We start from the raw sequence: 114,001 nt of genomic DNA, 5'->3' as shown, positions 1-114,001 counted from the left end.
GCGTGCCGTCGGCGAGCGTGACCAGCGGTGCCGAACCGTGGCCACGCACCTCGCGGCCGTGGTGAATCTCGTAGCCCTCGACCGTCTCGCCGAGCGCCGTGCCCGCGGGGTTGCCGAGGTGCTTGTCGGGGTCGAAGACGACGTCGACGTCGAGCAGCCCGAGCCCAGCATGGCGCCCGGGCGCGGCCTCGACCCCGTGCGGGTCATCGACCGCGCGGCCGAGCATCTGGTAGCCGCCGCAGATCCCGAGCGTGGTCCGGCCGGCCCGGGCGTGGGCGAGCACGGCGTCGGCGAGCCCGGTCTCGCGCAGCCACGCGAGGTCGGAGACGGTGGTCTTGGAGCCCGGGAGCACGACGAGGTCGGCGCCGGTGAGCTCGCCCGGTGCGGTGACGTAGCGGACGGACACCCCGGGCTCGGCCGCGAGCGCGTCGACGTCGGTGCCGTTGGAGACCCGCGGCAGGCGCACGACGGCGACCCGGAGCCAGTCGGCACCGAGCGGCGCGGCCGGACGCCCCACGGCGCCGTCGTGGCCGAGCGAGTCCTCCGCGTCGATCCACAGCTCCGGCGCGAACGGGATCGTGCCGAGCGTCGGGCGCCCGGTGAGCCTCTCCAGCTGCGCGAGGCCGGGCTCGAGCAGCGCCGGGTCGCCGCGGAACTTGTTGACGACGAACCCCGCGATCAGGGCCTGGTCCTCGGGCTCCAGCACGGCGAGCGTCCCGAACAGGTGGGCGAGCACGCCGCCGCGGTCGATGTCCCCGACGACGAGGGTGGGCAGGTCCGCGGCGCGCGCGAGTCCCATGTTGGCGATGTCGGTGGCGCGCAGGTTGATCTCCGCGGGCGAGCCGGCGCCCTCACAGATCACGACGTCGTGGCGGGCCCGGAGGTCGGTGAGCGTCTGCGTGACGACCTCGAGCAGCGCCGCCTTGCGCTCCCGGTAGGACAGCGCCGTGACCGAACCGTCGACGCGGCCGTGCACGACCACCTGGCTGGTGCGGTCCGAGCCCGGTTTGAGCAGCACCGGGTTGAACGCGACGCTCGGCGCCAGGCCGCACGCCGCCGCCTGCAGCGCCTGCGCCCGGCCGATCTCCCCGCCGTCGGTGGTCACGACGGAGTTGTTGCTCATGTTCTGCGCCTTGAACGGCGCCACGTCGACGCCCTGCCGGTGCAGCCATCGACAGAGGCCCGCCACGAGCACGCTCTTGCCCGCGTCGCTGGTGGTCCCGGCGACGAGCAGCGCACCATGCATGATCAGGTGAGCCTAGGTGCGCTGCGCGCTCGTGAGCACAAATTGATGCCCTGACGACAATTTCTGCTCACATGGCCGAAGGCCACCGGGCGGACCGCCGGGCCAGCGGCTCCCACCGCGGCAGGTGCGTGGTCGTGATCCCGGCGCGCTCGAGCGCCGCGATCCCGGACGGGCGGGCGACGAACTCCGGCGGCTCGCGCCAGGCGTAGACGACCCGGCCGATGCCGGCCCGCTCGATCAGCGTCGCGCACGAGTCCGGCCGGGACGCCCGCTGCCCGCAGGGCTCCAGGGAGCTGTAGAGCGTCGCGCCGGGCAGCCGCGGGTCGCCCGCCAGCTCCCGCAGGACGCCCTCCTCGGCGTGGTCGAGCGGGTCGTCGCGCCGGGACCAGCCCGAGCCGAGAACGGCGCCGTCGGCAGCGACCACCAGGCACCCGACGCTGAACGCGCTCTCGCTGGGCGGGCAGCGCTCGGTGAGGACGCAGGCCTCGGCGAGGTGGCGGTCGTCGGGCGGGCCGAAGCGGTGGCGCAGCAGCACGTCGTCGCCGACCGACCGGGTCTCGACGAGCGCCGCCCTCACCCCCGGCGCCCCGGTGAACCGCGGTCCGGCCCCCACCAGCACCGGCGCCACGACCAGCTGCAGTTCGTCGACCGCACCCGCCGTCAGGAACTCCCGCAGGACGCCGGCGCCGCCCTCGATCATGAGCCGCACGACACCCCGGCCGGCCAGGTCGTCGAGGACCTCGCCCGGCGACCCGTCCAGCACCACCGTCTCGGCGCCCGGCTCGGTGAGCACGCGCGCGGCCGGGTCGAGGGGCTTGCCGGAGAGCACGACCCGCAGCGGCGACGGCGTCCGGCGCCACGAGACGCGCACGTCGCGCCGCTCGGCCGAGCGCACGAGCAGCCGCGGATCGTCGGCGCGCACGGTGCCCGCGCCGACCAGGATCGCGTCCACCCCCGCCCGCTCCCCGTCGACCCGGTCCAGGTCGGCGGGCCCGGACAGGATCAGCCGCTCATCGGACGCGTCGTCGAGGAAGCCGTCGAGCGAGACCGCGCACGAGGCGAGGACATGCGGTCTCATGGGTGGATGGTGCCGGACCCCGGCACCGGGCCTCACGGCAGCGTCAGGATCTCGCTACCGGTGTCGGTGACCAGGAGCGTGTGCTCGAACTGGGCGGTGCGCGACTTGTCCTTCGTCGTCACCGTCCAGCCGTCGTCCCAGATGTCGTAGTCGATGGCCCCGAGGGTGATCATCGGCTCGATCGTGAACGTCATGCCGGGCTCGAGCATCTCGTGCCGGTCGGGGTCGTCGTAGTGCACGACGACGAGGCCCGAGTGGAAGGTCCGCCCGATGCCGTGTCCGGTGAAGTCGCGGACGACGCCGTAGCCGAAGCGGTTCGCGTACGACTCGATGACCCGCCCGACGACGTTCAGCTCCCGTCCGGGCTTGACCGCCTTGATCGCGCGCATCGTCGCCTCGTGGGTGCGCTCGACGAGGAGCCGGTCCTCCTCGGCCACCTCTCCGGCGAGGAACGTGGCGTTGGTGTCGCCGTGCACGCCGTCGATGTACGCCGTGACGTCGATGTTCACGATGTCGCCGTCCTCGATCACCGTCGAGTCCGGGATGCCGTGGCAGATGACCTCGTTCAGCGAGGTGCAGCAGGACTTCGGGAACCCGCGGTAGCCGAGCGTCGACGGGTACGCGCCGTGGTCGACGAGGAACTCGTGGATGACCCGGTCGACGTCGTCGGTGGTCGCGCCCGGCTTGACCGCCTCGCCCCCGGCGACCAGGGACTGCGCCGCGATCCGGCTGGCCACGCGCATGCGCTCGATGACGTCGGGGTCCTGCACCCACGGGTCCGTCGAGCGGGCGGGGGCGGGCTTCCCGACGTACTCGGGACGGACGATCGAGTCGGGCACCGGGCGCAGAGGGGTCTGCTGCCCGGCGCGCAGAGGAGCACGCACCGGCATGACCCCACCCTAAGCCGGGTGCTGCGCGTCCTGACGGGCCCGCCTACCTCGCAGCGCCATGATTCCGCGCACCACCCCGCGCCAGCCCAGCACCAGGACGGCGAGCGAGATCGTGGCGACGACGATGAAGGACAGCGGCGGGTTGTCGACGAACGCCCACCGCAGCAGCATCCCGATCACCACCGCGCCGAGCCACACCGCGATCCCGCTGCGCCACGCGAGCGGGTCCCGCCAGGACCGGACGGCGAGCGCCGCGACCAGCCCACCGGCCAGGAACGGCGCCGCGACCTCGACGATCCCGACGACGGCGAGGCCCTCGTCGTGACTGCGCCGGCCGATGGCGGCGAACATCAGCACCGCGAGGGCGTCGACGAGGGCGAGCAGCGAGGTCCGGGAGGTCACGACGGCGAGGGTAGGCGCTAGAACAGCACCGTCGCGAAGCTCGCCACCTGGTCGAACCCGACCCGCTGGTAGGCGGCCCGCGCCGGGGTGTTGAACGCGTTCACGTAGAGGGACGCGATCCGGCCCGCCCGCACCAGGTGTTCGACGACGGCGGCCGTGCCGGCCTGGCCGAGCCCGCGGCCGCGCCAGTCGGGGTGCACCCAGACGCCCTGGATCTGCCCGACCCGGGTGGAGAGCGCCCCCACCTCGGCCTTGAACACGACCTCGCCCGCCTCGAAGCGCACGAACGCCCGCCCCGAGGAGATCAGCTCGCCGACCCGCGCCCGGTATCCCGCGCCGCCGTCGCCGAGGCGCGGGTCGACCCCGACCTCCTCGAGGAACATCGCGATCGCCGCGGGGAGGTAGCGCTCCATGTCGTCCGGGCGGGCCTGCCGCACCGCGGGGTCGGAGCGGATCGAGGGCATGCCGTCGATGGCCATGAGCGGCTGGTCGGGGCGCACCTCGCGGGCGGTCCCCCAGTGCTCGGCGAGCTCCTCCCAGAGCGGGAGCACGAGCTCGCGGCGCCCGACGAGCGAGGAGCAGGTCCGACGGTGACGTCGGGCACGGTCGGCGAAGGCGCGGACCGCGGCGCGCTCGCCACGGAGCGGAACCAGGTTCGCGCCCGAGAAACAGAGGCCGTCGAGGCGGCCGCCGACGCCCCAGAGCTCGCCGCCGAGCCGCCAGGGCTCCACGCCCACGGTCTCTACCCGTGAGGCGACCATGCAGGTCGCGACCGGGTCGTCATCGAGCACACCGCGCACCCTCGACCGGTCACGGTCGTCGAGGAGCCGCGCACCGGCGGTACGGAGCACGGGACCAGAGTGCCACATCAGGGTCGCCACCGACCGTGCACGGTGCGTACACCTCGGACAGGTTGCGTCGCGCGATCATCATCGCACCGTCATGATCACCACAGCCATGGGACATGTACTCCACAGGCTGGGCGAGCATCCTGGGATCATGAACGAGAACGACACCACCCACGAGGATCAGGACCGCGCCGCCATCCTCGAGACGCTGGCCCGACAGAGCAGCGTGGCGAACCCCCGACGCACCCGGCGCTGACACCCCGAGACCTCCCGACGCCCGCCGCGACGACGCGGCGGGCGTCTTTCGTGTCCGGACCTAGACCAGTTCCGGGCGCACCCAGTCCTGCCCCAGCACGTGGTGGGCGAGGAACGCGAACACCGTCGAGTACCAGAGCTTCGCGTCGCCCGGCCGGAGCACCCAGTGGTTCTCGTCCGGGAAGTACAGGAACTGCGAGACGTCCCCGACGCGGCCGTGACGCTGCAGGTCGTACCAGAGCCGCAGACCCTCCCCGATCGGCACGCGGTAGTCCTTGTCACCGTGGATCACGAGCATCGGCGTGGTGATCTCCGACGCCCACCGGTGCGGGGAGTGCTCGTCGTAGCGGTCGCGGTCCACGATCGGGTCGCCCCACTGGCGCACCCAGTGATACGAGCCGTCGGTGGTGCCGACGAAGCCGTCGAGGTGCCAGATCGAGGCGTGCGTGACGATCGCGCGGAACCGGTCGGTGTGCCCGGCGACCCAGTTGGCCATGTAGCCGCCGAACGACCCGCCCATCGCCGCCGTCCGGGACGCGTCGACGTCCGGCCGTGCGGTCGTCGCGTCGGTGAGCGCCATCAGGTCGGTGTACGGCAGGCCGCCCCAGGCCCCCGTCGAGACGTCCAGGAAGTCCTGGCCGTACCCGGTGGACAGCCGCGGGTCGGGCAGCAGCACCGCGTAGCCGCGGGCGGTGGCCGTCCACGGGTTCCAGCGCCACGTCCAGGCGTTCCAGCTGCCGAACGGCCCGCCGTGGATCCAGAGCAGGAGCGGGTGTGGACCGGCGCCCTCCGGCAGCGCCAGCCACGCCCGCAGCGGCGCGCCGTCCTCGCCGGTGGCGGTGACCTCGGTCAGCGTGCCCGGGATCGGGTCTATCTCGGTGGCCCCGCGCAGGACCGCGGGGTCCTGGTCGGGGGTGCGGGGGTCGAGGCGCACCGGGGTGGGCGCGGTGTCGATCGCCGACCGCATCGCGTAGACCGCGCCGCCCTCGGGGCTCGCGACGACGTCGGTGTAGGCCCCCGACCCGGTCAGGCGCGTGAGGCCGCCGTCGGTGATCGACAGCCGGAACACCGGGCAGTGCCCCTGCTCGTCGGCGGTGACCAGCACGACGTCGGGCTCGGCCGACCCGACCACCGACTGCACCGTCAGCCGGCCCTCGTCGAGCACGGTGACCGTCCCGCCGCCGTCGAGCGGGCGCGCGAGCAGGGTGTGCGCGGGCGCGCGACCGGGACGGGCGTGGCGCTCGCGGATCCAGAGCAGCCAGCGGCCGTCCGGGGTGATCGTCGGGCGTTCGTGGTCGGCGCCCTCGGAACCGTCGATGGCGGGCTCGTCCGCGACCACCTCGACGTCGTCACCGCGGCGCAGCTCGACCCGGACACGGACGGCGGCCGGGTCGGACGGGTCCCGGACGTCGACGGCGACCGCGACCGCTGCGCCGTCCGGGCTCACCGCGTACTCGCGCAGGCGCTGCCGGGCCTCCGTCGGGTCGATCACCGTCGTGGCGGGGTCGAGGCGCTCGCCGTCGAGCGGGTCGTGGACGCGCAGCTGGGGGCGGCCGGGCCCGAGGTCGTGGTCCCAGAAGCGGACGGGGAACCGCTCGTGCAGCAGGGCGGTCACGCCGGCCTTCTTGCGGGCGGCGCGCAACGCCCCGGCGGCGTCGGCCGGGGTCTCCTCGCCGTCGGGCACGTCGGCGGGCTTCTCCGGCGTCGGACCGACGGGGACCGAGGTCACGACGACGACCCGGCCCGAGTCCCGCGCGACGTCGAACGACGCGACGCCGTCGCCGCAGGTCAGCACCGGACGCGCCTCACCGCCCCGCAGCGGCAGCACCCACAGCGCTGCCGGCTCGCCGTCGGGCTCCTTCGCGCCGGGGTCGGGGCGGCGGGAGGTGAACAGCAGGTCGCCGTCGGGGGTGAACGCCGCGGACGACTCCCCCGCCGCCGATCGCGTCAGCCGCCGCGCGGGCGCCTCGCCCGTCGGGTCGACCTCCCAGACGGCGCTGACGTAGGACGTCGCGTCCGGGGAGAGCTCGGCGACCGTGGTGACCAGCCGCGCCCCGTCCGGCGAGAGCGCGAGCCCGGCCTGGCGGCGGGCGGAGACGAAGGCGTCGAGGTCGTCGAAGGTGCTCATCGACGCCGATCCCACCACGCCAGGTGCGCTCCGCGCTCGTGAGCACAAAGTGACGCCCTGACGTCAATTTCTGCTCACGTGCGCGAAGCGCACCTACCCGACGGTCACGCTCGGCGTGCCACCCGCCTGTCCGCCCGCGAGCTCGCCCTCACCGGCCTCCTCGGCCAGGCGCATCGCCTCGTCGATCAGCGTCTCGACGATCTGCGCCTCGGGGACGGTCTTGATGACCTCGCCCTTGACGAAGATCTGGCCCTTGCCGTTGCCGCTCGCCACGCCCAGGTCGGCGTCGCGCGCCTCGCCCGGACCGTTCACGACGCAGCCCATGACGGCGACGCGCAGCGGCACCTCCATGCCCTCCAGGCCCGCGGTGACCTCGTCGGCGAGCTTGTAGACGTCGACCTGCGCGCGCCCGCAGGAGGGGCACGACACGATCTCGAGCTTGCGCGGGCGCAGGTTCAGCGACTCCAGGATCGACAGGCCCACCCGGACCTCCTCGATCGGCGGCGCCGAGAGCGAGACGCGGATGGTGTCGCCGATGCCGCGGGACAGGAGTGCCCCGAACGCGGTCGCCGACTTGATCGTCCCCTGGAACGTCGGCCCGGCCTCGGTGACGCCGAGGTGCAGCGGGTAGTCGCACTGCTCGGCCAGCAGCTCGTAGGCGCGCACCATCGTCACCGGGTCGTGGTGCTTCACCGAGATCTTGATGTCGTGGTAGTCGTGCTCGGCGAACAGCGAGGCCTCCCACAGCGCCGACTCGACGAGCGCCTCGGGCGTCGCCTTGCCGTGCTTGGCCATGATCCCCGGTTCGAGCGACCCGGCGTTGACGCCGATGCGGATCGGGATCCCGGCGTCCTTGGCCGCCTTCGCGATGTCGCCGACCTTGTCGTCGAACTTCTTGATGTTGCCCGGGTTCACGCGGACGCCGGCGCACCCGGCGTCGATCGCGGCGAACACGTACTTCGGCTGGAAGTGGATGTCCGCGATGACCGGGATGCCCGACTTCTTCGCGATCGCCGGGAGCGCCTCGGCGTCGTCGGCGCTCGGGCAGGCGACGCGCACGATGTCGCAGCCCGCGGCGGTGAGCTCCGCGATCTGCTGCAGGGTGGCGTTGACGTCCGCCGTGAGGGTCGTGGTCATCGACTGCACCGACACCGGGTGGTCGCTGCCCACGCCGACTCCCCCGACGTCGAGCTGACGGGTCGTGCGTCGCGGCGCGAGCACCGCGGGCGCCTCCGGCATGCCCAGATCGATCGTCATGCCACCCAGTCTGCTACAGCCGACCCGGTCCCGCCGCCGCCGTGCCACGTGAGACGCGGCATCGGCGGGCGGACCTCACGGGGAAGTCGTCAGAGGTTCAGCTTGATGGGGTTGACGATGTCGGCCACGATCACGAGCCCGCCGTAGAGCATGATCAGGATCGCGAACCCGTAGGCGATCGGCATCAGCCGGGCCATGTCGACCGGACCGGGGTCCGGACGCCCGCGCAGCCGCGCCAGCCGTTTCTTCGCCGCCTCCCAGAGCGCGGGCAGGATGTGCCCGCCGTCGAGCGGCAGGATCGGCAGCAGGTTGAGCAGGAACAACGAGACGTTCACCGCGGCCAGCAGCTGCAGCATCGTCGCGAGCTCCTCGGCGACCGGCTGGTCGGACGCGAGCACCTCGCCGCCGATCACCGAGACCCCGACGACGCTGACGGGTCCGGTCGCGTCGCGCTGCTCACCGAGGAAGACCGCGCCGAACAGCGCCGGGACCTTGTGCGGCAGCGCGGCCACGCTGGTGACCACGTTGGAGAACATCTGGCCCGTGTAGTCCAGGACCTGGGCCGGTGTCTGACGCATCACCGGCTGGATCGGGGTGAGCCCGAGGAACGACCCGGTCACGTACCGCGGCTGCCCGGACTGCGCCGAGTCCAGGTCGAGCAGCTGGGTCTCGATGAGCTTCGGGTAGAGCGTGAGGGTCTGCACGGTGCCGTTCGGCTGCGGACGCTGGACGACGACGGGGACCGTGCCGGAGGCGTCGCGGATCGCCACCTGCAGGTCCTGCCAGGAGTCGAACGTGCGCCCCTCGAAGCTCACGATGCGGTCACCGGCGCGGAACCCGGCCTGGGCCGCGGGGGTCAGCGGCGCGCCGGCGGGGCAGCGGTTGTCCGGGGTGGCCTGCGAGGCGGGGACGACGCAGGCGCTGACCGTGCTCACCACCGGCTGCGAGGTCGGGATCCCGAAGCCCATGAGCACGATGACGAACAGCACCGCGGCGAGGATCAGGTTCATGAACGGCCCGGCGAACATGACGATGATCCGCTGCCACGGCTTGCGGGTCCAGAACTGCCGGTCCTCGTCGCCGGGCATGATGTCGCGCGCCGAGTCGGCCCGGACGTCGTCGATGAGCCCCTGGAAGGGCCCGGACCGGCGGCTGCGACCGATCCGCTCACCCGGCGCCGGCGGCACCATCCCGATCATGCGGATGTAGCCGCCCAGCGGGATGGCCTTGATCCCGAACGAGGTCTCGCCGCGCTGGCGGGAGAACAGCGTCGGGCCGAACCCGACCATGAACTCCGGCACCCGCACCCCGAACCGGCGAGCGGCCGTGAAATGGCCGAGCTCGTGCCAGGCGATCGAGAAGAGCAGGCCGAGCGCGAAGAGCACGATCCCGACGACGAGCATCACGAGGCGTCACGGTATCCGGGACCTTGTGGAGATCACGTTGCGCCCCGGGGGGAATCAGCGGCGCGCCGCCCCCAGCAGCTCCCCGGCCCGGGCCCGCGCCCACTCCTCGGCGGCCAGCACGTCGGCCACCGACGCCGGGTCGCGCGACCACCCGCCGGCCGCGTTGAGCACCTCCGCCACGGTGTCGACGATGCCCAGCCAGTGCCCCTGCCCGGCGAGGTACGCGCGGACGGCCTCCTCGTTCGCGGCGTTGAACACGGCGGGCAGGCAGCCGCCCGCCGACCCGGCCGCGCGGGCGAGGTCGACGGCCGGGAACGCGGTCGCGTCGAGGGGCTCGAACGTCCAGGCCGACGGCGACGCGAACGTCTCCCGCGGCGAGGCCCCGGCCAGGCGCTCCGGCCAGCCGAGGGCGAGCGCGATCGGCAGGTGCATGTCCGGCGGGCTGGCCTGCGCGATCGTGGCGCCGTCGGTGAAGGTGACCATCGAGTGGACCATCGACTGCGGGTGGACCACCACGTCGATGCGCTCGTACGGCACCCCGAACAGCAGGTGCGCCTCGATGAGCTCGAGACCCTTGTTCACCAGCGTGGACGAGTTCAGCGTGACGACGGGTCCCATCGCCCAGGTCGGGTGCGCGAGGGCGTCGTCGAGGGAGACCTGGGCGAGCTGCGCGCGGCTGCGGCCCCGGAACGGCCCGCCGGACGCGGTGAGCACGATGCGGCCCACCTCGCGCGCGGCCCCCGAGCGCAAGCACTGTGCGATCGCGGAGTGCTCCGAGTCCACCGGGACGATCTGGCCTGGGGTGGCCGCCCGGGTGACGAGCGGACCGCCCGCCACCAGCGACTCCTTGTTCGCGAGCGCGAGCGTCGCGCCGGTGTGCAGCGCCGCGAGGGTGGGCGACAGGCCCCGTGACCCGTCGACGGCGTTGAGGACGACGGTGCCGCGCCCGCCGGACCCGGCGAGGTCGGTCATCGCCTCCGGGCCCGCGGTCACGGTGGCGCGCGAGCCCGCCGCGCGCAGCGCCGCCTCGACCGCACCCGCGGCCGACGGCGCCGACACCGCCACCGTCGCCACCCCGAACTCGGCGGCCTGCGCGGCCAGCAGCTGCGGGCGCCCGCCGCCCGCCGCGAGCCCGGTGACCACGAACCGGTCCGGATGGGCCCGCACGACGTCCAGCGCCTGCGTGCCGATCGACCCGGTCGAGCCGAGCAGGACCACCGGGCGGCGGACGGGGATGGGCTGGGAGGGCGGAGCGGTGGGGTGTGCGGTGGCCATCCCCGCCATCCTGTCCCGTCGGCGGTCACGACGGGAACGACACACCGCGTCATTTCCCGCCCACCCACGGATCGCCCCGAGCGCCGCGGCCGGATAGGTTGACCCCCGACATCCCGGGCAGGCCCCGGAACGACCCGCGAGGAGGATCCGGTGGCGAGCAGCACGAGCCCGGCCCGTACCGACCACGGTGACGTGGAGCATCACGGTCACGAGCACCGGGCCGTCGTCGTCAACGGCGTCTCGTCCGACGACGAGCCCTCGGTCGAGTGGGGATGGCACGGGCACTACCCGAAGGTGGCCCACTTCGCCGGCTTCGTGGTCGCCGCGATCTGCCTGATCATGATCCACGGCAACCACGTCGGCAAGGAGGAGGACATCTGGCTCGTCGTCCTCGCCGTCGCCTTCTTCGCGTTGTCGCTCGGCGCGATCATCCGCAACCGGACGTCCTGGCGCCGATAGGTGCGCTGCGCGCCTGTGAGCACTAATTGACGCTATGGCGTCACTTAGTGCTCACAGGCGCGCAGCGCACCTATGCCGGTGACGCCGGGCTGTCCGCCTCGACCGCCTTCGTCGCCTTGCGCGCCGCGACGAGCACCGCGTCCCACACCGGCGAGAACGGCGGGGCGTACGAGAGATCCATGAAGGTCATCTCCTCGGCGCCCATGCCGTTCCAGATCGCCGTCGCGAACACGTCGATCCGCTTGGCCGCGTTCGCCCGGCCGACGATCTGCGCCCCCAGCAGCCGCCCGGAACGCTGCTCGGCGAGCACCTTCACCGTCATCATCTCCGCGCCGGGCAGGTAGCCGGCGACGTTCGACGACTCGATCGTCGCCGTCACGTACGCGAACCCGGCCGCCGTCGCCTCGGCCTCCCCCAGCCCCGTGCGGCCGATCTCCAGTGAGCACACCTTGGAGATCGCGGTGCCGATGACGCCGGGGAAGGCGCCGTACCCGCCGGCCAGGTTCGTGCCGATGATCCGCCCGTGCTTGTTCGCGTGCGTGCCCAGCGCGATCGCGACCCCGCGACCGGAGAGCCGATGGTGGGTCTGCACGCAGTCCCCGCCCGCCCACACGTTCCCGTGGCCCACACAGCGCATCCGCACGTCGGTGGCGATCCCGCCGGACTCCCCGATCGTCAGGCCCGCCTCGGAGGCGAGCGAGACGTTCGGCCGCACCCCCAGGCCCAGCACGACGACGTCGGCCGGCAGCGTCGCGTCCCCCGTCCGGACCGCCCGCACCCGCCCGTCGTCGCCGACGTCGAAGCCCTCGACCGGCGTGCCGGTGAGCACGGTCATGCCCATGCCCTCCATGGCCTCGCGCACCAGCGCGCCCATGTCCGGGTCGACCTGGGTGAACGGCTCCGGGGCCTGGTCGACGACGGTCACCTCGAGGCCTCGCCGCAGCATCGCCTCGGCCATCTCGACGCCGATGTACCCCGCGCCCACGACGACGGCCCGGCGCAGGTCGCGTCCGGTCAGGTCGTCGAGGATCGCCTCGCCGTCCTCGAGCGACTGCACCCCGAAGATGCCCTCGGCGTCGATCCCGTCCAGCGGCGGCCGGATCGGGCGCGCGCCGGTGGCGAGCACGAGGTCGTCGTACTCGAGCTCGCCGTCCTGGCCGTCGCCGTCGACGGCGCGGAACGACACCACCTGCTTGTCGAGGTCGACCGCGGTCACCTCGGTACGCATCCGCAGGTCGATGCCGGCCTCGCGGTGCTGCTCGGGGGCCCGGGCGATGAGGTCGTCGCGCTCGGTGACGTCGCCGGCGATCCAGTACGGGATGCCACAGGCGGAGTACGACGTGTAGTGCCCGCACTCCAGCACGACCACCTCATAGGAGGCGGAGCCGCCGTGCCGCAACGCGGTGTTCGCCGCGCTCATCCCGGTGGCGTCACCACCGACGACGACGATGCGACGGGTCATATCCCGAACCTCCGATAGCGTGCGCTCGTGGCGGACGCAGCCGAACTCGAGGTCGACGGGCGCATCGTGCGCCTGACCAACCCGGACAGGGTGTATTTCTCGGCTCGCGGCGAGACGAAACTCGATCTCGCGCACTACTACGAGTCGGTCGGGCCCGGCATCGTCAACGCGCTGCGGGACCGACCCTGCATGATGCACCGCTTCCCGACCGGCGTGGACGGCGAGAAGGTCCACCAGAAGCGGCTGCCGAAGGGCGCGCCGGACTGGGTCCCGACGGTGCGGGTGCGCTTCCCCCGCTACAACCGCACCGCCGACGAGCTCTGCGTCTCCTCCGTGGCGGACGTCGTCTGGGCGGTGCAGATGTCGACGGTGGAGTTCCACCCCTGGAACTCCCGCGCCGCCGACGTCGAGTCCCCCGACGAGTGGCGCATCGACCTCGACCCGATGCCCGGGGTCGGGTTCGCGACGGTCCGCGAGGTCTCGACGGTCGTGCACGAGGTGCTCGACGAGCTCGGCGCCGTCGGCTTCCCCAAGACCTCCGGCGGCAAGGGGCTGCACGTCTACGTGCGCATCCGCCCCGAGTACTCGTTCGGCGAGGTCCGTCGCGCCGCGTGGGCGTTCGCGCGGGAGGTGGAGCGCCGGGCGCCGCGGCTGGTGACGACGGCGTGGTGGCGCAAGGACCGCGAGCCCGGCACCGTCTTCGTCGACTACAACCAGAACACCCGCGACCACACCATCGCCTGTGCGTACTCGGTGCGCGGGACGCCGCTCGGGATCGTGTCGGCGCCGGTGCGCTGGGACGAGATACCCGACGTCGAGCCGGGCGACTTCACCATCGCGACGATGCCGGCGCGCTACGCCGAGATCGGGGACCTGCACGCCGGGATCGACGAGGCCGTGTTCGACCTCGCCCCACTGCTGGAGTGGGCCGACCGCGACGACGCCGAGGAGCCCGAGGCCCCGGAGGTCTAGGTTCTCAGAACGGTGTCCCGTTCCAGGGCACCGACGGCGCCGCCAGCAGCCGCGCCAGCCGTCCGGCCGCCCCCGGCGAGGCCTCCTCGAGCCGACCGGTCCGCGCCAGCACCCGCGGGTCGACGCCGCCGAGCACCAGCGAGCCGAGCGAGGTCACCGGGAGCACGACGTCGGGGGTGTCCCGGGTGGGTTCGACGGCGGGTGCGAGCCGGTCGTGCGTGTCGAGTCGCCACCGGCCGGGGGTGAACCCGGCGTCGTCGGCGACCTCGAGCACGATCGCGTCCTCGATCGGGTAGCGCCGGGCGGCGAGCAGCGCGGGCACGTCGAGCACCCGTAGCCAGAGCATCGCCTTGTCGCCCTCGACGGTGACCGCCCGGTGGTCGGAGAGCAGCCACCCCAGCGGCTCGTCCACCGAGGCCTGGCCCCAACGGACGGTGCCGACGAGGTCCTGCCCGCACAGGTGGCGCCACAGCTCGGCGTAGGCGGTCGGGGTCACCGCCTGCAGGTCGGCCACGCCGAGGGTCGCCGAGCCGGTCGCGTACCAGCCCTCCTCGACCCGGTGCACGACGTAACCGGCCGGCTCGCCGTCGTCGTCACGCCAGATCACGACCTGACGGGCGCGGTCCGGCTCGAGCCCGTTCCACGGGCCCGCCCCGGAGAGCACCGCGTCCCACTGCTGCGGCGTCCGGGCCAGGGCACCGGGGTGACGACGGCGGGCGCGGTCGTGCACCGGGCGCGCGAGGGCGAGGGCGGCGTCGGGCCGGTCGACGATCTCGACGGTGCCGCGCGGCTCGGCGTCGCGGAACCGGGCACTGGTGGCGTCGAGGGTGATCGAGCGGGTCCGGGTCGCGAGGCCGAACCCGAACCGCTCGTAGAGCGAGCCCTGTGTCGAGGTCAGGACGGCGGCCGGGCTCCCCGTCCGCACGGCGGCGGCGAGGTCCTCGGCGAGCAGGCGGCGGGCGAGGCCGCGGCGGCGGTGCGTCGAGCGGACGCCGATCCCGGTGACCGCGTGGGCCGTCAGCGTCCCGCCGGGCACGGTGAGCTCGGCGTCCCAGGACCGCAGCGTGGCCACCGGTGACGGGTCGGGATCGTCGTACGCGCCGCGGAGCCGCATGCCCTCGAAGCCCGCCCCGATCCGGGCGAGCTGCTCGGACTCCAGGCGCGGTCCCAGGAACGACGCGAGCATCGCGCGCGTCCACGCGACGGTGCCGGCGTCGGCGGAGCCCTCGGTGACGCGCGGCGTCATCGAGCGGATCTGGGTGGGCACCCTCGGCTCAGCCCCCGGTCGCGGCCAGCTGACCGCACGCGGCCGCGATCTCGCGGCCCCGGGTGTCGCGGACGGTGCACGCCACCCCGCCGTCGCGCACGCGGCGCACGAACTCCGCCTGCACCGGCGCCGGGCTCGCGTCCCACTTCGACCCCGGCGTCGGGTTGAGCGGGATGAGGTTGACGTGCACGAGCCGCCCGAGGTGCTTCGACGCGAGCTGGGCGAGCAGGTCGGCCCGCCACGGCTGGTCGTTGATGTCGCGGATCAGGGCGTACTCGATGGACACCCGCCGCCCGGTGACGTCGGCGTAGTGACGCGCCGCCTCGAGGACCTCGCGCACCGGCCAGCGGGTGTTGACCGGGACGAGGGTGTCGCGCAGCTCGTCGTCGGGGGTGTGCAGGCTGACCGCGAGGGTGACCTGCAGGCCCTCGTCGGCGAGGCGGTGGATCGCCGGGACGAGACCGACCGTCGAGACGGTGACGCTGCGCTGCGAGATGCCGAAGCCCGACGGCGCCGGGTCGCAGATCCGGTGCACGGCGTCGACCACTCGGCGGTAGTTGGCCAGCGGCTCCCCCATGCCCATGAAGACGATGTTGGAGAGCCGGGCCGGGATGCCCTCGCCGAGTGCCCCGTCGCGCGCCGCCACGGCCGCCACGCGGACCTGCTCGACGATCTCCGCCGTCGACATGTTGCGCTGCAGCCCGTTCTGGCCGGTCGCGCAGAACGGGCAGGCCATCCCGCAGCCGGCCTGGCTGGAGATGCACACCGTGGCGCGGTCCGAGTAGCCCATGAGGACGCTCTCGACGAGGGCCCCGTCGATCGCCTTCCACAGCGTCTTCCGGGTGGCGCCGCCGTCGCAGTCCACGACGGACGTCGGCTCGAACAGCTGCGGGAAGAGGCTGCCGATGGCGTCGCGCGCGCCGGCCGGGAGGTCGGTCATCGCGGCCGGGTCGGCCTCGTAGCGGGCGAAGTACTGCCGCGCGATCTGGTCGGCGCGGAACCCCGGGAGGCCGAGGTCGGTGACGGCCTTCTTGCGCTCCTCGGGGCCGAGGTCGGCGAAGTGGCGCGGCGGGCGGGTCCGTCGGGTGCCGGTGCCCGACAGCGAGAGGACCGGCAGCTGCGTCGCGTCCTCGGAGGCCTCGGGTGCGGGGTCGGCAGTCACCGGACCCGGTCCCGCAGCGTCTCCAGGAGCCCGATGCGGTCCGCCGCCGAGACCAGCAGGAGAAGCCCGCACAGCAGGCCGAGGATGCCCTGCGAGACGAAGCTCGAGGTCTCCTGGGTCGACATCAGCGCGCCGAGCACGCCCAGCACGATGAGCGCGATCCCGAGCCACTGCGTCGGGCGCTGCCCGGTCGAGCGGGACAGCGCGAGGAAGGCGACGCCGGTGATCACGGCGGCGATCCCGGGCCCGAACCCGGCCTCCGAGATCAGCCCGAGCAGCACCGACTCCGCGATGATCGCGACGATCGCGATGGCGCCGTAGCGCATCAGGTCCGCCGAGCGGTGGGGGTCGAACGCGTGCGAGCCGCGCCGGCGGTTCTCGACGAAGATGAAGACGACCAGCGCGATGCCGCCCGCGAGCAGCAGCGTCCCGGCTCCGTCGGCGCCGAGCCCGAGGGTCCCGACCGTCAGCCACGCGACGCCCGCGAGGCACTCCACGATCACCGGGTCGATCCGGATCGCGGAGCTCGGACCGCGCGATCCGCGCCCACCGCTCGGGGCCGGGCCGCGGGAGGGTGGGCGGGGCGCACCGCGCGGCGGTCCCGCGGGGCCGGACGGCGGGCGCTGGAAGCCGCCCGGGCCTTGTCCGCCACCGCGGTGGGGCTCACCGGGGCGGGGTCCGGGATGCGGGTACGACACGCCCACCACGGTAGCGGCGTGTCGGCAACGGGGTGACGGGCAGGTCCTCGCTGCCTCAGCGGGCGGGCAGCAGGCCGTCCGGACGCCGTCGCACGTGGATCCGGTACGCCACCGGCAGCGCCAGCCCCGGCGTACCGTCCACCGCCCGATCCGCCACCGAGGGGGTGAACTCGATGTGCAGCACCGCGGAGAGCGTGGCGCGGTCGGGGAAGCGCCAGAGGGTGTCGACGCGCCGCGTCGAGAACCCCCGTTCGGCGAAGAAGCGCTCCGCCGCCCGCGGGTCGTACTTCGGCGCGGACGCGCGCATCCACGAGCCGTAGGAGTGGCGGCTCGCGTCGAGGTCGACGACCACCAGCACACCGCCGGGGCGCAGCACCCGGTCGGCCTCGGCCAGACCGGGTTCGCAGCCCGGGCCGAAGAAGTAGGCGGTGCGCGCGTGCAGCACGTCGGCGGAGTCGTCCGGCAACGGCAGGGCCGCGGCGCTGCCGCCCAGCACGGTCACGGTGTCGAGCCCCTGGCAGCGGCTGCGGGCCCGGGTCACCAACGGCGGGTGCGGCTCGACCCCGGTGACGCTGCGCGCCGTCGTCGCGAACCGCGGCAGGTGGTAGCCGTCGCCGCAGCCGACGTCGACGACGTCCACGTCGTGCAGGTCGACCGCGTCGGCCAGCGCCTCCCACAGCGCGCCGGTGGCGTCCTGCGCCTCGTTCTCGGCCTCGTAGACGTCGGGCCAGCGCCAGATGTTGGGGCTCTCGGCCACCCCGGGGAACGTCACCGGGTCAGGTCATCGGCGGGATGAGCAGGAACAGCAGCAACCAGGCGACCGGGGCGGAGGTGACCAGCGAGTCGAGCCGCTCCATGAGCCCGCCGTGCCCGGGGATGGTCTGGCCCATGTCCTTGATGCCCAGGTCGCGCTTGATCAGCGACTCGACGAGGTCGCCGATCACGGCGGTGCACACCAGCACCGGGCCGAGGATCAGGCCGTACCACCACGTCGAGCCGAGCAGCCACATGATCGACAGCGATGCCCCGGCAGCACCGAGCACCATCGACCCCGCGAGTCCCTCCCAGGACTTCTTGGGGCTGACCTTGGGTGCCATCGGGTGCTTGCCGAACAGCACCCCCGCCGCGTAACCGCCGGTGTCGGAGCACACCACGATGATCAGGAAGGTCAGGACCCGGCCGGTGCCGTCGGGCGGCACGACGAGCATCGCGCCGAACGCCATGCACAGCGGGATCCAGACGAGCACGAGCATCGACGCGCCGACGTCGCGGACGAAGCCGGCCGCGCCGAGACGCATCCGCCACACGAAGCAGCCGAGCACCGTGACCAGCAGCGACGCGAGGATGCCTTCGGTGCCGAACGGCCAGGACAGCCAGATCATCGCCTGGCCGCCGATGAGCACCGGGACCCGCGAGAGCCGGATCCCCGCCGCGCGGTTCAGCGCGCCGAAGACCTCCCAGGTCCCGATCACGGCCGAGACGGCGACGATCGCGATCCACGCCTGCCGGACCGTGAGCAGGGCGACGATGATCACCGCGCCCATGAGCAGCGCGACACCGATGGCGAGCGGGAGGTTGCGACCGGCGCGCGAGCCCGAGCCGCCGGACCCGCCCGAGGGCGGGGCCGCGTCCGACGGGGCAGGCCCCGCCACGTCCTCCGCCACCGCGGACCTCCCCGATCGAGGACCCGGTGCCGAGACTCCGGGTCGAGCCGCTCAGACCTCGAGCAGCTCGTTCTCCTTGGCCTTGACCATGTCGTCGATCTTCGAGACGTACGTGTGCGTGGTGCCCTCGAGCTCCTTCTCGGCCCGGGACACCTCGTCCTCGCCCGCCTCGCCGTCCTTGGCGATGCGCTGCAGCTCGGTCATCGCGGACCGGCGCACGCTGCGGATGGACACGCGCGCGTCCTCGCCCTTGCTGCGGGCGACCTTGACCATGTCCTTGCGGCGCTCCTCGGAGAGCTCCGGGAACACGATGCGGATGATCGTGCCGTCGTTGGACGGGTTGACGCCGAGGTCGGAGTCGCGGATGGCGCGCTCCATGACGCCCAGCGAGCTCACGTCGTACGGCTTGACGATCGCCATGCGGGCCTCGGGCACCGACACCGACGCGAGCTGCGGCAGCGGGGTGTACGCGCCGTAGTACTCGACGTTGATGCGGTTGAACATCGCCGGGCTGGCCCGCCCGGTGCGCACCCCGGTGAGGTCCTCGCGCGCGACGCTGACGGCCTTCTCCATCTTCTCCTCGGCGTCGAGGAGGGTCTCGTCGATCACTGCGGTCTCCTCTCGGCGGGCGAAGATCAGGAGGTGGGGGTGTGGACCAGCGTGCCGATCCTCTCACCTCTGACGGCACGGGCGATGTTCCCCTCGACCAGCAGGTTGAACACCATGATCGGCATCTGGTTGTCCATGCAGAGGCTGAAGGCGGTGGCGTCCGCGACCTTGAGGCCCTTCTCCAGGACCTCGCGGTGGGTGATCTCGCTGTACATCGTGGCGGTCGGGTCGATCTTCGGGTCGGCCGTGAACACGCCGTCGACGCCCTTGGCCAGCAGCACGACCTCGCACTCGATCTCGAGGGCGCGCTGTGCGGCGGTGGTATCGGTGGAGAAGTACGGCATGCCGACGCCGGCCCCGAAGATCACCACGCGGCCCTTCTCGAGGTGCCGCATGGCCCGGCGCGGGATGTAGGACTCGGCGACCTGGCCCATCGTGATGGCGGTCTGCACGCGCGTGTCGATGTGGTGCTCGCGCTCGAGGAAGTCCTGCAGGGCCAGGCAGTTCATGACCGTGCCCAGCATGCCCATGTAGTCGCTGCGCTGGCGCTGCATCCCGGCCTGGGAGAGCTCCTCGCCGCGGAAGAAGTTGCCGCCGCCGATGACGACGGCGACCTGTACCCCGGAGCTCACGACCTCGGCGATCTGGCGGGCGACGGTCCGCACGACGGTGGGGTCGACCCCGACCCCGCCCCCGCCGAACATCTCGCCGCCCAGCTTGAGCAGTACCCGGCGGCGCGGCTCCGGCGTCCAGTCCTCGGTGCGCTGCGCCGACGCGTCGACGATCTCGGTACCGGTCACTGGCGACGGCTCCCCTCGTCCGCTGGGTGCTGCAGGTGACCGCCGTCCCGGGCCCGCGGTCGGCTGACCGCGGGCCGGGACGGCGGAACCGCTCAGGCCTGGCCGACCTCGAACCGGGCGAAGGTGCGGAGCTCCACGCCCGCGTCCTTCAGCACGGCGCCGACCGACTTCTTGTCGACGGCCACCGAGTCCTGCTCGAGCAGCACGGTGTCCTTGTAGTAGCCGTTGATCCGACCATCGACGATCTTCTCGATGATCTTCTCCGGCTTGCCCTCCTCGCGCGCGGTGGCCTCGGCGACGCGGCGCTCGCCCTCGAGCACGTCCGCCGGCACCTCCTCGCGCGTGGTGTAGAGCGGGCGCGCGGCCGCGACCTGCATCGCGGCGCCGCGGGCGGCCTCCTCGTCGGACCCGGTGTAGGCCACGACGACGCCGATCGCCGGCGGCAGATCCGAGGAGCGACGGTGCAGGTAGGTCGTCGTCGGGCCGTCGAGGGTCACGACGCGGCGCAGCTCGAGCTTCTCGCCGATGCGCGCCGAGAGGGCCTGCACGGCGTCCTCGACGGTCTGGTCCCCGAGCTTCTCGCCCTTGAGCGCCTCGAGGTCGCTGGTCTTCGCGGAGATCGCGGCACCGAGGATGTCCTCGGCGAGCGCCACGAAGTCCGGGTTCTTCGCGACGAAGTCGGTCTCGGAGTTCAGCTCGATCATCGAGCCGTCGCGGGCGGCCACGACGCCGTTGGCCGTGGCGCGGCCGGCGCGCTTGCCGACGTCCTTGGCGCCCTTGATGCGCAGCGCCTCGATGGCCTTGTCGAAGTCGCCCTCGTTCTCCTCGAGCGCCTTCTTGCAGTCCATCATCCCGGAGCCGGTGGCCTCGCGGAGCTTCTTCACGTCGGCGGCGGTGTAGTTCGCCATCGCGGTGTCTTCCCGTTCCTCGGTGTCGGTGGGTGCCGGTCCGGCGGCCGCCCGCGATCGCAGGCGGCCGCCGGGCCCGGCCTCAGGTGTCAGCTCTGGGGCGCCGCGCCGTTCGCCGAGCCCGCGTCGGGGGCCGCGGCGACGGCGTTGTCGTCACCCTCGGACGCGGAGTCGACGGTGCCGCGGGTCCGCTCCGGGCGGGCCTCCTCGCCCGTCGGCTGGACCTCGTCGCTGGTCGCGGCGGCCTCGGCCTCGGCGGCCGGGCTCGCCACCGGGGCGTCGCCGCCCGCGTCGGCGACCGAGTTCGACGGCAGCGTCTCGGGCGCCGAGGCGCCGTCCCCGCCGACCGGCGCGAAGTCGGCCTCGGCCTGCGCGTCGGCGGCCGGGTCCTCCTCGTTGCCGCTGTGGCGCTGGCCGCGGGTCTGCAGACCGTCGGCGCAGGCCTCGGCGACGACCTTGGTCAGCAGCGCCGCCGAGCGGATCGCGTCGTCGTTGCCCGGGATCGGGTAGTCGACCTCGTCCGGGTCGCAGTTCGTGTCGAGGATCGCGACGACCGGGATGTTCAGCTTGCGGGCCTCGCCGACGGCGATGTGCTCCTTCTTGGTGTCCACGATCCAGACCGCGCTCGGGACGCGGGCCATGTCGCGGATACCGCCGAGGGTCTTCTCGAGCTTCTCGTGCTCACGGGTGAGCATGAGGATCTCCTTCTTGGTGCGACCCTCGAAGCCCCCGGTCTGCTCCATCGCCTCGAGCTCCTTGAGGCGGGTCAGCCGCTTGTGCACGGTCTGGAAGTTCGTCAGCATGCCGCCCAGCCAGCGCTGGTTCACGAAGGGCATCCCCACGCGAGTGGCCTGCTCGTCGATCGCTTCCTGGGCCTGCTTCTTCGTGCCGACGAAGAGGATCGTGCCGCCGTGGGCGACCGTCTGCTTCACGAAGTCGTAGGCGCGGTCCACGTAGGACAGCGTCTGCTGCAGGTCGATGATGTAGATGCCGTTGCGCTCGGTGAAGATGAAGCGACGCATCTTGGGGTTCCAGCGCCGGGTCTGGTGTCCGAAGTGGACACCGGAATCCAGCAGCTGTCGCATGGTGACGACGGCCATGGTGGTCGTACTACCTCTGTCTCTCGGCCGGCCCGCGGACGGACCTGCGTGCGGTTGTCGCGCCGGACCGGTCGGACCGGCGCCCTGGTGTCCCGTTCGCGACCGATCCCGGGCCCCTGTCAGGACTCCGGACCGCTCGACCGCGAGAGGTGGCGCGCACGAGGCAGCGGGGCTGCTGTGCGGGCTGGTCGGGGCACGCGAAGTCGACCCACACCAGGTGGGCCGCTGACGGTCAGTGTACGCGGGCGCCCCGACGGCCTCCGACCGGCACGGACCTCACGAATCCGCAGGCCGCTGCGGCCGTCGAGGGGCACTCCACGCAGCCCCAGCCCGCCCCGGCGCTGCCCCACGTGCCCCTGATCAAGCCACCGCCAATTCGACGGAGCCGTGCGGCCGCCGCGCGCGTCCCATCCCCGTGAGACCCCGCTCCCGACCCCGCCTCGCCCTCGTCGTCCTGCTGGGCGCGCTGCTGTTCGCACCGCCGACGACCGCCGTCGCGTCGCCGCCCGACCCGATGCCCGACCCGCCGGTGCCGAGCATCGCGGTCGGGTCCTTCGGCTGGCCGCTCGGCGGGCTCGACGGCGGCGGTCCGCCGACCGACGGTGCCCCGGGCAGCGCCGCGAAGCGCTTCCTCCCGCCGCCGAACCCCTACGGCCGCGGGCACCGCGGCGTGGACCTGGTCGCCGCGCGCGGCACCCCGGTCCTCGCGGCGGGCCCCGGCGTCGTCGCCCAGGCCGGGATGCTGGCCGGGCGGGGCGTCGTCTCGGTCGTTCACCCGGGCGGGCTGCGGACCACCTACGAACCCGTGACGGCGGCCGTCGTCATCGGGAGCCCGGTCGCGCGCGGCACCGTCGTCGGGACCCTCGACGCCGGGCACGCCGGCTGCCCCGCGGCGGCCTGCCTGCACTGGGGCCTGCGGTGGCGCGCCGAGGCGGGCGCCCGGCGGGAGCAGTACCTCGACCCGCTGCTGCTGGTCGGGCTCGGCCGGACGCGCCTCTGGCCGGTCCGGGGGTAGGGCTCAGGCGCGTTTGTCCAGGACGATCCGGTTGCCGAACGGGTCCAGGAGAACCAGCGACACCCCGTCGTCGGAACCCGGGCTCGAGCACAGTCCCGGATTCAGGAACGGGTAGTCCTTCGCGGCCAGCTCGGCGTGCAGCTCGCGCACCCCGGTGGCGGCGACCCACACGCCGACACCGGGCGATCCGTCGCCGTGGTGCTCGGACAGGTGCAGCACGAGCTCACCCCGCGAGACCTGGGTGTAGGTCGGCCCGTCCTCGCCGGTGCGGTGCGTCCAGTCGACGGTGCACCCGAGGTAGCCGACGTAGAACTCGTGCGCCCGCGTCCGGTCGAAGATCCGCAGGATGGGGACCACCCGGCCGGCCGCGAACGCCACCGATCAGTCCTCGTGCGCCTCGGCCAACCGCGCCCGCAGCCGCAGCACGGCCCGCGTGTGGAGCTGGCAGACCCGCGACTCGGTGACCCCGAGGACCTTGCCGATCTCGGCGAGCGTCAGGTTCTCGAAGTAGTACAGACCGACGATGGTCCGGTCGCGTTCCGCCAGTCCCTGGACCGCCTCGGCCAGCTGACGACGGGTCTCGCGCGACTCCATCGCCGTGACCGGGTCCTCGGCGGACGCGTCGGGCAGCGAGTCCGCGAGCGACGGTGCGGCCCCGGTTCCCGGGCCCGCGGCCTGCGAGCGACCCGCGGACACCAGCTCGTCGAGCGCGGCGACGCTGGTCATGGCGATCTGCCCGTAGGTCGATCGCAGGTCCGCGGTCTCCATGCCGAGCTCGCCGGCGAGCTCGCCGTCGCTGCAGGAACGCTGCTCGCGGGTCTCGAGGCGCTCGATGGCGCGCTCGATCTCCCGGGCGCGGGAGCGCACCGAGCGCGGCACCCAGTCCTGGGAGCGCAGCTCGTCGAGGATGGCGCCGCGGATGCGCTGCATCGCGTAGACCTCGAACTTGCGGCCGCGGTCCGGCTCGAAGCGCTCGATGGCGTCGACGAGGCCGAAGATCCCGCACTGGACGAGGTCGGCGACGTCGACGTGCGACGGGAGTCCGGTGCCGACGCGGCCGGCGACGTACTTGACCAGCGGCGCGTAGTGCAGCACCAGGCGGTCGCGGACGGTCCTGTCATGCGGCGCGTCGGCGTAGTCGGCCCACATCTCGGCGATGCCGGCCTCGACGATCGCCTCCTCGTCGGCGACCGAGCCGTCGGCCTCGGTGACCGGGCGGATCGTCGTGGGGCGGGCGCGCACGGCGGTGCCGCGGCCGGGCCGCGGGGCGGTGAACACGGGGTCGACGCCCGGGAGCGCCGGCAGCGGGCTGACGACCGCCGCCGACGTGGCCGTGGCACGGCCCGCCGGGCGCGGCGGCTCAGGCGCGGGGATGGGCGGAGTCATGAACGGCCCTCAAGCGGTCGGCGGTCACGTGGGTGTAGAGCTGGGTCGTCGCCGGTGAGGCGTGTCCCAGCAATTCCTGGACGCTTCTCAGGTCCGCTCCCCCTTCGAGCAGATGGGTGGCCGCGGAGTGGCGCAACCCGTGCGGTGCGATGTCCGGTGCGCCCGGGACCGACTGCGCCGCGTCGTGGACGACGGTGCGGGCGATCCGCGGGTCGAGGCGCCCACCGCGGGCGCCGAGCAGCAGCGCGGGCGGAGAGCCCGCGACGGCGAGGTGGGGGCGCCCGTCGGCGCGCCAGGCGTCCAGCGCGGCCGCGGCGGGCCCGCCGTAGACGACGGTGCGCTCCTTGGCCCCCTTGCCGAGCACCCGCAGGGTCCGCCTGCCGTCGTCGACGTCGTCCACGTCCAGCCCGCAGAGCTCCGAGACGCGGATGCCGGTGGCGTAGAGCAGCTCGAGCAGCAGGTGGTCCCGCAGCGCGACCGGGTCGTGCTCGGCGGCCCCGGCCGCGGCGTTGTCGAGCGCGGCGGCGGCCTGGTCGGTGCGCAGCACGGCCGGGAGCCTGCGGTGGGCCCGGGGCGAGGCGAGGCGGGCGCCGGGGTCGGTGGCGGCGCGTCCGGTGCGCGAGGCCCACGCGGTGAACGCGCGGGCCGCGGCGGCGCGGCGGGCGACGGTGGTCCGCTGCGCGGGGCGGCGGCCCGCCGAGCCGCCGCGCGCGGGGGTCCCGGCCGTCCCGGTCTGGACGGCGCCCGCGGCGAGCCACGACCGCAGGGCCGCCAGGTCGAGATCGGCGAGCGTGACCTCCCGGCCGTCCGCGTCGGCGCTGCGCCGGGCGGTCGGCCGCCCGGCGAGGTGGCGCAGGGCCGCGGTGACGTCCCCGGTGTACCCGCGCACGGTGTGCTCCGAGAGCCCGCGCTCGAGACGCAGGTGCTCGGCGAAGTCCTCGACGGCCCGCGCGAGGCCGCTCGGGAGGTCACCCACAGGCGGGGTGTCGACGTCCCTGTCGACAACGCCGCGAGCTGCGAGGATCTCCGATTTCGTCGCTCTGTGTGACCGCTCCGACCGTCCCTTCCCGGACGGGTCGGGCCCGTCACCGAGGCTCCCCGCGCTCGGCCCGGAGGCCTGTGCGTCGAAGCCCTGAGAGGGGAATCTGCCGGTCATCGCGGATGAGACTCCCGGGCTGGGCCGGGGCCGTCAAGCACCGCCGCGCACTCGTCGGTGACCGTACGGCGCCGTCGGGCAACGGTCGCGGTCGTCGCGCTCCGCAACCGCTCGTCGCAGGCCTCCGGGCGTCAGCCGGACCGGCACCACCCCCGCTCGCCGTCCAGGATCACGAGGCCCGCCGCGGCGAGCTCGTCGAGCGCGGCGGGCACCGTGCTGGGGTCGACGCCGGACTCCCGGGCGAGCGCGATGACCGTGGCCGTCGCGAACCCCCGCAGCGCGCCGTGGACGCGCACGGCGGGCGTCGAGAGGCCGTCGAGGGGCCCGCTCGGGCGGACGGGGCTCGTGTCGGAGTCCCGCACGGGGCCGACGTCCGCCAGCACGTCGTCGACCGACCCGACCAGCGTCACTCCGGGCTGGCGGGCGAGGTGGTGGCTGCCGACCGACAGCGCCGACGTGACCGGTCCCGGCACCGCCATGACCGGACGCCCCAGCTCGAGTGCGGCGGAGGCCGTCCGGGTGGCCCCGCTGCGGGCGCCGGCCTCCACGACGAGGGTGCCGCTGGCCAGGGCGGCGATGAGGCGGTTCCGGACGAGGAACCGGTGTCGGGCGGGCACCGCCCCCACGGGGTACTCGCTGACCACCAGGCCCTGCGCCGCGATGGTCTCGAGCAGGCGGGCGTGCGCGGCCGGGTAGGCCCGCTCGACGCCGCAGGCCAGGACCGCGACGGTGCGCCCGTCCACGGCCAGAGCGCCCCGGTGGGCCGCGCCGTCGATCCCGAACGCGGCGCCCGACACCACCGTCAACCCCTCGTCCGCGAGCGAGGCCGACCACTCGCGCGCCACCCACCGCCCGTACCCGGTGGCCGCCCGCGAGCCGACGACCGCGACGCTGCGGTGCCCGGCGTCACCGACCGTGGCGAGCGAGCCCGGTCCGCGCACCCAGAGCCCCAGGGGCGTCACCCAGTCGGTGCTCGCGTCGAGGCCCGGGTGATCGAAGCCCGCCATCGCCGCGACGGGCCAGTCGGCGTCCTCGGGCACGACGAGACGGCCTCCGAGCGCGCGCACGCCGTCCAGGTCGGCGTCGACCCGGTCCACATCGCGCCGCGCGTTGACCTCGGCGCCGACGTGACGGCCCAGGTCGGCACCCCCGCGGATGCGCTCGGCGGCCTCGACCGGGCCGAGCAGGGCCACGAGGTGCGCCAACCGCGGCGCCGGGGGCTCCGCGAGGCGCATCAGGTAGGCACGGGCGCGCAGCACCTCCTCCGGGACAGCGACGCCGTCGTCATCGGTGCGCGTTCCCGGCTCGGCCTCGGCGCTCATACCGCCGACCCCTCGTGCTTGAGCTCGAGGGCGGCGTGCACGTCGGCGGCGTCGGGGCGCTCGCCCCCGCGGAGATCGCACAGCGTCCATGCCACGCGCAAGCACCGATCGAGTCCTCTCGCCGTGAGGAGCCCGCTGCGCAGCTTCCGGTCGAGATCCATGGCCGCGTCGCGCGGGATCGGTACGTGGCGGCGCAGGGCCGGACCGGGCACCTCGGCGTTGCTGAGCCAGCCCGACGCCCGCCACCGCTCGCGGGCACGCTCCCGCGCCGCGAGCACCCGGCCGCGCACGGTGGCGGTGTCCTCGGGTGTCTCGTCGGGCCCGCGATCCAGCGAGCCCACCGCCTCGAACACGACCCGCAGGTCGACCCGGTCGAGCATCGGCCCGGACAGCCGGCCCGCGTAGCGCCGCAGCTGGTTCGGACCGCACTGGCAGTCGGCCGGGCGCGGCGGCGCGCAGGGGCACGGGTTCGCCGCCATGACCAGTTGGAAGCGCGCCGGGTAGCGCACGACCCCGTCCTTGCGGGCCAGCCGCACCTCGCCCTCCTCGAGCGGGGTGCGCAGGCAGTCCAGCAGGTGCGGACCGAACTCGAAGACCTCGTCGAGGAACAGCACGCCGCGGTGCGCCATCGAGACCGCGCCCGGCCGCGCCAGGCCCGACCCGCCGCCGACCAGCGCCGCCGCGGACACCCCGTGGTGCGGGGCGACGAACGGCGGCGTGATCGGCAGTTCCTCGTCGGGCGGCAGCGCTCCGGCCAGCGAGCGCACCGCGGCGACCTCCATCGCCTCCTCGACGACGAGGTCCGGCAGCAGGCCCGTCAGCCGGCGGGCCAGCATCGTCTTGCCGGAGCCGGGCGGGCCGACGAACAGCAGATGGTGCCCGCCGGCGGCGGCCACCTCGATCGCGCGGCGGGCGGGCTCCTGGCCGACCACGTCCGCGAGGTCGTCGATCGGGGGCCGCGACCGCGAGCGCGGCCGGGTCTCCGGCCCGGGAAGGTCTCCCTCCCGGCGCAGCCAGGCCAGCACCTCGCACAGGTGCGAGGCCCCGAACAGCTCGACCCCGTCCACCAGGCCCGCCTCGTCGAGGGCGTTCGCGGGCACGACGACCCGCTTCACCCCGGCGCGGCGCGCCGCCATGACGCACGGCAGCACCCCGCGGACGTCCCGGATGCGGCCGTCGAGGGCGAGCTCGCCCAAGAGCACCACGCCCTCGAGGGCGTCGGCGGCGAGCCGGTCGTCCGCCGCGAGCACGCCGCAGGCCAGCGCGAGGTCGTAGCTCGACCCCTGTTTGGGCAGCGTCGCGGGCGAGAGCGCCAGCGTGATCTTGCGGTTCGGCCAGATCTGCCCGGAGTTGACGACCGCGGCGCGGACCCGGTCGCGGGCCTCGGCGAGCGCCGCGTCGGGCAGCCCCACCAGGGACAGCCCCGGGAGCCCGATCCCGACGTCCGCCTCGATCTCCACGAGGTCGCCCTCGACGCCGTGCAGACCGATCGACCACGAGCGCGCGAGGCCCATCAGAAGGCCCCCTCGTAGTGCTCGATCTCCGGGGTCCGGCCGGGCACCAGCAGGACCGCGACCACGTCGAAGCGCACCTCGACCCAGCGCGCCCGCGACTCCGCGAGCCACTGCTGGGCGAGCCGGCGGATCCGGGCGGCCTTCGCGCGCGTCACCGCTTCCACCGGCAGGCCGTAGCCCACCCCGGAGCGGGTCTTCACCTCGCAGACGACCAGGCTGCGCCCGTCGGTCGCCACGACGTCCAGCTCGCCCTCGCGCCGCCGCCAGTTGCGCGCCAGCACCACCAGCCCCCGGGCGACCAGGTGCTCGACCGCGACCTGCTCACCGGTCCGCCCGAGCTCGTCGGACGCCCTGGGCGCCCGGTGCACCGCCGCCTCGCCCCCGGCGCCGCCCGAGCCACCCGAGCCGCTGCTGCCCACCTCGCCGACTCCCACCGCCGCCTCCCACCGCGTCGGAGAGGGCGGCCGGGCCGCCCCCTGCGGAGATCACGGTGGCCGGGGGCGGGCGGCGACGGACAGCGTCGTCGGGCGAGCTGTGGACAACCCGGGGGTCAGGTACGGACTGTGGACGGAGCGCTACGCCGCCTGACGCGGCGGCCGCGGCCGACGGCGGCGGGTCAGCCGCCGAACGGACCGTCCTCGAGACGGAGCTCGGGCTTGTCGAGCTCCTCGACGTTGACGTCCTTGAACGTCACGACGCGGACGTTCTTGACGAACCGCGCGGGCCGGTACATGTCCCAGACCCACGCGTCGGACATCCGCACCTCGAAGTACACCTCGCCATCGGCGTTGCGCACCGCCACGTCGACCGTGTTCGCCAGGTAGAACCGGCGCTCGGTCTCGACGACGTAGGAGAACTGGCTCACGATGTCGCGGTACTCGCGGTAGAGCGACAGCTCCATGTCGGTCTCGTACTTCTCGAGATCTTCCGCGCTCATGGTTCCTCTCCCCCCTCCGCCTCGGCGTCCGTCATGCCCTCGATGACGTCGACCTCGTCGGACGCGAACTCCGTGAGCTCGTCGTCCACGACGTCATCATTGTGGCCCACCGCCCCGTCCGGCGAGTCTGCCGCCCGACCGGCGGCGAGGCGAGCCGCTCCGGCGACGTTCACGAAGCTGTAGCGATGATCGGCGCTCGGGCCGTGCTCGGCGAGCGCTGCGACGTGCGTCGGGGTCGAGTAGCCCTTGTGGAGGTCGAACCCGTACTCCGGCCGGCGCTCGTGCAGCTCGGTCATCAGCCGGTCCCGGGTGGTCTTGGCGAGGATCGACGCCGCTGCCACGCACGCGGCCGCCAGGTCGCCCTTGGGCACCGCGAGGCTGGGCACCCCGAAGCCGTGGACCGCGAAGCCGTCGGTGAGCACGTAGCCCGGCCGGACCCCGAGGCGGGCCACCGCCCGGCGCATGCCGTCGATGTTCGCGGCGTGCACGCCGCGGCGGTCGACCTCCGCGGGGTCGACCAGCACCACGCAGTGGTCGACGGCGCGGCGCAGCACCACCTTCGCGAGCCGCTCGCGCTCCTCGGCGCTGAGCAGCTTCGAGTCGGTGAGGCCCTCGAAGCGGGCGGCGTCGTTCGGCCGCAGGATGCACGCCGCGACGGCGAGCGGCCCCGCACAGGCCCCGCGGCCGGCCTCGTCGACACCGACGACGGGTCCGAGGCCGTGCCGCTCGAGCGCCGATTGCAGCGCCCACGACTCGCTGGAGCGCCGGATGATCGCCCGCGGCGGCTGCACCCCGGTCCGGGGCGGCAGCGGGCGGGCGCGGCGGCGCGGACGTCCTCCGGTCCGGGCACGTCCGTCGCCTCCGGGGCGGGATCGTGCGGACGTCACTCCCGGTCGGCCTCCGCCACCTCGGGGGCGTCACCGTCGGCGTCCGGCGGCCCGGCTTCGTCCGGCGGCCCGGCTTCGACCGGCGGCCCGGCTTCGACCGGCAGCCCGGCTTCGACCGGCAGTCCGTCATCGACAGCCTGCCCGACCTCGTCCTCCCCGGGCCGCGGCGGCGCCGCCGTCGAGGTCTGGGAGCCCGTCGCACGACGCAGCCGTCGCCCGACCCCCACGACGGGGACGGCCAGCAGCGCACCGGCCGCGGCCCCGGCGGTCCCGGTCCCGAGGGGCGTGGACGTGGCGCCCAGCGCCGTCGTCGTGGTCTGCGGATCGATCGCGGGCACGGTGCGCCAGCGGCTGATCGGCAGCACCACGACCCGGACCTTGCCGATGACGTCGCTGACCGGCACCGGGCCGTGGAACCGGGCGTCCGCCGAGTTGTTGCGGTTGTCGCCCATCACCCAGAGCTGGCCGTCCGGCACCCGCACCGGGTCGAACGTGGCCTGCTTGTTGCCGAGCCCCGGCTGGTAGTACAGGTAGGGCTCGTTGATCGGCCTGCCGTTGACCAGCACGTGGTTCTGGGTGTCGCAGCACGCGACCGTCTGGCCGCCGGTGGCGATGACGCGCTTGACGAAGTCCTTCTCGTTCGGCGCCGCCAGGCCGACCAGCGACAACGCGTCCTGGAATCCGCGGATCAACGCGTTGCTCGACGGCTGCTCGTCGCCGACCTCGTCGTTGTCGAGCCACGCCTGCGGGCCCTTGAACACGACGACGTCGCCGGGCGAGGGGTCGCTGAAGCGGTAGGTGACCTTGTCGACGGCGACGCGGTCGTTCGCGCAGCCGTCGCAGCCGTGCAGCGTCTGCTCCATCGACGCCGACGGGATCACGTAGATGCGGGCGATGAACGTCTGGATGACGAAGGTCAGGACGATCGCGACGACGACGAGCAGCGGCAGCTCGCGCCAGAACGAGCCCTTGCGCTTCTTCTTCCCGCCCGGGGAATCGTCGTCGGCGTCCTTGCCGCCGGAGCGACGACCGGGCCCCGAGGCGTCGTCACCGCGACCGGGTCCGGCGGCGGCGCCGCCGCCGCGGCGGTGACGGTGGCCGCTCGCGCCGAGGGCGGTGGTGCTCGCGTCCTCGGCGCCGTCGCCCGACGACCGGCCGGGCCGCGCCCCCGCGGACTCCTCGCGCTTCTTGACCGGCGGCGGGATGCCGCCCGAGAGCAGCGGCGCATCGGCCGGAGCCGGCTGCTCCGGGACGGGCGGTTGCACCGCCGTCGACGACGGACGGCCACCCGAGGCGGCCGGCTGGACGGCCGTGGACCCGGGGCCGGTCGCGCCGCCGTGGCCCGCGGCGGGGTACTGGCCGCTGCCGCTCGCCGGACCGTTGCCGGAGCCCGGCGCGCCGGCCCACGCGCCCTGGCCGTTCTGACCGGTCGGCCCCTGGGTCGGTGTCGCCGACGTCGGCGAGGACGGCCCGCGGCCGTACCCGGCCGGGCCGCCCTGCGGCGGGGCCTGGCCGTACGACGGCGGCTGCCCGTACGGCGGCGAGGGCGGCGCCTGGCCGTAGGGCGACGAGGGCGACGACGGCTGCTGGCCGTACGACGACGGGCCCTGGCCGTAGGACGGCGCCTGCTCGTGCGACGGCGAGGAGGGCGGCTGGCCGTAGGGCGGTGACGAGGGCGGCTGGCCGTACGACGACGGCGCCTGCTCGTAGGGCGGCGAGGACGGGGCCTGCCCGAACGAGGGCGACGACGGCGACTGCCCCGGGCCGTGGCCGTTCGGTGCGCCGTAGGACGACGGGCGGGCCGGGTCCGCGCCGCGGCCGTGCTCCCCGCTGCCGAACCGGGACGCCGACGGGTCACGCCCGGCGTCGTCGGTACCGAACCGCGGGGCAGGCGCGCCGGTCGCGTGCGGCAGCGCGGTCGGCGGCGGCCACGGCGCCGGGGCCGCGGGCTCGCCGTGCCGCGAGCGACCCGACGGCGCGTCGTCCGGGGCTCCGTGCCGGGGGCCGGCGTCGTCGGGCGTCCCGTGCCTGCCTCCCGACGCGCGCCCGCCGCTCACGTCCCCGTAGGGATCGTCGGCCGGGTCGGCCGCGCCGGGCCCGCCCCACCGCGAGTCGGGCTCCCCGTGACGGGGCGAGCGGTAGCGGCGACCGGGCTCGTCGGAAGGTGGCACGAGATCAGGCTAGGAGACGGCGTCGGGAGTCAGCACAGGGAGACCGCACCGGGGCACCACCCGCTCAGGAAGCGGGGGTGGTCTCGCGCTTCTCGCGGATCTTCGCGGCCTTGCCGCGGAGGTCACGGAGGTAGTAGAGCTTCGCGCGACGGACGTCACCGCGGGTGACGACCTCGATGTGGTCGATGTTCGGCGAGTGCACCGGGAAGGTGCGCTCCACTCCGACGCCGAAGGAGACCTTACGGACGGTGAAGGTTTCCCGGAGGCCACCGCCGTGGCGACGGATCACGACGCCCTGGAAGACCTGTACACGGGAGCGTGAACCCTCGATGACCTTGACGTGCACCTTGACGGTGTCACCCGGACGGAAGTCCGGGATGTCGGAGCGCAGCGACTGCGCGTCGAGCTCGTCCAGGGCGTTCATGGCTCGTCGTCCTCGCGTCTCACGGGTCGGCCCGGCACGCACCGTCGGGGACGACGGCGGCCGTGCGACCGGATGGGTTCGTACCGTGTTGCTCGCGACGGTCCCGCCGGATGCGGCCGGATTCGCGTCACGCGGACGGACCCGGAAGCCGATATCCCGGCCCGTGGCAACTCCCCCAGTCTGCCAGACCGCTCCGCCGCCCCCGGTGGGCGGGGGCCGGACCCGTCGCCTCAGCCCGGGACCTCGTAGCCCGCCGCGGCCAGGACCTCCCGGTCGTGCCGGTCGAACACCGCGGCCCCGTGGGCGGCGAGCAGCCCGTCGAGGAGGTCGGGGCGGACGGCGGCGGTGCGCTCCAGCGAGCGGTCGCGCCGCCAGCGGGCCACCGCCCCGTGGTCGCCGCCGCGCAGCACCCCGGGGACGTCGAGGTCGCGCCAGGACTCCGGGCGGGTGAAGGCGGGGGCCTCGAGCAGGCCGTCCGAGAAGGAGTCGAGCTCCGCGGACTCCGGGTTGCCGAGCACGCCCGGGACCAGCCGGGACACCGCCTCCACGGCGACCAGGGCCGCGACCTCGCCGCCGGCGAGCACGTAGTCGCCGAGCGAGAACTCCTCGACGCGGCCGTGGCGGGCGGCGTCGGCGGTGACCCGCGCGTCGATCCCCTCGTAGCGCCCGCAGGCGAGCACGAGCCGCGGCTCCCCCGCCCACGCGGCGGCGCGGGCCTGGGTGAGCGGCGCCCCGGCGGGGGTCGGGACCAGCAGCAGGCCGGGCTCGTCGGGCGACTCGGCCCGGACGGCGTCCAGCGCCTCGCCCCAGACGGTCGGCACCATGACCATGCCCGGACCACCGCCGTAGGGCGAGTCGTCGACCGCCTTGTGCACCCCGGTGGCCCAGGCGCGCAGGTCGTGCACGTGCAGGTCGATCAGCCCGGCCCGCCGTGCCCGCCCGACGAGGGCCTCGTCGAGCGGTCCGAGGTAACCAGGGAAGATCGTGACGACGTCGATGCGCACGCCGGGATCCTGCCGGGTGCCCCGCGGAGAGGATGCGAATGGGCGGGACGTTCCCGGTGCTGTGGGCATCGGACCTCGGCGTGCAGTGGCTCGTGATCCTCGACCTGTTGCTCGCCCTCGTGCTGTGCACCGTCATCGGGATCGAGCGCGAGCTCGCGGCCAAGAGCGCCGGGCTGCGCACCCACGCCCTGGTCGGGGTCGGGTCCGCCGCGTTCATGCTCGTCTCGAAGTACGGCTTCGGTGACCTGCTCGCGCTCGAGCACGTCGCGCTCGACCCCTCGCGCATCGCGGCGCAGATCGTGTCCGGCATCGGCTTCATCGGCGGCGGGCTGATCTTCGTCCGCCGCGACGCCGTCCGGGGACTCACGACGGCGGCGACGGTGTGGGTGGCGGCGGCGGTCGGCACGGCCTGCGGCGCGGGCCTGCCCCTGCTCGCGGTCGCCGGGACGGCCGTCCACTACCTGATCACCCGCGGGTACCGACCACTGGCGCGGACGCTCTCCCGGCAGTCCAGCGCGCCGCGGCCGATCCACGTGACCTACAACGACGGTCACGGGGTGCTGCGCTCGGTCCTCACCCTCTGCACCGAGCGGGGCTTCGCCGTCGCCGGGATGACGGTGGACCGCGAGGACCCGGCCGACGGCGACAACGGCATGCCGAGCACGGCCTCGGTCACCCTCTCGCTCCTGGGCCGCATCCCGATCCACCCGTTGACCGGCGAGCTCGCCGAGATCCCGGGCGTGCGGGGCGTCCGCATCCCCGAGGAGGAGGAGCCGGCCGACTGACGCTCAGGCGGGGTCGAAGAGCCCCTCGGGCGGGTCGAGCACGACCCGCCCGCCGGCCACGTCCACCGTCGGGACGATCGCCCGCACGAACGGGACCAGCAGCTCGCCACCGTCGGGACCCGCGAGGACGAGGAGCTCGGCGCCCGCCCCGTGCTGGACGGCGGTGACGGTCCCGACCAGCGTCCCGTCCGCCAGCTCGGCGCGCAGGCCCTCGAGCTGGTGGTCGTGGAACTCGTCCGGGTCGTCGATGTCCGCGTCCGTGGCCGCCGCCGACAGGACCGCGCGGCGCATCGCCTCGGCGGTGTCGCGGTCGGCGACCTCGTCCGCGGTGACCAGGAGGCGTTCGCCGTGCCGGCGGGCGGCGGTGATCGTCAGCGCGCGCGGGCCGGGCCCCCCGGAGACCTGCAGCACGACGCCGGGCGCGAAGCGCTCCTCGGTGTTGTCGGTGCTGGGCTCGACGACGAGCTCACCGCGCAGACCGTGAGCCTTGACGACCCGCCCGACGATCCGGAGATCGCCGGACGGGTCAGCCATGGGCCGCGGTGACAGTGGTGCTCATGCTCAGCGGTCGGTGTCGACCACGTCGACGCGCACCCCGCGACCGCCGACCCCGCTGATCACGGTGCGCAGGGCGGTCGCCGTCCGTCCGCTGCGCCCGATGACCTTGCCCAGGTCGTCCGGGTGCACGCGGACCTCGAGGGTCCGGCCTCGACGGTTGGTCACGAGGTCGACGGAGACCTCGTCGGGGTGCGAGACGATGCCGCGCACCAGGTGCTCGAGGGCCTCGGCGAGGTCACTCACCGCCGACTCACTCGGCCGCGTTGTTGCTGACCTTGGCCAGCTCCTCGTTGAAGCGGGCCTGCTTGTCGACCTTCTCCGGTTGCGCCTGGAGCTTGCCCTCGGCGCCGGGGAGGCCCTTGAACTTCTGCCAGTCGCCGGTGACCTTGAGCAGGCCGGCCACGGGCTCGGTCGGAAGGGCACCCACGCCGAGCCAGTACTGCGCGCGCTCCGAGTTGATCTTGATCTCGCTCGGCTGGCTCTTCGGGTGGTACTCGCCGATCGTCTCGATGACGCGCCCGTCACGACGGTTGCGGGCATCGGCGATGACCACGCGGTAGTGGGGCTCGCGGATCTTGCCCATGCGGGCGAGCTTGATCTTGACGGCCACGGGTCCGGTGTACTCCTCGTTCGCGGTACTGCTGAGTGCTCGGCGTCCCCGGCCGACGTGGGGTCACCATCGGCCGTGCACCGCAGGTCTGAGGTCCCGGCCCGGAGAGAGGGTGGCCGTGACGCAACTCCCCGATTGTGCCAGACGCTCCCCTCACGCCGGGGCGGCGGGCTCCGCGTCCAGCGCCTCGCGCACCGCCCGGGCGTTCGCCACCGCCTCCGGGGTGTCCCCGTGCAGGCACAGCGAGTCGGCCCGCACCGCCAGCTCGGTCCCGTCGACCGCGACGATCACCCCGTCGCGGGCCAGCCGGACGGCCCGTTCGACGACGGCGGCGGTGTCCGGCAGGAGCGCCCCCGGCTCACGACGCGGCACCAGGGTGCCCTCGGGCGTGTAGCCGCGGTCGGCGAAGGCCTCGGCGATCGTCGTCAGCCCGGCCCCGGCCGCGAGCGCCAGGAGGCGTCCGCCCGGCAGTCCCATGACGGGCAGGTCGCCCGCCGCCCGCGCCGCGTCGACGACGGCGGCCGCCTGCTCCTCGTGGTGCACGACGGTGTTGTAGAGCCCGCCGTGCGGCTTGACGTACTCGACGCCCACCCCCGCCGCGGAGGCCATCGCCCGGAGGGCACCGATCTGGTAGAGGATCTCCGCGGCGAGCGTCTCGCGGTCGACGTCGAGGAAGCGCCGCCCGAACCCGGCGAGGTCCCGGTAGGAGACCTGGGCGCCGATGCGGACCCCGCGCTCCGCCGCGCGCGCACACACCCGGCGCATCGTCGGCGCGTCGCCCGCGTGGAACCCGCACGCGACGTTGGCCGAGGTCACGACGTCGAGCAGGGCGTCGTCGTCGGTCAGCGACCACTGCCCGAAGCCCTCGGCGAGGTCGGCGTTGAGATCCAGTGTCACGGCGCCAGCACCCGTCCGTGCCGCAGCACCGCCACCGGGCGGCGCAGGACGCCCAGGTCGGCGTACGGGTCCGAGGGCAGGACGAGGACGTCGGCCGGCGCACCCGCCTCGATCCGCGGCCGCCCGAGCCAGGTCCGCGCGGCCACCGTTGCGGCGGCCAGTGCCCCGTCGCGGCCGAGGCCCACGTCGGCCAGCGCCTCGACCTCGTCCACGATCCGCCCGTGGACGATGCCGCCGCCCGCGTCGGTCCCCGCGTACACCGTCACGCCCGCCTCGATCGCCGCGCGGATCGTCGCCGAGGCCCGCGCGTACAGCTCGCGCATGTGCGTGCCGTAGCGGGGGAACTTCTCCCCGGCCGCGTCGGCGAACTCCGGGAAGTTCTCCACGTTGATCAGCGTCGGGACCAGCGCCGTGCCCCGGGCGGCCATCATCGCGATCGTCTCGTCGGTCAGCCCGGTGCCGTGCTCGATGCAGTCGATGCCCGCCCCGATCAGCCCGGGCAGGGCGTGCTCGCCGAACACGTGCGCGGTGACCCGGGCGCCGTGGGCGTGGGCGGCGTCCATCGCGTCGCGCAGGACGTCGTCGGGCCAGAGCGGGGCGAGGTCGCCCTCGTCGCGGTCGATCCAGTCGCCGACGAGCTTGACCCACGGGTTGTGCCACGCCTGCTCGGCGACCAGACCCGGCAGGTCGGCGGGGTCCTCGGCGTCGATCGGCAGACCGCGGATGTAGCGCTTCGGCCGCGCGAGGTGCCGCCCGGCCCGGACGATCTCGGGCATCTCCGGGTCGTCGTCGAGCGGCCGGGTGTCGACGGGCGAGCCGCAGTCGCGGATCAGCAGCGCTCCCGCGGCCGCGTCGATGTGTCCCTGCGCCCGGGCCTCCTCCAGCTCGACGGGGCCGTCGGGGCCGATCCCGACGTGGCAGTGGGCGTCGACCAGGCCGGGCAGGATCCACCCGGTGATCGTCTGTGCGTCGGCGATCGGGCCGTCGGTGAACCGCCCGTGCTCGTCGACCCAGAGGTCACGGGCGCCGTCCCCGGCCCGGGCCGTCTCGTCGAGCACCACGCCGTGCAGGTGGAGAGGGGTCACGGCGGGAGATCGTAGGAGAATCCCCCGCCATGGCGACCCGCCCCGCCCGGATCGACGACGTGCACGCCCTGGCCCGCGCGATGCCGCACGTCCGCGAGCTGACCGGGCCGAAGGGCAACACCGTCTACCAGGTGGGCGGGAAGTCGTTCGTCTTCTTCCGCACCCCGCAGCGCGACGCGTCCGACCCGGACACCGGCGAGCGGTACGACGACGTGATCATGCTGTGGGTCGAGTCCGACGAGGCGAAGGCCGCGCTGCTCGGCGACCCGGCGGCGCCGTACTTCACGACGCCCCGCTTCGACGGGCACCCGTCGGTGCTCGTCCGCGGCGGGCGGCTGGGCGAGATCGGCCTCGCCGAGCTCACCGAGCTGGTCCAGGACGCGTGGCTCGCCCAGGCCTCCCCGCGGCGGCGCGACGCCTGGCTGGCCGAGCACGCGGACGCCCCGGCCCCGGAATGAACGAACGGCTCGTTCGTCACCTTCATAGGTGACGAACGAGCCGTTCGTCCGGAACCGGTCGTCCTACTTCCGCTTCTTCTTGTTGCCCTTCTTGCCGCCGCCGGACCCGCGGCCGCCGTTACCGCCGCCGGAGTTGCCCGGGAAGGTCAGCGCGCCCGGGTCGAAGCCCTCGGGCAGCTGGTCGAGGCCCGCGAGCCCGGGCGGGAGCTGGTTGAGCCCGGGGGTCTCGTAGGACCCGACCGAGCGCTGCCCGCGGTTCGACGAGCTCTCCGACGCGATCCCGGCGATCGCCGGCATCGTCTTGCCGCCGCCACCGCGCTGGCTCTTGGCCCCGCCCTTGCGGGCGCTGCGGGCCGCCTTGCGACCACCGCCGCCCATGCCGGGCAGGCCGAACTGGCCCGCCATGTTCTTCATCATCTTGCGGGCCTCGAAGAACCGCTCCACGAGCTGGTTGACGTCGGTGACGCCCACGCCGGAGCCGTTCGCGATCCGCAGCCGGCGCGACCCGTTGATGATCTTCGGGTCCTCGCGCTCGGCGGGGGTCATGCCGCGGATGATCGCCTGCACCCGGTCGAGATGCTTCTCGTCGACGTTCGCGAGCTGGTCCTTCATGCCCGCCGCGCCCGGGAGCATGCCCAGGATGTTGGCGATCGGGCCCATCTTGCGGACCGACATCATCTGCTCGAGGAAGTCCTCGAGGGTGAAGTCGCCCTCGCCCATCTTCTTCGCGGCGGCCTCGGCCTGGCCCGCGTCGAAGGCCTGCTCGGCCTGCTCGATGAGCGAGAGGACGTCGCCCATCCCGAGGATGCGCGAGGCCATCCGGTCGGGGTGGAAGACGTCGAACTCGTCGAGGCCCTCGCCGTTGGAGGCGAAGAGGATCGGCTGGCCGGTGACCTCGCGGACCGAGAGCGCCGCACCGCCGCGGGCGTCGCCGTCGAGCTTGGTGAGCACCACGCCGTCGAACCCGACGCCGTCGCGGAAGGCCTCCGCGGTGTTCACCGCGTCCTGGCCGACCATGGCGTCGAGCACGAAGAGGATTTCGTCCGGCGTGACGGCGTCGCGGATGTCCGAGGCCTGCCGCATCAGGTCCTCGTCGACGCCGAGGCGGCCGGCGGTGTCGACGACGAGCACGTCGTACTGCCGGGACTTGGCGTCGGCGATCGCGCGGCGCGCCACGTCGACCGGGTCGCCAACGCCGTTGCCGGGCTCCGGCGCGAAGACCTCGACCTCGGCGCGCCCGCCGACGATCTGGAGCTGGTTGACCGCGTTCGGGCGCTGCAGGTCGCAGGCCGCGAGCATCGGGGTGTGGCCCTGGTTCTTGAGCCAGCGCGCGAGCTTGCCGGCCAGCGTCGTCTTACCGGAGCCCTGCAGACCGGCCAGCATGATGACCGTCGGCGGGTTCTTCGCGAACCGCAGCCGCCGGGTCTCGCCGCCGAGGATGCCGATGAGCTCCTCGTTGACGATCTTGACGACCTGCTGGGCCGGGTTCAGCGCCTCGGAGACCTCCGCGCCGCGGGCGCGGTCCTTGATCTGCTTGACGAACTGCCGGACGACGGGCAGGGCGACGTCGGCCTCGAGCAGCGCGATGCGGATCTCGCGGCAGGTCGCGTCGATGTCGGTCTCGGAGAGCCGGCCCTTGCCGCGCAGGTCGGACAGGGCCCCGGTGAGGCGTTCGGACAGGGTGTCGAACACGGCGGACGTTCTCCCCCAGACGGTGGGCGGGTCATCCCGGCGTCCCGGAGATGCCGGTGGTGCAGGGCCCGGGCACGCCACGGGCAAGCTCCCAGCCTAGCCGTGCGCGGTGCCGGCCCTCTCAGCCATCTCCCCCGTCGCTCCCGACATCCCCCGTCGCTCCGCTCGCCCCTGGCCTCACACTCAGCCCACGCGCGTACCCGACTCGTCGTCGGCGTCCCGGCCCGGAGCGGCGGCCGCCATCACCGCCGCCTCGATCGCCCGACGGCGGGTCGGGTCCAGCGGGACGGTGGTCCCGGTCCCGGGACCGTCGTGCGGCACCTCGACGCCCTCGCCGTCCGGGTCGGGTGACGCCTCCAGGCAGAACGCGTCGACGACCGACGAGCCGAGCGTCGACACCCGGGCCCACCGGACGTCGACCCCCTGGTTCTCGAGGGCCGCCGCGACCCGGTAGAGCAGTCCGATCCGGTCGGCGGTACGCAGCTCGAGCACGACGGCGCCGGTGGCCTCGTCGTCGAACCACAGCACCCGGCTGGCCGAGGACGCGGTCGAGATCCGGCTCGAGTAGTCGCGCTCCTTGGCCGCGAGCCGCGCCGGGAGGTCCAGCGAGCCCTGCAGCACGCGGACGAGGTCCTCGCGCAGCAGCGACGCCTCGGGCAGCCGGCCGAACCGCGGCGAGACGGTGAAGCTGTCGACCGCGACGCCGTCGTGCTCGACCAGGACTGCGGCGTGCACCTGCAGCGAGTGCAGCGCGAGCACCCCGGCCGCCCGGCTGAGCAGGCCGGGCCGGTCCGGCGCGGCCACCGTCATCGTCACCGTCGTCAGCTCCTCGCCCAGGTCGATCGACACCTCCGGGCGGCCGGAGCTCTGGACTGACTTGGCCAGCGCGAGCCGGTCGTCGGACAGCGGCTCCGGACCCGGGACGGGCTCCCCGGCCATGACCACGCGGCAGCGGCGCACCAGGTCGCCCATCAGCGTGGCGCGCCACGGCGTCCAGACCCCGGGGCCGGTGCCCAGCGCGTCGGCCTCGGCGAGGGCGTGGAGCAGCTCGAGCAGCACCGGGTCGCCGTCGAGGGTGTCGACGACCCGCTGCACCGTCGCCGGGTCCTCGGGGTCGCGGCGCTGCGCGGTGTGGGGCAGCAGCAGGTGGTGGCGGACCATCGCCGCGAGGGTGTCGACGTCGGAGGGCCACAGGCCGAGCCGGCGCCCGATGTGGCGGGCGAGCTCCGCGCCGACGACGGAGTGGTCCTCGTCGCGGCCCTTGCCGATGTCGTGGATCAGGGCGCCGAGCAGGAGCAGGTCGGGGCGGGACACGCGGGTGGTCAGCTCGCCGGCACGCCGGGTGACCTCGACGAGGTGGCGGTCGACGGTCCAGACGTGCTGCCGGTCGCGAGGCGGGAGGTCCCGGACCGCGCCCCACTCCGGGAAGAGGCGTCCCCACAGCCCGGTGCGGTCGAGCGCCTCGATCACGTCGACCATGCCCTCGCCCGCCCCGAGCAGGGCGAGCAGTTCGGTGCGCGCGGTCCGCGGCCACGGTTCGCGCAGCTCGGGGGCGGCGTCGGCGAGGCGGCGCAGGGTCCCGGCGGCGATCGGCAGGCCGGTGCGGGCGGCCACGGCGGCCAGGCGCAGCACGAGCGCGGGGTCGCGGCTGACCTGCGCCTCCCGCGCGAGCACGATCTCGCCCGCGTGCTCGACGACGCCCTCGTCGAGGCCCCGGCGGGCCGGGGTGCGGCGCAGCGCGGCGAGCCCCCGCTTCGGCAGGGCGGCCCGGGCGGAGCGCAGCGCGACGTCGGTGGCGTAGACGACGGTGCGGGCAGCGCCGGAGAGCGAGCGGGCGAGGTCGTAGCGGTCGGTGACGCCGAGGTCGGGGATCCCGGCGAGCTCGTGGGCGTCCTCGGCCTGCAGCACGTCGCGGGCGCGGCCCGCGCGACGGTGCAGCTCGGTGCGCAGGTCGAGCATCAGGCCACGGGCGGAGCGGACGTCGACGGCGGGCCGGTCGACGAGCTGGGCGGCGGCGAGGGCGTCGAGGAGCTGGACGTCGCGCAGCCCGCCGCGGCCGTTCTTGAGGTCGGGCTCGATGCGGTGGGCGACCTCGCCGGAGCGCTGCCAGCGGCTCTGGGTGGTCTCGACGAGCTCGTCGAACCGGCCGCGCATGCCCGCGCGCCAGGCCTGCCGGGCCGACGACGACAGGCGCGTGGCGAGCTCGGCGTCGCCGGCGATGAGACGGACCTCGAGCAGCCCCAGGGCCACCCGCAGGTCCTCGGTCGCGACGGCGACGGCCTCGCCGACGGTACGCACCGAGTGGTCCAGGCCGATCCCGGCGTCCCAGAGCGGGTACCAGAGGGAGTCGGCGATCCGGGCGATCTTGTCGGCGCCCTTCTGGCGGCCGGTGCCGTCGTGGACGAGCACCAGGTCGAGGTCGGACCAGGGAGCGAGCTCGCGGCGTCCGAGGGCTCCGACCGCGACCAGCGCGGTCCCGGTGCCCTCCCCGACGCCGACCGCGGCGGCGCGGGTGGCGAGCCAGAAGTCGTGCAGTTCGACCAGGGCCTCGCGCAGGGCGGCGGGGCCGAGCCTGCGGGCTCCCGGTGGTGGGGTGAGCAGCGCGGTGCGGGCGCGGACGAGGTCGACCGCCGCCCCCTCGTCGGACTCCCCCGAGACCTTCGGCACCGCTCCGACGTCCGTCGGGTCCGACCCGGACGTCCCCGGGGGTCCCGTCCCCGCAGCGACCATGCCCGTCCTCTCCGCGCTCGCCCTTCGGCAGGTTGGTGGGCGCGGGGAGTCCCCGCGCCGAAGGGCGCGCAGGCGGCCACGGCGCCGGGACCGGTCACGAGGACCGGTCCCGGCGCCGGGTCGCACCGGACGCGTCCCGCCAGCTACAGGGCGTCGGCCCCGCGCTCGCCGGTGCGCACGCGCACCACGGTCTCGATCGGGGTCACCCAGACCTTGCCGTCACCGATCTTGCCGGTGCGGGCGGTCTCGGCGATCGCGTCGAGCACCTTCTCCGCGGTCGGGTCGTCGGTGACGACCTCGATGCGGACCTTGGGCACGAAGTCCACGGAGTACTCGGCTCCGCGGTAGACCTCGGTGTGGCCCTTCTGCCGGCCGTAGCCCTGGACCTCACTGACGGTCATGCCCAGGACGCCGAGCTGTTCCAGCGCCCCCTTCACGTCCTCCAGCACGAACGGCTTGATGATCGCCGTCACCATCTTCACGGGTCAGCCCTCCTGACCGGCCGAGGCCGGAACTCGCGACGCTGCGCCGTCCAGGATGGACGACCCGGTGCCACCACCGCTGCGCAGACCGGAGTAGTCGTAGCTGGTCTCCGCGTGCTGCGACTCGTCGATACCCGCCGCCTCGTCCTCCTCGGTCACGCGGAAGCCGATCGTGTACTTGATCAGCAGGGCGATGATCGAGGTGACGACGAAGGAGTAGAGGAGCACGGCGAACGCGGCCACGGCCTGCTTGCCCAGCTGGTCGAACCCGCCGCCGTAGAAGAGCCCGTCGGCGCTCGAGGAGTTCAGCGAGGTGGTGCCGAAGAACCCGATGAGCAGGGTGCCGACCAGACCACCGACGAGGTGGACGGCCACCACGTCGAGCGAGTCGTCGAAGCCGAAGCGGAACTTGATCGACACGCAGAGCGCGCAGACCGCACCGGCGATGAAGCCGACCGCGAGGCCGCCGACCGGGTTGACGTACGCACAGGCCGGGGTGATCGCGACGAGGCCGGCGACAGCACCCGACGCGGCACCGAGCGTGGTCGGCTTGCCGTCACGGACCTGCTCGACCAGCAGCCAGCCGATGGTCGCCGCGGCGGTGGCCACGGTCGTCGTCGTGAAGGCGATCGCGGCGGTCGAGTTCGCGCCCAGCGCCGAGCCGGCGTTGAAGCCGTACCAGCCGAACCACAGCAGGCTGGCGCCGAGCAGGACGAACGGCAGCGAGTGCGGGCGGCCCGGGTCACGCGGCCAGCCGCGGCGCTTGCCGAGCACGATCGCCAGCGCCAGGCCCGCGGCACCGGCGTTGATGTGGACCGCGGTCCCGCCGGCGAAGTCGAGCGCCTTGAGCGAGTTGGCGATCCAGCCGCCCTTGTCGGAGGCGTAGCCGTCGAACGCGAACACCCAGTGCGCGACCGGGAAGTACACGATCGTCGACCAGAGCACGACGAAGATGCCCCAGCTCCAGAACTTGATGCGCTCGGGGACGGCGCCCGAGATCAGCGCCGGCGTGATGACGGCGAACATCAGCTGGAACATCACGAACGCGAGGATCGGGATGCCGTCACCGGTGCTCGCGCCGACGATCGCCTGGGAGCCGTTCGGGAACATGTTGCCCAGGCCCAGGTACTGGAAGCTGCCGACGAGGCCGCCGAACGCGTCGTTACCGAACGCGAGCGAGAAGCCGTAGAGGCACCACAGCACCCCGACGATCGCGAGGCACATGAAGTTCATCATGAGCATGTTCAGAACGCTCTTCGAGCGGACCATGCCGCCGTAGAAGAACGCGAGCCCTGGGGTCATGAGCATCACCAGCGCGGCGCTGGCGAGTACCCACGCGGTACTTCCGGCATTCAACACGGTCGTTCGTCCCTCCTGCAGTCACCGTCTCGGTGGCGATCACTGGGAGGGAAGGATGGTGAGAGTGTGTTTCGGGCGGTGTCGAGGAGTGTTTCTCGGCAGTTAACAGCCGCCCTGATGATGTATCCATCAGATTGCCGAACCGGACAAGCCGGGGTGGAGTGCTCCGCATCACTCACCGACCGCTCACGATCAGCGACATCGCGTTGAACTCGATCGCGTCGCGGGTCACCCGATCGGCGGCCGAGCCACACCCGGATTTTCCCCGCCGGACGGGGGAACGGGCGCGTGCGGTCAGCGCAGCAGCGCGTCCACGAAGGCCTCGGGCTCGAACGGCGCGAGGTCGTCCGGGCCCTCGCCGAGACCGACGAGCTTCACCGGGACCCCGAGCTCGCGCTGCACCTGGAAGACGATGCCGCCCTTGGCGGTGCCGTCGAGCTTGGTGAGCACGACCCCCGTGACGTCGACGACCTCACCGAACACCCGCGCCTGCGTCAACCCGTTCTGGCCGGTGGTGGCGTCGAGCACGAGGAGCACCTCGTCGACCTCGGCCTGCCGCTCCACGACGCGCTTGACCTTGCCGAGCTCGTCCATGAGCCCGGTCTTGGTGTGCAGCCGGCCGGCGGTGTCGAGCAGGACCGCGTCGACCCCGGCGTCGGCGCCCTTCTTGACGGCGTCGAACGCGACGCTGGCCGGGTCCGCACCCTCGGCGCCCCGGATCACCTGCGCCCCCGCGCGCTCGCCCCAGGTCTGCAGCTGCTCGGCCGCGGCGGCGCGGAAGGTGTCCGCCGCGCCGAGGACGATCTCGTGGCCGCCGCCGACGAGCACGCGGGCCAGCTTGCCGGTCGTCGTCGTCTTGCCGGTGCCGTTGACGCCGACGACGAGGACGACGGCGGGCCGGCCGTCGTGCGCGAGCGCCCGCACCGAGCGCTCCAGGTCCGTCCCGAGGGTCTCGACGAGCACCTCCCGCAGCAGGTCGCGCACCTCCTCGGAGGTCCGCACCCCGCGTGAGGCGATGCGCTCGCGCAGCTTGCCGACGACCTCCTGCGTGGTGGCGGCCCCGAGATCGGCCATCAGCAGCTGGTCCTCGACCTCCTCCCAGGAGTCCTCGTCGAGGTCCCCGGCGCCGAGCAGGCCCAGCAGCCCGGTGCCGAGCGTGGAGCGCGAGCGGCCGAGGCGGCCCCGCAGGCGCTCGAGCCGGCCCTCGGGGGAGGCGATCGGCTCGGCCGGTTCCGCCGGTTCGGCGACCGCCGCTTCTGAGCGAAGGGCACCTTCGCTCGACTCTTCGGGCCGTGGGCGCCCTTCGCCAGCGGGCTCCGGCTCCGCGGGCGCGGCGGGAACGGACGGCGCGGGCTCAGGCTCCGCACGAAGGGAACCCTCGGCAGGCTCTAGCGGCTCGATCCTCCCCTCGTGAGCGGGCGCGGGCGCCGTCGCGTCCGGGGCCGATTCGGCCGGCGCGGCGGGCTCGGCCGGCGCGGCGGGCTCGGCCGGCGCGGCGGGCTCGGCCGGCGCGGCGGGCTCCGGCGCGGCGGGCTCGGCCGGCGCGGCGGGCTCGGCCGGCGCGGCGGGCGCAGCCGGTGCCGTCGCGGTCGCCGATTCCGAGCGAGGGGCCCCTTCGCTCGACTCTTCCGGCCGTGGGCGCCCCTCGCCAGCGGGCTCCGGCGCGGGCTCGGGCTCCGGCGTGCGCGCCGGCTCCGGAGTGGGCTCGGGTTCCGGCGTGCGCGCCGGCTCCGGAGTGGGCTCGGGTTCCGGCGCGGGCGCCGGTTCAGCAGCAGGCTCCGGCGGAGGCTCTGCTGCCGGCGGCCGCTCCTTGGTGGGCGCACTCCCGCCGGTCCCGGACGAGAACGAGAACCCCCCGCCCGCCGCGTAGGTCCCCTTGCTGGGCTTGGCCTCCTCGACCTCCTCGCTCGGCTCCCGGTACGAGATGCGCCGACGCCGCTGGAGCACCAGCCCGAGGACGACTGCCAGCAGCAGCACGACGACCACGACCGCGACGATGATCGCGGTCAGCACCCCCGGCGCGAGCCCCGCGGGCGGGGACGGCGGCGGGGGGACCTGCCCCGGCAGGACCGGGAGGCCGGACAGCAGGTCGGTCCCCCAGGGCGTGGTGATGGTCAGCGTCGAGCTCACCGCACCATCCTGTCAGCCGCCTCCTCGCGGTCCTGCCCACCGCCGTCGGTCAGCAGCACACCAGGCAGCCCGGACCCGGTCGCGGCAGGCCTCCTGTGACCCTCGCGCCGCGGCGACCGGCGGCTCCGTCCCACGAGGAGCACACCAGCCACGCCGAAGCCCGCCACGGGCTGCCTGCTGTGCCCCTGGCGCCGACGGCGCCAACGACGACGCGGACGGCGCCGACGGCCCGGACAGCACCAACAGCACCAACAGCGCGATCGACCCGAAGCGACCCCGTCAGACGAACAGCGCGAGCGTCACACCCGTCACGACGCCGAGCACGACCAGCGCCGCGAACAGCATCCCGAGCAGCGCCACGACCCCGCCCGTCGACTGGGGCTCCGGACCGAGCGAGCCGACCCGTCCCGGCAGGGCGGGCGCGCGGTAGAAGACGTCGACCGTGTGCCCGGCCGCGACGGGGACCGCGTCGACCACCCGCCCCCAGCCGTCGCCCCGGTCGACCTTCACCTCGACGCGGTGGCGCCCGGCGGGCAGCGCGATGTCGGTGCGGCCCCACCGCACGTGCAGCGGCAGGTCGTCGATGGTGACCGCGATGTGGCTGGTGGCGAGCTGGGGGCAGAGCACGCTGTGCGAGGTGTCGATGACGAGGTGGCCGACGAGCGCCTGCGAACCGCGCGACGGCGTCGGGCTGGATCGATTGAGCTGGACGTAGCGTCCGGGCTGGAGCACCGTCATGCGTCCGACCTCTCCCCGAGCCTCGCATGGTGAACCACCACGCCGACGACCTCGACGTTAGGCCGGTCCCTGCCCCGATGGGATTCCCCGGCCGAGTCGTCGTCGGTCACGGGTGCGTGATCAGAATGATCACGCAGAGCTATCCTAGCGCGACACTCCGTCACGACACGGGGGAGGGGTCCGCTCCGGCGAGTGGTCCTGGCGCATCGCTGCCACGCAGGCGTTGGGACACGACCGCCGTGATGCCGTCGCCGCGCATGCTCACGCCGTAGAGCGCGTCGGCGATCTCCATCGTCGGCTTCTGGTGGGTGATGATCACCAGCTGCGACGAGCGGCGGAGGTCGTCGAGCAGGCTGATCAGCCGGCGGAGGTTGGCGTCGTCGAGGGCCGCCTCCACCTCGTCGAGCACGTAGAACGGCGAGGGCCGGGCCCGGAAGATCGCGACGAGCATCGCCACCGCGGTGAGCGACTTCTCGCCGCCGGAGAGCAGCGAGAGCCGCTTGACCTTCTTGCCGGGCGGGCGGGCCTCCACCTCGACGCCGGTGGTGAGCAGGTCGTCGGGGTCGGTGAGCACGAGCCGCCCGTCGCCGCCCGGGAACAGGACCGGGAAGACGATCTCGAACTCACGCGCGACGTCGGCGAACGCCTCGGCGAAGACGTCGAGGATGCGCCGGTCGACGTCCGCGACGACGGAGAGCAGGTCGCGCTTCGAGGCCTTGACGTCCTCGAGCTGGGTGGACAGGAAGCGGTACCGCTCCTCCAGCGCCGCGTACTCCTCGAGCGCGAGCGGGTTGACCTTCCCGAGCGTGCCGAGCTCCTTCTCCGCCCGGGTGGCGCGGCGCTGTTGCTCGCCCCGGTCGTAGGCCAGCGGCGGCGGCATCGAGACCTGCTCGCCGCGCTCGCGGGCGGCGGTCACCTCCGCGACCTCGGCCTCGCTCGGCGGGATCCCCACGTCCGGCCCGTACTCGCGCACCAGGTCGTCCAGGCCGATGCCGAAGCGCTCGCCGATCGACTCCTCCATCTGCGAGAGCCGGGTGCGTTGCTCGGCACGCAGCACCTCGTCGCGGTGCACCGCGTCGGTGAGGCGCTCGAGGGTCTGCTGCAGCCCGCGCAGCCGCTCCCGCGCACTCTCCAGCTCCGCCGCCCGGGCCTGGCGCGCCGTCGCGAGCCGGTCCCGCTCGGCGGCCGCCCGCGTCACCGACACCGCGATCTTCTCCGCGCCCGCCCGGCCGTGCTCGAGGACCTCGTCGAGCAGCGCCGCCGCCCGCTCGCGCTCCCGACGGCGCTCCGAGGCCCGCTCCCGCTGCTCGCGCTCGCTGCGGGCCCGGTGGCGCAGCGCCTCGGCCCGCCCGGTGACCGCCCGCGCGCGCTCCTCCGCGGTGCGCAGCGCGAGCCGCCCCTCGACCTCGGCGGCGCGGGCGGCCGTCACCGCGGCCGACGCCGCGTCGCGCGCCGCGGTGTCCTCCTCGCCCGCGTCGTCCCCGTCGGTCTCGGCCTGGTCGGTGGCCATGGCGAGCCGCTCGGAGAGGTCGTCGAGCTCGGCGCGGCGCTCGTCCCGCGAGGTCTCGACGGCGGCACGGCGCTCGGTCAGCCGCGCGACCTCGGCCTCCGCGCCGCGCACCGTCTCGGCCAGCCGCCCGAGCCGCCGGGCCTCCTCGGCGCGCCGCGCGTCGTCCTGCGCGCGACGGGCCTCGTCGGCCTTGCGGCGCTCGGCGGCGGCCCGCCGGTGGTCGTCGCGCACCTGCCGGGCGACGCCGACCTCGGCCCGCGCCGCCGCCTCGGCCTCCTTCGCCTCCTCCAGCGCGGCGTCGGCGGCGGCCACGGCCCGCTCGGCCTCGGCCCGGCGGTCGCCCGCCTCGTCGGCCGCCGACTGCATCTCCAGGATCGACTGGTTGCCCGACGGCCCGCCGACCGCCCAGGACCCGCCGAGCACATCGCCCTCGCGGGTGGCCGCCGAGAGGTGCGGATGGGCGACGACGACCGCACGGGCGGCCGGGAGGTCGTCCACCACCACGACGCCGGCCAGCAGCTCCGCCACCGCGCCCGCGAGCGGCCCCGGGGCGCTCACCACGTCGGCCGCCCACCGCGTGCCCGCCGGGGCCTCGCCCGACGGTGCCGGCGCCGTGGCCCCGGCGACGACGAGGCCCGCACGGCCCGCGTCGGATGCGTGCAGGTGCGCCAACGCGTCGGCCGCGGCGTCGGGTCCGGTCACGACGACCGCGTCCGCGGCCGGCCCGAGCGCCGCCGTGATCGCCGCCTCGTCGCCCGCCGGCACCCGCAGCAGCGCCGCGACCGAGCCCAGGACCCCCTCGCGGTCCCCACCCAGCAGCTCCCCGGCGCCGTCGCGGCGGGTCAGCGTGAGCTCCAGGGCCTCGACGCGGGCCGTCCAGTGCGCGCGGTCGCGCTCGGCGTCCCGGTGGGCGGATCCGGCGCGGTCGAGCTCGGCGCGGACCTGCTCGTGGCGCTCGGTGGCGGCGTCGAAGGCCGCCTCCGGATCGGCGTGCCCGGAGTCCGCCCCGCCGTCGTCCTCGGCCGTCGAGGCGGTGCTCTCCGACTCCGCGGGCGCGCCGTCCTCGGGCGCGGTCGTCCCGGCCTCCTCCTCGGCCTCCGAGAGCTCCTCGCGCGCGGCGGCGGCGCGCTCGGTGGCCTCGGTGATCGAGGTGCCCAGGGTCTCGAGCTCCTCCACCGCGGAGGCCACCCGGCCCCGCTGGGTCTCGACCTGCCCGGAGAGCCGCGCGAGCCCCTCGCGACGGTCGGCCGCGGCGCGCTGGGCGGCCGCGAGGCGACGCTCCGCCCCCGTCAGGGACTCCTCCGCGTCCTCCCGGCGTGCGGCGGCGTCCTCGAGGGTCTCCCGCGCGGCGGCGACCTCCTCGGCGAGCTCGGCCTCGGTCTCGGCGGCCTGCTCGGCCTGCCGTTCCAGCTCGTCCGGGTCGGGGCCGGTCGGGCCGTCCTCGGGCGCCGAGAGGTGGCGGTGGCGCTCGGCGGCCAGCGCGACCGTCCCGCGCAGCCGCTCGGCCAGCGAGGACAGCCGGTGGTGCGCGGCGACCGCCCGGTCGTGCGCCGGAGCGTCCTGCTCCAGCGCGGTCTCGAGCTCGGCCATCGCGTCGGACTCGGCGGCCAGGGACCGCTCGGTCTCGTCCCGCTTGCGCCGTGCCTCGTCCTCGTCGGCGGTGTCCCGCGCGATGGTGGTCCGCAGCGTCACCAGGTCGTCCGCGGCGAGGCGCAGGCGCGCGTCCCGCAGGTCGGCCTGGATGGTCTGGGCGCGGCGCGCGATCTCGGCCTGCCGGCCGAGCGGCTTGAGCTGCCGGCGCAGCTCGGTGGTGAGGTCGGAGAGGCGGGCGAGGTTGGCCTCCATCGCCTCCAGCTTCCGCAGCGCCTTCTCCTTGCGCTTGCGGTGCTTGAGGACGCCCGCGGCCTCCTCGATGAACGCGCGGCGCTCCTCGGGACGCGACTGCAGGATGGTGTCGAGCTGCCCCTGCCCCACCAGGACGTGCAGCTCCCGGCCGATGCCGGAGTCCGAGAGCAGCTCCTGGACGTCGAGCAGCCGGCACGAGCTGCCGTTGATCTCGTACTCGCCCGCGCCGGAGCGGAAGACCCGCCGGGTGATCGACACCTCGGTGTACTCGATCGGCAGCACGCCGTCGGAGTTGTCGATCGTCAGCGTCACCTCGGCCCGGCCCAGCGGCGACCGGCCGGACGTGCCGGCGAAGATGACGTCCTCCATCTTCCCGCCGCGCAGCGCCTTCGCGCCCTGCTCGCCGAGCACCCAGCTGATGGCGTCGACGACGTTGGACTTCCCGGAGCCGTTCGGCCCCACCACCGCGGTGATGCCCGGCTCGAACTTCAGCGTGGTCGACGAGGCGAAGGACTTGAAGCCCTTGAGCGTGAGGCTCTTGAGGTGCACGTCACCCCTCCCCCATCACACGGATCCGACTCGCGGGCGACGCTACGCGAGCCCCCTGACAGTGGTGCGCCGCGGCGCCTTCTGGCATGTCGGGCACCAGTAGGACGACCGGTTGGTGAACGACGATCGCACGATCGCGGTCCCGCACCGCAGGCACGGCTCGTCCTCGCGCCCGTAGACCGCGAGCGAGCGCTCGAAGTAGCCGGACTCCCCGTGCACGTCGACGTACAGCGCGTCGAACGACGTGCCGCCCGCGGCGAGCGCCTCCCCCATGACCTCGACGGCCGCCGTCAGGACCCGCCGCCCCTCCGGCCGGGTCAGCCTCGTCGTCGGGCGCAGCGAGTGCAGCTTCGCCCGCCACAGGGCCTCGTCGGCGTAGATGTTGCCGATCCCGGAGACCACGTTCTGGTCGAGCAGCGCCCGCTTGAGCTCGGTCCGGCGCCGCCGGTACGCCCCGACCGCGGCCTCGAGGTCGAAGCGCGGGTCGAGGGGGTCGCGGCCGATGTGCGCGACGAGGGTCGGCACCGTCTCCCCGTCGACGACGACCGTGTCGACGGCGGTGAGCCCGCCGAAGGTCCGCTGGTCGACGAAGCGCAGCTCCGAACGCCCGTCGTCGAACCGCAGCCGCACCCGCAGGTGGGCCTCGTCGGGACGCTCGGCCGGCTGGACGAGCAACTGGCCGCTCATCCCGAGGTGGACGAGGACCGCACCGTCGGGAGCGCCGTCCGGCCCCTCCAGGTCCACCCAGAGGAACTTCCCTCGACGACGGGCGGCAGCCAGCGTGCGGCCGGTCAGCCGGCCCGCCAGCTCGGGCGCACCGCCGGGCTGCCGACGGACCGCCCGCGGGTGCAGCACCTCGACCGACGCGATCGTGCGCCCGATCGCGTGGTCGGCGACGCCGCGGCGCACCACCTCGACCTCGGGGAGCTCGGGCAGCTCAGCCGCCCGAGCCGGGCTCGGTGTCGGTCGACCCCTGCAGCGCCTCGTACGCGGCCTGCGCCGCCTTCTGCTCGGCGTCCTTCTTGGTGCGGCCCACCCCGACGCCGAGGTCCTCCGCGGCGACCACCGCGGTCGCCGTGAACTCCTTGGCGTGGTCCGGGCCCTCGTCGGTGATCCGGTACTCGGGCACGCCGCGGCCGGTCGCCGCGGTCAGCTCCTGGAGGCTGGTCTTCCAGTCCAGGCCGGCACCGAGGCGGGGCGCGGCGTGCATGAGGTCGCCGAACAGCCGCAGCACCAGGTCGCGCGACACGTCGATGCCGTGCTCCAGGTGCACCGCACCGAGGATCGCCTCGACGGCATCGCCGAGGATCGAGTCCTTGTCGCGGCCGCCGGTCATCTCCTCGCCGCGCCCGAGGTACATGAGCTCGCCGAGGCCGAGGGTGCGTGCCACCCCCGCGAGGGCGTGCATGTTGACCACGCTCGCGCGCAGCTTCGCCAACTGGCCCTCGGGCAGGTCGGGGTGCTCGCGGTAGAGCCGCTCGGTCACCGAGATGCCGAGCACCGAGTCGCCGAGGAACTCGAGCCGCTCGTTGGTGGGCAGCCCGCCCTTCTCGTACGCATAGGAGCGGTGCGTGAGGGCGAGCTGCAGGAGCTCGGGGTCGACATCGACCCCGAGCACGCGGCTCAGCCGCTCGACTCGGTCCTCGTCACGCACGTCGTCCGTCCCGGGAGCCTCCGGGTCCTGTTCGTCGCGCCCCGTCGAGGGCGCGGGCGCCGTCGGGGGCACCGCCGCGATCAGGCCGGGGTGACGGCCCGGCGACCGGCGTACTGGCCGCAGGTCGGGCAGGCCACGTGCGGGGGCTTCGGCTGCCCACAGGCCTTGTTCTGGCACGCGACGAGCGCCGGCACGGACGCCTTCCACTGCGAGCGGCGGGCGTGGGTGTTGGCGCGCGACATCCGGCGCTTGGGGACGGCCACGGTAGTTCGATCTCCCTATCGGCGTGCTGTATCACATGTTCTCTGAGCTGCTGCCGCCGGCGAATCGCTCCTGGAGGGCGGCCCAGCGAGGATCGATTCTCTCACGCTCGGTCCCGGCGGGCACGAAGGCCCATGCCTCCTCGTCCGGCGAGGCCACCCCGGGGCAGTCCTCACGGCACAACGGCGCGTTCGGGAGCTCCAGCAGCACGGCGTCGCGCACGGCCGGCTCGAGGTCGATCTTCTCGTCGACGATCCGGCTGACGTCCTCGGAGTCGGTCGTCTCCTCGGTGACCGAGTCCGGGTAGGCGTACAGCTCGGTGAGGTCCACGTCGACGTGGTCGTTCACCGGCCCGAGGCACCGGGAGCACTCCCCGACGACGTCGGCGCTCACCGCGCCGCTCGCGAGGACGCCCTCGACGACGGACTCGAGGCGCAGGTCGAGGTGGATCGGTTCGCCGGCGGGCACGCCGATGGTCTCGAGCCCGAAGTCGTCCGGGGCGGGCACGTCGCGCACCCAGGGCTTCATGGTCCCCGGACGCCGCGAGAGCTCCCGCAGGACGTCGATCGTCCAGGGGCTCACGGAGTCGGGCACGGGGGTCCTGCTCTGCGGGGTCTTGTCAGTAGTCATCTCGCCGCGTTCCAACGTGCTCGGCCGCGGGACGTGTTCCCGACGGCGGACGTCCGTCCCCGAGCGTACGGGCCAGGCTTCCGGACGCCGTCAGGCGCTGGCGCGATCGGGCCAGCGGGCCCCGTCGTCGTGCCGGTCGCCGCGATCACCGCGGTCGGCGCGGTCGTCGTGCGAGCCCGTGCCCTGCTGGCCGTTGCGCAGCTGGTGACGGTGCCGCCCGACGGTGTCGAGCACCGACTCGAGCGTCTCGGTGAACTCGGCGAGGGCGTTGTCGACGTAGGAGTCGCAGTCGGTGCGGGCACGGTGCGCCTCGTCGGCGGCCCTGTCGACGATGCGGCCGGCCTCGTCCCGCGCCGCGAGCGTGACCTCGTGCTCGGAGACCAGACGCTGCTGCTCGGCGCGCCCGTCGGCGACCGCGCGGTCGTAGCTCTGCCGTCCGGCCTCGGCCATGCGGTCCGACTCGGCGGCGGCGCGGTCGGTGAGGTCGGCGTACTCGCGACGGCCGCGGGACACCACGCGCTCCGCCTCGTGCTCGGCCTCCGCGATCATCTGCTGGGCCTGCTCACGGGCCTCGGCGAGGATGCGGTCCGACTCGGTCTGCGCCTCGGTGCGGGCCTTCTCGGCCTCCTCGGTCGCGTCGTTCACCAGCTGGTCGCGGTGATCGAGCACGTCCTGCGCGTCGTCGAGCTCCCCGGGAATCGCCTCCCGGATGTCGTCGAGCAGCTCCAGGACGTCGCCCCGGGGCACGACGCAGCTCGTCGTCATGGGGACCCCGCGAGCCTCCTCGCAGATGGTCACCAACTCGTCGAGCGCCTCGAACACCCGGTACACCTCGGCCACCTCCCGCGTCGCGACGGCTGGGCCAGTGTGCGGCGCGGTCGGGACCGGACGGCGCATTCGGCCGGTCCGGGCGTGTCCCGCGCGGTCAGCCCTCCGCGAGCCGCCTCGTCAGCGCCTCGAGCACCCCGGGAGTCAGGAACGCCGAGACGTCCCCGCCCCCGCGCGCGACCTCCTTCACCAGGGAGCTCGACACGAACGTGTGCGCCGGGTCCGCGGTCAGGAACACGGTGTCGACGCCGGTCAGGTGCCGGTTCATCTGCGCCATCGGCAGCTCGTAGGCGTAGTCGGTGTCCGAGCGCAGGCCCTTGGCGATGACGCCGACCCCCTGCTCACGGCACCAGTCGACGAGCAGGCCGGTGAACGCGGCGGTGCTGACGTTCGGAAGGTCACCGACCGCGCCCGCGATCAGCTCGCGGCGCTCGTCGACGCTGAACGTCCCCTGCTTGTTCGGGTTGACGGCCACCGCCACGACGACCTCGTCGAACATGGCGGCCGCGCGCCGCACCACGTCGACGTGCCCCAGGGTCACGGGGTCGAACGAGCCGGGGCAGACCGCCTTCATGTCGCGTGATCATGCCGGATCCCCGGACCGGATAGTCACGGGCCACGATGGTCCCCGTGGACCCCGGCCTGCTGCGCGACGACCTCGCGGCGCTCTACCCGCAGTTCGGCGTGCGCGTGGCCCACGCGGGCCTCGTCCTCGCCGGCCCCACCGACGTCGAGCTGCTCGAGCTCGCCGCGATCGTCGGCGAGCCGGGCGGCGTGGTGGAGCCCGGCCGGGAGCACGAGCTGCTGGGCTGGCCGGAGGAGACCGGGGACGCCGCCGCGCGGCGCTTCCTCGAGTACACCTGGGGGCTGCGCGAGGCGCCGACGGCCCCGCGCTGGCGGGCGCCGCTCGCGGTGCTGGAGGGCGGACGCGCCCTCGGGCTGGTGATCCTCGCCCACGAGCACGACGACCCCGCCGGCACGGTGCGCACGTCGTCCTGGCTGGCGCGCGCCGAGCAGGGCCGCGGTCTGGGTCGACGGGTCCGGCTGATGCTGCTGGAGCTCGCGTTCGCCCACCTCGGCGCCGTGCGGGCGGTGACCGCCGCCGCCGAGGGCAACGCCGCCTCCCGCCGGGTCAGCGAGCGCTGCGGCTACCGCGAGACCCACCGCGGCACCGGCGTCCACGGGGTCGTCGAGGTGCACTCCGCGGTGACGCCCGGCGTGTGGCGCCGGCGACGGCTCCACGACGTCGTGGTCGACGGCGCCGGGCCCCTCCTCGAGGCGATCCGGCCGTTCTGACCGGCCGGGACGATCAGCCCAGCGTGATCGTCCCGGACACCGAGGGCGCCGTGCCCGGCACGCCGGAGGCGACGGCGAGCTCGTCGTCGCCGGGAGCGTCCCGGTGGTCGGCGACGAGCCGCGTCCCGACGAACGCGGGCCGCGAGAGTCTGTAGTCGAAGCCGGTGACGGCGCGGGCCGGGCGGCTCCGGCGCGGGATCTCCAGCAGCATCAGCGCGAGCAGCGGGCCGTGCACGACGAGGCCGGGGTAGCCCTCGACGGCCGTGACGTAGGGCTCGTCGTAGTGGATGCGGTGGGTGTTGTAGGTCAGCGCCGAGAACCGGAAGAGCAGCGTGGCGTCCGGGGTGAGCTCCACTGCCTCGGCCGAGGTGGCCGGCGGCTCGTCCGACGGCGAGTCGAACCCGATCCCCCGCGCCTGTCCCGGCGCCTGCGAGCGGTAGACGATGTCGGCCTCGTCGGTCACCACCGGCTCGTCGGAACCCTCGCGCCGGTACTCGTCGCGCACCGTCACCAGCAGCATCTCGCCGCTGCGCCCGTGCTTGACCTGGGCACTCACCAGCGACGACCGCCGCGTCAACGTCTCCCCGACCAGCATCGGCGTGCGGATCCGCAGCCGCCCGCCGGCCATCATGCGACGCCGCTGCTCCATGGGCGGGAGGAAGTGCCCGGCGTCGAGGTGCCCGTCGTCGCCGAGCTGGTCCTGGCGCGGGTGGTCGAGGAACCCGAACCAGTGCCACATCGGCGGCAGCGGCTCCCCCTCGCGCGCGACCGGGTCCAGATCGAACAGACCCGAGACCGCGGCGACGCTCCACGCCGACGTCGTCCCCGTCGTCGTGACGGGCTCCGGGGCCCAGCCGTCGATCGCCGTCGCCAGGTCGGTCACGCGCCGATCATGGATCACGACGACGCCAGGTGCAGCGTCGTCTCCCCGTAGACCCGCGGCTCCTCGGCGGTCAGCGCTTCCGGCCAGGCGGGCGTGCGCGACCGCGAGTCCCGTTCGACGACGACCAGCGCGCCGCCCGAGAGCCACGCCGGGAGGGCGGCGAGCACGGAGTCGACCTCGTCCTCGGTGTCGGCGTACGGCGGGTCGACGAAGACCAGGTCGACGGTGTCGGTGGCCCGCTTGAGGAACGTCGCGACGGCGGCCCGGCGGATCATCGCCCCGCGCAGGTTCGTCGACTGCGCGTTCTGCTGGATCACCCCGCACGCCCGCGGGTCGCGCTCCACCAGCGTCACGGTCAGCGCTCCCCGGCTGAGCGCCTCGAGCCCGACGGCGCCCGAGCCCGCGTAGAGGTCGAGCACGATCGCGTCCTCGAGCAGCCCGCGCGACTCCAGCAACGAGAACAGCGCCTCGCGGACCTTGTCCGACGTCGGCCGGACCCCGGTCGGCGGCACCGCGATCCGCTGCCCGCCCGCGGTGCCCGCGACGATGCGGCTCACTGGCCGAGCACGACGACCAGGTCGCCACCCTCGACCTGCTGCACGTTCCCGATCGCCAGCCGCTCGACGGTGCCGCCCTTCGGCGCGGTGATCGAGGCCTCCATCTTCATGGCCTCGATCGTCGCGACCGTGGCACCCGAGGAGACCTGGTCGCCCTCGGCGACCTGGAGGGTCACGACGCCGGCGAACGGCGCGGCCACGTGGCTCTCGTCGGACCGGTCGGCCTTCTCGGCGGCCTTGACGTCGGTGTCGACGGCGCGGTCGCGCACCTGCAGCGGCCGCAGCTGGCCGTTGAGCGACATGAGCACGGTGCGCAGGCCGCGCTCGTCGGGCTCCGAGATCGCCTCGAGCTCGATCAGCAGCTGAACCCCCGGTTCGAGGTCGACGGCGTACTCCAGCTCGGAGCGCAGGCCGTAGAAGAACTCCTGGCTGCGCAGCACCGAGGTGTCGCCGTACGACGTGCGGTGCTCGCGGAAGTCCTTGGTCGGGCCGGGGAAGAGCAGCTCGTTCAGCGTGGCCGCGCGGTCGGACTCCAGGCCCTTGCGGTCCTCGTCGGACAGCTCCGCGAGCCCGGGGCGCTCGGTCCGCCCTTCCAGCGCGCGGGAGCGCAGCGGTTCCGGCCAGCCACCGGGCGGGTCACCGAGCTCGCCGCGCAGGAACCCGATCACCGAGTCCGGGATGTCGAACTTGGACGGCTCGGCCTCGAAGTCGGCCGGGTCGACCCCGGCGCCGACGAAGTGCAGCGCGAGGTCGCCGACCACCTTCGACGACGGCGTGACCTTCACCAGGTGCCCGAGCATCCGGTCGGCGGCCGCGTAGGCGTCCTCGATCTGCTCGAACCGGTCGCCCAGGCCGAGCGCGACGGCCTGCGCGCGCAGGTTGGACAGTTGTCCGCCGGGGATCTCGTGGGTGTAGACCCGCCCGGTGGGGCTCGTCAGGCCGGCCTCGAACGGGGCGTAGACCTTGCGGACGAGCTCCCAGTACGGCTCCAGGGCGTTGACCGCGTCCAGGTCCAGCCCGGTCGGCCGGTCGGTGTGGTCGGTCGCGGCGACGAGCGCCGAGAGCGGCGGCTGCGAGGTGGTCCCGGCCATCGAGGCCACGGCGGCGTCGACCGCGTCCACCCCGGCGTCGATCGCCGCGGTGAGCGTCGCGAGCTGCCCGCCCGCGGTGTCGTGGGTGTGCAGGTGCACCGGCAGGTCGAAGCGCTCGCGGAGTGCCCCCACCAGACGGCGGGCGGCCGGCGGCCGCAGCAGCCCGGCCATGTCCTTGATCGCGAGCACGTGCGCGCCCGCGTCGACGATCTGCTCGGCCAGGCGCAGGTAGTAGTCGAGGGTGTAGAGGTCCTCGGCCGGGTCCGTCAGGTCGCCCGTGTAGCAGAGCGCGACCTCCGCGATCGCCCCGCCGGACTGGCGCACCGCCTCGATCGCCGGCCGCATCTGGGAGACGTCGTTGAGCGCGTCGAAGATCCGGAAGATGTCGATCCCGACGCGGGCCGCCTCCGCGACGAAGGCGTCGGTCACCTCGGTCGGGTACGGGGTGTAGCCGACGGTGTTGCGCCCGCGCAGCAGCATCTGCAGGCACAGGTTCGGGACCGCTTCGCGCAGCCGGGCCAGCCGCTCCCACGGGTCCTCGGCCAGGAACCGCAGCGCCACGTCGTAGGTCGCCCCGCCCCAGCACTCCAGCGAGAGCATCTCGGGGGTCGTCCGCGCCACGTGCGGCGCGATCTCGAGCAGGTCGCGGGTGCGCACCCGGGTGGCCAGCAGCGACTGGTGGGCGTCCCGGAACGTCGTGTCGGTGACCCCGACCTCGCTGCGCTGCCGCAGCCACGACGCGAACCCCTCGGGCCCGAGCTCGCCCAGCCGCTGCCGCGACCCCGCGGGCGGCTCGGCCTGCAGGTCCACCCCGCGCGGCAGCTTCTCCCGCGGGTCCGCCAGCACGGGCGGGGCGCCGTTCGGCCGGTTCACGGTGACGTCGGCGAGGTAGGCCATCAGCCGGGTGCCGCGGTCGGCGGGGGCGCGGGCGGAGAGCAGCTCCGGGTGCTCGGCGATGAAGCTCGTCGTCACCCGGCCCTCCCGGAAATCCGGCTCGTCGAGCAGGGCCATCAGGAACGGGATGTTCGTCGAGACGCCGCGCACCCGGAACTCCGCCAGCGCGCGGCGGGCGCGCCGCACCGCCGTCGTGAAGTCCCGGCCGCGGCAGGTGACCTTGACCAGCAGGGAGTCGAAGTGGGCGCTGATCTGAGCCCCGGCGTACGCGGTCCCGCCGTCGAGCCGGACACCCGAGCCCGACGCCGAGCGGTAGGCCGAGATCATCCCGATGTCGGGGCGGAACTCGTTGGCCGGGTCCTCGGTGGTGATGCGGCACTGCAGCGCGAAGCCGTGCAGGGCCACCGAGTCCTGCGAGAGGCCCAGGTCGGCCAGCGTCTCCCCCGAGGCGATGCGCAGCTGGGCGCCGACGAGGTCGACGTCGGCGACCTCCTCGGTGACCGTGTGCTCCACCTGGATGCGCGGGTTCATCTCGATGAAGTGGTGGTTGCCGTCGGCGTCGAGCAGGAACTCGACGGTGCCCGCGTTGACGTAGCCGATCTTCGTCGCGAACTTGACGGCGTCCGCGCAGATCCGCTCCCGCAGCTCGGCCGACAGGTGCGGCGCCGGCGCGATCTCGACGACCTTCTGGTGACGACGCTGCACCGAGCAGTCCCGCTCGAACAGGTGCATCACGTTCCCCTCGGCGTCCGCGAGGATCTGCACCTCGATGTGCCGCGGGTCGATCACCGCCTGCTCGAGGATGACCGTCGCGTCGCCGAACGCCGACGAGGCCTCGTTCATCGCGGCCGACAGCGCGTCGCGCAGGCCGTCGGGCTCGCGCACCAGCCGCATGCCGCGCCCGCCGCCGCCCGCGACCGCCTTGACGAACAGCGGGAACGTCATCTCCTCCGAGGCCGCAAGGAGGGTGTCGATGTCGTCGGACGGGTCGGAGGAGTCGAGCACCGGCACCCCGGCCTCGCGCGCCGCCGCGACCGCCCGGTGCTTGTTGCCCGCCATCGCGAGCACCCGCGACGGCGGGCCGATGAAGGTGATGCCGGCCGCGTCGCAGGCGTCGGCCAGGTCGGGGTTCTCGGAGAGGAAGCCGTAGCCGGGGTAGATCGCGTCGGCCCCGGCCTTCCGGGCGGCCGCGATCATCTCCTCGACCGAGAGGTACGCCCGGACCGGATGGCCCTGCTCACCGATCTGGTAGGCCTCGTCGGCCTTGAGCCGGTGCTCGGAGTTCCGGTCCTCGACCGGGAACACCGCCACGGTGCCGGCCCCGAGCTCGTAGGCGGCGCGGAAGCCCCGGATCGCGATCTCGCCCCGGTTGGCCACCAGCACCTTGCGGAACATCGACACTTCCTCCCACTCCGACCGGCCTGCTGCGACGTCGGGCCCACCCTGCCCTGCCACCGCCCGGGCGGCACCTCTCCGGACGGGGGTGACGTGCCGCGGAGCAGGCGCACGGTATCCGGAGTGCCCGACACGCACGCGAGGGTTCCGGTACCAAGGAGTGGACACTCGCGCCGAGGAGGTCCAGCAGCGATGACCGACCGCACCACACCCCTGCGGCGCACCGCCGTGCCCTGGCTCTACGGGCTCGCGGTCCTGCTCACGGTGCTCTCCCCGGTCGTGTTCCTCGGCGTGTGGGTCGCCGAGGGGACGATGGACGGCCTCGGGGCCGCGCTGCTCGCCGCGGTCGTCGACCTCGTCGCCGCCGTGATCGCCGCCGGCGTCGCGACGGTGATGGTCACGCGCCGCGGGGTGCGTCGGGTGCGTTCGGTCGTCGTGGGTCATCCCGACGGCCGCGCGGGGCGGCTCGCCGCCCACGGCTCGGCCCGCTGGACACTCGCCCGGGACCGGTTCGCCGCGCTGCAGCGTGAGTACGCCGGCGTCGAGTCCGACCCGCGGGAGGTCGCGGCCCGCCCGGCGCTCGTGGACGTCTCGGTGCCCGCGACCGGCCGCTTCGTCGAGGCGCTCGCCGTGGCCCAGGGCCTCGCGACGCCGACCGAGCCCGCGGACCCCCACCACCGGGAGCAGTTCACCGCGGCGGTCGACCGCGCGGTGGCCACGTGGGACGAGGCGCGCCGGAACGCGGAGGCCCTCGCGCCGCAGCCCGCCCCGGAACCGGCCCCGACCCTCGCTCCGGGCGCGTCGCCCGCCGGGCAACCGGGCGCGGACCGCGACGAGTACGCCGCGGTCGCCGACGCCGTGCGCCAGGCGGCAGCTCGCGGAATGCGTGACCTGCGCGACCGGATGCGGGCCTGACCGCGTTCCGATCGACCGCTCGGCGCGATGAGGAGACCGGCGGACCCGGCAAAGAGTGTGACCTACGCCACATTCACTGATCGAATCCGGTTGAGGTCGGGCTCGTTGGTCCACCCTTGTTGTGACGGGTTCGACAGCGTCGGACCAAGTCCGAGGACCATCGGTGACTGGGAGCTGGGGAGCGTCCGTTCACCGAAAAAGGCCCGGGGTTCCCTTTCGGGGAGGGAACCCCGGGCCATTCCTCTGTTCGGGGAGCGCCCGGCCGAGGCCGGGGAGTGCGAGGGCTTCTCAGGCGACGCGGCGCGCGCCGACGACGTTCTTCTCGATCTTCGACAGCGGGGTGAACTTGACGTCCTCACCGCTGTTCGGCGCCTCGATGACCTTGCCGTTGCCGACGTACATGACGACGTGGCTGACGGGGCTGTAGAGGAAGATCAGGTCACCGGGCTTCAGGTCGTCCATCGAGACCTTGTCGCCGACCTTGGACTGCGCGGCCGCGGTCCGGGGCAGGTCCTGGCCCGCCTGCTCGAACGCGTACTGCATGAGACCCGAGCAGTCGAACGAGTTCGGCCCGGTGGCGCCCCAGACGTAGGGCTTCCCGAGCTTCGACTCCGCGGCATCGAGCGCGTCGGCGGCGGCGGACGAGGGCTCGTCGGCCGCGGGCTTCGCGGCCGGAGCGGCGGCCGGGGCCTGGCGGGCCGTCGCGGCGACCGTCTTGTACTGCGGCGCCTGCACCGTCGACGCGGCCGGGACCACCGGCATGACCGTCGTGACCGCGGGCGCCGCGACCTGGTGGCTCGCGCCCTGCAGCGACATGTTGCTCGCCGCGAGGTTGGTGGGGATGGCGGTCTCGCCGGTCTGCGCCGGCTGGTCGCCCGGGATGAGGCCGTGCGCCGCGGCTCCGCCGGCGCCGGCGAGGGCACCGAGCGCGGCCAGCGAGAGGCCCGCGGTGCGCGCGGCGCGGTTCAGCGGGGCGGGCCCGGTGCGCGGGTCGCGCTGCTGGGCGCGCGGGTCGCGCTGCTGACGCGGGTCGGCGGCGTCGCCACCGTGAGCCGCACGACCGGTCCACTCCTGCGGGATCGGGCCGAGGGAACCGGTCGTCGCGGCGTCGGGGGCACGGTGACGACCGGCCGGGACGGGCCTGGCCGAAGGAAGAACAGCGGTCATGCGGTCGTCTCCCGCCCGACGGCGACCGGACGGGGACGATGTCCCTGGCCGACCCGACCGCTGGGGAGTGCGAGCGGGCCGACGATCTCCGTCCCGTTCTGGACGGTCAGGCGCTCCGGGGAGGCCGCCGAACGGGAATCGGGTGAAGCGGCCGAGCGCACCGGCCCGCTGTTGCTGACCGACTGCCTGACCGTAACCGAACCGTGACCGATACCGCGCATCCGAGACCTGCGTGTCGCGCCCGGAGGTCGCCGTCGCGCGCCGATCGGCCATCAGGCCGTGTCCGCCCGGTCACGGGGCGTTCCCTCCGGTGGTCGTGCCCCGTCCGCCGCCCGACGGCCTGCGGGACCGTTCGAGCCGGTGACTCTGCCGTTCGGACGTCGTCCCTCCCGCCGCTGCGAGGCGGGTGATCGCCCTAGAGCCGGTCCAGGAACTGGGCACCCTCGTCACCCACCACCGCCCGGACGAGCCCGTTGAGACGAGGGTGCCGGGTGAGACCCGGGTCGTCCTCGAGGACCGTCCGGGCGACCTCCCGCGCCTCCGCGATCTCCTCGCCGTGGCGGCGCACCGACAGGAAGCGCAGCGTCGAGTAGCGCCCGGCCTGCTCGGTGCCCAGCACGTCGCCCTCGCTGCGCAGCTCGAGGTCCAGGTCCGCCATCGCGAACCCGTCATGGATCTCGGCGATCCGCTCCAGCCGGGCCATGGCGGCGCCGGCCGGGGGCAGGTCGGTCACGAGGAAGCAGGACGCGGGCGCGCTGCCCCGGCCGACCCGGCCCCGCAGCTGGTGCAGCTGCGAGACGCCGAAGCGCTCGGCGTCGAGCACGACCATCGCGGTGGCGTTCGGGACGTCGACGCCGACCTCGACGACCGTGGTGGCCACGAGGACGTCGATCTCCCCCGCGGAGAAGCGGCGCATCACGTCGTCCTTCTCGTCCGACGGGAGCCGCCCGTGCAGGATCTCCACGCGCAGTCCGGCGAGCGGGCCCGCGGCGAGCAGCTCGCCCACCTCGAGCACGCCGAGCGGCGGCCGGCGCTCCTCCTCGGCACCGTCGGCGCCCTCGGGCTCGTCGGCGTTCTCGTCGGCGGCCGGCTCGTCGTCCCCGATGCGCGGGCAGACGACGTAGGCCTGGTGGCCCGCGTCGACCTCCTCCCGGACGCGCTCCCACACCCGGGCGAGCCACTTGGGCAGCCCGCCGGGGATCGCCCGCGTCTCGATCGGCTGCCGCCCCGCGGGGAGTTCGTCCAGCACCGAGACGTCGAGGTCGCCGTAGAGGGTGAGCGCGACGGTCCGCGGGATCGGGGTCGCGGTCATGACCAGCAGGTGCGGCGCCGTCTCGCCGGTGCGGGAGCGCAGCTCGTCGCGCTGGCGCACCCCGAAGCGGTGCTGCTCGTCGACCACGACCAGGCCGAGGTCCGCGAACCCGACGCCCTCCTGGATCACGGCGTGGGTCCCGACGACGATGCCCGCGGCTCCGGACTGGACGTCGAGCAGGGCGGCGCGGCGCTCCTTGGCCGAGAGCGACCCGGTGAGCAGCACGATCCGGGTGGCCTGCTCGCTCGAGTCGAGCTCGACCGGCTCCGCGTCGCCGTCGTCGGAGAACAGCGCCGCGGGTTCGCCCGCCCGGCCCAGCGGGCCGAGCATCGCCCGCAGCGATCGTGCGTGCTGCGCCGCGAGGACCTCGGTGGGCGCGAGCAGGACGGTCTGCCGCCCGGCGTCGACGACCTGCAGCATCGCGCGCAGCGCCACCACCGTCTTGCCCGACCCGACGTCGCCCTGCAGCAGCCGGTTCAGCGGGCGCGTGCCGGCGAGGGCCTCCGCGAGGTCGGCCCCGACCTTGCGCTGCCCGGCGGTCAGCGCGAACGGCAGGCGCGCGTCGAACGCCGCCGCGAGTCCGTCCTCGACACGGGGGCTGGCCGGTGCCGGGCGGTCGGTGGCCGCCACGAGCTTCTCGCCCTGCAGGACGAGCTGGAGCGCCAGCGCCTCGTCCCAGGTGAGCCGCCGCATCGCCGGCTTCGTGTCGTCGAGCGTGGCCGGCAGGTGGATGTCGCGCAGTGCGCGTCCGAGGTCGACGAGCCCGTGCCGGCGCCGGATGTCCTCGGGCACCGGGTCGAGCGGGTCGTCGAACACCTCCAGGGTCTGGCGCACCGCGGCGAGCAGGTCCCAGGTCTGGACGTTCTTCGTGGCCGGGTAGATCGGGGTGACCGGCGGGAGCTTGAGCGACTCCTCGTCGTCGTCATCACCCTCCGCGCGGATCTTGCGCGCCTGCGGGGTCCCGAGCGTCCAGCGGCCCTGGAACTTCTCGAGCTTCCCGGCGAACATCGCGCGGGTCCCGCGGGGCATCTGGAGATGACGCCACGGCTGGTTGAAGAAGGTGACCCCGAGATCGATCGCCCCGACCGAGACCTGCATCGAGGTGATGTCCAGCATCCCGCGGCCGCCCTTGCGGGGACGCCGCTGGTGGGTGGCGCGCTCCACCTCGGCCACGACGGTGACGTAGGTGCCCTCGCGGAGCTCCCGCGGGTCCATGGCCCCGAGGTCGTTCACCAGCTGGTACTTGCGGGGCAGGTGGCGCAGGAGGTCTCCGACGGTGTGCATGTCGAGCGCCTTGCGCAGCGCGGCCGCCGAGCGCCCGCCGAGGGCCTCCGCGAGCGGGGAGTCCATGTCCACCACGGGATGAAGGTTCTCATCCCCCAACCGACGGCGTCGCCCGACACGGCGGGCAGGGCACCCCACCGGCCGGGGTCGCCCCGGCGCTCCGTTACTGTGGAGCTCTGCCGCGCGGACGTGTGTCGTGCCGCGCGCTCGGATGACCGGCGATGTCGAGAGGTGTTCGAAGTGGCTGCGGTGTGCGATGTGTGCGCGAAGGGCCCCGGTTTCGGGAAGTCGGTCTCGCACTCCCACCGCCGGACCAACCGCCGGTGGAACCCGAACGTGCAGACCGTGCACGCGCGGATCGGCAAGGGCAACCGGCAGCGGATCAACGTCTGCACGTCCTGCCTGAAGGCCGGCAAGGTCAGCCGCGCCTGAACCCCGGTCCGGCCGAGCGCCGGACCACCCACCTCCCGGGCCCGGCCGCCGATGCGCGTGCCGGGCCCGAGGTGTGTCCGGGCCGGGTCGGGACGCGCGGGTCAGGACGCGACGGCACCCGGCCTCGCGCACCGGCCGGGCTCGGCCAGGTCGTCGAACTCCCCGTCCTTCGTCCCGCGCACGAACGCGTCCATCTCGGCGCGCGTGTAGCGCAGCACGGGCCCGTCGACGTCGCCCACGGCCCGGACCAGGAGCCCGCCGTCGGCGAGCCGCGCCGTCTCGACACCGGCCCCGCTCGCGCTCCAACCTGACGTGTCGGTCATGTCGCCCCCTGTCCGACCGGTCGCGATGTGTGCCGTCGGCAGACGCACATGCGCTCGTTCTTGCGCCTGCACGGTACGTAGGTGAAGATCGAACAAGCGGGTCGAGGGTGGATGTGCGGCGAACGGAGGTCGTGGTGAGCCGATCGGACACGTCCACGACCGCTGAACCTCGCGTTCCGCGCGCCGAGCGCACGGTGCATCGCCGCTCGGCCCCGGTCCCGATGCGGGTCGTGTCGCAGCGACTGACGCCGGAGGAGGCGCGGGCCGCCGCCCCGGCACCGCCCGCTGACCAGCCCGCCGCGGCCACGCCCGTCGCCGCTCCCGCCACGGGAACGGCGGCCGCCCTGGCGGAGCCGCCCCTGCCGTCGCCGGAGATCGTCGGCCTCCCCGCGGTCGCGGAGCGGCCCCTGCCGGTGCTCGACCGGCGGCCCCGGCAGACCCCGTTCGCCCGGCTGATGAACCTGGTGCGCGGGCGTCGCCGGGCGGACCGCTGCGGGCGCCACCGGCCCGACACCACCCCCAGCCGGGCCTGGAGCATGTTCGCTCCGCAGCGACGCTCGCGGCGGCGGTTCGGCGTCCGGCGCTGAGCGCTCGGCTCGGCCGCGAGGGGCACATCAAACAGCTTCGGACCGTCGCCGGCGTGCGCCCTGTGCTCCCCGACCGGCGGCGGCAATGCTCAGGGCAGTCGCCAGTCCACCGGCTCGTCGCCGAGCTCCTCGAGGTAGGCGTTCGCCCGGCTGAAGGGGTGCGAGCCGAAGAATCCGCCCGACGCCGACATCGGGCTCGGGTGTGCCGACTCCACCGTCGGGACGTCCTCCCCGAGCAGCGACGTGAGCGACCGGGCGTCACGGCCCCAGAGGATCGCCACCAAGGGCTGGTCGATCCGCTCGACGAGGGCGCGGATGGCCTGCTCGGTGACCTTCTCCCACCCCTTGTCGCGGTGCGAGCCGGGTGCGCCGGGTGCCACCGTGAGGACCCGGTTGAGCAGCAGCACGCCCTGCTCGGTCCACGGCGAGAGGTCACCGCTCGAGGGCGGCGGATGGCCGAGGTCGTCGCCGTACTCGCGGAAGATGTTCTGCAGGCTCTTCGGCAGCGGACGCACGTCCGACGCCACCGAGAACGAGAGCCCGACGGCGTGCCCCGGCGTCGGGTACGGGTCCTGGCCGACCACGAGGACCCGCACGTCGGCGAAGGGCTGGGAGAACGCGCGCAGCACGTTCGCCCCCGACGGCAGGTACTTCCGGCCGGCCGCGACCTCGGCGCGGAGGAACTCGCCCATGGCCGCGACGTCCTCGGCCACCGGCTCCAGCGCCTCGGCCCATCCGGCCTCGACGGTCTCGGAGAGCGGGCGCGCCATCAGACGGTCCCGCGCGGGTCGGGGGCGGGCTCGCCGCCGGGGGCGTGGATCGGCACGGCGGTCACGCTAACCGCGGGCCGGGCACGCGCCCCGTCCGGGTCGGACGGGGCGGGTGCCTGCTCGCGCCGGGTCAGCTGCCGGGGTGGACGACGACGTCGCCGCTGGTCACCGGGAGGAACGCCACCGCCGGGGCGCACCGGCCCGCGAACGCCGCGGTCGGGAGCGGGCCGACGAAGCCGATCGAGTCCGGGCGCCCCGGGCCGCCGTCGTGCGCGGTGATGAGGATCGAGGTGAGCGGCACCGCCGCGGGACGGGTGCCGTCGGCCAGCGGGTAGAGGAAGCCGACCGAGTCACCGCGCACGTCCACGCACGTGGCCGGGCCCTGGGGCGCGATCAGGGCGCCGGCGGGCGGGGTCAGCGCCGCCCGGAAGTACCCGCTCGCGGCATGGGGGTCGGCGCCGTGCTCGGTGACGTCGAACGAGAACGAGAGCCCCGGCCCGGTCCCGGTGCCGTGCGCGGTGCCGCCGGTTCCGCCCGGGCCCGTCGGCGGCGCGGCCTGGCCGACCCCGGCGCCGGCGACCAGGAGAGCGGCGACGGCGGCGAGGCAGGTGGCCAGGCGGGCGACGAGGCGGTGTCGATGCACGACACCCTCAACGAGCGTAGGCCGAGCGGGTGATGCGGTTCACCCTTACGCCTTTACACCAAGATCCGTGCGAAGCAGATGCTGTCAGGCTCGTCCCGGTAGACGCCGAAGTTCGGGATCCGCTCGTAGCCACGGATCTCGTAGAACGCCTGGGCCTCCGGCTGTCGGACGCCGGTCTCGAGGATCGTCCGTCCGCAGCCGGCCGCCCCGGCGGTGCGCTCGAGCTCGTCGAGGACGGCGCCCGCGAGCCCCCGGCGACGGTGGGCGGGATCGACCCACATGCGCTTGATCTCGGCGTCCCCGGGGCGCATCACCGCGGCGTCCGCCACGTCGATGGTGGCCGCGGTGTGACGGCGCCAGCCCCCGCAGCACACCGCGCCCGTTCCCGGGAGGCTGCCGACCAGGAAGAGGCCCCGGGGCGGCGCGAACTCGGCGGGGTCGACCGGCGTCCGGTCCGCCCCGCCGTAGCGCTCCACGTAGAAGGCCTGCACGGCCTCGACGAACCGGACGCTCTCCGGGTCGTCGTACGCGGCCACCCGCAGGACGAGCCCGGCGGCGTCCGGGCGCGAACGGGACCGGGACACCTCAGTCGACACCCGTCGGCGGCATGGCGGTGTGCCCCTCTCCCCCGATGACGCGGCGGCCCGGGATCGACGGTAGCTCCCGGGCCGTCGGATTTCTACACCGCGGAACTTGATTTTCACGATGCGGAATGCTGGACTGATCCGGACACGCCACCGTGAGGCAGGCCAGGGATGGCCGGGGAGGAGGCCCGCCGTGCCGGAGTCCCCCGGTGGTCGCCCCGTGCAGTCCCTGCAGCGGGCGTTCGACCTGTTGGACGATCTCGCGGACGCCGGCGGCCGCGCCACCCTCTCCGAGCTGGCGGTCGCCTCCCGGTTGCCCGCCGCCACGATCCATCGGCTGCTGGGCACGCTCGTGGAGCTCGGTCACGTCCGTCGCGAGACCGGGCGCCGGTACGCGCTGGGCCCCCGCCTGGTCCGCCTCGGGGACGCGGCCGGACGGGTCCTGGGCGACGGGGTGCGGCCCGTGCTGGCCGACCTCGTGGAGCGCACCGGCGAGTCGGCGAACCTCGCGGGGCTCGACGGGTCCTCGGCGGTCTACCTCGCGCAGGTCTCCTCGCCGCACCCGATGCGGATGTTCACCGAGGTCGGCGCCCACGTCCCGCTGCACTGCACCGGGGTCGGCAAGGCGCTGCTGTCCACCGTCGAGGCCGAGCTGGCCCACCGGCTGGTCGAGCGCGCCGGGATGCCGGCCCGCACCCCAGCCACCATCGTCGATCTGGTCACGCTCGACCGCGAGATCCGCGTGGGCCTCGAGCGCGGGTGGCACGTGGACGACGGCGAGCAGGAGGTCGGCGTGCGCTGTGTCGCCGTCGCCGTCCCGGAGGCCCCGACGCCGTGCGCGGTGTCCGTCTCCGGCCCGGCGGCGCGGCTGGGCCTGGACCGCGTCGAGGTGGTGGGGGCGTTGCTGCGCGACGCCGCCCGGCGCATCTCCGACCAGCTGACCGGGATCCCGGCCCCCGAGCGGGCGTCGGACCGCGTGCCCGAGGGGACGGGCCGGTGAGCCGGCCGGTCGGGGTGTGCTGGGACATCGATGGCACGCTGCTGCGCGGCGGGCGGGTCGGTGGCGAGGTGCTGCGCCGCGCGTTCGTCGCCGTCACCGGCCGGGAGCCGCCGCCGGTACCGATGGGCGGGATGACCGACCACCTCGTCGCCGAGGCCTTCCGCGACGGCCTGCCCCCGGCCGAGGCCGCGGAGCTGCACCGGCGCGGGGCGGACTACACCCGGGAGATGGTCGCCGCGATCGCACGGGAGTGGCACGGCCGCGGACCGGAGCTCGCCGAGGTGCTCACGGTGCTGCCGGGCGTCCCCGACGCGCTCGCCCGACTCGCCGCACGGCCGCGGGTCGACCAGCTCGTCGTCACCGGGAACGTCCGGGCGGGCGCCGAGCTCAAGCTCACCGTGGCGGGCCTGTCGCCGGGCCCGCTCGATCTCGAGGGCGGGGTGTACGGCGACCTGCCCGGGCCGCGCTCGGTCCTGGTGCACACCGCGAGGGCCACCCTGGAGCGCCGTCACGGCGGTCGGGTGGCGCTGGTCGTCGTCGGGGACACCCCGCGCGACGTCGAGGCCGCGCACGCGGCCGGGGCGCTGGCCGTCGGTGTCGCCACCGGCGCCGCGACGGCCGCCGAACTGACCGCCGCGGGGGCCGACCATGTCACCGAGGACCTCTCCGACCCGGCCGCTCTGGTGGCGATCGTGACGGCGGCGGGCGAGGATCCCGGAGCCACCTTCAGGGAGCGTGCAGATCGATGACGACAGCCACCACGGGCGCGGGGAGCACCACCGGCGCGCTCGCCGCGGACTTCTCCGCCCTCCTGCCGGACACGTGCGTGATCACCGACGAGGTCGGGCTGCGCAGCTACGAGTGCGACGGGCTGACCGGTTTCCGGCAGGTCCCCGCGGTCGTGGTCCTGCCCCGCGACGCCGAGGAGGTCGCCGCGTGCGTCCGGGTCTGCGCCCGGCACGGGGTCCCGTTCGTCGCCCGCGGGGCGGGCACCGGCCTGTCCGGCGGCGCGCTCCCGGTGGCCGACGGCGTGGTGATCTCGCTGCAGAAGCTCCGCCGCATCCTCGAGATCGACGTCGAGAACCGGCGGGCGGTGCTCGAGCCCGGCGTGTTCAACCTGGACATCTCCGGGGCGGCTGCCCCGCACGGGCTCTACTACGCGCCGGACCCGTCGAGCCAGCAGGTCTGCACCATCGGCGGCAACGTCGCGGAGAACTCCGGCGGGGCGCACTGCCTGAAGTACGGGTTCACCACCAACCACGTCCTCGAGATGGAGGTCGTGCTGGCCGACGGCACGCTGGTCACCCTGGGCGGGCCCTCGTCCGAGCAGGCGGGCCCCGATCTGCGCGGCCTCTTCCTCGGCTCCGAGGGCACGCTGGGGATCTGCACCAAGGTCACCGTCCGGCTGCTGCGCAAGCCCGAGGCGGTGCGCACCGTCCTCGCCGACTTCCCGTCGATCGAGGCCGCCGGGGACACCGTCGGCGCCATCGTGGAGGCGTCGATCGTCCCCGCCGCGGTGGAGATGATGGATTCGCTCGCGATGGAGGCCGCCGAGGCCGCGGTCGGCGCCGGGTACACCGTCGAGGCCCCCGCCGCGCTGATCATCGAGCTCGACGGCCCGGCCGAGGAGTGCGACGAGCAGTTCGCCGAGATCACCCGGCTCTGCGAGGAGCACGGGGCGACCCGGATCCACGTGGCCGGGACGCCCGAGGAACGCGCGAAGGTGTGGAAGGGCCGCAAGGCCGCGTTCGCCGCGGTCGGGCGCATCAGCCCGGACTACTTCGTCCAGGACGGGGTCGTGCCCCGCACCCGCCTCGCCGAGGTGCTGACCCGCATCGCCGAGATGGGCTCCGAGGTGGGGCTGCGCGTGGCCAACGTGTTCCACGCCGGCGACGGGAACCTCCACCCGCTGGTCCTGTACTCGGAGGCCGCGGGCGAGCACGAGACCGCGGAGGACCTCTCCAGCCGGATCGCCGAACTCTGCGTGGAGCTGGGTGGCTCGCTGTCCGGCGAGCACGGCATCGGCGCGGACAAGGCGTGCTCGATGACGCGGATGTTCACCGACGACGACCTCGCGGTCATGCAGCGGGTCCGGGCGGGCTTCGACCCCGACGGTCGGTGCAACCCCGGCAAGATCTTTCCCACGCCGCGGCTCTGCGGTGAGCGGCCCGGCCCGTTCCGCCCGCATCCCCTCGAGGAGGCCGGAGTGATCAGCCGACTGTGAGCACCTCCACCACGGCACCTACCACCACCACCGAACTGCGTGACGCCGTCCGGGACGCCCCGGGACCCGTCGTCGCGACCGGGGCGGGCACCGCCGCCGACTGGGCCGCCCCGCCGGCCCCGGACGCGACCGTGATCTCGGTGCGCGGCCTCGCCGGCGTCGTCGCGCACAACCCCGGCGACATGACCGTCGCGGTCGGCGCGGGCACGCCGCTGGACGCCCTGCAGTCCGCGCTGGCCGAGCACGGGCAGCGGGTCGCGTTCGACGCCGCCCGGGTGCGCCGCGGCGCCACCGTCGGCGGGCTGTTCGCCACCGCCGACTCCGGCCCGCTCGCCCTCGCGTACGGCTCGCTGCGCGACCTGGTGATCGGCGTGACCGTCGTCCTGGCCGACGGCACCGTGGCGCGCTCCGGCGGGCACGTGATCAAGAACGTCGCCGGCTACGACCTCGCGAAGCTGCTGCACGGCGCGCACGGGACCTTCGGGGTGATGTCCGAGGTGGTGCTCCGCCTGCACCCCCGTCCGCCCGCGGTGCGCACCGTCGCGCTGCCGTGCCCGGACCTGGCCGGCCTGCCCGCCGCGGGCCGGGCGGTCACCGACACCCCGGTGGAGCCCTCCGCGCTGGAGTGGTCCGACGGTCGGCTGCTGGTCCGGCTGGAAGGCACCGAGGGTGGTGTCGAGGGGCGGGCGACGCGACTCGCCGGGCTCCTCGACGGGGCCGCGGAGCTCCCGGCCGCCGACGCGGACGCGGCCTGGTCCTCGCACGCCGACGCCGTGGAGGGCCCGGACGGTCGGGCGGTGATCCGCGTCGGGGTGCGTCCCACCCAGCTCGGCGAGGTCCTGACGTCGCTGGTCGGCGAGGCCGACGCCGAGGACGTGACCGCGGCGCCCGCCACCGGGGTCGCGACGCTGACCGTGCCCGCCGACGCCGAGGTGGTCGCGGCCGTGCACCGCCGGCTCGCGGCGGCCGGCGGCACGTCCACCCTGCGGTCCCGGCCCGCGGGTACCGATCTCCCCGCGTGGGGACCCGCCCCGGCGAGCGCCGTGCTGCTGCGCGCGGTGGCCGCCTCCCTCGACCCCGACCACCGGATCGGCCGCGGGCGCATGGACCCGTGGCTGCCGAGGACAGGAGCGCCCGCGTGACGAGCACGCCCACCACCGGACCGACCGGCCCGGGGCCCGACTTCTCCTCGCAGCGCGGGGAGAAGGACTCGCCGGAGCGCACCGACGCGCTGGCCGAGGCCGGGCGGCCGGGGCACGGCAGCTTCGACGCGCACCACCCGCCCGCCCAGGAGCTGCTCGACGACTGCGTGCACTGCGGGTTCTGCCTGCCGACCTGCCCGACCTACGCGCTGTGGGGCGAGGAGATGGACTCCCCGCGCGGGCGGATCTATCTCATGCAGATGGCGGAGAACGGCGAGATCCCGCTCGAGGGCGCCTTCACCACGCACATGGACCGGTGCCTGGGCTGCATGGCGTGCGTGACCGCCTGCCCGTCCGGGGTGCAGTACGACCGGCTCCTCGAGGCCACCCGGCCCCAGATCGAGCGGAACGTGCCGCGCTCCCGGGCGGATCGGCTCTTCCGCGAGGCGATCTTCACCCTCTTCCCGTACCGCCGCCGGCTCCGGGCCGCGTCGCTGGGCGGGGCGCTCTACCAGAAGCTGCGCCCGAAGAAGATGGACCGGCTGCTCGCGCGGCTGCCGCGCCGCCTGGAGCGCCTCGTCGCGATGGAGTCGCTGCTGCCGCCGGTGTCGGTGCGCGACGCGTTCGCCCGGACCCCCGCGCGCACCCCGGCGGTCGGGCCCCGGCGCGGGCGGGTCGGGATGCTCACCGGCTGCGTGCAGGACGTCTTCTTCCACCAGGTCAACCTCGCGACGACGCGGGTCCTCGCCGCCGAGGGCTACGAGGTCGTCGCGCCCCGCGAGCAGGGCTGCTGTGGGGCGCTCGGGCTGCACGCCGGCCGCGAGGAGGAGTCGGCCGAGCGGGCGAAGGCGCTGATCGCGGTGTTCGAGCAGGCCGACGTCGACGTCATCGCGGTGAACGTCGCCGGGTGCGGCTCGTCGATGAAGGAGTACGGCGAGCTGCTGGCCGACGACGACGAGGCGAGCGGAGTGACGGGGGACGGGCTCAGCTGGTCCGACCGCGCGGCACGCTTCTCGGCGAAGGTCCGCGACGTCTCCGAGGTGCTCGCCGACGCCCTCGAGGACTCCCGGGCCCCGCGGCACCGGGTCGACGCGACCGTGGTCTACCACGACGCCTGCCACCTGGGTCACGCCCAGAAGATCCGCTCGCAGCCGCGGGAGGTGCTGCGCTCGATCCCGGGCGTGGAGCTCACCGAGCTCCCGGAGGCCGAGATCTGCTGCGGGTCCGCGGGGATCTACAACATGCTGCAGCCGGAGGCCGCGGGCGATCTCGGGCGCCGCAAGGCCGAGAACATCCGCGGCACCGGGGCCGACCTGCTGGTCACCGCGAACCCGGGCTGCCTGCTGCAGATCCGCAAGTACCTGACGGGCGAGCTGCCGATGCTCCACCCGGTGCAGCTGCTCGACGCCTCGATCCGGGGGGTCCGCCCGCCGGGCATGTAGGGATCAGCGCCAGTGCCGCCAGCCGGGGTCGCCGGCGCCGCCCCAGCGGTCGGCGTCCACGCTCACGCCCGTGCCCAGGCGGACGTCGGCACAGACCGTCCATCCGTCGGGCACGGCGTCCTCCTCGCGGAAGCAGGCGACGAGAGCGTGGTCCTCGCCACCGGTGAGGGCCCACGCCAGGGCGTCCTTGCCGAGCGCGGAGGCCACGTCGCGGAGCTTGTCGGCCACCGGCACCAGCTCCGAGCGGACGTCGATGCGGACACGCGAGGCCGCGGCGATGTGCCCCAGGTCGGCGAGCAGCCCGTCGGAGGTGTCGACCATCGCCGTGGCTCCGGCCCGGGCGGCCACCGGGCCCTCGGTGAACGGCGGCCGCGGGGTGCGGTGCGCCGCGACCATCGCCACCGGTGACCGGAAGCCGCGGCGCAGCACCTCCATCCCGGCGGCCGACCAGCCGAGCACGCCCCGGACCGCGACGACGTCGCCGACCTTCGCGCCCGACCGCCGCACCGGGGCCCGGCCCTCCAGGTCGCCCAGCGCGGTGATCGACACCACGATCTGGTCGGCGGACACGGTGTCGCCGCCGACCACCCCGACGCCGGCCTCGGACGCGGCGTCCCAGATGCCGGCGGCGAGACCGTCGACGACCTCGGTCGACGTCGAAGCGGGACAGGCCAGCGAGAGCAGCAGCGCCGTCGGGATCGCTCCCATCGCGGCGACGTCCGCGAGGTTGGCGGCGACCGCCTTGCGCCCCACCTGTTCGGGCCCGGACCAGTCGAGCCGGAAGTGCACGCCCTGCACCAGGGTGTCGACGGTCGCGACCACCCGGCCGTCGGGCGCCGCGACCACCGCCGCGTCGTCACCCGGACCGAGCAGGGTCCCGTCCGGCTGGGGCCGGTCGGCGGTGATGCGGTCGATCACACCGAACTCACCGAGGTCGGAAACCTGCCCGCCACCAGCGGATTCGCGTCCTGCTCCGTCCTGCTTGGTGGTGTCACCGCTCGCCGTCCGGCTCACCCGTCTGCCCCCTGCGGTACCTTCCGACACGTCGTGTCACGTCCCGTGCACGCCGTCCTCTCCCCGACGAGCGGGCGAGCGTGCCCGTCCCCCGAGGAGGCCCGTCCGTGGTCCAGGCCTACATCCTGATCCAGACCGAGGTGGGCCGCGCCGCCGCGGTCGCGTCGGACGTGGCCGGGATCGAGGGCGTGACACGGGCCGAGGACGTCACCGGGCCCTACGACGTGATCGTCCACGTCCAGGCCGCCGACGTCGACACGCTGGGCGACCAGGTCATCGTGGCCGTGCAGAAGGTCCCCGGCATCACCCGAACGCTGACGTGCCCGGTGGTCTCCGCCGCCGCGACGGCCTGACCCCGCACCCGCGGTGACCCCCACCCGCGCGCCGGAGCTCGACCGCCGCCTCCCGAGAATCCTCCTCGGCCTGGCGCTCGCGCTGCCGGTCCTCCTCGTCGTCGGCGTCCTCGTCGCCTCGCAGCTGCTCGGGCAGCAGGCCGACCCGGACCCCGACACCGGTCCACTCGCCGTCGCGGCGGTCTCGGTGCCCGCCGCCGCGTCCGCGGACTGCTCCCGGTTGTTCTCGGGGCTGCCGCTGGACATCAACACCGGTGAGGGGCTGCTGCCGCGCCGGACGCTCGCGGCACCCGCACCCGCGGGGACGATGGCGTGGGGCGGGGAGAAGGAGGCCACCGGGCGGCCCGAGGACCAGCCGATCGTGCTGCGCTGCGGCCTGCCCGCCCCGGCCGAGCTGGGCCCGACGAGCCCACTGCTCGACGTGGACGGCGTCTCCTGGTTCGGCATCCCCGGCCCGGGGGCGACCACCTGGGTCACGGCCGATCGCGCGATCTTCGTCGGGCTCACGCTGCCCGACGGCGTCGGCAGCGGCGCCATCCAGGACGTCTCGCGCGGCGTGAAGATCACTCTGGTGAGCCGGGACTCGACGCCGCCCGCCCCGACGCCGACACCGACCCGCTGAGGGGCCCGCCCGCGGACCTCACCGGACACCGGTCCCGTGGGCGAGGGCGGTCTCGACCAGCGTGGTGAGCAGCGTCGGGTAGTCGACGCCCGTCGTCGCCCACATCCGCGGGTAGAGCGACGTGGCGGTGAAGCCCGGCATGGTGTTGAGCTCGTTGACCAGCACGCGCCCGTCGTCGGTCACGAAGAAGTCGACCCGCGCGAGGCCCGAGCAGTCCATGGTGCGGAACACCCGCACGGCCTGCTCGCGGACCGCCTCGCCGACCGCGTCGTCGAGCTTCGCGGGCACGTCGAGCTCGCTGACGTCGTCGAGGTACTTGGTCTCGAAGTCGTACCAGTCGTCGGCACCGGGCAGCCGGATCTCCGCGGCCACGCTGGCCTCGACCCGGCCGTCGGGGAACTGCAGCACGCCGCACTCGATCTCGCGCCCGACGACGGCGGCCTCGACCAGGACCTTCGGGTCGCTCTCCCGGGCGAAGGCCACCGCGTCGGCGAGGTCCTCCCAGGCGGTGACCCGCCGGATCCCGACCGACGAGCCCGCGCGGGCCGGCTTGACGAAGACCGGCAGGCCGAGCCGCTCGCGCTCGGCGGCCGTGAGGTCGGTGGCCGTGCGGTCGAGCGCGACGGCGTCGCCGACGACGAGGCCGGCGTCGCGCAGCAGCGCCTTGGTGACCGTCTTGTCCATCGAGGCGGCACTCGCGCAGACCCCGGCGCCCACGTAGGGCACGCCGGCCGTCTCCAGCAGGCCCTGCACCTCGCCGTCCTCGCCGGCGGGCCCGTGCAGCGCGGGGAACACCGCGTCGATCGTCGCGAGCACCGCGCCACGGCGTCCGTCGGCGAGGCTGACCAGCTCACGGCGGGTGGGGTCGGGCAGCAGCGCGACCGGTTCCCCCGCGTCCGCGGTGACCTCGGGCAGCTCGCGGCCGTGCAGCCGCCAGCGTTCGGTGTCGTCACCGACGGCGAGCCACTCCCCGTCGCGGGTGATGCCGACGGCGACGACGTCGAACCGGTCCCGGTCGAGGTTGTCGAGGATCCCCCCGGCGGAGACGCAGGACACGGCGTGCTCCCCCGACCGGCCGCCGAAGAGGACCAGCAGCGTCGGGCGCCGCGCGGGTGCTCCCATGCGCGCGGAGCCTACGCGGGCCCCACACCGACGCCACGCGCCGTGCCGGGGACGTCGGCGAGCGCAGTCCCCCACCGGAGCAGGGCGTCGGCGAGCTCGGCGCGTGTCGGGGCGGCCCACCCGACGAGGACGCCGTGGCTCCGCGGCGCCCCGCCCTCGAGGTGGTGCGCCGCGAGCCCGTCGACGAGCAGGCCCGCGTCGGCCGCACCGGCCACGGCCGCCTCCTCGGCGGCCGCCGACCCCAGCGGCACGACGAGGTGCGCCCCCGCCCGGTCCCCGACGACCCCGTGCCCGGCTGCCGTGACCGCGTCGACGACGAGGGTGCGGCGGGCCGCGAGCTCGCGTCGCAACCGCGCGAGGTGGCGCCCGAGCGCGCCGTCCCGGGCCCATGCCGCCAGCACCGCCTGGCCCGCCGGCGCCGGGCGCGTCCCGGTCTCCCACCGGGTGGCCAGGACCTGGTCCCGCAGCGCGGGCGGGGCCACCATCCAGCCGACGCCGAGCGTGGGCGTCGCGATCTTGCTCGCGGTGCCGAGGTGCACGACGACGTCGGGCGCGAGCGCGGCCAGCACCGGCAGCGGCGCGACGTCGTAGCGCAGCTCGCCGTCGTAGTCGTCCTCGACGACCACGAAGCCCTCGGCCCGCGCCCGCTCGACGAGCGCGCCGCGACGCGCCACCGGGAGCCGGCCGCCGAGCGGGTACTGGTGCGCGGGGGTGGTGTAGACGACGTCGAGCCCGGCCGGCAGCGCGTCCACGACGAGGCCGTCGGCGTCGACGGCGAGCCCGACGACCTCGGCACCGTCGGCCCGCGCGACCCCGGCCGCGCGCCGGTAGCCCGGATCCTCGATCCCGACGCGAAGCGGCCGTCCACGTTGCCGTCGCAGCACCGCGAGGACCTCGGCGAATCCGGTGGTGGTTCCCGCGGTGGCGAGCAGGTCGTCGGCCGCGGCCGGGATGCCGCGGTGGCGGAGCAGGTGCTCGGCGACGGCCGACCGGTACGCCCCGGTGCCCGCGTGCTCGGGGCGTTCCGCCGGTTCGAGGTCGCCCGCGCGGCGCCAGGCCCGCCGCCAGGCCGCGGTGTCGAGCACCTCGAGGCAGGGAGCGCCGGGTCGGAGATCCACTCCGTGCATGGGTGGCGCCGTCCGCTCGTCAGATGACAGGGATGAGCCGTTGCCGACACGGGGCGGGGGCGAGGCGGACCGGGGCGGCGCGGCACGGGGCGGCGCCGCCGTCACGAACGTCCCCGCCCCGTGCCGGGCGCCCAGCCAGCCCTCCGCCACGAGCTGGTCGTAGGCGGCGGCCGTGACCGTGCGGCTCAGGCCCAGCTCCCGGGCCAGCACCCGCGTCGCCGGGACCCGGTCCCCCGGCCGGAGCCGGCCGTCGACCGCGGCACGACGCAGCGCGTCGGCGAGCTGCACGGCCAGCGGCTCAGGGGCGTCCCGGTCCAGGACCACCACCGACGACACCGGACTCCCCACGAATGGCCTCCTCGATCGCCTCGCGAATGGCCCTCGCAGCATGCCACTGACCGCGCCACGATCGTCGTCGTGAGCCTCTCCACCACCGCCCGCACCCAGCTCCGGCGCAAGCGCGAGCGTCAGGCCGACGACTGTGCCGCCCTGCACGCCGTCCTCGACGAGGCGCTGCTCTGCCACCTCGGGCTCGTCGACGGCGACGGCGCCCCGCTGGTGCTGCCGACGATGCACGCCCGGGTCGGCGAGGTCGTCTACGTGCACGGCTCCAGCGGCGCGGCGAGCCTGGCGACCGAGCGGGAGGTCTGCCTGACCGTGACGCTGCTCGACGGCCTCGTCCTGGCCCGCAGCGTCTTCTCGCACTCCGCGAACTACCGCAGCGCCGTCGTACGCGGCCGGGCGCGGCGGGTGACCGATCCCGACGAGCACCTCACGGCACTCCGCGCCGTCGTCGAGCACCTCACCCCCGGGCAGTGGGATCACGCCCGCCGACCCGACCGCCGGGAGACCGCGGCGACCGCTGTCCTCGCGCTGGACCTCGCCGAGGCCAGCGTGAAGGTGCGCCAGGGGCCGCCGGGGGATCCCGAGGAGGTCGCCGCGGGCGACCGGCGATGGGCGGGGGTGGTGCCGGTGACGACGGTCCTCGGCGCGCCCGAGACCTGCCCGGCGCTCCCGGACGACGTGACCGTCCCGGAGCACGTCCGCACCTGGGCGGGCGGCTGAGGCCCTACGGCTCGATCCAGCGCCGCAGCCGGATCGTCGTCCCGGTGGTCCCGGAGAGCACCGAGGCGCAGCTCAGGGTGTGCATGAGCGGGATCCCGCGACCCCGCCACCCGGGCTCGCCCGACCGGCGCCACGCACCGTCGTCGGAGATGGTGACGACGAGGTCGCGTCCCCCGTCGAGCGGCGGGGACGCGGCGGCCCACAGCCGCATCTCGCCCGGGGTGCCGGTGGCGGCGTACGCGTGGTCGACGACGTTGGCGAGCGCCTCGTAGACGGCGAGGGTGAGGTCGTCGACGGTGTCCTCGTCGGCGAGCTCGGCGAGCCAGGTGCGGAAGCTCCGGCGCAGCGCGGAGGCGTCCGCGCGCGTGGCGGTCGCCGTCCGGGCGAGGGTGATCCCCGACCCGACCGGTCCCGTTCCGCTCACGCGGGGCGGCTCCGTCCGCTGCAGCACGTCCACGAAGCCCTGTGTTCCTCGCGTATCCGCGGGCGAAACCCGGAGCCGACCGTTCGGACGCGGGAGCGCGACGTGGGTCACTCCGGCTTCCGCTCGCGGTTGATCAGCTCGTCACCGACGTCGCGCGCGGAGACCTGACCGGCGCACACCCGGCTCACCGCCTCCACGATCGGCGTGTCGACGTCGTGGCGGCGCGCCAGCTCGCCGATCGCGTCGCACGACTTCACGCCCTCGGCGACCTGGCCGTGGTTGGCCTCCTCCGCCTCGGCGACGGAGAGCCCCTTGCCCAGCGAGGCGCCGAAGCGGCGGTTCCGGGACAGCGGCGAGGAGCACGTGGCGACGAGGTCGCCCATGCCGGCCAGCCCGGCGAGGGTGAGGGCCTGGCCGCCGAGCGCCACGGTCAGCCGGGAGATCTCGGCGAGCCCGCGCGTGATGAGCGACGCGGTCGTGTTGTCGCCGTAGCCCATCCCGGCGGCCATCCCGCAGGCGAGCGCGATGACGTTCTTGCACGCCCCGCCCAGCTCGCAGCCGATCACGTCGACGTTGGTGTAGGGCTTGAAGTACCCGGTCGAGCAGGCGTGCTGGACCGCGACGGCCCGGTCGTGGTCGGAGCACGCGACGACCGTGGCCGTGGGCTGCTCCGCGGCGATCTCCCCGGCGAGGTTCGGGCCGCTGACCACCGCGATACGTCCGGGGTCCACCGCGCCCGCGTCGGCGACGACCTCGCTCATCCGCTTGAGCGTCCCCATCTCGACGCCCTTCGCGAGGCTGACGACCGTCGCGTCGCGCGGGAGCTGGTCGCGCCAGTCCTCGAGGTGGGCGCGCAGCTTCTGCGCCGGGATCGCGAGGACCACGGTGGTGACCCCGTCGAGCGCGGCGTCGGCGTCGTGGGTGGCCCGCAGGCGAGCGGGGAGCATGACGTCGGGCAGGTACTCGGAGTTCAGGTGATCGTTCTCGATCTCGTCGGCGACCTCCTTGCGGCGCGCCCACAGGCAGACGTCGGTGCCCGCGTCGGCGAGCACCTTCGCGAATGTCGTGCCCCACGAGCCGGCGCCCAGCACCGCGTAACGACCGTCGACCTCAGGACTCACCGAGCCGTCCCCGCTCCGTCTCCCGACCCGCTCGGGGCCGACTCGCCCCGGACCTCCTCGAGCAGCGCACGCACGGCGGACATCATCCGCTCGGTCGTCTCCCGCAGCAGCGCCGCCCCTGGTGCCTTCCCCCCGACGCGCGCCCGCAGGTCGGAGAGGTCGAGCGGCGCCGCCGCCCGCACCGTGATGGTCGCGCCGAGCGGGGAGGGCCGGAACCGCTTGTTGTAGTGGTCGTAGACCTGCAGCGTCCCCCAGTGCACCGTCGGGATCACCGGGATGTCGTTCAGCAGGGCCAGCCGCGCGGCCCCCGAGTGGGCGGTCATCGGCCAGCCCTCGGGATCGCGCGTGATGGTGCCCTCGGGGTAGATGACCACCACGCCGTCGTCGTCGAACGCCCGCTGGGCGGCCTCGAGGCTCGATCCGGCCTCCCGCGAGCCCCGCGAGACCGGGATCTGGCGACTGCCCGCCAGGACCCGTCCGAAGACCGGCACCTTCCACAGCGAGTCCTTCGCGAGGAACCGCGGCACCCGGCGGGCCCGGTGGACGAACACCGCCGTGTAGACCGGGTCCAGGTACGACACGTGGTTGCACACGAGCATCGCCGGGCCCTGCGCCGGGACGTGCTCCAGCCCGACCATGCGACGCCGGGCCAGGAGCACCGTCAGCGGGTAGAAGACCACCGCGCTCAGCGCGACCCACGGCCCGCCCGGCTCGCGGCGCCTGCGACGCACCTCGTCGGGCAACGCGACGACCGCGTCACCGCCGGGCCTGCGCACGATCGCCACCAGGTCGCCTCCTCGTCCCCGCACGTCCCGCCGGTCGCCCGCCGACGGAGTGCGCGCAGTCTCCCGTGGGCGGTGATCGTCCGTCCAGACTCGAACGGCGGGCCACGACGTGACGAACGGCGGGTTCCGGCTCGGTGCCCGCGCCCGCCCGGGCGGAAGATGGCACCCATGGCCGCCCCCGTGGACCTCGTGGTCCCGATCAAGGAGCTCCGGCGAGCGAAGTCACGGCTCGTCGGCGCCACGGCCGACCTCGCCCCCACCGCGGCCGGGCGGTCGGCGAGCCGGGCCGGGCTGGCGCTGGCCCTCGCCTCGGACACGCTCGCGGCCGTGCTCGCCTCCTCGGTGCGCCGGCTCGCCGTCGTGACGTCCGACCCGCACGCGGCGGCCCTGATCGGCCCCGCCGACGGCGCGAAGGAGCCGCCGCGCGCCGTCGTCGTGGACGACCCCGGGACCGGGCTCAACGCGGCCGTCCTCGCCGGGGCCGACCATCTCCGCGGGGGCGACGACCCGCCCGGGCTCGTCGCCGCGCTGCTCGGCGACGTCCCGGCGCTGCGCCCGGCCGAGCTCGACGAGGCCCTCGCCGCGGCGGCGGGGGTGATCGCGGACGGTGCCCCCGCCGCGTTCGTCGCGGACCACACCGGGGACGGGACGACGCTGCTCGTGCTCTCCCGGCCCGGGGACGGCGGCCCGCACTTCGGCCCGTCCTCGGCGCGCGTCCACGAGACCGCGGGCGCCGTGGCCCTGACCGGCGCCTGGCCGGGACTGCGCCACGACGTCGACGTCCCCGAGGACCTCGACCAGGTCCGCGCCCTCGGGGTCGGGCCCGCCACCCGGGCATGGCCCGACGTGCACACCCCGGCCGTTCCCCTCGCCGGGTGCCGCTGAGCACCCGTTCACCACCGGTGTGTCGCGCGTCCGGTGACCCGGGCCCCGTCGGCCTCGCCCGCACGCCGGTCGCTGGGGACAATGCTCCGTGTGAGCGACTCCTCGGACCTCGGCGGTGTGGACACCGCCCTGCCGGACGCCGTCGACGCCACGGCGGGAGCGGACGACGGCACGGTCACCGAACCGGGCCCCCCGCCGCCCGTGCCCTCGGCACGCAACGGCGCGACGGACGCCCGCGGGCGCCTCCCGCTCGCGCCGGCCGCCGTGACGCCGGCGATCGAGGAGACCGAGGATCTCCCCGAGGACCGCTACGACAACCGCGAGCTGTCCTGGTTGGAGTTCAACGCCCGGGTCCTGGCGCTCGCCGAGGACCAGAGCCAGCACCTGCTCGAGCGCGTCAAGTTCCTCGCGATCTTCGCGTCGAACCTGGACGAGTTCTACATGGTCCGCGTGGCCGGTCTGAAGCGCCGCGAGGAGACCGGGCTCTCGGTGCGCAGCGCCGACGGTCTGACCCCGCGCGAGCAGCTGGCGCGCATCGCGGCCCGCAACCAGGAGCTGGCCGAGAAGCACGCCAAGATCTGGCTCGGCGACGTCGGCCCGGCGCTCGAGGACGCCGGGATCCGGGTGATCGGCTGGGACCGCGTCACCGAGGAGGCCCGCGAGCGGCTCTCCGAGTGGTTCGACGCCCAGGTCTTCCCGGTCCTCACGCCGCTGGCGGTCGACCCGGCGCACCCGTTCCCCTACATCTCGAACCAGTCGCTGAACCTGGCCGTCGAGGTCCGCGACCCGCAGACCGGCACCGAGCACTTCGCCCGGGTGAAGGTGCCGAACAACGTGCCGCGGCTGGTCCGGGTCGGCCCGGAGCCCGGGGACGCCGACGAGGACGACTCGGGGAACCTGGACCGGCGCTGCTGGTTCCTGCCGATCGAGGACCTCATCGCCGAGCACCTCGACCGGCTCTTCGAGGGCATGCAGGTCGCCGAGCACCACGTCTTCCGCGTGACCCGCAACGCCGACCTCGACGTCGAGGAGGACCGCGACGAGGACCTGCTGCAGGCCCTCGAGCGGGAGCTCGCCCGGCGGCGCTTCGGGCCCCCGGTGCGCCTCGAGATCACCGAGTCGATGAGCGAGCACATGCTCGAGCTGCTGCTGCGCGAGCTCGACGTCGATCCGCACGACGTCGTCCAGGTGCCGGGCCTGCTCGACCTGTCGGCGCTGATGGAGCTCATGGCGCTCAACCGCCCCGAGCTCAAGGACCCGGTGTTCGTGCCGGCCACCCACCCGGCGTTCAGCGAGGGCGAGACCCCGAAGAGCGTCTTCGCCACGCTGCGCGAGGGCGACGTGATGGTGCACCACCCCTACGACTCGTTCTCCACGAGCGTGCACCGCTTCCTCGAGCAGGCCGCGATGGACCCGAAGGTCCTCGCGATCAAGCAGACGCTGTACCGCACCTCGGGCGACTCGCCGATCATCGAGGCGCTGGTCGACGCCGCGGAGGCGGGCAAGCAGGTTGTCGCCGTCGTCGAGATCAAGGCCCGGTTCGACGAGCGCGCCAACATCAACTGGGCCCGGGCGCTGGAGCGTGCGGGCGTCCACGTCGTCTACGGCCTCGTCGGCCTGAAGACCCACGCCAAGGCGGCGCTGGTGGTGCGCCAGGAGGGCGGCACCATCCGCCGGTACTGCCACCTGGGCACCGGCAACTACAACCCGAAGACCGCCCGGCTCTACGAGGACATCGGGGTGTTCACCGCCGACGAGACGATCGGCGCGGACCTCACGGACCTGTTCAACGTGCTGACCGGCTACGCCCGCCGTCGCAAGTACCGCCGCCTGCTGGTCGCCCCCTACGGCGTGCGGCGCGGGGTGATCGAGCGCATCGACACCGAGCGCAAGCGGGCCCAGCGCGGCAAGAAGTGCGGCATCCGGATCAAGGTCAACGGGCTGGTCGACGAGCAGGTCATCGACGCGCTCTACCGCGCCTCGCAGGCCGGGGTGCCGGTCGACCTCGTGGTCCGCGGCATCTGTGCGCTGCGGGCCGGTGTGCCGGGGCTCTCGGAGAACATCCGGGTGCGCTCGATCCTCGGGCGCTTCCTCGAGCACTCGCGGGTCTTCCACTTCGTCGGGGCCGGCGAGCACTGGATCGGCAGCGCGGACATGATGCACCGCAACCTCGACCGCCGGGTCGAGGCACTGGTGCCGGTCACCGACCCGCGACTGGTCGCCCAGCTCGACGAGATCCTGGACTCCGCGACGGCGCCGTCGACGCGGTGCTGGATCCTCGATCCGGACGGGTCATGGACGCCGTGGCCGGTGGCGGCCGGGGAGGGCACGGACGGGATGCAGGTCAGCGACCACCAGATGCAGCTGCTGACGCGGCGCGAGGCGAAGGCGTGATCCCCCCTGACGGACTGATGCTCCCGGACGGCAACTCGGGCACCGTCACCCCGGACGAGGACGTCCCCCGCAGCGTCCACGCCGCGGGCGCGGTGCTGTGGCGCGAGGGGCGGCACGGCCGCGAGGTGGCGGTCGTGCACCGGCCGCACCACCAGGACTGGAGCCTCCCCAAGGGCAAGGTCGACCCGGGCGAGTCGCGGGCCAGGACCGCGGTGCGGGAGATCGCGGAGGAGACCGGCTTCGCGGCGGCCCTCGGCCGGCACCTCGCGACCGTGCGCTACCCGGTCGGGGCGGACCGCAAGGTCGTCGACTACTGGGAGGCCCGCGCCGGCGACGGCTCCTTCACCCCGAACGGCGAGACCGACGAGCTGCGCTGGCTCGCCCCGTCCGAGGCCGCGGGCCTGCTGACCTACGGCTCCGACCGCGACGTCCTCGACACCTTCACCGCCGCGCCCCACCCGCTCGCGTCGCTGCTGCTCGTGCGGCACGCGAAGGCCGGGAAGCGGGGGTCCTGGGCCGACGACGACGAGCGTCCCCTCGTCGAGGAGGGCCGCGACCAGGCCCGCCGGGTCGCCGACCTGGTGACCGCACACGGGGTGCGTCGTCTCTACGCGGCGCCCCGGGTCCGCTGCCGCGAGACCCTGGAGCCCGCCTCGCACCGCCTCGGCGTCGGGATCTCCGACGCCGCCGCGCTCGCCGACGAGGCCGTCGCCGAGGACCCGGTGGGCGCCCGCGGGTTCCTGCTCGACCTCGTCGCCGGCGAGACCACCGCGATCTGCGCCCAGGGCTACGGCATCCCGACGCTGGTGCGGGATCTCGCCTCCGACGGGTCGGACGGCCCGCGGCCCGAGATCGCGAGCAACCGGCGCCTCACCGAACCGCCCTCGCGCAAGGGCAGCGTGTGGACGCTGACGTTCCACACCGTCACCGGCGAGGTGCCCCGACTGGTCGCCGCGGACTACGTCCGGGACCCTGCCGTCTGAGCGCGATGCTCCGTCTGCACCACGTCTGCACGAGCGCGGGGGTCGGAGTCAAGTCACAACACCGACTCGGTTAGCGTGCAGCACGGCCGTCGCCGGGTCGGTCGCCGCCTGCCCGCTCCGGGCCGACGCCGGGGACCCGGTTCCCAGGACCGTGGAGAGTGGGCTTGCGCGCGAAGACCCGTCGGTACCGGCAGATCGCGCTCGTCGTCGTGGCCGCCGCCGTGCTCCTGGGGGTCAACGTCCCCCCGGCCGTCGCGTACGTCCAGGAGTGGCGCCACGAGCGCCTCATCAACAGCCCGGAGTACAAGGCCCAGTACGGCCACTGGGACACCGTCGAGGTGCCGCCGGACAGCCGCGTCAACTCCATCCACGCCGCCCTGCTCAACGACGGCAAGGTCCTCCTCATCGCCGGGTCCGGCAACAAGGAGGACATGTTCGCCACCAAGGCGCTCAAGAGCATGATCTACGACCCGGCCACCGGGGCCTCGAAGATGATCCCGGTGCCCGACGACATGTTCTGCGGGGGCCAGACGGTCCTGCCCGACGGGCGGCTCCTGTTCGCGGGCGGCACGCAGCGCTACGAGAAGCTCGACGGCGCCGTGACCAACGCGGCCGGCGCGATGCGGATCAAGAACGAGAACCCGAACGCCCCGCGCTTCCTGCCGGCGGGCACCGAGTTCACCGCGCCCAGTGGGCAGAAGTACCGCTCCGACTTCGACACGACGGTGCCGCCGGCGCTCAAGATCGGGACGGGCGCGCGCACCAAGGTCACCTCGTCGGAGGAGAAGGTCTTCGTCGAGGCCGAGCAGCCCGGCCCGCAGGCGGTCAACGGCAACCGTGACAAGTACGCGATCTCCGGGCTGGACCCGGCCGACGCCAAGAACCTCTACGGCCTCGGCGAGCCGATGACCCTGGACAAGCAGGACTACCAGGGCACCAACAAGGCGTACACGTTCGACCCGAAGACCGAGCAGTGGTCCGAGGTCCCGAACATGAACCAGTCCCGCTGGTACCCGACGCTGACGCCGCTCTCGGACGGCAACGTGCTCACGGTCGCGGGCCTGGACAACGTCGGGCAGGTGATCAACGGGCAGACCGAGGAGTACGACCCGAGGACGAACACCTGGATCGACCGCAAGGACCTCAACCAGTACTTCCCGACCTACCCGGCCCTCTTCGAGACCGAGACCCCGCACCAGATGGTCTACACCGGCGCGACCGCCGGGTACGGGCCGTCGGACAAGGGCCGCATCCCGGGGTTCTGGAACATCGACAACAACCAGTTCACCCCGATCCCCGGCCTGCGTGACCCCGAGCTCCTCGAGACGGCGGGCTCCGCGTTCATCGGCCCGGTGCAGGACCAGCGGATGGCGGTGGTCGGCGGCGGCGGGGTCGGCGAGAGCCCGATCTCGACGGCACGGATCGACTACCTGAACCTCAAGGATCCGGCGCCGCACTTCACCCCGGGCCCGAACCTGGCGCAGCCCACCCGGTACCCGAACCTGGTGAACATGCCCGACGACTCCACGTTCATCACGAACGGGTCGCTCGACTACCGCGGCAAGGGCGCCACGAACAACCACCTCGCGTACTCGCTGGACCCGACGACGAACCAGCTCACCCCGATGGCCGACCCCAACATCGGGCGGGACTACCACACCGAGGCGCTGCTGCTGCCCGACGGACGCGTGCTCGTGGCCGGGTCGGACCCGCTGTTCGACGACGAGAAGAACACGATCCCGGGCACGTTCGAGCAGCGCATCGAGATCTTCACGCCGCCGTACCTGGAGAAGGGGACGCCGCGTCCGACGATCACCTCGGCGCCCCCGACGATGCCGCGCGGCCAGAACTTCGACATCCCCACCCCGGACGGGAACCGGATCGCGAAGGCCCGCCTGGTGCGGACCGCCACGGCCACCCACGTCACGACCACCGACATGCGCGACGTCGCCCTGCCGATGCAGAAGACGCCGGACGGCGTGTCGGTGACGGTGCCGCCGGAGCCGACGATCACCCCGCCCGGGCCGTACATGCTCTTCCTCGTCGACGACAAGGGCGTGCCCAGCATGGCCAAGATCGTCGACGTGCCGTAGGCCGCGGTGACCATCGGGCCCGTCGACGGGCAGCAGGTGCCGCGCTTCGCCGGTCCGCCGACGTTCGCGCGCCTGCCCCGCCTCGACGAGGTCTCCCGGGCCGACGTCGCGATCGTCGGGCTGCCCTTCGACGCCGGCGTCAGCTACCGGCCCGGCGCCCGGTTCGGCCCCGCGCACATCCGGCAGTCCTCCCGGCTGCTGCGGCCGTACCACCCGGCCGTCGGGGTGTCGCCGTTCGCATCGCTGCAGGTCGCCGACGCCGGGGACCTCGCGCTCAACCCGTTCGACATCACCGGGGCGCTCGACGCGTGCCGGGCCGGGATCCTCGGTCTGGCGCAGGACGGGGCGACCGTCGTCGGCCTGGGCGGCGACCACACCCTCGCGCTCCCGGCCCTGCGCGCCCTCCACGCGCTGCACGGCCCCCTCGCCGTGCTGCACTTCGACGCCCACCTCGACACCTGGGACACCTACTTCGGCGCCCCGTACACGCACGGCACCCCGTTCCGCCGGGCGAGCGAGGAGGGGCTCATCGACCAGGAGCGGTCGATGCACGTCGGCATCCGGGGCCCGCTGTACTCCGCGGCGGATCTCGACGACGACGCGCGGCTCGGCTTCGCGGTGGTGCGCGCGGACGACTACGAGACCGACGGGGTCGCGCGGACGGTCGAGCGGATGCGCCGACGGCTCGCGGGCGGCCCGGTGTACCTCTCGGTGGACATCGACGTCCTGGATCCGGCCGCCGCGCCGGGCACCGGCACCCCCGAGGCGGGCGGGCTGACCTCGCGGGAACTGCTGCACTCCCTGCGGGGTCTCGGCCCGACGGGAGACGAACCTGGCCTGGACATCGTGGGGATCGACGTCGTCGAGGTCGCCCCCGCCTACGACCACGCCGAGATCACCGGCATCGCCGCCGCGCACGTGATCTACGACCTGCTGGCCGTGCTGGCGGCGAACCGGTCCTGACTGACGTCAGCGATGGGGCGTCGCTGACACTGGACGTCGGTAGCTCCACATCCTCGATCGGGAGGCGACCGGTGCGGATCGCGGTCTGGCAGGCGCGGGGTCCCGACGCCGAGGCGGTGCGGCTCGAGGCGGCCACCGCCCGGGCCGCGGCGGCCGGCGCGGACGTCGTCGTCACCCCGGAGCTGTTCGCGACGGGCTACGGCGCGCCGTTCGCCGGCCCGGACCCGGCGCTGCTCCCCCGCCTCCAGGAGATCGCGGCCGCGCACCGCATCACCGTCGTCGCCTCCGAGCCGCACGACGGGCACATCACCGCCGTGGCGATCGACGCCGACGGGACCCTGGCCGGCCGCTATCGCAAGACCCACCTCTGGGGTGACGACGAGCGCGCGGCCTTCACCCCGGGCGACGGGACGCCGTTGATCGTCGGGATCGGCGGCCTGCGCTGCGCGGTGATCATCTGCTACGACGTGGAGTTCCCCGAGGTGGTCCGCGGCCTCGCGCTGGCGGGTGCGCGGGTGGTGCTGGCCCCGACGGCGCTCGACGACGAGGCGGTCGCCCGGGTCCTCGTCCCCGCCCGCGCCATGGAGAACCGGCTGGCGCTCGCCTACGCCAACCAGATCGGCCCCGGCTTCTGCGGCGCGTCGGTGATCGCCGGGCCGGACGGCCGCGAGCTCACCCGGGCCGGGGCCGACACCGAGGAACTGCTGATCGCCGACGTCACCACCGACGATCTCGAGCGCGCCCGCGCCCGCGGCGACTACCTGGCCGACCGACGCCCGGAGACCTACCAGTGGTGACCGATCCCGGCCCGAGCATGCTGGTCCCCGACTTCCCCTTCGCCTACGACACCTACCTCGCCCACCCCGGGGGCCTGGGCGCCGTCCCGGACGCCGCCCGGGGGACCGAGGTCGCGATCGTCGGCGCCGGGATGGCCGGGCTGGTCGCCGCCTACGAGCTGATGCGCCTCGGCCTGCGCCCCGTCGTCTACGAGGCGGGCGAGATCGGCGGCCGGCTGCGCTCGCAGGCCTTCCCGGGCGCGCCGGGCGCGGTCGCGGACCTCGGCGGCATGCGCTTCCCCGCCTCCGGCCGGGCCTTCGGGCACTACCTGCGCGTCCTCGACGTCCGGACCTCGCCGTTCCCCAACCCGCTGGCCCCGCACACGCCGTCGACCGTCATCGAGCTCGCGGGCCGCGCGCACTACGCGGAGCGCGCCGAGGACCTGCCGCCGGTCTTCGGCGAGGTCTCCCGCGCCTGGGCGGAGGCACTCGCCGACGGGGCCGAGCTCCCGGCGCTGCGGGCGGCCATCGGCGCCCGCTCCCCCGGCGCGATCAAGCAGATCTGGAACCGGCTGGTGCCCCGTCTCGACGACGAGAGCTTCTCCGGCTTCCTCGCCCGGTCGTCGGCGTTCGGCCGCTTCGAGCATCGGGAGCTCTTCGGGCAGGTCGGCTTCGGGACCGGCGGCTGGGACACCGACTTCCCGAACTCGATGCTCGAGATCCTCCGGGTCGTCGCGACCGACGCCGACGACCAGCACGTCCGCATCCAGGGCGGCGCCCAGACGGTGCCGCTCGCGCTGTGGCGCCGGGCCCCGTCGCAGCTGACCCACTGGACGCCCGGCGCGTCGCTGGAGTCACTGCACGGCGGGTCGCCCCGACCCGCCGTCCGGGCCCTGCGACGGCTCGACGACGGACGGATCGGCGTCCTCGACCGGTGGGGCACCGAGCGGCCGTACGCGGCGGTGATCTCGACGGTGCAGTCCTGGCTGCTGTCCGCCGGGATCGACACCGACGAGTCGCTGTTCAGCCACGAGGTCTGGATGGCGCTCGAGCGCTCCCACTACATGCAGAGCTCGAAGACGTTCGTGCTGGTCGACCGCCCGTTCTGGCGCGACCGCGACCCGGCGACCGGGCAGCACGTCCTGTCCACCACGCTCACCGACCGCATGACGCGCGGGACGTACCTGCTCGACGGCGGCGGTGGTCTCGACGATCCCGACGCCGCCACCCGGCCCGCGGTGCTCTGCCTGAGCTACACCTGGAACGACGACGCCCTGAAGTGGCTGGCGCTGCCGACCGACGAGCGGGTGCGGTTGATGCTGCACTCGCTGCGCCAGATCTACCCCGACCTCGACGTCGCGTCCCACATCCTCGGCGAGCCGATCACGATCTCCTGGGAGCGGGAGCCGCACTTCATGGGCGCGTTCCGCGGCAACCTGCCCGGGCACTACCGCTACCAGCGGCGCATGTTCACCCATTTCATGCAGGAGCACTTCGACCCCGAGCACCAGGGGATCTTCCTCGCGGGCGACGACATCTCGTTCATCCCGGGCTGGGCCGAGGGTGCCGTGGACACCGCACTGAACGCCGTCTGGGGCGTGGTGCGCCAGCTGGGCGGCCACTCGTCGACCGGCAACCCCGGGCCCGGCGACCGGTTCGCCGACCTGGCGCCCGTCGAGCTCTAGGCCCGGGCCGCGACGCGGACGAGGTCGGCGACCGCGCGGGAACGGCTCTGCGGCGGCCACGCGAGCAGGGTGGTCACCGGGGGCGCGTCGACGAGCGCGACGGCCGTGACGTCGTCGTGCAGGTCCACCCGGGCGGAGTCGGGCAGGACCGCGGCGGTCCGGCCGAGCGCGACGAGCTGGCGCAGCTGCGCGGTGTCGCGGACCTGCGGGCCGGGCCCGTCCGGGTAGGTGCCGTCGGCGGCGGGCCACCGGGGCAGCGGGAGGTCGGGGAGCGCCTCGATGTCGGCCATCCGCAGCTCGGTCCGGGTGCTCAACGGGTGGCCGGCCGGCAGGAACAGCGACTGCCCCTCCGTGTGCAGGTCCTCGGTGTCGAAGCCCGCGGTGGAGTCGAACGGGCGGTGCAGCAGCCCGACGTCGGCCCGCCCGTCGCGCAGCAGCCGCTCCTGCTCCCCCGGCCCGCACAGTTCGACGTCGACGGCGACCGCGTCCGGCTCCGCCGCATAGGCCGCGAGCAGCTTCGTGAGCAGTTCCTGGGACGCGCCGGCCTTCGCGACGAGCACGACGCCCGGCCCCGTGTGCGCGGTCCGCCGGGTGCGGCGTTCGGCAGCGTCGACCGCGTCGAGGGCCGTCCGTCCCTCGGTCAGCAGCACCGACCCCGCCTCGGTCAGCGCGACCGCCCGGGTGGTCCGTTCGAGCAGGGGCGACCCCAGCCGCCGCTCGAGCGCACGGATCGCGCGGGACAGCGGGGGCTGCGCGATCCCGAGACGCTCCGCGGCCCGACCGAAGTGCAGTTCCTCGGCGACGGCGACGAAGTACCGCAGCTCACGGGTCTCCATGCCTCATTCATACCCCCGCGGTATCGATCGACACCGAGTCGGTCTTGGACGCCACGCCGATCCGCGCCGACGATCGATCCCATGAGCAACCAGACCACCGCCCTGGTCACCGGGGCGAACAAGGGCATCGGCTACGAGATCGCCGCGGGGCTGGGTGCCCTCGGCTGGAGCGTCGGCGTCGGCGCCCGGGACGACGCCCGTCGCGACGCCGCCGTCGAGAAGCTGCAGGCCGAGGGCGTCGACGCGTTCGGCGTCCCGCTCGACGTCACCGACGACGCGAGCGTGGCCGCGGCCGCCGCGCTGCTCGAGGAGCGGGGCGGCCTCGACGTGCTGGTCAACAACGCCGGGATCACCGGCGGGATGCCGCAGGACCCGATATCGGCCGACCTCGACGTCATCCGGAGCGCGCTGGAGGTGAACGTCTTCGGCGTCATCCGCACGACGAACGCGTTCCTGCCGCTGCTGCGCCGCTCCGCCTCGCCGCGGATCGTCAACATGTCGTCGAGCGTCGGCTCCCTCGGCCGCCAGCAGGCCGGCGAGGCCGGCCCGATCAGCATCGCCTACTCGCCGTCGAAGACCTACCTGAACGCGGTGACCTACCAGTACGTGCGGGAGCTCGCCGACACGAACATCCTGATCAACCTGGGCTGCCCGGGCTACGTCGCGACCGACCTCAACGGCTTCAACGGATTCCGCACGCCGGAGCAGGGCGCGGCGATCGCGGTGAAGCTCGCGACCCTGCCCGACGACGGCCCGACCGGCGGCTACTTCGACGACGCCGGCGCAATCCCCTGGTAGGTCGTCACACGGTGGTCGGCTTGTGGGAGGGCCGCGTCGTCTCGTAGGCGTCGATGTCGTCGGCGTGGCGCAGCGTGAGCCCGATGTCGTCGAGCCCCTCCATGAGCCGCCAGCGGGTGTAGTCGTCGACCTCGAAGCGCACGACGAGGTCCTCGGCGGTGATCGTCTTCGCGCCGAGGTCGACGGTGAGCTCCATGCCGGGCCGCGACTCGATCTTCTTCCACAGCAGCTCGACGTCGGAGTGCTCGACGGTGGCCGCGAGCAGGCCGGCCTTCGACGAGTTGCCCTTGAAGATCTCGCCGAACCGCGACGAGATGACGACGCGGAAGCCGTAGTCCATCAGCGCCCACACCGCGTGCTCGCGCGACGAGCCGGTGCCGAAGTCCGAGCCGGCGACGAGCACGGAGCCCCGGTCGAAGGGCTCGACGTTGAGGATGAACGACGGGTCGGCGCGCCAGGACGCGAACAGGCCGTCCTCGAACCCGGTGCGCGACACCCGCTTGAGGTAGACGGCCGGGATGATCTGGTCGGTGTCGACGTTCGAGACCCGCAGCGGGGTGCCGATGCCGGTGTGCGTCGAGAACTTCTCCATGACGTGTCGTCCCCTCAGGCGATCGTCAGCACGGACGGCGTCAGGTCCTCGGGCGAGGACAGCGTGCCCCGGACGGCGGTGGCGGCCGCGACGAGCGGCGACACCAGGTGCGTGCGCCCGCCCTTGCCCTGCCGGCCCTCGAAGTTGCGGTTGGAGGTCGAGGCGCAGCGCTGGCCCGGCTCGAGCTGGTCGGGGTTCATGCCGAGGCACATCGAGCACCCGGCGGAGCGCCACTCCGCGCCGGCCTCGGTGAACACCGCGTCGAGGCCCTCCTGCTCGGCCTGCGCCTTGACCTTCATCGAGCCCGGGACGACGAGCATCCGCACCGAGTCGGCGACGTGGTTGCCGCGCATGACGTCGGCCGCGGCGCGCAGGTCCTCGATGCGGGCGTTGGTGCACGAGCCGAGGAAGACGGTGTCGACGGCGATGTCGCGCAGCTTGGTGCCGGGCGTCAGGTCCATGTAGGCGAGCGCCTTGCGGGCCGAGGCCGCCTTGTCCTCGTCCGCGATCTGCTCGGGGTCGGGCACCTCGTCGCCGAGCGGGACCCCCTGGCCGGGGTTGGTGCCCCAGGTGACGAAGGGAGTCAACGTCGAGGCGTCGATGTGCACGACGGTGTCGAACTCGGCGTCGTCGTCGGTGCGCAGCTGACGCCAGGCGTCGAGCGCGGTCTCCCACTCGGCGCCCTGCGGGGCGTGCGGGCGGTCGTGGAGGTAGTCGAACGTCGTCTCGTCCGGGGCGATCATCCCGGCGCGGCCGCCCGCCTCGATGGACATGTTGCACATCGTCATGCGGGCCTCCATCGACATCGCCCGCACCGCCTCGCCGCGGTACTCGAGCACGTAGCCCGCGCCGCCGCCGGTGCCGATCTGGGCGATGACCGCAAGGATGACGTCCTTGCTGGTCACGCCCGGGCGCAGCGCCCCGTCGATCTCGATGGCCATGGTCTTGAACGGGCGCAGCGGCAGCGTCTGGGTCGCGAGCACATGCTCGACCTCGGACGTGCCGATCCCGAACGCCAGCGCGCCGAACGCGCCGTGGGTGGAGGTGTGCGAGTCGCCGCAGACCACCGTGGTGCCCGGCTGGGTCAGCCCGAGCTCCGGGCCGATCATGTGGACGATCCCCTGGTTGAGATCGCCCATCGGGTAGAGCCGGACGCCGAACTCCTCGACGTTGCGCCGCAGCGTCGACACCTGCGTCGCGGACGTCTCGTCGGCGATCGGCTTGTCGATGTCGATCGTCGGGACGTTGTGGTCCTCGGTGGCGACCGTGAGGTCGGGACGGCGGACCGGGCGACCGGCCATCCGCAGCCCGTCGAAGGCCTGCGGGCTCGTCACCTCGTGCACGAGATGCAGGTCGATGTAGAGGAGATCCGGCTCCTGACCCTCACCGTGGCGAACCACGTGCTGGTCCCAGACCTTCTCCGCGAGTGTGCGTCCCACCGTGTCACCTCTTGATATCCCACATCGTGGGACTAGTGTGTCGTCCCGTGGGACAGACTAGCGGAATCGGTGTGCTCGACAAGGCGGTGGGGGTGCTGCGCGCGGCGGCGGTCGCCCCCTGCGGCCTGGGCGAGCTGTGCGAGCGCACCGGGCTCCCGCGCGCCACGGCGCACCGCCTCGCCGTCGGGCTCGAGGCGCACCGCCTGCTGGAGCGCGACGCCGACGGGCGCTGGCGCACCGGCCCCGCGCTCGCGGAGCTCGCCCACGGCCATCACGACCCGCTGCTCACCGCCGCCGAGGAGGTCCTCCCGACGCTGCGCGACCTCACCGGCGAGAGCGTCCAGCTCTACCGCCGCGAGGGCGACTCCAGGGTCTGCGTGGCGGCCTCCGAGCCGGCGTCGGGGCTGCGGGACACCGTGCCGGTCGGGGTGCGGCTGCCGCTGACGGCGGGGTCGGGGGCGAAGGTGCTGGCGGCGTGGTCGGAGATCGACGTGCCGCTGGTGGACGGTCGCTCGCCCGCCGAGGTGTTCGGGGCCGAGCTGCTGGCCGAGATCCGGCGCCGCGGCTGGGCGCAGAGCGTCGCCGAGCGGGAGGCCGGGGTGGCGAGCGTGTCCGCGCCGGTGCGGGGTCCCGACGGCGGGGTGGTGGCGGCGGTCTCGGTGTCGGGCCCGGTCGACCGCATCGGGCGCAAGCCGGGCTCCCGCTGGGCGAACGACCTGCTGGCCGCGGCGCGGGACCTGGAGAAGGCGCTCGTCTGAACCCCCTTGCCTGTCGCCCTACCGTCGACGGCATGGGCGAGGCCACGCAGATCACCAGCGTCGAACAGCTCCGCGACGTCGTCGGCGAACCGGTGCGCCGCGCCGTCGTCAAGCAGCGCGACCGTCTCGACGACGTCGACCGGGCGTTCATCGCCCGCAGCCCCTTCCAGATGATCGCGACGTCGGGCGCCGACGGTTCCGTGGACGTCTCGCCCAAGGGCGATCCCGCGGGCTCGGTGTACGTGCCGGACGACCACACCGTCGTGCTCCCCGACCGCCCCGGGAACCGCCGCGTGGACGGCTTCCTCAACGTCCTCGAGAACCCGCACGTCGGGCTGATCTTCCTCGTGCCCCGGCGCACCGACACCCTGCGCATCAACGGCGCCGCCCGCATCCTGCTGGACCCGCCCTACGCCGAGGACCTGCGACACAAGGGCCACGTCCCGCGGATCGTCCTCGAGGTCGCCGTCGAGGAGGTCTTCACCCACTGCGCGAAGGCGTTCCTGCGCTCCGGGCTGTGGGAGCCCGAGAAGTGGCCGGAGGACGACCTGCCCTCGATCGCGCAGATGGCCACGCGCACCACCGACGACATGAGCCTCGCCCAGATGGAGGCCTACTACTCGGAGGAGAACACCCGCTCGATCCTGTACCGGGCGACCCCGCCGTGATCTCCGCTCCTCACCCGTCGATGCTCTCGACGTGGTGGTCCGGCCGCTCGAGGTAGGTGGCCACGTTCTCCGGGTGGTAGGCCAGGTCGGGCTTGGCGGCCCGGGTCACGACGGTGTCCGCGACCGCCTCCGCCGCGGGGTCCGTCGTACCGATCTCGCGCACGTACGGGCCGAGCAGCCGGTACGCCCACGTCATCGTGTCGTTGATCGGGCCGAGCGGGTCGGGATCGACCTCCGCGATGCGCGGCGACGCACCGCCGGCGCGGTCGGTTGACAGCGGCGAGTCCGGCAGGAGCGCGAGCCCCGCCCCCACCGCGTGCTGGGCCATCCAGCGCAGGGTGACGTCCGAGAGCCCGTGCTCGGTGTTCCCGCCGCCGACGTCCCCGTGGCAGCCCGCGAACCAGGTCTGGTGGCGCGGGACTTCCCCGGCCGGCGGGTTCCAGAGCGTCGGCCGGAACGGTCGCCGCTGCTCGTCGACGGCGATCGCGTGGCACGCGGCGTCGACGGTGGAGCTCAGCTGCGTGTCGTGGAACTGCCACGGGCGGTTGAGCTGGTCGACCAGCTCGATCCCGGACAGCGGGATGCCCAGCGAACCGACGGTGTCCCAGACCCCGATGAAGCGGATGCGGGTCTCGAACGAGTAGCGCGCCCGGAACTCGGCGGCCTCGTCGGAGTCGGGCGCCGAGTCGTCGTCGCGGCGGCGGTAGAGGGAGTAGGCCTCGTCGAGCCGGTCGACGTGCTCGGGACGGAGGACCCCGCAGTTGCGGATGAACCCGACGAGGCTCCGCGCGGTGTAGGCGCCGCGGCTGAAGCCGAAAGCGAAGATCTCGTCGCCGGGGTTGAACGCCGTCACGACGGCCCGGTACACGTCCCGGACGACCGCCGAGAGCCCGAAGCCGAAGGCCCCGCCGAGCAGTCGTTCGCCCGGCAGCGTCCCGACGCCGTCGTGATAGTGGACGACCTGCTCGGTCCCGTCCGGGGCCCGCAGTGCGATCTCCTTGGTGAGCCGCTCGACGTTGGTCGGGAACGGTTGCCCGGCGGTGCTCCAGGTGCCGTCACAGCACGCGACGATGCGCTTCACGATTCCCCCCGCGGTTCGGTCGGGGAATCATCGCCGCTGTATCCCCGGCCGCCATCTGCCGTCCGAGCGAATGCGGGTCCACCCGGCGGGTCGGGACGACCGACAGATGCCAGGATTGCGCGGTGACCGCGCCCGGCCCGGCCGTCGACGCCCTGTCCGCCCGGTTCGTGGCGGCCCTCGGTCGTCGCGGGGCGATGGCGGAGGTGATGGCGCTCGCGAGTCTCGGCGGGCCACCGCGGCTGACCCCGACCCCGCCGGACCTGCCCGTCCTGAGCCACCTCGACGACGCCGTCGCCCGGGTCGGCGACGAGATCGACGGCCAGCTCCGGGAGGCCGTCGCACTGGTGGCCGGACGCGCGGCGTGGACCCGGACCGCCGGCTACGCCGCCGACGAGGCCCTCTTCGCGGGCTACGCGCACGCGATGCTGCGCGGCCCGGACCCCGACCGGCCGGACCCGGACGACGACGTCGCCCTCGGCCTCGTCCTGCTCGGACCGGACGTCCACTACCGCGCCCACCACCACCCGGCCGAGGAGTACTACCTCCCGCTCGGCGGCATCCGGTGGGACCACGGGGACGGCTGGGTCGACGAGCCCGCCGGCGAGCTCGTTCATCACGAGCCCTGGCAGCCGCACGCGATGCGGACCGGCGACCGTCCGGTGCTGCTCGCCTACCTGTGGTTCGGCGAGGTCGGCACGCCGTCCGCGTTCGTGGCGGACGACGGCTGACCGTCCCCGGACGCCCGGAAACCCGGGCCCCGTCCGTGCGCTTCCGACGAGGGTGCGTCTCCGCGGAGCGCGGGGTACGTGACCTCAGTGCGGGTCGGGACGGCCCCGTCGTCGATCGCGGCCCGGAAACGACGAAAGCGCCGCGGTCCGGTGTGGACCACGGCGCTCGACGTCTCGTGATGTAGCCCCGAGGGGATTCGAACCCCCGCTACCGCCTTGAGAGGGCGGCGTCCTAGGCCGCTAGACGACGGGGCCCTAGGAGGAACAGCGGCGGGAACCTTACCGGACCACCGGAACGCTGCTCGCAGCTGGGGTACCAGGACTCGAACCTAGAACAACTGAACCAGAATCAGCCGTGTTGCCAATTACACCATACCCCATGGCCGTCACCGTCCGTAAGCACACTGGCTCAAGCCTGATGACGCGAACCATCGTAGAACACCGTCGCACCCCGGTCCGACAGGGCCCCGCAGCATCCCGTTCCACCGCAGGTCACGGCAGGTGACCGCACCCGCTCCGGCCCGGGGTCGCGCTCGGTAGGCTGGAGCGGTTGGCCCGACCCGTCCGATGCGAGGGAAGCAACACCCGTGAGCCCCAGTTTCGCCCCCCTGCCCGCGAGCGTCGACCTGCCGGCCGTCGAGCAGGAGATTCTCGAGCGCTGGGACAAGCGCGACGTGTTCCGCCGGTCGTTGGAGCAGACCGCGCAGGGTGAGCCCTGGATCTTCTACGAGGGCCCGCCGACGGCCAACGGGACACCGGGCACGCACCACGTCGAGGCCCGCGCCTTCAAGGACCTCTTCCCCCGCTTCAAGACGATGCGCGGCTACCACGTCCCGCGTCGCGCCGGGTGGGACTGCCACGGCCTGCCGGTCGAGCTCGCCGTCGAGAAGGATCTCGGCTTCACGAGCAAGGGCGACATCGAGCGCTACGGCATCGCCGAGTTCAACGCGGCCTGCAAGGAGTCCGCGCTCCGCAACGTGAGCGCGTTCGCCGCGATGACCGAGCGCATGGGCTACTGGGTGGACCTCGACGAGGCCTACCTGACGATGGCCCCGCGCTACGTCGAGAGCGTGTGGTGGTCGCTCAAGACGATCTTCGACAAGGGCCTGCTCGTCGAGGACCACCGCGTCACGCCGTACTGCCCGCGGGACGAGACGCCGCTGTCCGACCACGAGGTCGCCCTCGGTTACGAGGACACCGTCGACCCCTCGGTCTACGTGCGGTTCCCGCTGACCGACGGGCCGTGGGCAGGGGCCGACCTGCTGGTGTGGACGACGACGCCGTGGACGCTGCCGTCGAACACCGCCGTCGCGGTCGCATCCGACGTCGAGTACGTGCGGGTGAGCCGCGACGACGGCCCCGACCTGGTCCTCGCCGACGCGCTCGTCGGCCACGTCCTCGGCGACGGCGCCGAGATCACCGATCGGAAGACCGGCGCCGAGCTGATCGGCAGCCACTACCGCCGGCCGTTCGAGCTGCTCGAGGCCCACCGGTTCGCCTCCCCGGACGGCGAGAACCGGGCGTGGCGGATCGTGCACGGCGACCACGTCACGACGGAGTCCGGCACCGGCCTGGTCCACATGGCCCCGGCGTTCGGCGCCGAGGACCACCAGGTCGCGCGCGCCGAGGGCCTGGAGATGGTCAACCCGGTCGGGCCGAACGGACACTTCCACGACGACGTGCCGCTGGTCGGCGGGATGTTCTTCAAGGGCGCCGACCCGACGCTGGTCGCCGACCTGCGCGAGCGCGGCGTGCTCTTCCGGTCGGAGGACTACGAGCACTCGTACCCGCACTGCTGGCGCTGCCACACGCCGCTGATCTACTACGCGCTGCCCAGCTGGTTCATCCGCACGACGGCGGTCCGCGACCGCCTCGTCGAGGAGAACGAGCGCACCAACTGGTACCCGCCGCACATCAAGCACGGGCGCTACGGGGCGTGGCTGGAGAACAACGTCGACTGGGCGCTCTCCCGCAAGCGCTACTGGGGCACCCCGCTGCCGGTCTGGCGCAACGACGCGGACCCGGCCGAGCTCGTCGTCGTCGGCTCCCTCGCGGAGCTGGGCTCGTGGGCCGGTGAGGATCTCTCGAACCTCGACCCGCACCGGCCCTTCGTCGACGACGTGACGTTCCCGGCGCCGTCGGGAACCGGGACGATGCGACGCGTGCCCGACGTCATCGACGTCTGGTACGACTCCGGCGCCATGCCGTTCGCGCAGTGGGGCGCGCCGCACCACCACGAGGCGGACTTCGAGCAGGCCTACCCGGCGCAGTACATCTGCGAGGCGATCGACCAGACGCGCGGGTGGTTCTACTCGCTGATGGCGGTCGGGACGCTGGTGTTCGACCGGTCGTCCTACGAGAACGTCGTCTGCCTGGGTCTGCTCCTCGACGAGCAGGGCCGCAAGATGTCGAAGCACCTCGGGAACATCCTCGACCCGTTCGAGCTGTTCTCGACCCACGGTGCCGACGCGGTGCGCTGGCTGATGCTGGCGCAGGGCAACCCCTGGGTCGACCGGCGCGTGGGCCACGAGACGCTGCGCGAGATCGTCCGGAAGGTCCTGCTGACCTACTGGAACACCGCGTCGTTCCTGGTCACCTACGCGAACGCGTCGGGCTGGTCGCCGTCCGACGATGCTCCGGCGCCGGACGACCGGCCGGCCATGGACCGCTGGGCCCTCGGCGAGCTGCGGGCCTGCGTCACCGAGGTCACCGCGGCGCTCGACGACTTCGACTCCTCGCGCGCCGGCCGCGCGATCGTCGCGTTCGTCGACGACCTCTCGAACTGGTACGTGCGCCGCTCGCGTCGCCGGTTCTGGGACGGCGACCCCGCCGCGCTCGCGACGTTGCACCAGTGCGTCGAGACGGTCAGCCGGCTGATGGCGCCGTTCACGCCGTTCGCCACCGACTACCTGTGGACGCTGCTGCAGGGCGAGGGCGGCGCCGGTCTGCCGGAGGGCACGCCGGACTCGGTGCACCTCGCGCCGTGGCCGGAGGTGACCACGGCCCCGGCCGGCGAGGCCGTGCTGCGGTCCGAGATGGACCTGGTCCGCCGCGTGGTCGAGCTGGGCCGATCGACGCGCGCCGCATCGGGCGTGCGCACCCGCCAGCCGCTGTCGCGGGCCGTCGTGTCGGCGCCCGGGTTCGCGGAGCTGGCGGCCGCGGCGTCGTCCGCTCCCGGACAGGAGCGCGAGCTGCTCGCCGAGATCGCCGAGGAGCTCAACGTCGCCGCGGTGGAGACCGCCGGGTCGGACCTCGTCGAGATCGAGGTGAAGCCGAACTACCGCGCGCTGGGCAAGCGCTTCGGCAAGCAGACCCCGACGGTGGCCGACGCCGTGAAGGCCTCGACCGCGGCGCCCGTCGACGGGACCCTGACGGTGATCGTCGACGGCGCTCCCGTCGAGCTGTCCGGTGACGAGATCCTCGTGTCGGAGACCCCGCGCGAGGGCTGGGCGGTGCGCTCCGAGGGTGGCCTCTCGGTCGGGCTGGACACCGAACTGACGGCCGAGCTGCGCGAGGCGGGGCTGCTGCGCGACGTGCTGCGCTTCGTCCAGGACGCCCGCAAGCAGCTCGGGTTCGAGGTGTCCGACCGGATCGACCTGTGGTGGACGGCCACCCGCGAGGACACCGCCACCGCGATCCGCAACGGCGCCGCGACGCTCGGGACCGAGGTGCTGGCCGTCTCGGTGACCGAGGGCGAGGGACCGTCGGAGCTCCCGGCGCAGCGTTCGGAGGACCTCGGCCTCACCGTGTGGGCCCGCGTGACCCGATGAGCACGACCCGGCGGATCCCCGTCGGCACTAGCGACGACGGGCCGTACGCGGTGCTCTTCCCGCTCCCCCGGGCCGGGATGCCCGCCATGATCACGACGGGTCCGGACGGCGCCCTCTGGTGCACGCTCAACAGCGCGGGCGCTCTCGCGCGGGTGGACCTCTCCGGGACGGTCTCCGTGCACGAGCTCCCCGACCCGGGCCGCGGCCCGGTCGGGAGCACGGCTCGTCCCGACGGCCGCGCGACGTGCCCCGCCCTGACGACCATCCCCACGGCCTGGTGGTGCACGACGGCGAGGTCTGGGTCGCGCTGGACAGCGGGGACACCGCGGTCGTCGCGGTCGTCGCGGTTTGAAGTATCGTTTCAGGATTGATCTGTTGCTTCGTGGGACGAGACCGTGCGACGGTAGCTCGCATGAGCCTGCCGAGGACGACCGACCGTGAGACCTGGCTGCAGGAGCGCCGAGCGCTGCTCGAGCAGGAGAAGGAGCTGACCCGGGCGCGAGACGAGCTCAACCGCCGTCGTCGGGAGCTCCCGATGGTCGAGGTGACCGAGGGCTACCGGTTCACGGGTCCCGACGGCGAGGTGACGCTGCGGGAGCTGTTCGGGCCGTACCGGCAGCTCGTGGTCAGCCACTTCATGTTCGACCCGGACTGGACCGACGGCTGCCCCAGCTGCTCCGCGGGCGCGCAGGAGTGGTCGCCCGGCATCCGGGAGCACCTGCACACCCGCGACACCGAGCACGTCTACGTGTCGCGGGCGCCCTACGAGCGGATCGCCGACTACCGGGACCGGATGGGCTGGACGTTCCCCTGGTACTCGTCGTACGGGACGGATTTCAACGCCGACTTCGGCGTCACCGTCGACACCTCCGGCGCACTGATGACCTACAACTTCCGCGAGGACCCGACCTGGGAGGGCGCCTCGGGCCTGCAGGAGCTGCCCGGCACGAGTTGCTTCCTCGCCGTCGACGGGCGGGTCTTCCACACGTACTCGATGTACGCGCGCGGGGCGGAATGGTTCGGCGGCTCGTACGCCTATCTGGACCTCACCGCGCTCGGGCGGCAGGAGGACTGGGAGGAGCCGAAGGGCCGGGTCGAGGCCGTCCGGGCCGGGGTGCCGGTCTTCGACTGACCCTCGGGTTTCCGCTGTCGTCCGCCGCGGCGCAGTTGGGACCGTGCACCGGTGAGTTCGACGGGTCGCGGTCGGCGTTCGCGGAAGATGGGACGCACCGGACCTGGTCCCCGGGCGGCGGACGAGGATCGGCGGGAACTGGCGATCGTCGGGGAGCACCCGTAGTAGCGCTACGTCCTCGAGGACCCGGTCTCCGACGAGCTGATCGACGGAGTGAACCCGCGCGTCTGCACGTCGCCCTGCACCCGATCCTCGCGAACCAGCTCTGGGACGACGACCCGCCGGAGGTCTGGCAGGCCGCTCGACGACTCCTGGACCAGGGCCACGAGAGGCACACGGTCCTGCACGCGCTGGCCCACGAGCTCGCGCTGGAACTCCATCCCACGCTCACCGGGCAGGGGAACCCAGACCCCGAGATGGCGATCTACCGAGCCCGACTCCGGGACCCCTGAACGGGGCGTGACTGTCAGACCCTCGGTCTAGCTTGCCGGGTATGACGGTGAGGGTGGTCGATTCCGGTGTCGGGGACGCCGGGTTCGACGACGACGGGTGGGGCGCGCCGGCCGGGGTGTCGGCCGAGGAGTGCTGCCCGCTCGAGGACGCCGTGTTCTGCGACGAGTTGCCCGAGGCGTGGCTGGTGGCGGTGGATCCGGCGGCGGTGCCGGGGCAGTGGGCCGAGGCCGCGATGGTGGCGGCGTTCCGGGCGGACAACCGGGCGACGTGGCGGCGCTACCGCTGGATCTGGGAGGCGGCGCGGGCGGCGGCGGGCACCACCGAGCGGGTGACCGGGCGGGCGCGGCCGGGGAAGATCCCGGCGGGGTCGTTGGGGTGGTCGGAGCAGCGGGGCACGGCGAAGATCGAGTTCGCGCGTCAGATCCTGGTGCGGCTGCCCGCGCTGGGCGAGCAGATGCGGACGGGTCGGCTGGAGGAGTCGAAGGCCGAGATTCTGGTGTCGACGGTCGCCGAGCTCGACGATGCGCAGGCCCGGGAGGTGATCGACCGGTTGCTGGGTCGGGCGCTGGAGTTGCCTCACGGCCGGTTGCGGGAGCGGGCGGAGGCCACCGCGAAGGCGGTCGATCCGGGGTGGGCGGAGGCGCGTAAGGCGGCGGCGATCGCGCGGCGGCGGGTGTCGTTGCGGGCGGCGCCGTCGGGGTCGGCGGAGCTCTCGGGGGTGGATTTGCCGCCGGAGCCGGCGCAGGACGCCTACGACCGGATCGTGGCGCTCGGCGATGTGGTGCATGGCCGGCTGCGGGCGGTGGGGCGGGACGCCGGGCACGGCGTGATCCGCTCCGAGGTGCTGTTGGTGCTGACCGGCCCGGACGGCGCCGGGCTGTGGGACGACGACGTCATCGAACTCGTGCTGGCCCGCTTCACCGACCCCGGCACCGGGTCCGACGACCCCGACGACGGCCCTGGCCCCGACGGCGGCCCCGATCCTCGGCCTAATCCGGATCACGGCCCCGCCGACGGCCCCGATTCCGATCCCGGTCCTGGCCCCGACCGCTCGCCCGATGCCGGACCCAGTCCTGCCCCCGACCCCGGCCCCGGCCCCGGCCCCGGCCCTGGCCCTGGCCCTGGCCCTGGGCCTGGCCCTGGCCCCCGAGGGTGACGACGCCTCACCTAACGAGCGTGCCGACATCGACCGATCCGAGTGCGACCCTGTCGACTACGGAACCGACGCCCGGCTCGGAGATGACTCCGAGGCTGCTGCCGGGGACGATGACCGTCACGACGGGGAGGCCGACCCGCGCGAGCCCGATCCCGCCGGACGGCCACCCGACGACGCCGGAAGCGACGGCTCCGACGATCCCTCGCCCGCTCACGAGAACGATCTTGTCGACGCGCCCGTAGTCGATGACGACGGACCGCGGAGCGACGACGACGACGACGACGACGACGACGACGACGACGACGGGGTCGCCGAGATCGAGCCCGACGACACCGGTCTCGGCGAGGCTGCGTCGAACGACACCGGCGTCGGCGAGACCGCGACCGGCGACACCGCCGACGCCGGATCAGCGCCGTGGGCGGTGCCGTTCCGGGCGCGGACCGCGATCCGGCTCGGGCTGCGCACCGTGCTGGGCCTGGACCGCCGCCCCGGCGAGATCCCCGGCGAAGGCTCGGTGTGCTGCTCCACCGCCCGCCAGTTGGCCTGGGACCGCACCGACACCACCTGGCGAGTCCACCTCTACGACACCGACGGTGCCCTCGAATGGCTGCTGACCGTCCGCCCACCCTCCTGCGGGCCGCCTGGGGCCGGCGGACGGCGACGACGCCACGTCGTCGAACTCACCGCATACACGCGCGAACTCGACGACCTCGCCGCCGGCCGCGGACTCGGCGGTGTCGGGGTCGGCGGGCTCATCGGCGCGGACGCGATCACCCTGCTCGACCGCGCCACCCGCGCGCTGGCGCAGGCGCGCGCCCGCCCACCCGAGGAGCACCCGGCGGTCACCACCGCCGACGCCCACCGCCGCCGCCCCGGCGCCGAACTGGCCCGCTGGGTCATCGCCCGCGACCGCACCTGCCGCGGCATCGGCTGTGACCACCAAGCCGTCGGCGCCGACCTCGATCACACCCTGGCCTGGGACGACGGCGGCCAGAGCACCGCTGATGACCTCGGCCCGCTCTGCCAGGGCGATCACCTGTTCAAACACGACCCCGACTCCGGCTGGACCCTCGAACAACCCGAACCAGGCGTGTTCGTCTGGACCAGCCCCACCGGCACCCACCACACCAGGACCCCGGAGCCCTACGACCCGTTGCCCGACCCCCTACCCCCGACCGACGGCAGCCCGTGCACCCTGCCCGCCGACCTCTACGCCCCGGCGCCGCGGTCTCCGGCTCCGTACACCCCCAGGCGCAACCGCCACGGCTACGTCACCGGACCCGCCCGCCGGACCGCCGACGCCATGGCCGCCCGCCATCGCGAACAAGAGGGGGAGCCGCCCGGCCGCTACGACCACGACCCCGACTTCTGATGCCGAGGCCGAGCGCTACGCGAACCGGGCGTAGCCCTCCTCGAGCCGGCCGCCGACGCGATCGAGCTCCGCGCGCCCGCAGCCCACGAGCGCGACGGCATCGCCATCCAGGGCCTCGCGGAGACCGGTGACGAGACTGTCGGCCAGCGAGGCATCGGCCTCGGCGAGGCGACGTGCCAGCCAGCGCCCGCGGCCGCCCCACCGGCGTCGCGACGCGAGCGCGAGATCAGCGACGTCGGGGAACGCCGCGGCGGCCAGGCTCGCGAGGCAGACGGGGTCGCGCTCGTCGGCGAGGTCGTCGAGGAGCGCGGTGAGCCGGTAGCGGCGGTCTTCGAGCTCGGCGTCGCTCAAGCTGGGAGGTCCGGCCGACCACCGGGCACGGGCGAGATCGCGGAGCCGGGTCATGCAGCCCTCACGGTCACGGATCACCAGGCCGTGAGCACCCATGTGCAGCAGGGGCGAGCGGCGCAGCGGGACCTCGCGGTCGACGAACCCGAGGAACGACGCCTCGGTGTGGACGAAGAACTCGACCACTCGTCCGTCGATGCGCTCGGTGCGGCGCATCGGCGCGGGTCGGCCGGGCAGCAGGACGAGGAGGTCGAGGTCGGAGGTCGGCGTGTCCTCACCGCGCGCGACGCTGCCCGCCACCAGTCCGCCGACCGCCTCGGGGAACCAGGCGTCGAGGATCTCCTCCGTCCGCATGCCGAGCACGCTCGACGCCCCACGCCACGGCCGCAAGACGATTCGTAGGCTCCCGCCTCGTGGTCAGGTCAAGAATCGGATCCCAGGAGGACTACTCGGTGCGCCTGGAGTGGGGCCCGGTCGGTGGGCCGGTCATCGCCGAGGGCTGCGACGTCGCCGTCGTGGTCGATGTCCTGAGCTTCACGACGACGCTGACCGTCGCGGCCGACCGCGGCGTCGCCGTGATCCCCTGCCCCACGGACGACCACCACGCCGAGGCCCTGGCCCGCCGCCACCACGCGCAGCTCGCCGTCCGCCGATCCGAGGCCGGCCGCGGACAGGTCAGCCTCTCGCCGAGCACGGTCCGAGCCGCCGAGAACCTGCACCGACTCGTACTGCCCTCCCCCAACGGCTCAACCATCAGCGCCGCGCTCGCGCAGCACGGCGTCCGGGTCGTCGGGGCGAGCCTCCGCAACCGCCGCGCCGTCGCGACCTGGCTGCATCATCGAGCGGTGGGCGAGCTCAGACCTCGGGTCGCGCTCATCCCCTCCGGCGAGCGGTGGACCGACGGCACGCTGCGCCCGGCCGTCGAGGATCTCTGGGGTGCCGGCGCCGTCGCGAGTGCCCTGCTCGAGGCGGGATGGACCGGTCTCTCCCCCGAAGCTCACGCTGCAGCGAACACCTACAGAGCCGTACACGCCGACCTCGAGAAGGTCCTCCACCAGTGCGTCAGCGGCCACGAGCTCGACGACCTCGGCCACCCCGACGACGTCGACATCGCCGCCGAACTCGATCGCAGCACGGCCGTCCCCGTCCTCGACGACGGCGTCTTCACCGCCGCCGACTGACGACACTCACCCGCTCCCACGCACCACCAGACGCGGCGAGAGCAGCCGGTGCTCCGCGGCGTGTCCGTCCAGGCGCCGGGCGAGCACGTCGAGCAGGGTGCGGCCGAGCTCGTACTTGTCGGTGTGCACCGTCGTCAGGGGCGGGTCGAGCAGGGCGGCCATGGTGATGTCGTCGTAGCCGACCACCGCGACGTCCTCCGGCACCCGGCGTCCCGCCTCCCGCAGCGCCCGGACCGCCCCGATCGCCAGCAGGTCGTTGAATGCGAACACCGCCGTGACCTCGGGATGCCGGGCGAGCAGCTCCCGGACGGCGGCCGCTCCGGCGGTGACGGTGGGCGGCCCGGTGACAACGTGGTCGGCCGGCTGCGGGTGTCCGTGCTCGGTCAGGACGGCGAGGAACTCCTGCCGCCGTACCGGGTCGACGCCCACGACACCGTCGAGCATCCCCAGCCGGGTGTGGCCCGCGGCGTAGAGGTGCTCCACCGCGGCCCGTGTCCCGGCCGCGAAGTCGGAGATCACCGAGGCGACGCCCTCGCCGGGCGCCCGCCGGTCGGCCACCACCAGCGGCAACCGGCGGCCCAGGGCGACCAGGGACTCGTCGTCGAGCGCCTCGAAGAACCCGATCGCGCCGGCCGCGCCGGAGTCGACGATGGACCGGGTCGCCTCCCGCTCCGCGTCCGCGTCGGCGTCGGTGTTGTGCACGACGACGGCCAGCCCGCGTCCGGCGGCCGCGTCGAACACCCCGCGGGCGACGGCGGGGAAGAACGGGTTGGCGATGTCGGAGAGGATCAGGGCGAGCGTCCCGGCACGCTGGGTGCGCATGCCGCGGGCGAAGGCCGAGGGGCGGTAGTCGAGCTCCTCGATCGTCGCGAGCACCCGGTGACGGGTCGCGGCGCTGATCTCGCCCTTGCCGTTCATGGCGCGCGACACCGTCTGACGCGACACCCCGGCGACCCGGGCCACGTCGTCGATGGTCACCCGCACGCTCGGGTGAGGCGCCCAGCCCTCAGCGTCCCCCACGACGGTGACCCTAGAGGTCCCGACGGGCGCCCGGGGCCGGTGCGACCTCGCGCACCGTGGGCTCGGGCCCGAGAGCGGCGGCGCGGCAGGCGGTGGCGACCTCGTCGAGGGCGGCGCGCGGCACCAGCGCGAGCACCGACCCTCCGAACCCGCCGCCGACGATGCGGGCCCCGAGCGCGCCGGCGCCCTCGGCCGCCGTGACCAGGGCGTCGACCACCGGGACGGAGACCGCGAAGTCGTCGCGCAGCGAGGCGTGCGACGCCGAGAGCACCGGACCGACCCCGGCGGGCCGACCGGCACGGAGCAGCTCCACGACCTCGAACACCCGGGCCTCCTCGGTGACCACGTGGCGGGCCCGGCGGCGCAGCACGTCGTCGGCGAGGCCCTCCACCGCGGCGAGGTCCGCGTCGCGCAGGGCGGGCACCCCGAGCGCCTTCGCGGCCGCCACGCACGCCGCCCGCCGGTCCGCGTACCCGCCATCGGCGAGATCGTGACGCACCCGGGAGTCGACGACGAGGATCCCGAGGCCGGCCGCCTCGAGGCCGAGTCCGACGTCCTCGGTGGCCATCGAGCGGCAGTCCAGCAGCAGCGCCGAGCCCTCCCGGCACAGCAGCGACGCCGCCTGGTCCATGATCCCGACCGGCGCCCCGACGACGTCGTTCTCGGCCCGCCGCCCGGCCGCGGCCAGCGCGAAGCGGTCGAGGTCGGCGCGGCTGCACTCGGACACCGCCAGCGCGACGGCGCTCTCCAGCGCGGCCGACGAGGACAGGCCCGCGCCGAGCGGGACCTCGCCGTGCACCACCAGGTCCCAGCCGGACGGCCCGACCCCGGCCTGCTCCAGCGCCCACACCGTGCCCAGCGGGTACGCCGCCCACCCCGTCGTCCGGTCGAGGGTCCCGACGGCGGCTGTGACCGGCTCGGTGCCCGGGTCGGAGGACCGGACGGTGACGGTCCCGTCGTCGCGGCGCCCGGCCGCGACCCAGGTGCGCCGGTCGATGGCGAAGGGCAGCACGTGCCCCTCGTTGTGGTCGGTGTGCTCGCCGATGAGGTTGACGCGGCCGGGGGCGGAGAAGATCCCGTCGGGCTCGCGGTCGTGGGCGGCGACGAACGCCTTCCGCACGTCGTCCACCACGTCGTCCACCGCCCTCATGCCGGGACCTCCACGTCGGCCGCCGCCGCCCGCAGGCGCGGCCCGGCGACCTCGGGCGCGACGTCGGTGAGGAACGCGCCCCCGAAGGTCTCCGAGCCTGCCAGGTATTTGAGCTTGCCCTCGCCACGGTGGGGCGGGCATATCTCGAGGTGGAGGTGCCCGAGGGTCGGGTCGGCCTCGGGTCCGCTGCCACCGACCGGCGCGCTGTGGATGCCGAGCAGGTACGAGGTGCGGATTCCGAAGAACGCGTCGTACCCGGCGAGGACCCGGGCCAGCACGCGGGCGAGGTCGTCCCGGGCGGCGGCGTCGAGCTCGGGGATCGTCCCGACGTGGGCCCGGCTCCAGATGTCGATCTCGTACGGGAACCGCGCCCAGGGCGGCACCCCGGCCAGGAAGTGCGTCCCCTCGACGACGACCCGCGGCCCGCCGGTCTCCTGCGCGACGACGTCGCAGAACACGCACCGCCCGGTCCGGTCGCGGTGCTTCGCGGCGGCGCGCTGCTCGCGCGCGGGGCGCGGCGGCACGTCCGGGTAGGCGTAGATCTGGCCGTGCGGGTGGTGCAGCGTCACGCCGACCGCCTCGCCCTTGTTCTCGAAGGGCAGCACGTAGGCGATGCGCGGGTCGGCGGCGAGCGCGGCGAACCGGTCCGCCCACGCGTCGACGAGCAGCCGGATCCGCTGCGTCCCGACGGAGGCGAGGGTCGCGTCGTGGTCGTCGGTGAAGACGACGACCTCGCAGTGCCCGTACGCCGGCTCGACCGGGACGAGGTCGGTGCCCGCGATGTCGGGCTCGGGCGGGGTGGTGGTCAGCGACGGGAATCGGTTGTCGAAGACCGCGACCTCGAAGTGCTCCCGCGGGATCTCGGTCTCCGGGCCACCGGGCCGGGTGGGGCACAGCGGGCAGGCCGCGGCCGGCGGCTTGTAGGTGCGGTCCTGGCGGTTGGTCGCGAACGTGACCCATTCGTCGTGGGTCGGGTCGTAGCGCCGCTCGCTCACCGGGAGATCCCGTAGTACGTGATGCGGCGGCCGTCGGCGAGGCGCTCCTCGGTGACGACGAGGCCCACGGTGGTGGCCCTCGTCGTCGTCCCGGCGGAGTGATCCCGCGGACCGTCGGAGTCAGGAGAGCCGCTCCCCCGCGTCGGGTCATCGTCCGGCGTCGTCATCGATCGCCCTCCTCACCTCGGAGCTTCATGCCCTCTTGACGTCCACCGCTCGCACGGGTGAACCTGTGGCCCGCCTTACGATAACGTTCACGGGAACCTTCTCGGAACTCCGCTCACTGCAAGGGGTCGCGATGCTGCGCCTGAATCCGGGATGGCTGGACTACACGCTCCTGGCGCTCTACTTCGTCGTCGTCCTGGGCATCGGCGTCGTCGCGCGCCGCGCCGTCGGGACGAGCGCGGACTTCCTCCTCGCCGGCCGGTCGCTCCCCGCGTGGGTCACCGGTCTGGCGTTCGTCGCCGCCAACCTGGGCGCGACGGAGATCATCGGCATGGCCGCGAACGGCGCCGAGTACGGCGTCGCGACGGTGCACTACTACTGGATCGGCGCCGTCCCGGCGATGGTCTTCCTCGGCATCGTGATGATGCCCTTCTACTACCGGTCCAAGGTCCGGTCGGTGCCGGAGTTCCTGCGCCTCCGGTTCGGCAACTACACCCACGTGCTCAACGCGGTCGTCTTCGCGGTCGCCTCGGTGCTCATCGCCGGCGTCAACCTGTACGCGCTGGCCATCGTGCTCAACGCCCTGCTCGGCCTGCCCCAGATCTGGGGCATCGTGCTCTCCGCCGCGGTGGTGCTCGTCTACATCGGCTTCGGCGGCCTGGGCTCCGCGATCTACGGCGAGGTACTGCAGTTCTTCGTCATCCTCGCCGGGCTCATCCCGTTGGCGATCGTGGCGGTCCGCCACGTCGGCGGCTTCCACGCGCTGGCCGACAAGGTCACGCAGTCCGCGCTCGGCTCCGAGGGCCTGCACGCCTGGCAGGGCACCGGGATCGGCAGCGTCACCAATCCGATCGGCGCGAACTGGATCTCGATCGTTCTCGGTCTCGGCTTCGTGCTGAGCTTCGGCTACTGGACGACGAACTTCGCCGAGATCCAGCGGGCGCTGTCGGCGAAGGACCGGTCGGCGTCCCAGCGCACCCCGCTGATCGCCGCGTTCCCGAAGATCTTCATCCCGGCCCTCACGATCATCCCCGGCCTCGTCGCCCTCATCGCCATCCCGAACTTCGGCAACGAGGCCTCCGGCGGCCTGGAGTACAACGACGCCATCCCCGCCCTGATCGGGCAGCTGCTGCCCGAGGGCGTCCTCGGCATCGCGCTGACCGGCCTGTTCGCCTCGTTCATGGCCGGCGTCGCGGCCAACGTCTCCAGCCTCAACACCGTGGTCACCTACGACCTGCTCCAGCCCTACCTCGCCAAGGGCCGCGGCGACCGCTACTACCTGACGGCGGGCCGGTGGGTGACCCTCGTCGGCGTCGTGATCGCGATCGGGACCGCGCTCCTGGCGTCGTCCTTCAACAACATCATGACCTACCTGCAGTCGCTGTTCGGGATCTTCAACGCGCCGATCTTCGCGACCTTCATCCTCGGCATGTTCTGGAAGCGCACCACCGGCTGGGGCGGCTTCTCCGGTCTGGGGTCCGGCGTGCTCGCCGGGACGCTGGTCTTCGTGCTGGCCGAGGCCGGCGTCGTCGACTTCGGCTCCGGGATCGCGACGAGCTTCTACCAGGCCGGTGCCGCGTTCATCGTGGACGTGGTCGTCACGGTGCTGGTCTCGCTCGCCACCACGCGGCCCGAGCCCGAGCGCCTCGCCGGGATCGTCTACGGCGTGCCCGGTGCCGACGGGGTGGTGCCGACGCTGCGCCAGCCCAAGGAGCGGGTCTGGTACCGCAAGCCGATCCTGCTCGGCGGCCTCGCGCTCGCGATCACCGTCGTCCTCAACATCATCTTCGCCTGAGCCCGGGAGTCACCATGAGCGAACCGACGGAACCCGGTCAGCCGCAGTCCACCGTCGCGACCGGCAGCCGGATGCAGCGGCTGTTCGACCTGCGCTACGTCATCGGCGTGCTGATGGGCGTCTACGGCGTGATCCTCGTGATCCGGGGCGCGCTGGACGGGCCCGAGCAGCTCGCCCGGGCGGCCGGCACGGAGATCAACCTCTGGACCGGCATCGCCCTGCTCGTCGTCGCCGCGATCTTCCTGATCTGGGCGCGGCTGCGCCCCCTCGGCATCGACGTCACCGAGGAGGAGTAGCTCGTCAGACCCCGGGCCCGACGTCCGGGATCGGGCCCATCCGCGGGGTGCGGCCGTCGTCGAACGTGATCGGCGGCAGCAACGTCCGGACGGGCCCGGCGGAGCTGTCCACCTCGACGAAGCGTCCGCGCTGTTCGTGCTGGGGGTGGGTGAGGACCTCGTCGAGCGTTCGACGGCGGGCGTTGGCGACGCCCGCCCGCTCGAGCCGCTCGACGAGCTCGTCGCCGGTCAGCCCGGCGAGCACCGCGTCGATCGCCCCGTGCAGCGCGGGACGGTTCTCGACGCGCGCCGAGCCGCTGGCGAAGCGCTCGTCGGTGGCGACCCCGGGGTCGTCGAGCACGACCTCGCAGAAGCGCTCCCACTCCCGCTCGTTCTGGATGCCGAAGACGACCTCCACGCCGTCGCCGGCCGC

107 protein-coding genes, 2 tRNA genes and 2 pseudogenes (2 of these 111 running past the window's edge) are annotated in these 114,001 nt (G+C 74.1%); 36 read left to right on the top strand and 75 right to left on the bottom strand.

What is annotated here, in order from left to right; translation table 11 throughout:
* From LQ327_RS27645 to dxr, 9 genes are all read right to left on the bottom strand, one after another.
* On the bottom strand, positions 1 to 1,246 hold the 5' portion of the coding sequence (locus LQ327_RS27645) for a cobyric acid synthase (RefSeq protein ID WP_230739027.1). The gene continues 278 nt to the left of window position 1, outside the view; only the first 1,246 of its 1,524 coding nucleotides appear in the window; its start codon is at positions 1,244 to 1,246; its stop codon lies beyond the left edge, outside the window.
* Between the two features lie 67 nt (positions 1,247 to 1,313).
* Entirely contained in the window at positions 1,314 to 2,324 is a 1,011-nt protein-coding gene (locus LQ327_RS27640; RefSeq protein WP_230739026.1) for a dihydrofolate reductase family protein, read from the bottom strand.
* Positions 2,325 to 2,356: 32 nt separating this feature from the next.
* Positions 2,357 to 3,214 (bottom strand): type I methionyl aminopeptidase, encoded by an 858-nt coding sequence (gene map / locus LQ327_RS27635; RefSeq protein WP_230739025.1) that lies wholly within the window; start codon positions 3,212 to 3,214, stop codon positions 2,357 to 2,359.
* A gap of 9 nt (positions 3,215 to 3,223) precedes the next feature.
* On the bottom strand, positions 3,224 to 3,616 hold the full coding sequence (locus LQ327_RS27630) for a DUF3054 domain-containing protein (protein WP_230739024.1): 393 nt from the start codon (positions 3,614 to 3,616) through the stop codon (positions 3,224 to 3,226).
* 17 nt (positions 3,617 to 3,633) lie between these two features.
* Entirely contained in the window at positions 3,634 to 4,467 is an 834-nt protein-coding gene (locus LQ327_RS27625) for a GNAT family N-acetyltransferase (protein WP_230739023.1), read from the bottom strand.
* Between the two features lie 313 nt (positions 4,468 to 4,780).
* On the bottom strand, positions 4,781 to 6,847 hold the full coding sequence (locus LQ327_RS27620; protein WP_230739022.1) for a S9 family peptidase: 2,067 nt from the start codon (positions 6,845 to 6,847) through the stop codon (positions 4,781 to 4,783).
* A gap of 93 nt (positions 6,848 to 6,940) precedes the next feature.
* Positions 6,941 to 8,104 (bottom strand): flavodoxin-dependent (E)-4-hydroxy-3-methylbut-2-enyl-diphosphate synthase, encoded by a 1,164-nt coding sequence (gene ispG, locus LQ327_RS27615; protein WP_230739021.1) that lies wholly within the window; start codon positions 8,102 to 8,104, stop codon positions 6,941 to 6,943.
* A gap of 89 nt (positions 8,105 to 8,193) precedes the next feature.
* The gene (locus LQ327_RS27610; protein WP_230739282.1) at positions 8,194 to 9,507 is read right to left on the bottom strand and encodes a M50 family metallopeptidase; all 1,314 of its coding nucleotides are present in this window, start codon (positions 9,505 to 9,507) and stop codon (positions 8,194 to 8,196) included.
* A gap of 57 nt (positions 9,508 to 9,564) precedes the next feature.
* Positions 9,565 to 10,785: a 1-deoxy-D-xylulose-5-phosphate reductoisomerase gene (gene dxr, locus LQ327_RS27605; protein WP_230739020.1), complete on the bottom strand. Its 1,221-nt coding sequence runs from the start codon at positions 10,783 to 10,785 to the stop codon at positions 9,565 to 9,567.
* Between the two features lie 150 nt (positions 10,786 to 10,935).
* Here dxr and LQ327_RS27600 point away from each other — a divergent pair, with 150 nt between their 5' ends.
* Positions 10,936 to 11,244, top strand: a complete 309-nt coding sequence (locus LQ327_RS27600; protein ID WP_230739019.1) for a DUF2631 domain-containing protein — start codon at positions 10,936 to 10,938, stop codon at positions 11,242 to 11,244.
* A 70-nt stretch (positions 11,245 to 11,314) separates the two neighbouring features.
* On the opposite strand, the gene LQ327_RS27595 is transcribed toward LQ327_RS27600, so the two are convergent.
* Positions 11,315 to 12,706 carry an FAD-dependent oxidoreductase gene (locus LQ327_RS27595; RefSeq protein ID WP_230739018.1) on the bottom strand — a complete coding sequence of 464 codons (1,392 nt, stop codon included), beginning with the start codon at positions 12,704 to 12,706 and terminating at the stop codon, positions 11,315 to 11,317.
* Between the two features lie 27 nt (positions 12,707 to 12,733).
* Between LQ327_RS27595 and ligD the strand changes: the two genes are divergently transcribed.
* A complete protein-coding gene (gene ligD, locus LQ327_RS27590; RefSeq protein WP_230739017.1) occupies positions 12,734 to 13,678 on the top strand; it encodes a non-homologous end-joining DNA ligase in 945 nt (314 codons plus the stop codon).
* A 4-nt stretch (positions 13,679 to 13,682) separates the two neighbouring features.
* On the opposite strand, the gene LQ327_RS27585 is transcribed toward ligD, so the two are convergent.
* The 9 genes from LQ327_RS27585 to rpsB form a co-directional block, all read right to left on the bottom strand.
* Positions 13,683 to 14,945, bottom strand: a complete 1,263-nt coding sequence (locus LQ327_RS27585; RefSeq protein WP_230739016.1) for a GNAT family N-acetyltransferase — start codon at positions 14,943 to 14,945, stop codon at positions 13,683 to 13,685.
* 7 nt (positions 14,946 to 14,952) lie between these two features.
* Positions 14,953 to 16,062 carry a dual-specificity RNA methyltransferase RlmN gene (rlmN, locus tag LQ327_RS27580; protein WP_230739281.1) on the bottom strand — a complete coding sequence of 370 codons (1,110 nt, stop codon included), beginning with the start codon at positions 16,060 to 16,062 and terminating at the stop codon, positions 14,953 to 14,955.
* A gap of 41 nt (positions 16,063 to 16,103) precedes the next feature.
* Positions 16,104 to 16,610 carry a hypothetical protein gene (locus LQ327_RS27575; protein WP_230739015.1) on the bottom strand — a complete coding sequence of 169 codons (507 nt, stop codon included), beginning with the start codon at positions 16,608 to 16,610 and terminating at the stop codon, positions 16,104 to 16,106.
* Positions 16,611 to 16,860: 250 nt separating this feature from the next.
* Positions 16,861 to 17,562 carry a class I SAM-dependent methyltransferase gene (locus LQ327_RS27570; protein ID WP_230739014.1) on the bottom strand — a complete coding sequence of 234 codons (702 nt, stop codon included), beginning with the start codon at positions 17,560 to 17,562 and terminating at the stop codon, positions 16,861 to 16,863.
* A gap of 19 nt (positions 17,563 to 17,581) precedes the next feature.
* A complete protein-coding gene (locus LQ327_RS27565) occupies positions 17,582 to 18,469 on the bottom strand; it encodes a phosphatidate cytidylyltransferase (RefSeq protein WP_230739013.1) in 888 nt (295 codons plus the stop codon).
* Positions 18,470 to 18,520: 51 nt separating this feature from the next.
* Entirely contained in the window at positions 18,521 to 19,078 is a 558-nt protein-coding gene (frr, locus tag LQ327_RS27560) for a ribosome recycling factor (protein WP_230739012.1), read from the bottom strand.
* A gap of 26 nt (positions 19,079 to 19,104) precedes the next feature.
* Complete coding sequence (gene pyrH / locus LQ327_RS27555; RefSeq protein ID WP_308286393.1) at positions 19,105 to 19,863, bottom strand: UMP kinase; 759 nt, start codon at positions 19,861 to 19,863, stop codon at positions 19,105 to 19,107.
* Between the two features lie 107 nt (positions 19,864 to 19,970).
* On the bottom strand, positions 19,971 to 20,786 hold the full coding sequence (gene tsf / locus LQ327_RS27550; protein WP_230739011.1) for a translation elongation factor Ts: 816 nt from the start codon (positions 20,784 to 20,786) through the stop codon (positions 19,971 to 19,973).
* Positions 20,787 to 20,875: 89 nt separating this feature from the next.
* A complete protein-coding gene (rpsB, locus tag LQ327_RS27545) occupies positions 20,876 to 21,886 on the bottom strand; it encodes a 30S ribosomal protein S2 (RefSeq protein ID WP_230739010.1) in 1,011 nt (336 codons plus the stop codon).
* A 415-nt stretch (positions 21,887 to 22,301) separates the two neighbouring features.
* Here rpsB and LQ327_RS27540 point away from each other — a divergent pair, with 415 nt between their 5' ends.
* A complete protein-coding gene (locus tag LQ327_RS27540) occupies positions 22,302 to 22,901 on the top strand; it encodes a M23 family metallopeptidase (RefSeq protein WP_230739009.1) in 600 nt (199 codons plus the stop codon).
* A 3-nt stretch (positions 22,902 to 22,904) separates the two neighbouring features.
* Here the strand turns inward: LQ327_RS27540 and LQ327_RS27535 are convergent, their stop codons facing one another.
* The 11 genes from LQ327_RS27535 to trmD form a co-directional block, all read right to left on the bottom strand.
* Entirely contained in the window at positions 22,905 to 23,279 is a 375-nt protein-coding gene (locus LQ327_RS27535) for a glyoxalase superfamily protein (RefSeq protein WP_230739008.1), read from the bottom strand.
* A gap of 3 nt (positions 23,280 to 23,282) precedes the next feature.
* On the bottom strand, positions 23,283 to 24,287 hold the full coding sequence (locus LQ327_RS27530; protein ID WP_230739007.1) for a FliA/WhiG family RNA polymerase sigma factor: 1,005 nt from the start codon (positions 24,285 to 24,287) through the stop codon (positions 23,283 to 23,285).
* A complete protein-coding gene (locus LQ327_RS27525) occupies positions 24,262 to 25,263 on the bottom strand; it encodes a tyrosine-type recombinase/integrase (RefSeq protein WP_230739006.1) in 1,002 nt (333 codons plus the stop codon). The genes LQ327_RS27530 and LQ327_RS27525 overlap by 26 nt, the downstream gene beginning before the upstream one ends.
* A gap of 311 nt (positions 25,264 to 25,574) precedes the next feature.
* Positions 25,575 to 26,765 (bottom strand): DNA-processing protein DprA, encoded by a 1,191-nt coding sequence (gene dprA, locus LQ327_RS27520; RefSeq protein WP_230739005.1) that lies wholly within the window; start codon positions 26,763 to 26,765, stop codon positions 25,575 to 25,577.
* Positions 26,762 to 28,279 (bottom strand): YifB family Mg chelatase-like AAA ATPase, encoded by a 1,518-nt coding sequence (locus tag LQ327_RS27515; RefSeq protein ID WP_230739004.1) that lies wholly within the window; start codon positions 28,277 to 28,279, stop codon positions 26,762 to 26,764. Before LQ327_RS27515 ends, dprA begins: the two co-directional genes overlap by 4 nt.
* A complete protein-coding gene (locus LQ327_RS27510) occupies positions 28,279 to 28,713 on the bottom strand; it encodes a YraN family protein (protein WP_372460762.1) in 435 nt (144 codons plus the stop codon). The genes LQ327_RS27515 and LQ327_RS27510 overlap by 1 nt, the downstream gene beginning before the upstream one ends.
* Before the next feature lie 182 nt (positions 28,714 to 28,895).
* A complete protein-coding gene (locus tag LQ327_RS27505; RefSeq protein ID WP_169183366.1) occupies positions 28,896 to 29,216 on the bottom strand; it encodes a DUF2469 domain-containing protein in 321 nt (106 codons plus the stop codon).
* Positions 29,213 to 30,007, bottom strand: a complete 795-nt coding sequence (locus LQ327_RS27500) for a ribonuclease HII (RefSeq protein WP_230739003.1) — start codon at positions 30,005 to 30,007, stop codon at positions 29,213 to 29,215. The genes LQ327_RS27505 and LQ327_RS27500 overlap by 4 nt, the downstream gene beginning before the upstream one ends.
* A 92-nt stretch (positions 30,008 to 30,099) precedes the next feature.
* Complete coding sequence (gene lepB / locus LQ327_RS35040; protein WP_230739002.1) at positions 30,100 to 32,274, bottom strand: signal peptidase I; 2,175 nt, start codon at positions 32,272 to 32,274, stop codon at positions 30,100 to 30,102.
* A 64-nt stretch (positions 32,275 to 32,338) separates the two neighbouring features.
* Positions 32,339 to 32,698 (bottom strand): 50S ribosomal protein L19, encoded by a 360-nt coding sequence (gene rplS / locus LQ327_RS27490; protein WP_230739001.1) that lies wholly within the window; start codon positions 32,696 to 32,698, stop codon positions 32,339 to 32,341.
* A gap of 230 nt (positions 32,699 to 32,928) precedes the next feature.
* Entirely contained in the window at positions 32,929 to 33,702 is a 774-nt protein-coding gene (gene trmD / locus LQ327_RS27485; protein ID WP_230739000.1) for a tRNA (guanosine(37)-N1)-methyltransferase TrmD, read from the bottom strand.
* A 38-nt stretch (positions 33,703 to 33,740) separates the two neighbouring features.
* Between trmD and LQ327_RS27480 the strand changes: the two genes are divergently transcribed.
* Positions 33,741 to 34,487 (top strand): MgtC/SapB family protein, encoded by a 747-nt coding sequence (locus LQ327_RS27480; protein ID WP_230738999.1) that lies wholly within the window; start codon positions 33,741 to 33,743, stop codon positions 34,485 to 34,487.
* Positions 34,488 to 34,490: 3 nt separating this feature from the next.
* On the opposite strand, the gene rimM is transcribed toward LQ327_RS27480, so the two are convergent.
* The 5 genes and pseudogenes from rimM to LQ327_RS27455 form a co-directional block, all read right to left on the bottom strand.
* On the bottom strand, positions 34,491 to 35,021 hold the full coding sequence (rimM, locus tag LQ327_RS27475) for a ribosome maturation factor RimM (protein WP_230738998.1): 531 nt from the start codon (positions 35,019 to 35,021) through the stop codon (positions 34,491 to 34,493).
* 27 nt (positions 35,022 to 35,048) lie between these two features.
* Positions 35,049 to 35,288 (bottom strand): RNA-binding protein, encoded by a 240-nt coding sequence (locus tag LQ327_RS27470; protein ID WP_230738997.1) that lies wholly within the window; start codon positions 35,286 to 35,288, stop codon positions 35,049 to 35,051.
* Positions 35,289 to 35,310: 22 nt separating this feature from the next.
* Positions 35,311 to 35,655: pseudogene (gene rpsP, locus LQ327_RS27465) on the bottom strand (30S ribosomal protein S16); the annotation flags it as partial.
* Positions 35,656 to 35,808: 153 nt separating this feature from the next.
* A complete protein-coding gene (locus LQ327_RS27460) occupies positions 35,809 to 36,552 on the bottom strand; it encodes a LamB/YcsF family protein (protein ID WP_230738995.1) in 744 nt (247 codons plus the stop codon).
* Positions 36,549 to 37,637: an amidohydrolase family protein gene (locus LQ327_RS27455; RefSeq protein ID WP_230738994.1), complete on the bottom strand. Its 1,089-nt coding sequence runs from the start codon at positions 37,635 to 37,637 to the stop codon at positions 36,549 to 36,551. Before LQ327_RS27455 ends, LQ327_RS27460 begins: the two co-directional genes overlap by 4 nt.
* Before the next feature lie 29 nt (positions 37,638 to 37,666).
* On the opposite strand from LQ327_RS27455, the gene LQ327_RS27450 reads away from it, so the two are divergent.
* A complete protein-coding gene (locus LQ327_RS27450; RefSeq protein ID WP_230738993.1) occupies positions 37,667 to 38,095 on the top strand; it encodes an MmcQ/YjbR family DNA-binding protein in 429 nt (142 codons plus the stop codon).
* 63 nt (positions 38,096 to 38,158) lie between these two features.
* Here the strand turns inward: LQ327_RS27450 and ffh are convergent, their stop codons facing one another.
* The 13 genes from ffh to coaD all read right to left on the bottom strand — a co-directional run bounded on the left by ffh (position 38,159) and on the right by coaD (position 55,077).
* Entirely contained in the window at positions 38,159 to 39,787 is a 1,629-nt protein-coding gene (gene ffh, locus LQ327_RS27445) for a signal recognition particle protein (protein ID WP_230738992.1), read from the bottom strand.
* Between the two features lie 183 nt (positions 39,788 to 39,970).
* The gene (locus LQ327_RS27440) at positions 39,971 to 42,517 is read right to left on the bottom strand and encodes a [protein-PII] uridylyltransferase (RefSeq protein ID WP_230738991.1); all 2,547 of its coding nucleotides are present in this window, start codon (positions 42,515 to 42,517) and stop codon (positions 39,971 to 39,973) included.
* Between the two features lie 143 nt (positions 42,518 to 42,660).
* On the bottom strand, positions 42,661 to 42,999 hold the full coding sequence (locus LQ327_RS27435) for a P-II family nitrogen regulator (RefSeq protein WP_230738990.1): 339 nt from the start codon (positions 42,997 to 42,999) through the stop codon (positions 42,661 to 42,663).
* A gap of 3 nt (positions 43,000 to 43,002) precedes the next feature.
* Positions 43,003 to 44,358, bottom strand: coding sequence for an ammonium transporter (locus LQ327_RS27430; RefSeq protein ID WP_308286388.1), 1,356 nt, complete (start codon positions 44,356 to 44,358; stop codon positions 43,003 to 43,005).
* A gap of 294 nt (positions 44,359 to 44,652) precedes the next feature.
* Positions 44,653 to 46,488, bottom strand: a complete 1,836-nt coding sequence (ftsY, locus tag LQ327_RS27425; protein ID WP_372460761.1) for a signal recognition particle-docking protein FtsY — start codon at positions 46,486 to 46,488, stop codon at positions 44,653 to 44,655.
* Between the two features lie 279 nt (positions 46,489 to 46,767).
* Complete coding sequence (locus tag LQ327_RS27420) at positions 46,768 to 47,226, bottom strand: hypothetical protein (RefSeq protein ID WP_230738989.1); 459 nt, start codon at positions 47,224 to 47,226, stop codon at positions 46,768 to 46,770.
* 160 nt (positions 47,227 to 47,386) lie between these two features.
* Positions 47,387 to 51,130 carry a chromosome segregation protein SMC gene (gene smc / locus LQ327_RS27415; protein ID WP_230738988.1) on the bottom strand — a complete coding sequence of 1,248 codons (3,744 nt, stop codon included), beginning with the start codon at positions 51,128 to 51,130 and terminating at the stop codon, positions 47,387 to 47,389.
* Between the two features lie 42 nt (positions 51,131 to 51,172).
* Entirely contained in the window at positions 51,173 to 52,066 is an 894-nt protein-coding gene (mutM, locus tag LQ327_RS27410) for a bifunctional DNA-formamidopyrimidine glycosylase/DNA-(apurinic or apyrimidinic site) lyase (protein WP_230739270.1), read from the bottom strand.
* 1 nt (position 52,067) lies between these two features.
* On the bottom strand, positions 52,068 to 52,784 hold the full coding sequence (rnc, locus tag LQ327_RS27405; protein ID WP_230738987.1) for a ribonuclease III: 717 nt from the start codon (positions 52,782 to 52,784) through the stop codon (positions 52,068 to 52,070).
* An 80-nt stretch (positions 52,785 to 52,864) separates the two neighbouring features.
* Complete coding sequence (rpmF, locus tag LQ327_RS27400) at positions 52,865 to 53,047, bottom strand: 50S ribosomal protein L32 (protein ID WP_230738986.1); 183 nt, start codon at positions 53,045 to 53,047, stop codon at positions 52,865 to 52,867.
* 31 nt (positions 53,048 to 53,078) lie between these two features.
* Positions 53,079 to 53,675: a YceD family protein gene (locus LQ327_RS27395; protein WP_230738985.1), complete on the bottom strand. Its 597-nt coding sequence runs from the start codon at positions 53,673 to 53,675 to the stop codon at positions 53,079 to 53,081.
* A gap of 90 nt (positions 53,676 to 53,765) precedes the next feature.
* A complete protein-coding gene (locus tag LQ327_RS27390; protein WP_230739268.1) occupies positions 53,766 to 54,506 on the bottom strand; it encodes a F0F1 ATP synthase subunit B in 741 nt (246 codons plus the stop codon).
* Between the two features lie 94 nt (positions 54,507 to 54,600).
* Positions 54,601 to 55,077: a pantetheine-phosphate adenylyltransferase gene (gene coaD / locus LQ327_RS27385; RefSeq protein WP_230738984.1), complete on the bottom strand. Its 477-nt coding sequence runs from the start codon at positions 55,075 to 55,077 to the stop codon at positions 54,601 to 54,603.
* 56 nt (positions 55,078 to 55,133) lie between these two features.
* Here coaD and LQ327_RS27380 point away from each other — a divergent pair, with 56 nt between their 5' ends.
* Positions 55,134 to 55,799 carry a GNAT family N-acetyltransferase gene (locus tag LQ327_RS27380; protein ID WP_230738983.1) on the top strand — a complete coding sequence of 222 codons (666 nt, stop codon included), beginning with the start codon at positions 55,134 to 55,136 and terminating at the stop codon, positions 55,797 to 55,799.
* A gap of 13 nt (positions 55,800 to 55,812) precedes the next feature.
* Here the strand turns inward: LQ327_RS27380 and LQ327_RS27375 are convergent, their stop codons facing one another.
* From LQ327_RS27375 to LQ327_RS27365, 3 genes are read right to left on the bottom strand one after another with little or no spacing between them, the layout of a single operon-like run.
* Positions 55,813 to 56,682, bottom strand: a complete 870-nt coding sequence (locus tag LQ327_RS27375) for an HTD2 family dehydratase (RefSeq protein ID WP_230738982.1) — start codon at positions 56,680 to 56,682, stop codon at positions 55,813 to 55,815.
* A gap of 14 nt (positions 56,683 to 56,696) precedes the next feature.
* Complete coding sequence (rsmD, locus tag LQ327_RS27370; RefSeq protein ID WP_230738981.1) at positions 56,697 to 57,239, bottom strand: 16S rRNA (guanine(966)-N(2))-methyltransferase RsmD; 543 nt, start codon at positions 57,237 to 57,239, stop codon at positions 56,697 to 56,699.
* Complete coding sequence (locus LQ327_RS27365; protein ID WP_230738980.1) at positions 57,236 to 60,619, bottom strand: pyruvate carboxylase; 3,384 nt, start codon at positions 60,617 to 60,619, stop codon at positions 57,236 to 57,238. Before LQ327_RS27365 ends, rsmD begins: the two co-directional genes overlap by 4 nt.
* A gap of 192 nt (positions 60,620 to 60,811) precedes the next feature.
* On the opposite strand from LQ327_RS27365, the gene LQ327_RS27360 reads away from it, so the two are divergent.
* On the top strand, positions 60,812 to 61,534 hold the full coding sequence (locus LQ327_RS27360; RefSeq protein WP_230738979.1) for a hypothetical protein: 723 nt from the start codon (positions 60,812 to 60,814) through the stop codon (positions 61,532 to 61,534).
* A 288-nt stretch (positions 61,535 to 61,822) separates the two neighbouring features.
* Here the strand turns inward: LQ327_RS27360 and LQ327_RS27355 are convergent, their stop codons facing one another.
* Positions 61,823 to 62,701, bottom strand: coding sequence for a C40 family peptidase (locus LQ327_RS27355; RefSeq protein WP_230738978.1), 879 nt, complete (start codon positions 62,699 to 62,701; stop codon positions 61,823 to 61,825).
* Between the two features lie 415 nt (positions 62,702 to 63,116).
* Positions 63,117 to 65,363 (bottom strand): ATP-dependent DNA helicase RecG, encoded by a 2,247-nt coding sequence (locus tag LQ327_RS27350; RefSeq protein ID WP_230738977.1) that lies wholly within the window; start codon positions 65,361 to 65,363, stop codon positions 63,117 to 63,119.
* Between the two features lie 174 nt (positions 65,364 to 65,537).
* Here LQ327_RS27350 and rpmB point away from each other — a divergent pair, with 174 nt between their 5' ends.
* Positions 65,538 to 65,729, top strand: coding sequence for a 50S ribosomal protein L28 (gene rpmB / locus LQ327_RS27345; RefSeq protein ID WP_230738976.1), 192 nt, complete (start codon positions 65,538 to 65,540; stop codon positions 65,727 to 65,729).
* Positions 65,730 to 65,830: 101 nt separating this feature from the next.
* Here rpmB and LQ327_RS27340 read toward each other — a convergent pair whose 3' ends face one another.
* The gene (locus LQ327_RS27340; RefSeq protein WP_230738975.1) at positions 65,831 to 66,052 is read right to left on the bottom strand and encodes a DUF397 domain-containing protein; all 222 of its coding nucleotides are present in this window, start codon (positions 66,050 to 66,052) and stop codon (positions 65,831 to 65,833) included.
* Positions 66,053 to 66,282: 230 nt separating this feature from the next.
* Here LQ327_RS27340 and LQ327_RS27335 point away from each other — a divergent pair, with 230 nt between their 5' ends.
* Complete coding sequence (locus tag LQ327_RS27335) at positions 66,283 to 66,639, top strand: hypothetical protein (protein ID WP_230738974.1); 357 nt, start codon at positions 66,283 to 66,285, stop codon at positions 66,637 to 66,639.
* Between the two features lie 89 nt (positions 66,640 to 66,728).
* On the opposite strand, the gene LQ327_RS27330 is transcribed toward LQ327_RS27335, so the two are convergent.
* The 3 genes from LQ327_RS27330 to LQ327_RS27320 all read right to left on the bottom strand — a co-directional run bounded on the left by LQ327_RS27330 (position 66,729) and on the right by LQ327_RS27320 (position 68,636).
* Positions 66,729 to 67,412, bottom strand: a complete 684-nt coding sequence (locus LQ327_RS27330) for a uracil-DNA glycosylase (protein ID WP_230739266.1) — start codon at positions 67,410 to 67,412, stop codon at positions 66,729 to 66,731.
* Positions 67,413 to 67,539: 127 nt separating this feature from the next.
* Positions 67,540 to 68,052, bottom strand: coding sequence for a hypothetical protein (locus LQ327_RS27325; RefSeq protein WP_230738973.1), 513 nt, complete (start codon positions 68,050 to 68,052; stop codon positions 67,540 to 67,542).
* A gap of 53 nt (positions 68,053 to 68,105) precedes the next feature.
* The gene (locus LQ327_RS27320) at positions 68,106 to 68,636 is read right to left on the bottom strand and encodes a GNAT family N-acetyltransferase (RefSeq protein WP_230738972.1); all 531 of its coding nucleotides are present in this window, start codon (positions 68,634 to 68,636) and stop codon (positions 68,106 to 68,108) included.
* Between the two features lie 193 nt (positions 68,637 to 68,829).
* Here LQ327_RS27320 and LQ327_RS27315 point away from each other — a divergent pair, with 193 nt between their 5' ends.
* The 5 genes from LQ327_RS27315 to LQ327_RS27295 all read left to right on the top strand — a co-directional run bounded on the left by LQ327_RS27315 (position 68,830) and on the right by LQ327_RS27295 (position 74,444).
* A complete protein-coding gene (locus LQ327_RS27315; RefSeq protein ID WP_230738971.1) occupies positions 68,830 to 69,636 on the top strand; it encodes an IclR family transcriptional regulator in 807 nt (268 codons plus the stop codon).
* Positions 69,633 to 70,385 carry a haloacid dehalogenase-like hydrolase gene (locus tag LQ327_RS27310; protein ID WP_230738970.1) on the top strand — a complete coding sequence of 251 codons (753 nt, stop codon included), beginning with the start codon at positions 69,633 to 69,635 and terminating at the stop codon, positions 70,383 to 70,385. The genes LQ327_RS27315 and LQ327_RS27310 overlap by 4 nt, the downstream gene beginning before the upstream one ends.
* Positions 70,382 to 71,860, top strand: coding sequence for an FAD-binding oxidoreductase (locus tag LQ327_RS27305; protein ID WP_230738969.1), 1,479 nt, complete (start codon positions 70,382 to 70,384; stop codon positions 71,858 to 71,860). The genes LQ327_RS27310 and LQ327_RS27305 overlap by 4 nt, the downstream gene beginning before the upstream one ends.
* Complete coding sequence (locus LQ327_RS27300; RefSeq protein WP_230738968.1) at positions 71,857 to 73,002, top strand: FAD-binding oxidoreductase; 1,146 nt, start codon at positions 71,857 to 71,859, stop codon at positions 73,000 to 73,002. The genes LQ327_RS27305 and LQ327_RS27300 overlap by 4 nt, the downstream gene beginning before the upstream one ends.
* A gap of 89 nt (positions 73,003 to 73,091) precedes the next feature.
* Positions 73,092 to 74,444 carry a (Fe-S)-binding protein gene (locus tag LQ327_RS27295; protein ID WP_230739265.1) on the top strand — a complete coding sequence of 451 codons (1,353 nt, stop codon included), beginning with the start codon at positions 73,092 to 73,094 and terminating at the stop codon, positions 74,442 to 74,444.
* A gap of 3 nt (positions 74,445 to 74,447) precedes the next feature.
* On the opposite strand, the gene LQ327_RS27290 is transcribed toward LQ327_RS27295, so the two are convergent.
* Entirely contained in the window at positions 74,448 to 75,458 is a 1,011-nt protein-coding gene (locus tag LQ327_RS27290) for a thiamine-phosphate kinase (RefSeq protein WP_308286387.1), read from the bottom strand.
* Positions 75,459 to 75,565: 107 nt separating this feature from the next.
* Between LQ327_RS27290 and LQ327_RS27285 the strand changes: the two genes are divergently transcribed.
* Entirely contained in the window at positions 75,566 to 75,811 is a 246-nt protein-coding gene (locus LQ327_RS27285) for an Lrp/AsnC ligand binding domain-containing protein (protein WP_230738966.1), read from the top strand.
* A 13-nt stretch (positions 75,812 to 75,824) separates the two neighbouring features.
* Entirely contained in the window at positions 75,825 to 76,433 is a 609-nt protein-coding gene (locus tag LQ327_RS27280; protein WP_230738965.1) for a DUF3515 domain-containing protein, read from the top strand.
* Positions 76,434 to 76,451: 18 nt separating this feature from the next.
* Here LQ327_RS27280 and LQ327_RS27275 read toward each other — a convergent pair whose 3' ends face one another.
* Both LQ327_RS27275 and pdxR read right to left on the bottom strand, forming a co-directional pair.
* Entirely contained in the window at positions 76,452 to 77,555 is a 1,104-nt protein-coding gene (locus LQ327_RS27275) for a D-alanine--D-alanine ligase family protein (RefSeq protein WP_230738964.1), read from the bottom strand.
* A gap of 11 nt (positions 77,556 to 77,566) precedes the next feature.
* Entirely contained in the window at positions 77,567 to 79,030 is a 1,464-nt protein-coding gene (pdxR, locus tag LQ327_RS27270; RefSeq protein WP_230738963.1) for a MocR-like pyridoxine biosynthesis transcription factor PdxR, read from the bottom strand.
* A gap of 69 nt (positions 79,031 to 79,099) precedes the next feature.
* Here pdxR and LQ327_RS27265 point away from each other — a divergent pair, with 69 nt between their 5' ends.
* Entirely contained in the window at positions 79,100 to 79,747 is a 648-nt protein-coding gene (locus tag LQ327_RS27265) for a pyridoxamine 5'-phosphate oxidase family protein (protein WP_230738962.1), read from the top strand.
* A 4-nt stretch (positions 79,748 to 79,751) separates the two neighbouring features.
* Here the strand turns inward: LQ327_RS27265 and LQ327_RS27260 are convergent, their stop codons facing one another.
* The 3 genes from LQ327_RS27260 to LQ327_RS27250 form a co-directional block, all read right to left on the bottom strand.
* Entirely contained in the window at positions 79,752 to 80,171 is a 420-nt protein-coding gene (locus LQ327_RS27260; protein ID WP_230738961.1) for an ATP-binding protein, read from the bottom strand.
* 107 nt (positions 80,172 to 80,278) lie between these two features.
* On the bottom strand, positions 80,279 to 81,292 hold the full coding sequence (locus LQ327_RS27255; protein WP_230738960.1) for an NAD(P)H-dependent glycerol-3-phosphate dehydrogenase: 1,014 nt from the start codon (positions 81,290 to 81,292) through the stop codon (positions 80,279 to 80,281).
* Positions 81,289 to 82,068, bottom strand: coding sequence for a lysophospholipid acyltransferase family protein (locus tag LQ327_RS27250; RefSeq protein WP_230739264.1), 780 nt, complete (start codon positions 82,066 to 82,068; stop codon positions 81,289 to 81,291). Before LQ327_RS27250 ends, LQ327_RS27255 begins: the two co-directional genes overlap by 4 nt.
* A gap of 177 nt (positions 82,069 to 82,245) precedes the next feature.
* Here LQ327_RS27250 and cofC point away from each other — a divergent pair, with 177 nt between their 5' ends.
* The 7 genes from cofC (at position 82,246) to LQ327_RS27215 (ending at position 91,856) form a co-directional block, all read left to right on the top strand.
* Complete coding sequence (gene cofC, locus LQ327_RS27245) at positions 82,246 to 82,962, top strand: 2-phospho-L-lactate guanylyltransferase (RefSeq protein ID WP_230738959.1); 717 nt, start codon at positions 82,246 to 82,248, stop codon at positions 82,960 to 82,962.
* An 81-nt stretch (positions 82,963 to 83,043) separates the two neighbouring features.
* Complete coding sequence (locus tag LQ327_RS27240; RefSeq protein ID WP_372460760.1) at positions 83,044 to 85,356, top strand: RNA degradosome polyphosphate kinase; 2,313 nt, start codon at positions 83,044 to 83,046, stop codon at positions 85,354 to 85,356.
* Positions 85,353 to 86,339, top strand: a complete 987-nt coding sequence (locus LQ327_RS27235) for an NUDIX hydrolase (protein WP_230738958.1) — start codon at positions 85,353 to 85,355, stop codon at positions 86,337 to 86,339. The genes LQ327_RS27240 and LQ327_RS27235 overlap by 4 nt, the downstream gene beginning before the upstream one ends.
* Before the next feature lie 164 nt (positions 86,340 to 86,503).
* A complete protein-coding gene (gene glxA / locus LQ327_RS27230; RefSeq protein WP_230738957.1) occupies positions 86,504 to 88,432 on the top strand; it encodes a radical copper oxidase GlxA in 1,929 nt (642 codons plus the stop codon).
* A 6-nt stretch (positions 88,433 to 88,438) separates the two neighbouring features.
* On the top strand, positions 88,439 to 89,395 hold the full coding sequence (gene speB / locus LQ327_RS27225; protein WP_230738956.1) for an agmatinase: 957 nt from the start codon (positions 88,439 to 88,441) through the stop codon (positions 89,393 to 89,395).
* 71 nt (positions 89,396 to 89,466) lie between these two features.
* A complete protein-coding gene (locus tag LQ327_RS27220) occupies positions 89,467 to 90,192 on the top strand; it encodes a nitrilase-related carbon-nitrogen hydrolase (RefSeq protein WP_230738955.1) in 726 nt (241 codons plus the stop codon).
* Positions 90,193 to 90,209: 17 nt separating this feature from the next.
* Positions 90,210 to 91,856 carry a flavin monoamine oxidase family protein gene (locus tag LQ327_RS27215; protein WP_230739262.1) on the top strand — a complete coding sequence of 549 codons (1,647 nt, stop codon included), beginning with the start codon at positions 90,210 to 90,212 and terminating at the stop codon, positions 91,854 to 91,856.
* On the opposite strand, the gene LQ327_RS27210 is transcribed toward LQ327_RS27215, so the two are convergent.
* The gene (locus LQ327_RS27210) at positions 91,853 to 92,692 is read right to left on the bottom strand and encodes a LysR family transcriptional regulator (RefSeq protein ID WP_230738954.1); all 840 of its coding nucleotides are present in this window, start codon (positions 92,690 to 92,692) and stop codon (positions 91,853 to 91,855) included. The genes LQ327_RS27215 and LQ327_RS27210 overlap by 4 nt on opposite strands.
* Positions 92,693 to 92,773: 81 nt before the next feature.
* Here LQ327_RS27210 and LQ327_RS27205 point away from each other — a divergent pair, with 81 nt between their 5' ends.
* Positions 92,774 to 93,490, top strand: a complete 717-nt coding sequence (locus LQ327_RS27205; RefSeq protein WP_230738953.1) for an SDR family NAD(P)-dependent oxidoreductase — start codon at positions 92,774 to 92,776, stop codon at positions 93,488 to 93,490.
* Between the two features lie 4 nt (positions 93,491 to 93,494).
* Here the strand turns inward: LQ327_RS27205 and leuD are convergent, their stop codons facing one another.
* Positions 93,495 to 94,082, bottom strand: a complete 588-nt coding sequence (gene leuD, locus LQ327_RS27200; protein ID WP_230738952.1) for a 3-isopropylmalate dehydratase small subunit — start codon at positions 94,080 to 94,082, stop codon at positions 93,495 to 93,497.
* Between the two features lie 14 nt (positions 94,083 to 94,096).
* Entirely contained in the window at positions 94,097 to 95,521 is a 1,425-nt protein-coding gene (gene leuC / locus LQ327_RS27195) for a 3-isopropylmalate dehydratase large subunit (RefSeq protein ID WP_230738951.1), read from the bottom strand.
* Between the two features lie 47 nt (positions 95,522 to 95,568).
* Between leuC and LQ327_RS27190 the strand changes: the two genes are divergently transcribed.
* The gene (locus tag LQ327_RS27190; protein ID WP_230738950.1) at positions 95,569 to 96,279 is read left to right on the top strand and encodes an IclR family transcriptional regulator; all 711 of its coding nucleotides are present in this window, start codon (positions 95,569 to 95,571) and stop codon (positions 96,277 to 96,279) included.
* Positions 96,280 to 96,311: 32 nt separating this feature from the next.
* A complete protein-coding gene (locus tag LQ327_RS27185) occupies positions 96,312 to 96,947 on the top strand; it encodes an MSMEG_1061 family FMN-dependent PPOX-type flavoprotein (protein WP_230738949.1) in 636 nt (211 codons plus the stop codon).
* Between the two features lie 10 nt (positions 96,948 to 96,957).
* On the opposite strand, the gene LQ327_RS27180 is transcribed toward LQ327_RS27185, so the two are convergent.
* A complete protein-coding gene (locus LQ327_RS27180; protein WP_230738948.1) occupies positions 96,958 to 98,028 on the bottom strand; it encodes a T6SS phospholipase effector Tle1-like catalytic domain-containing protein in 1,071 nt (356 codons plus the stop codon).
* Between the two features lie 122 nt (positions 98,029 to 98,150).
* Here LQ327_RS27180 and LQ327_RS27175 point away from each other — a divergent pair, with 122 nt between their 5' ends.
* Entirely contained in the window at positions 98,151 to 98,756 is a 606-nt protein-coding gene (locus tag LQ327_RS27175) for a dimethylsulfonioproprionate lyase family protein (RefSeq protein ID WP_230738947.1), read from the top strand.
* A 182-nt stretch (positions 98,757 to 98,938) separates the two neighbouring features.
* Here LQ327_RS27175 and LQ327_RS27170 read toward each other — a convergent pair.
* Positions 98,939 to 99,011, bottom strand: a tRNA-Glu gene (locus tag LQ327_RS27170).
* A 53-nt stretch (positions 99,012 to 99,064) separates the two neighbouring features.
* Positions 99,065 to 99,136, bottom strand: a tRNA-Gln gene (locus LQ327_RS27165).
* A 207-nt stretch (positions 99,137 to 99,343) separates the two neighbouring features.
* Here LQ327_RS27165 and ileS point away from each other — a divergent pair.
* The 5 genes and pseudogenes from ileS to LQ327_RS27145 all read left to right on the top strand — a co-directional run bounded on the left by ileS (position 99,344) and on the right by LQ327_RS27145 (position 106,639).
* On the top strand, positions 99,344 to 102,526 hold the full coding sequence (gene ileS, locus LQ327_RS27160) for an isoleucine--tRNA ligase (protein ID WP_230738946.1): 3,183 nt from the start codon (positions 99,344 to 99,346) through the stop codon (positions 102,524 to 102,526).
* A pseudogene (locus LQ327_RS35400) lies at positions 102,523 to 102,750 on the top strand (virginiamycin B lyase family protein); the annotation flags it as partial. The gene ileS and the pseudogene LQ327_RS35400, both read left to right, overlap by 4 nt.
* A gap of 188 nt (positions 102,751 to 102,938) precedes the next feature.
* Entirely contained in the window at positions 102,939 to 103,658 is a 720-nt protein-coding gene (locus tag LQ327_RS27155) for a DUF899 domain-containing protein (RefSeq protein WP_230738945.1), read from the top strand.
* A gap of 493 nt (positions 103,659 to 104,151) precedes the next feature.
* Positions 104,152 to 105,267: a DUF222 domain-containing protein gene (locus LQ327_RS27150; RefSeq protein ID WP_230738944.1), complete on the top strand. Its 1,116-nt coding sequence runs from the start codon at positions 104,152 to 104,154 to the stop codon at positions 105,265 to 105,267.
* Positions 105,170 to 106,639, top strand: coding sequence for an HNH endonuclease signature motif containing protein (locus tag LQ327_RS27145; RefSeq protein WP_230738943.1), 1,470 nt, complete (start codon positions 105,170 to 105,172; stop codon positions 106,637 to 106,639). The genes LQ327_RS27150 and LQ327_RS27145 overlap by 98 nt, the downstream gene beginning before the upstream one ends.
* Positions 106,640 to 106,654: 15 nt before the next feature.
* Here the strand turns inward: LQ327_RS27145 and LQ327_RS27140 are convergent, their stop codons facing one another.
* On the bottom strand, positions 106,655 to 107,341 hold the full coding sequence (locus LQ327_RS27140) for a nucleotidyltransferase domain-containing protein (protein ID WP_230738942.1): 687 nt from the start codon (positions 107,339 to 107,341) through the stop codon (positions 106,655 to 106,657).
* 98 nt (positions 107,342 to 107,439) lie between these two features.
* Here LQ327_RS27140 and LQ327_RS27135 point away from each other — a divergent pair, with 98 nt between their 5' ends.
* Complete coding sequence (locus LQ327_RS27135) at positions 107,440 to 108,168, top strand: 2-phosphosulfolactate phosphatase (RefSeq protein ID WP_230738941.1); 729 nt, start codon at positions 107,440 to 107,442, stop codon at positions 108,166 to 108,168.
* Between the two features lie 6 nt (positions 108,169 to 108,174).
* Here the strand turns inward: LQ327_RS27135 and LQ327_RS27130 are convergent, their stop codons facing one another.
* From LQ327_RS27130 to LQ327_RS27115, 4 genes are read right to left on the bottom strand one after another with little or no spacing between them, the layout of a single operon-like run.
* Entirely contained in the window at positions 108,175 to 109,188 is a 1,014-nt protein-coding gene (locus tag LQ327_RS27130; RefSeq protein WP_230738940.1) for a LacI family DNA-binding transcriptional regulator, read from the bottom strand.
* Positions 109,189 to 109,198: 10 nt separating this feature from the next.
* The gene (gene galK / locus LQ327_RS27125; protein ID WP_230738939.1) at positions 109,199 to 110,338 is read right to left on the bottom strand and encodes a galactokinase; all 1,140 of its coding nucleotides are present in this window, start codon (positions 110,336 to 110,338) and stop codon (positions 109,199 to 109,201) included.
* A complete protein-coding gene (galT, locus tag LQ327_RS27120) occupies positions 110,335 to 111,333 on the bottom strand; it encodes a galactose-1-phosphate uridylyltransferase (protein WP_230738938.1) in 999 nt (332 codons plus the stop codon). Before galT ends, galK begins: the two co-directional genes overlap by 4 nt.
* Complete coding sequence (locus LQ327_RS27115) at positions 111,330 to 111,500, bottom strand: hypothetical protein (RefSeq protein ID WP_230738937.1); 171 nt, start codon at positions 111,498 to 111,500, stop codon at positions 111,330 to 111,332. Before LQ327_RS27115 ends, galT begins: the two co-directional genes overlap by 4 nt.
* Positions 111,501 to 111,631: 131 nt before the next feature.
* Between LQ327_RS27115 and LQ327_RS27110 the strand changes: the two genes are divergently transcribed.
* Together LQ327_RS27110 and LQ327_RS27105 are read left to right on the top strand one after the other, a co-directional pair.
* Positions 111,632 to 113,293: a sodium:solute symporter family protein gene (locus tag LQ327_RS27110; RefSeq protein ID WP_230738936.1), complete on the top strand. Its 1,662-nt coding sequence runs from the start codon at positions 111,632 to 111,634 to the stop codon at positions 113,291 to 113,293.
* A gap of 14 nt (positions 113,294 to 113,307) precedes the next feature.
* Positions 113,308 to 113,589 (top strand): hypothetical protein, encoded by a 282-nt coding sequence (locus LQ327_RS27105; protein ID WP_230738935.1) that lies wholly within the window; start codon positions 113,308 to 113,310, stop codon positions 113,587 to 113,589.
* 4 nt (positions 113,590 to 113,593) lie between these two features.
* Here LQ327_RS27105 and LQ327_RS27100 read toward each other — a convergent pair whose 3' ends face one another.
* Positions 113,594 to 114,001, bottom strand: partial view of a CaiB/BaiF CoA transferase family protein gene (locus LQ327_RS27100; RefSeq protein ID WP_230738934.1) — the 3' portion only. Its footprint extends 729 nt past the window's final position; the window shows 408 of its 1,137 coding nt (coding positions 730-1,137); the start codon falls outside the window, past its right edge; its stop codon occupies positions 113,594 to 113,596.

It is taken from the genome of Actinomycetospora endophytica, from assembly GCF_021026375.1.
Taxonomy (GTDB): Bacteria; Actinomycetota; Actinomycetes; order Mycobacteriales; family Pseudonocardiaceae; genus Actinomycetospora; species Actinomycetospora endophytica.
The sequence above is the reverse complement of the archived record's forward strand: the minus strand, read 5'-3'. Positions and strand labels throughout refer to the sequence as shown.

What these genes read in the sequence shown, in the direction of transcription:
- tsf (WP_230739011.1), bottom strand. Translation starts at nt 20,786, where the DNA reads ATGGCGAACTACACCGCCGCCGACGTGAAGAAGCTCCGCGAGGCCACC.
- LQ327_RS27115 (WP_230738937.1), bottom strand. Translation starts at nt 111,500, where the DNA reads ATGACGACGCCGGACGATGACCCGACGCGGGGGAGCGGCTCTCCTGAC.
- map (WP_230739025.1), bottom strand. Translation starts at nt 3,214, where the DNA reads ATGCCGGTGCGTGCTCCTCTGCGCGCCGGGCAGCAGACCCCTCTGCGC.
- rimM (WP_230738998.1), bottom strand. Translation starts at nt 35,021, where the DNA reads ATGGCTGACCCGTCCGGCGATCTCCGGATCGTCGGGCGGGTCGTCAAG.
- LQ327_RS27155 (WP_230738945.1), top strand. Translation starts at nt 102,939, where the DNA reads ATGAGCCTGCCGAGGACGACCGACCGTGAGACCTGGCTGCAGGAGCGC.
- galK (WP_230738939.1), bottom strand. Translation starts at nt 110,338, where the DNA reads ATGAGGGCGGTGGACGACGTGGTGGACGACGTGCGGAAGGCGTTCGTC.
- LQ327_RS27340 (WP_230738975.1), bottom strand. Translation starts at nt 66,052, where the DNA reads ATGACCGACACGTCAGGTTGGAGCGCGAGCGGGGCCGGTGTCGAGACG.
- leuD (WP_230738952.1), bottom strand. Translation starts at nt 94,082, where the DNA reads ATGGAGAAGTTCTCGACGCACACCGGCATCGGCACCCCGCTGCGGGTC.
- LQ327_RS27350 (WP_230738977.1), bottom strand. Translation starts at nt 65,363, where the DNA reads ATGGACTCCCCGCTCGCGGAGGCCCTCGGCGGGCGCTCGGCGGCCGCG.
- LQ327_RS27595 (WP_230739018.1), bottom strand. Translation starts at nt 12,706, where the DNA reads ATGACCCGTCGCATCGTCGTCGTCGGTGGTGACGCCACCGGGATGAGC.
- LQ327_RS27420 (WP_230738989.1), bottom strand. Translation starts at nt 47,226, where the DNA reads ATGACGGTGCTCCAGCCCGGACGCTACGTCCAGCTCAATCGATCCAGC.
- LQ327_RS27145 (WP_230738943.1), top strand. Translation starts at nt 105,170, where the DNA reads ATGCCGGACCCAGTCCTGCCCCCGACCCCGGCCCCGGCCCCGGCCCCG.
- LQ327_RS27620 (WP_230739022.1), bottom strand. Translation starts at nt 6,847, where the DNA reads ATGAGCACCTTCGACGACCTCGACGCCTTCGTCTCCGCCCGCCGCCAG.
- LQ327_RS27440 (WP_230738991.1), bottom strand. Translation starts at nt 42,517, where the DNA reads ATGGTCGCTGCGGGGACGGGACCCCCGGGGACGTCCGGGTCGGACCCG.
- LQ327_RS27275 (WP_230738964.1), bottom strand. Translation starts at nt 77,555, where the DNA reads ATGGGAGCACCCGCGCGGCGCCCGACGCTGCTGGTCCTCTTCGGCGGC.
- LQ327_RS27110 (WP_230738936.1), top strand. Translation starts at nt 111,632, where the DNA reads ATGCTGCGCCTGAATCCGGGATGGCTGGACTACACGCTCCTGGCGCTC.
- LQ327_RS27505 (WP_169183366.1), bottom strand. Translation starts at nt 29,216, where the DNA reads ATGAGCGCGGAAGATCTCGAGAAGTACGAGACCGACATGGAGCTGTCG.
- rpsB (WP_230739010.1), bottom strand. Translation starts at nt 21,886, where the DNA reads ATGGCCGTCGTCACCATGCGACAGCTGCTGGATTCCGGTGTCCACTTC.
- ispG (WP_230739021.1), bottom strand. Translation starts at nt 8,104, where the DNA reads ATGACGATCGATCTGGGCATGCCGGAGGCGCCCGCGGTGCTCGCGCCG.
- LQ327_RS27215 (WP_230739262.1), top strand. Translation starts at nt 90,210, where the DNA reads ATGCTGGTCCCCGACTTCCCCTTCGCCTACGACACCTACCTCGCCCAC.
- rplS (WP_230739001.1), bottom strand. Translation starts at nt 32,698, where the DNA reads ATGAACGCCCTGGACGAGCTCGACGCGCAGTCGCTGCGCTCCGACATC.
- LQ327_RS27450 (WP_230738993.1), top strand. Translation starts at nt 37,667, where the DNA reads ATGGCGACCCGCCCCGCCCGGATCGACGACGTGCACGCCCTGGCCCGC.
- LQ327_RS27355 (WP_230738978.1), bottom strand. Translation starts at nt 62,701, where the DNA reads ATGACCGCTGTTCTTCCTTCGGCCAGGCCCGTCCCGGCCGGTCGTCAC.
- LQ327_RS27150 (WP_230738944.1), top strand. Translation starts at nt 104,152, where the DNA reads ATGACGGTGAGGGTGGTCGATTCCGGTGTCGGGGACGCCGGGTTCGAC.
- coaD (WP_230738984.1), bottom strand. Translation starts at nt 55,077, where the DNA reads ATGAAGGCGGTCTGCCCCGGCTCGTTCGACCCCGTGACCCTGGGGCAC.
- LQ327_RS27530 (WP_230739007.1), bottom strand. Translation starts at nt 24,287, where the DNA reads ATGACTCCGCCCATCCCCGCGCCTGAGCCGCCGCGCCCGGCGGGCCGT.
- LQ327_RS27515 (WP_230739004.1), bottom strand. Translation starts at nt 28,279, where the DNA reads ATGGGCCTCGCGCGCTCGTGGTCGATCGGTCTGCACGGCGTCGAGGGC.
- LQ327_RS27140 (WP_230738942.1), bottom strand. Translation starts at nt 107,341, where the DNA reads ATGCGGACGGAGGAGATCCTCGACGCCTGGTTCCCCGAGGCGGTCGGC.
- LQ327_RS27480 (WP_230738999.1), top strand. Translation starts at nt 33,741, where the DNA reads ATGGGCGGGACGTTCCCGGTGCTGTGGGCATCGGACCTCGGCGTGCAG.
- dprA (WP_230739005.1), bottom strand. Translation starts at nt 26,765, where the DNA reads ATGAGCGCCGAGGCCGAGCCGGGAACGCGCACCGATGACGACGGCGTC.
- LQ327_RS27105 (WP_230738935.1), top strand. Translation starts at nt 113,308, where the DNA reads ATGAGCGAACCGACGGAACCCGGTCAGCCGCAGTCCACCGTCGCGACC.
- LQ327_RS27395 (WP_230738985.1), bottom strand. Translation starts at nt 53,675, where the DNA reads ATGACTACTGACAAGACCCCGCAGAGCAGGACCCCCGTGCCCGACTCC.
- LQ327_RS27210 (WP_230738954.1), bottom strand. Translation starts at nt 92,692, where the DNA reads ATGGAGACCCGTGAGCTGCGGTACTTCGTCGCCGTCGCCGAGGAACTG.
- dxr (WP_230739020.1), bottom strand. Translation starts at nt 10,785, where the DNA reads ATGGCCACCGCACACCCCACCGCTCCGCCCTCCCAGCCCATCCCCGTC.
- cofC (WP_230738959.1), top strand. Translation starts at nt 82,246, where the DNA reads ATGGCCGCCCCCGTGGACCTCGTGGTCCCGATCAAGGAGCTCCGGCGA.
- LQ327_RS27185 (WP_230738949.1), top strand. Translation starts at nt 96,312, where the DNA reads ATGGGCGAGGCCACGCAGATCACCAGCGTCGAACAGCTCCGCGACGTC.
- LQ327_RS27365 (WP_230738980.1), bottom strand. Translation starts at nt 60,619, where the DNA reads ATGTTCCGCAAGGTGCTGGTGGCCAACCGGGGCGAGATCGCGATCCGG.
- LQ327_RS27205 (WP_230738953.1), top strand. Translation starts at nt 92,774, where the DNA reads ATGAGCAACCAGACCACCGCCCTGGTCACCGGGGCGAACAAGGGCATC.
- LQ327_RS27640 (WP_230739026.1), bottom strand. Translation starts at nt 2,324, where the DNA reads ATGAGACCGCATGTCCTCGCCTCGTGCGCGGTCTCGCTCGACGGCTTC.
- LQ327_RS27610 (WP_230739282.1), bottom strand. Translation starts at nt 9,507, where the DNA reads ATGCTCGTCGTCGGGATCGTGCTCTTCGCGCTCGGCCTGCTCTTCTCG.
- LQ327_RS27240 (WP_372460760.1), top strand. Translation starts at nt 83,044, where the DNA reads ATGCTCCGTGTGAGCGACTCCTCGGACCTCGGCGGTGTGGACACCGCC.
- LQ327_RS27305 (WP_230738969.1), top strand. Translation starts at nt 70,382, where the DNA reads ATGACGACAGCCACCACGGGCGCGGGGAGCACCACCGGCGCGCTCGCC.
- LQ327_RS27360 (WP_230738979.1), top strand. Translation starts at nt 60,812, where the DNA reads ATGACCGACCGCACCACACCCCTGCGGCGCACCGCCGTGCCCTGGCTC.